The organism is Pseudomonas sp. TE3911 (assembly GCF_054062775.1).
Window position 1 is genome coordinate 4,118,072 of sequence record NZ_JBSSFP010000001.1, and the last position, 115,343, is coordinate 4,233,414.

General features: G+C 59.6%; 97 protein-coding genes and 6 pseudogenes (2 of these 103 running past the window's edge). 60 read left to right on the forward strand and 43 right to left on the reverse strand.

The window, feature by feature from the left end:
- The 9 genes and pseudogenes from ACVWXD_RS18685 to ACVWXD_RS18725 form a co-directional block, all read left to right on the forward strand.
- On the forward strand, positions 1–730 hold the 3' portion of the coding sequence (locus ACVWXD_RS18685; protein ID WP_032891733.1) for an ABC transporter permease. The gene continues 200 nt to the left of window position 1, outside the view; 730 of the gene's 930 nt are visible here — the last part of the coding sequence; the start codon falls outside the window, past its left edge; the stop codon is at positions 728–730.
- Entirely contained in the window at positions 720–1,529 is an 810-nt protein-coding gene (locus ACVWXD_RS18690) for an ABC transporter permease (protein ID WP_032891735.1), read from the forward strand. The genes ACVWXD_RS18685 and ACVWXD_RS18690 overlap by 11 nt, the downstream gene beginning before the upstream one ends.
- A 169-nt stretch (positions 1,530–1,698) precedes the next feature.
- Complete coding sequence (locus ACVWXD_RS18695; RefSeq protein WP_122752561.1) at positions 1,699–3,123, forward strand: gamma-aminobutyraldehyde dehydrogenase; 1,425 nt, start codon at positions 1,699–1,701, stop codon at positions 3,121–3,123.
- A 68-nt stretch (positions 3,124–3,191) separates the two neighbouring features.
- Entirely contained in the window at positions 3,192–5,054 is a 1,863-nt protein-coding gene (locus ACVWXD_RS18700; RefSeq protein ID WP_401381940.1) for a flavin monoamine oxidase family protein, read from the forward strand.
- A 192-nt stretch (positions 5,055–5,246) separates the two neighbouring features.
- A pseudogene (locus ACVWXD_RS18705) lies at positions 5,247–5,384 on the forward strand (hypothetical protein); the annotation flags it as partial.
- A 192-nt stretch (positions 5,385–5,576) separates the two neighbouring features.
- Positions 5,577–5,714, forward strand: a pseudogene (locus tag ACVWXD_RS18710) (hypothetical protein); the annotation flags it as partial.
- Positions 5,715–5,916: 202 nt separating this feature from the next.
- Positions 5,917–6,045 (forward strand): annotated as a pseudogene (locus ACVWXD_RS18715) (hypothetical protein); the annotation flags it as partial.
- Between the two features lie 192 nt (positions 6,046–6,237).
- Positions 6,238–6,384 (forward strand): annotated as a pseudogene (locus tag ACVWXD_RS18720) (hypothetical protein); the annotation flags it as partial.
- A 363-nt stretch (positions 6,385–6,747) separates the two neighbouring features.
- Positions 6,748–8,373: a glucan biosynthesis protein D gene (locus ACVWXD_RS18725; protein WP_032891741.1), complete on the forward strand. Its 1,626-nt coding sequence runs from the start codon at positions 6,748–6,750 to the stop codon at positions 8,371–8,373.
- A 51-nt stretch (positions 8,374–8,424) separates the two neighbouring features.
- On the opposite strand, the gene ACVWXD_RS18730 is transcribed toward ACVWXD_RS18725, so the two are convergent.
- The 3 genes from ACVWXD_RS18730 to ACVWXD_RS18740 all read right to left on the reverse strand — a co-directional run bounded on the left by ACVWXD_RS18730 (position 8,425) and on the right by ACVWXD_RS18740 (position 12,015).
- Positions 8,425–8,610, reverse strand: a complete 186-nt coding sequence (locus ACVWXD_RS18730) for a hypothetical protein (RefSeq protein ID WP_032891743.1) — start codon at positions 8,608–8,610, stop codon at positions 8,425–8,427.
- 271 nt (positions 8,611–8,881) lie between these two features.
- Positions 8,882–9,988 carry an NADH:flavin oxidoreductase/NADH oxidase gene (locus ACVWXD_RS18735; protein WP_032891746.1) on the reverse strand — a complete coding sequence of 369 codons (1,107 nt, stop codon included), beginning with the start codon at positions 9,986–9,988 and terminating at the stop codon, positions 8,882–8,884.
- Positions 9,989–10,113: 125 nt separating this feature from the next.
- Positions 10,114–12,015, reverse strand: a complete 1,902-nt coding sequence (locus ACVWXD_RS18740; RefSeq protein ID WP_032891749.1) for a potassium transporter Kup — start codon at positions 12,013–12,015, stop codon at positions 10,114–10,116.
- A 356-nt stretch (positions 12,016–12,371) separates the two neighbouring features.
- Here ACVWXD_RS18740 and ACVWXD_RS18745 point away from each other — a divergent pair, with 356 nt between their 5' ends.
- The 6 genes from ACVWXD_RS18745 to tsaA all read left to right on the forward strand — a co-directional run bounded on the left by ACVWXD_RS18745 (position 12,372) and on the right by tsaA (position 16,872).
- Positions 12,372–12,749, forward strand: coding sequence for a c-type cytochrome (locus tag ACVWXD_RS18745; RefSeq protein ID WP_260366674.1), 378 nt, complete (start codon positions 12,372–12,374; stop codon positions 12,747–12,749).
- Between the two features lie 195 nt (positions 12,750–12,944).
- A complete protein-coding gene (gene rimO / locus ACVWXD_RS18750) occupies positions 12,945–14,285 on the forward strand; it encodes a 30S ribosomal protein S12 methylthiotransferase RimO (protein ID WP_046384502.1) in 1,341 nt (446 codons plus the stop codon).
- Between the two features lie 103 nt (positions 14,286–14,388).
- Positions 14,389–14,862: a GNAT family N-acetyltransferase gene (locus tag ACVWXD_RS18755; RefSeq protein WP_032891753.1), complete on the forward strand. Its 474-nt coding sequence runs from the start codon at positions 14,389–14,391 to the stop codon at positions 14,860–14,862.
- Between the two features lie 71 nt (positions 14,863–14,933).
- Complete coding sequence (locus ACVWXD_RS18760; protein WP_457371244.1) at positions 14,934–15,644, forward strand: rRNA pseudouridine synthase; 711 nt, start codon at positions 14,934–14,936, stop codon at positions 15,642–15,644.
- 67 nt (positions 15,645–15,711) lie between these two features.
- A complete protein-coding gene (locus tag ACVWXD_RS18765; RefSeq protein ID WP_032891756.1) occupies positions 15,712–16,173 on the forward strand; it encodes a YehS family protein in 462 nt (153 codons plus the stop codon).
- 3 nt (positions 16,174–16,176) lie between these two features.
- Positions 16,177–16,872 (forward strand): tRNA (N6-threonylcarbamoyladenosine(37)-N6)-methyltransferase TrmO, encoded by a 696-nt coding sequence (tsaA, locus tag ACVWXD_RS18770; protein ID WP_099601244.1) that lies wholly within the window; start codon positions 16,177–16,179, stop codon positions 16,870–16,872.
- A 150-nt stretch (positions 16,873–17,022) separates the two neighbouring features.
- Here the strand turns inward: tsaA and fpr are convergent, their stop codons facing one another.
- Positions 17,023–17,802, reverse strand: a complete 780-nt coding sequence (fpr, locus tag ACVWXD_RS18775) for a ferredoxin-NADP reductase (protein ID WP_003189055.1) — start codon at positions 17,800–17,802, stop codon at positions 17,023–17,025.
- 123 nt (positions 17,803–17,925) lie between these two features.
- Between fpr and ACVWXD_RS18780 the strand changes: the two genes are divergently transcribed.
- A complete protein-coding gene (locus ACVWXD_RS18780; RefSeq protein ID WP_026013711.1) occupies positions 17,926–18,852 on the forward strand; it encodes a LysR family transcriptional regulator in 927 nt (308 codons plus the stop codon).
- Positions 18,853–18,855: 3 nt separating this feature from the next.
- On the opposite strand, the pseudogene ACVWXD_RS18785 reads toward ACVWXD_RS18780, so the two are convergent.
- From ACVWXD_RS18785 to ACVWXD_RS18795, 3 genes and pseudogenes are all read right to left on the reverse strand, one after another.
- Positions 18,856–19,220: pseudogene (locus tag ACVWXD_RS18785) on the reverse strand (diacylglycerol kinase).
- Positions 19,221–19,295: 75 nt separating this feature from the next.
- Positions 19,296–19,946 carry a response regulator transcription factor ErdR gene (erdR, locus tag ACVWXD_RS18790; protein ID WP_032891760.1) on the reverse strand — a complete coding sequence of 217 codons (651 nt, stop codon included), beginning with the start codon at positions 19,944–19,946 and terminating at the stop codon, positions 19,296–19,298.
- Between the two features lie 252 nt (positions 19,947–20,198).
- Entirely contained in the window at positions 20,199–20,918 is a 720-nt protein-coding gene (locus ACVWXD_RS18795; RefSeq protein ID WP_032891762.1) for a tRNA-uridine aminocarboxypropyltransferase, read from the reverse strand.
- 179 nt (positions 20,919–21,097) lie between these two features.
- Between ACVWXD_RS18795 and ACVWXD_RS18800 the strand changes: the two genes are divergently transcribed.
- Together ACVWXD_RS18800 and ACVWXD_RS18805 are read left to right on the forward strand one after the other, a co-directional pair.
- The gene (locus tag ACVWXD_RS18800) at positions 21,098–21,532 is read left to right on the forward strand and encodes a PA3611 family quorum-sensing-regulated virulence factor (protein WP_457371245.1); all 435 of its coding nucleotides are present in this window, start codon (positions 21,098–21,100) and stop codon (positions 21,530–21,532) included.
- A 291-nt stretch (positions 21,533–21,823) separates the two neighbouring features.
- Entirely contained in the window at positions 21,824–22,936 is a 1,113-nt protein-coding gene (locus tag ACVWXD_RS18805; protein ID WP_181642747.1) for an LOG family protein, read from the forward strand.
- Positions 22,937–23,146: 210 nt separating this feature from the next.
- On the opposite strand, the gene recX is transcribed toward ACVWXD_RS18805, so the two are convergent.
- The 6 genes from recX to ACVWXD_RS18835 form a co-directional block, all read right to left on the reverse strand.
- On the reverse strand, positions 23,147–23,614 hold the full coding sequence (gene recX, locus ACVWXD_RS18810) for a recombination regulator RecX (RefSeq protein WP_099601243.1): 468 nt from the start codon (positions 23,612–23,614) through the stop codon (positions 23,147–23,149).
- 8 nt (positions 23,615–23,622) lie between these two features.
- Positions 23,623–24,681, reverse strand: coding sequence for a recombinase RecA (recA, locus tag ACVWXD_RS18815; RefSeq protein ID WP_032891767.1), 1,059 nt, complete (start codon positions 24,679–24,681; stop codon positions 23,623–23,625).
- Between the two features lie 84 nt (positions 24,682–24,765).
- Positions 24,766–25,266: a CinA family protein gene (locus ACVWXD_RS18820; protein WP_032891768.1), complete on the reverse strand. Its 501-nt coding sequence runs from the start codon at positions 25,264–25,266 to the stop codon at positions 24,766–24,768.
- A gap of 188 nt (positions 25,267–25,454) precedes the next feature.
- Positions 25,455–25,901 carry a hypothetical protein gene (locus tag ACVWXD_RS18825; RefSeq protein ID WP_242461382.1) on the reverse strand — a complete coding sequence of 149 codons (447 nt, stop codon included), beginning with the start codon at positions 25,899–25,901 and terminating at the stop codon, positions 25,455–25,457.
- 21 nt (positions 25,902–25,922) lie between these two features.
- Positions 25,923–26,267: a phage holin family protein gene (locus ACVWXD_RS18830; protein WP_032891769.1), complete on the reverse strand. Its 345-nt coding sequence runs from the start codon at positions 26,265–26,267 to the stop codon at positions 25,923–25,925.
- Positions 26,268–26,860: 593 nt separating this feature from the next.
- Positions 26,861–27,595 carry a LexA family transcriptional regulator gene (locus ACVWXD_RS18835; RefSeq protein WP_081797916.1) on the reverse strand — a complete coding sequence of 245 codons (735 nt, stop codon included), beginning with the start codon at positions 27,593–27,595 and terminating at the stop codon, positions 26,861–26,863.
- Positions 27,596–27,835: 240 nt separating this feature from the next.
- Between ACVWXD_RS18835 and ACVWXD_RS18840 the strand changes: the two genes are divergently transcribed.
- From ACVWXD_RS18840 to fdxA, 4 genes are all read left to right on the forward strand, one after another.
- Entirely contained in the window at positions 27,836–28,750 is a 915-nt protein-coding gene (locus tag ACVWXD_RS18840; protein WP_401381923.1) for an FkbM family methyltransferase, read from the forward strand.
- A gap of 466 nt (positions 28,751–29,216) precedes the next feature.
- Complete coding sequence (locus tag ACVWXD_RS18845) at positions 29,217–29,543, forward strand: DUF2388 domain-containing protein (protein WP_032891774.1); 327 nt, start codon at positions 29,217–29,219, stop codon at positions 29,541–29,543.
- Between the two features lie 207 nt (positions 29,544–29,750).
- Complete coding sequence (gene mutS, locus ACVWXD_RS18850) at positions 29,751–32,342, forward strand: DNA mismatch repair protein MutS (RefSeq protein ID WP_181642750.1); 2,592 nt, start codon at positions 29,751–29,753, stop codon at positions 32,340–32,342.
- 142 nt (positions 32,343–32,484) lie between these two features.
- Positions 32,485–32,808 carry a ferredoxin FdxA gene (gene fdxA, locus ACVWXD_RS18855; RefSeq protein WP_032891777.1) on the forward strand — a complete coding sequence of 108 codons (324 nt, stop codon included), beginning with the start codon at positions 32,485–32,487 and terminating at the stop codon, positions 32,806–32,808.
- A gap of 497 nt (positions 32,809–33,305) precedes the next feature.
- Here fdxA and apbC read toward each other — a convergent pair whose 3' ends face one another.
- Positions 33,306–34,400, reverse strand: coding sequence for an iron-sulfur cluster carrier protein ApbC (gene apbC, locus ACVWXD_RS18860; RefSeq protein ID WP_401381919.1), 1,095 nt, complete (start codon positions 34,398–34,400; stop codon positions 33,306–33,308).
- A gap of 172 nt (positions 34,401–34,572) precedes the next feature.
- Here apbC and metG point away from each other — a divergent pair, with 172 nt between their 5' ends.
- From metG to ACVWXD_RS18885, 5 genes are all read left to right on the forward strand, one after another.
- Positions 34,573–36,624 carry a methionine--tRNA ligase gene (gene metG, locus ACVWXD_RS18865; protein WP_122680286.1) on the forward strand — a complete coding sequence of 684 codons (2,052 nt, stop codon included), beginning with the start codon at positions 34,573–34,575 and terminating at the stop codon, positions 36,622–36,624.
- A 117-nt stretch (positions 36,625–36,741) separates the two neighbouring features.
- Positions 36,742–36,912 (forward strand): hypothetical protein, encoded by a 171-nt coding sequence (locus ACVWXD_RS18870; protein WP_177434246.1) that lies wholly within the window; start codon positions 36,742–36,744, stop codon positions 36,910–36,912.
- Positions 36,909–37,865 (forward strand): electron transport complex subunit RsxB, encoded by a 957-nt coding sequence (rsxB, locus tag ACVWXD_RS18875; protein ID WP_099601219.1) that lies wholly within the window; start codon positions 36,909–36,911, stop codon positions 37,863–37,865. The genes ACVWXD_RS18870 and rsxB overlap by 4 nt, the downstream gene beginning before the upstream one ends.
- A gap of 150 nt (positions 37,866–38,015) precedes the next feature.
- Entirely contained in the window at positions 38,016–38,654 is a 639-nt protein-coding gene (gene nth / locus ACVWXD_RS18880; RefSeq protein ID WP_032891781.1) for an endonuclease III, read from the forward strand.
- Positions 38,655–38,761: 107 nt separating this feature from the next.
- Positions 38,762–38,944, forward strand: coding sequence for a PA3496 family putative envelope integrity protein (locus ACVWXD_RS18885; protein WP_032891782.1), 183 nt, complete (start codon positions 38,762–38,764; stop codon positions 38,942–38,944).
- Positions 38,945–39,027: 83 nt separating this feature from the next.
- On the opposite strand, the gene ACVWXD_RS18890 is transcribed toward ACVWXD_RS18885, so the two are convergent.
- The 3 genes from ACVWXD_RS18890 to ACVWXD_RS18900 form a co-directional block, all read right to left on the reverse strand.
- On the reverse strand, positions 39,028–39,660 hold the full coding sequence (locus ACVWXD_RS18890) for a response regulator transcription factor (RefSeq protein ID WP_032891784.1): 633 nt from the start codon (positions 39,658–39,660) through the stop codon (positions 39,028–39,030).
- A gap of 625 nt (positions 39,661–40,285) precedes the next feature.
- The gene (locus ACVWXD_RS18895; RefSeq protein ID WP_012722490.1) at positions 40,286–41,503 is read right to left on the reverse strand and encodes an argininosuccinate synthase; all 1,218 of its coding nucleotides are present in this window, start codon (positions 41,501–41,503) and stop codon (positions 40,286–40,288) included.
- Between the two features lie 129 nt (positions 41,504–41,632).
- Positions 41,633–42,541, reverse strand: a complete 909-nt coding sequence (locus ACVWXD_RS18900; protein ID WP_032891785.1) for a flagellar protein MotY — start codon at positions 42,539–42,541, stop codon at positions 41,633–41,635.
- 156 nt (positions 42,542–42,697) lie between these two features.
- On the opposite strand from ACVWXD_RS18900, the gene pyrC reads away from it, so the two are divergent.
- A complete protein-coding gene (pyrC, locus tag ACVWXD_RS18905; RefSeq protein ID WP_032891786.1) occupies positions 42,698–43,744 on the forward strand; it encodes a dihydroorotase in 1,047 nt (348 codons plus the stop codon).
- Positions 43,741–44,412 (forward strand): ribonuclease T, encoded by a 672-nt coding sequence (gene rnt / locus ACVWXD_RS18910; protein WP_032891788.1) that lies wholly within the window; start codon positions 43,741–43,743, stop codon positions 44,410–44,412. Before pyrC ends, rnt begins: the two co-directional genes overlap by 4 nt.
- Positions 44,413–44,478: 66 nt before the next feature.
- Here the strand turns inward: rnt and ACVWXD_RS18915 are convergent, their stop codons facing one another.
- Positions 44,479–45,081, reverse strand: a complete 603-nt coding sequence (locus ACVWXD_RS18915; RefSeq protein WP_003172097.1) for a peroxiredoxin — start codon at positions 45,079–45,081, stop codon at positions 44,479–44,481.
- Between the two features lie 243 nt (positions 45,082–45,324).
- Between ACVWXD_RS18915 and ACVWXD_RS18920 the strand changes: the two genes are divergently transcribed.
- Together ACVWXD_RS18920 and bfr are read left to right on the forward strand one after the other, a co-directional pair.
- The gene (locus ACVWXD_RS18920; RefSeq protein ID WP_010564137.1) at positions 45,325–45,543 is read left to right on the forward strand and encodes a bacterioferritin-associated ferredoxin; all 219 of its coding nucleotides are present in this window, start codon (positions 45,325–45,327) and stop codon (positions 45,541–45,543) included.
- A 201-nt stretch (positions 45,544–45,744) separates the two neighbouring features.
- Positions 45,745–46,215: a bacterioferritin gene (gene bfr / locus ACVWXD_RS18925; protein ID WP_017526353.1), complete on the forward strand. Its 471-nt coding sequence runs from the start codon at positions 45,745–45,747 to the stop codon at positions 46,213–46,215.
- Between the two features lie 79 nt (positions 46,216–46,294).
- Here bfr and grxD read toward each other — a convergent pair whose 3' ends face one another.
- Together grxD and ACVWXD_RS18935 are read right to left on the reverse strand one after the other, a co-directional pair.
- Positions 46,295–46,633 carry a Grx4 family monothiol glutaredoxin gene (gene grxD, locus ACVWXD_RS18930; protein ID WP_032891789.1) on the reverse strand — a complete coding sequence of 113 codons (339 nt, stop codon included), beginning with the start codon at positions 46,631–46,633 and terminating at the stop codon, positions 46,295–46,297.
- A 77-nt stretch (positions 46,634–46,710) separates the two neighbouring features.
- Positions 46,711–48,819, reverse strand: coding sequence for a molybdopterin oxidoreductase family protein (locus tag ACVWXD_RS18935; RefSeq protein ID WP_457371246.1), 2,109 nt, complete (start codon positions 48,817–48,819; stop codon positions 46,711–46,713).
- Positions 48,820–49,252: 433 nt separating this feature from the next.
- Here ACVWXD_RS18935 and argF point away from each other — a divergent pair, with 433 nt between their 5' ends.
- Together argF and ACVWXD_RS18945 are read left to right on the forward strand one after the other, a co-directional pair.
- The gene (argF, locus tag ACVWXD_RS18940; protein ID WP_032891794.1) at positions 49,253–50,173 is read left to right on the forward strand and encodes an ornithine carbamoyltransferase; all 921 of its coding nucleotides are present in this window, start codon (positions 49,253–49,255) and stop codon (positions 50,171–50,173) included.
- Positions 50,170–51,279: an ABC transporter ATP-binding protein gene (locus ACVWXD_RS18945; RefSeq protein WP_099601217.1), complete on the forward strand. Its 1,110-nt coding sequence runs from the start codon at positions 50,170–50,172 to the stop codon at positions 51,277–51,279. Before argF ends, ACVWXD_RS18945 begins: the two co-directional genes overlap by 4 nt.
- A 135-nt stretch (positions 51,280–51,414) precedes the next feature.
- On the opposite strand, the gene ybaK is transcribed toward ACVWXD_RS18945, so the two are convergent.
- Positions 51,415–51,885, reverse strand: a complete 471-nt coding sequence (gene ybaK / locus ACVWXD_RS18950; protein WP_032891799.1) for a Cys-tRNA(Pro) deacylase — start codon at positions 51,883–51,885, stop codon at positions 51,415–51,417.
- Between the two features lie 327 nt (positions 51,886–52,212).
- Between ybaK and ACVWXD_RS18955 the strand changes: the two genes are divergently transcribed.
- From ACVWXD_RS18955 to ACVWXD_RS19005, 11 genes are all read left to right on the forward strand, one after another.
- A complete protein-coding gene (locus tag ACVWXD_RS18955) occupies positions 52,213–53,067 on the forward strand; it encodes an MIP/aquaporin family protein (protein ID WP_032891800.1) in 855 nt (284 codons plus the stop codon).
- 81 nt (positions 53,068–53,148) lie between these two features.
- Positions 53,149–54,654 carry a glycerol kinase GlpK gene (gene glpK, locus ACVWXD_RS18960; protein ID WP_032891801.1) on the forward strand — a complete coding sequence of 502 codons (1,506 nt, stop codon included), beginning with the start codon at positions 53,149–53,151 and terminating at the stop codon, positions 54,652–54,654.
- Between the two features lie 83 nt (positions 54,655–54,737).
- Positions 54,738–55,493 carry a DeoR/GlpR family transcriptional regulator gene (locus ACVWXD_RS18965; protein ID WP_032891803.1) on the forward strand — a complete coding sequence of 252 codons (756 nt, stop codon included), beginning with the start codon at positions 54,738–54,740 and terminating at the stop codon, positions 55,491–55,493.
- Positions 55,494–55,771: 278 nt separating this feature from the next.
- Positions 55,772–57,310: a glycerol-3-phosphate dehydrogenase gene (gene glpD, locus ACVWXD_RS18970; protein ID WP_095183948.1), complete on the forward strand. Its 1,539-nt coding sequence runs from the start codon at positions 55,772–55,774 to the stop codon at positions 57,308–57,310.
- Positions 57,311–57,624: 314 nt separating this feature from the next.
- Positions 57,625–58,551 carry a glutamate/aspartate ABC transporter substrate-binding protein gene (locus ACVWXD_RS18975; RefSeq protein WP_032891807.1) on the forward strand — a complete coding sequence of 309 codons (927 nt, stop codon included), beginning with the start codon at positions 57,625–57,627 and terminating at the stop codon, positions 58,549–58,551.
- 193 nt (positions 58,552–58,744) lie between these two features.
- Entirely contained in the window at positions 58,745–59,491 is a 747-nt protein-coding gene (locus tag ACVWXD_RS18980; protein ID WP_032891809.1) for an amino acid ABC transporter permease, read from the forward strand.
- Positions 59,491–60,162: an amino acid ABC transporter permease gene (locus ACVWXD_RS18985; protein WP_032891811.1), complete on the forward strand. Its 672-nt coding sequence runs from the start codon at positions 59,491–59,493 to the stop codon at positions 60,160–60,162. Before ACVWXD_RS18980 ends, ACVWXD_RS18985 begins: the two co-directional genes overlap by 1 nt.
- Entirely contained in the window at positions 60,159–60,893 is a 735-nt protein-coding gene (locus tag ACVWXD_RS18990) for an amino acid ABC transporter ATP-binding protein (protein WP_042560754.1), read from the forward strand. The genes ACVWXD_RS18985 and ACVWXD_RS18990 overlap by 4 nt, the downstream gene beginning before the upstream one ends.
- Before the next feature lie 171 nt (positions 60,894–61,064).
- Positions 61,065–62,966 carry a two-component sensor histidine kinase AauS gene (gene aauS, locus ACVWXD_RS18995; RefSeq protein WP_032891816.1) on the forward strand — a complete coding sequence of 634 codons (1,902 nt, stop codon included), beginning with the start codon at positions 61,065–61,067 and terminating at the stop codon, positions 62,964–62,966.
- Entirely contained in the window at positions 62,963–64,300 is a 1,338-nt protein-coding gene (aauR, locus tag ACVWXD_RS19000; protein WP_032891818.1) for a two-component response regulator AauR, read from the forward strand. The genes aauS and aauR overlap by 4 nt, the downstream gene beginning before the upstream one ends.
- Complete coding sequence (locus ACVWXD_RS19005) at positions 64,300–64,638, forward strand: GlpM family protein (RefSeq protein ID WP_095183946.1); 339 nt, start codon at positions 64,300–64,302, stop codon at positions 64,636–64,638. Before aauR ends, ACVWXD_RS19005 begins: the two co-directional genes overlap by 1 nt.
- 124 nt (positions 64,639–64,762) lie before the next feature.
- Here ACVWXD_RS19005 and ACVWXD_RS19010 read toward each other — a convergent pair whose 3' ends face one another.
- The 6 genes and pseudogenes from ACVWXD_RS19010 to ACVWXD_RS19035 form a co-directional block, all read right to left on the reverse strand.
- The gene (locus tag ACVWXD_RS19010) at positions 64,763–66,160 is read right to left on the reverse strand and encodes a sigma-54-dependent transcriptional regulator (protein WP_122680291.1); all 1,398 of its coding nucleotides are present in this window, start codon (positions 66,158–66,160) and stop codon (positions 64,763–64,765) included.
- On the reverse strand, positions 66,150–67,919 hold the full coding sequence (locus tag ACVWXD_RS19015) for an ATP-binding protein (protein WP_457371247.1): 1,770 nt from the start codon (positions 67,917–67,919) through the stop codon (positions 66,150–66,152). Before ACVWXD_RS19015 ends, ACVWXD_RS19010 begins: the two co-directional genes overlap by 11 nt.
- Complete coding sequence (locus tag ACVWXD_RS19020) at positions 67,916–69,043, reverse strand: GNAT family N-acetyltransferase (protein ID WP_122764802.1); 1,128 nt, start codon at positions 69,041–69,043, stop codon at positions 67,916–67,918. Before ACVWXD_RS19020 ends, ACVWXD_RS19015 begins: the two co-directional genes overlap by 4 nt.
- Positions 69,044–69,915: 872 nt before the next feature.
- Positions 69,916–70,746: pseudogene (locus tag ACVWXD_RS19025) on the reverse strand (alpha/beta hydrolase); the annotation flags it as partial.
- Complete coding sequence (locus tag ACVWXD_RS19030) at positions 70,743–72,137, reverse strand: aspartate aminotransferase family protein (protein ID WP_032891824.1); 1,395 nt, start codon at positions 72,135–72,137, stop codon at positions 70,743–70,745. The pseudogene ACVWXD_RS19025 and the gene ACVWXD_RS19030, both read right to left, overlap by 4 nt.
- Positions 72,130–72,828, reverse strand: a complete 699-nt coding sequence (locus ACVWXD_RS19035) for an MtnX-like HAD-IB family phosphatase (protein ID WP_457371248.1) — start codon at positions 72,826–72,828, stop codon at positions 72,130–72,132. The genes ACVWXD_RS19030 and ACVWXD_RS19035 overlap by 8 nt, the downstream gene beginning before the upstream one ends.
- A gap of 227 nt (positions 72,829–73,055) precedes the next feature.
- On the opposite strand from ACVWXD_RS19035, the gene ACVWXD_RS19040 reads away from it, so the two are divergent.
- Positions 73,056–73,811 carry a MipA/OmpV family protein gene (locus tag ACVWXD_RS19040; protein ID WP_032891826.1) on the forward strand — a complete coding sequence of 252 codons (756 nt, stop codon included), beginning with the start codon at positions 73,056–73,058 and terminating at the stop codon, positions 73,809–73,811.
- Between the two features lie 52 nt (positions 73,812–73,863).
- Here the strand turns inward: ACVWXD_RS19040 and ACVWXD_RS19045 are convergent, their stop codons facing one another.
- From ACVWXD_RS19045 to ACVWXD_RS19065, 5 genes are all read right to left on the reverse strand, one after another.
- Positions 73,864–74,256, reverse strand: coding sequence for a DMT family transporter (locus ACVWXD_RS19045; protein ID WP_032891827.1), 393 nt, complete (start codon positions 74,254–74,256; stop codon positions 73,864–73,866).
- Positions 74,253–74,633, reverse strand: a complete 381-nt coding sequence (locus ACVWXD_RS19050) for a DMT family transporter (RefSeq protein WP_032891828.1) — start codon at positions 74,631–74,633, stop codon at positions 74,253–74,255. The genes ACVWXD_RS19045 and ACVWXD_RS19050 overlap by 4 nt, the downstream gene beginning before the upstream one ends.
- Complete coding sequence (locus ACVWXD_RS19055) at positions 74,630–75,550, reverse strand: arginase family protein (RefSeq protein ID WP_095183941.1); 921 nt, start codon at positions 75,548–75,550, stop codon at positions 74,630–74,632. Before ACVWXD_RS19055 ends, ACVWXD_RS19050 begins: the two co-directional genes overlap by 4 nt.
- A 179-nt stretch (positions 75,551–75,729) precedes the next feature.
- Complete coding sequence (locus ACVWXD_RS19060) at positions 75,730–76,383, reverse strand: DsbA family oxidoreductase (RefSeq protein ID WP_032891830.1); 654 nt, start codon at positions 76,381–76,383, stop codon at positions 75,730–75,732.
- A 54-nt stretch (positions 76,384–76,437) separates the two neighbouring features.
- Positions 76,438–77,457 carry an alpha/beta fold hydrolase gene (locus ACVWXD_RS19065; RefSeq protein ID WP_032891831.1) on the reverse strand — a complete coding sequence of 340 codons (1,020 nt, stop codon included), beginning with the start codon at positions 77,455–77,457 and terminating at the stop codon, positions 76,438–76,440.
- A gap of 182 nt (positions 77,458–77,639) precedes the next feature.
- Between ACVWXD_RS19065 and metR the strand changes: the two genes are divergently transcribed.
- The gene (gene metR, locus ACVWXD_RS19070; RefSeq protein ID WP_032891832.1) at positions 77,640–78,557 is read left to right on the forward strand and encodes a transcriptional regulator MetR; all 918 of its coding nucleotides are present in this window, start codon (positions 77,640–77,642) and stop codon (positions 78,555–78,557) included.
- A gap of 115 nt (positions 78,558–78,672) precedes the next feature.
- On the opposite strand, the gene ACVWXD_RS19075 is transcribed toward metR, so the two are convergent.
- Genes ACVWXD_RS19075 through ACVWXD_RS19085 form a run of 3 tightly spaced genes read right to left on the reverse strand, consistent with a single transcriptional unit; the run spans position 78,673 to position 80,965 of the window.
- Positions 78,673–79,179: a GNAT family N-acetyltransferase gene (locus ACVWXD_RS19075; protein WP_260366733.1), complete on the reverse strand. Its 507-nt coding sequence runs from the start codon at positions 79,177–79,179 to the stop codon at positions 78,673–78,675.
- Between the two features lie 24 nt (positions 79,180–79,203).
- Positions 79,204–79,617 carry an NUDIX hydrolase gene (locus tag ACVWXD_RS19080; RefSeq protein ID WP_032891837.1) on the reverse strand — a complete coding sequence of 138 codons (414 nt, stop codon included), beginning with the start codon at positions 79,615–79,617 and terminating at the stop codon, positions 79,204–79,206.
- Between the two features lie 31 nt (positions 79,618–79,648).
- Positions 79,649–80,965, reverse strand: a complete 1,317-nt coding sequence (locus tag ACVWXD_RS19085; protein ID WP_032891839.1) for an HD domain-containing phosphohydrolase — start codon at positions 80,963–80,965, stop codon at positions 79,649–79,651.
- A 380-nt stretch (positions 80,966–81,345) separates the two neighbouring features.
- On the opposite strand from ACVWXD_RS19085, the gene ACVWXD_RS19090 reads away from it, so the two are divergent.
- The 8 genes from ACVWXD_RS19090 (at position 81,346) to ACVWXD_RS19125 (ending at position 93,020) form a co-directional block, all read left to right on the forward strand.
- The gene (locus ACVWXD_RS19090; RefSeq protein WP_371260767.1) at positions 81,346–82,269 is read left to right on the forward strand and encodes a cytochrome-c peroxidase; all 924 of its coding nucleotides are present in this window, start codon (positions 81,346–81,348) and stop codon (positions 82,267–82,269) included.
- Positions 82,270–82,279: 10 nt separating this feature from the next.
- Complete coding sequence (locus ACVWXD_RS19095) at positions 82,280–84,094, forward strand: DAHL domain-containing protein (protein WP_457371249.1); 1,815 nt, start codon at positions 82,280–82,282, stop codon at positions 84,092–84,094.
- Entirely contained in the window at positions 84,091–85,485 is a 1,395-nt protein-coding gene (locus tag ACVWXD_RS19100) for an ATP-binding protein (protein WP_181642758.1), read from the forward strand. Before ACVWXD_RS19095 ends, ACVWXD_RS19100 begins: the two co-directional genes overlap by 4 nt.
- Before the next feature lie 232 nt (positions 85,486–85,717).
- Complete coding sequence (locus ACVWXD_RS19105) at positions 85,718–87,349, forward strand: glucan biosynthesis protein (protein WP_457371250.1); 1,632 nt, start codon at positions 85,718–85,720, stop codon at positions 87,347–87,349.
- Positions 87,346–89,610 carry a beta-glucosidase BglX gene (bglX, locus tag ACVWXD_RS19110; protein ID WP_457371251.1) on the forward strand — a complete coding sequence of 755 codons (2,265 nt, stop codon included), beginning with the start codon at positions 87,346–87,348 and terminating at the stop codon, positions 89,608–89,610. The genes ACVWXD_RS19105 and bglX overlap by 4 nt, the downstream gene beginning before the upstream one ends.
- An 81-nt stretch (positions 89,611–89,691) precedes the next feature.
- Positions 89,692–91,311, forward strand: a complete 1,620-nt coding sequence (locus ACVWXD_RS19115; protein ID WP_095183934.1) for an FMN-binding glutamate synthase family protein — start codon at positions 89,692–89,694, stop codon at positions 91,309–91,311.
- Positions 91,312–91,322: 11 nt separating this feature from the next.
- The gene (locus tag ACVWXD_RS19120; RefSeq protein WP_099601205.1) at positions 91,323–91,607 is read left to right on the forward strand and encodes a putative quinol monooxygenase; all 285 of its coding nucleotides are present in this window, start codon (positions 91,323–91,325) and stop codon (positions 91,605–91,607) included.
- Between the two features lie 282 nt (positions 91,608–91,889).
- Positions 91,890–93,020: an OpgC family protein gene (locus ACVWXD_RS19125; protein WP_457371252.1), complete on the forward strand. Its 1,131-nt coding sequence runs from the start codon at positions 91,890–91,892 to the stop codon at positions 93,018–93,020.
- Positions 93,021–93,059: 39 nt separating this feature from the next.
- Here the strand turns inward: ACVWXD_RS19125 and ACVWXD_RS19130 are convergent, their stop codons facing one another.
- Positions 93,060–94,478, reverse strand: a complete 1,419-nt coding sequence (locus ACVWXD_RS19130) for an amino acid permease (protein ID WP_032891858.1) — start codon at positions 94,476–94,478, stop codon at positions 93,060–93,062.
- Positions 94,479–94,853: 375 nt separating this feature from the next.
- Here ACVWXD_RS19130 and ACVWXD_RS19135 point away from each other — a divergent pair, with 375 nt between their 5' ends.
- A complete protein-coding gene (locus tag ACVWXD_RS19135; protein WP_181642763.1) occupies positions 94,854–97,976 on the forward strand; it encodes a transglycosylase domain-containing protein in 3,123 nt (1,040 codons plus the stop codon).
- A gap of 99 nt (positions 97,977–98,075) precedes the next feature.
- On the forward strand, positions 98,076–103,070 hold the full coding sequence (locus tag ACVWXD_RS19140) for an NEL-type E3 ubiquitin ligase domain-containing protein (protein WP_457371253.1): 4,995 nt from the start codon (positions 98,076–98,078) through the stop codon (positions 103,068–103,070).
- Between the two features lie 4 nt (positions 103,071–103,074).
- Here ACVWXD_RS19140 and ACVWXD_RS19145 read toward each other — a convergent pair whose 3' ends face one another.
- The 5 genes from ACVWXD_RS19145 to ACVWXD_RS19165 form a co-directional block, all read right to left on the reverse strand.
- Complete coding sequence (locus ACVWXD_RS19145) at positions 103,075–103,557, reverse strand: CS1 type fimbrial major subunit (RefSeq protein ID WP_032891885.1); 483 nt, start codon at positions 103,555–103,557, stop codon at positions 103,075–103,077.
- Between the two features lie 5 nt (positions 103,558–103,562).
- Entirely contained in the window at positions 103,563–104,324 is a 762-nt protein-coding gene (locus ACVWXD_RS19150) for a pilus assembly protein (protein WP_032891860.1), read from the reverse strand.
- A gap of 62 nt (positions 104,325–104,386) precedes the next feature.
- Positions 104,387–105,631 (reverse strand): hypothetical protein, encoded by a 1,245-nt coding sequence (locus ACVWXD_RS19155; RefSeq protein WP_457371254.1) that lies wholly within the window; start codon positions 105,629–105,631, stop codon positions 104,387–104,389.
- Between the two features lie 5 nt (positions 105,632–105,636).
- Entirely contained in the window at positions 105,637–108,162 is a 2,526-nt protein-coding gene (locus ACVWXD_RS19160) for a CS1-pili formation C-terminal domain-containing protein (protein ID WP_457371255.1), read from the reverse strand.
- Between the two features lie 119 nt (positions 108,163–108,281).
- Positions 108,282–108,782, reverse strand: coding sequence for a CS1 type fimbrial major subunit (locus ACVWXD_RS19165; protein WP_032891862.1), 501 nt, complete (start codon positions 108,780–108,782; stop codon positions 108,282–108,284).
- Positions 108,783–109,277: 495 nt separating this feature from the next.
- Between ACVWXD_RS19165 and ACVWXD_RS19170 the strand changes: the two genes are divergently transcribed.
- Positions 109,278–109,817 (forward strand): PadR family transcriptional regulator, encoded by a 540-nt coding sequence (locus ACVWXD_RS19170; protein WP_032891863.1) that lies wholly within the window; start codon positions 109,278–109,280, stop codon positions 109,815–109,817.
- Positions 109,814–110,581: a siderophore-interacting protein gene (locus tag ACVWXD_RS19175; protein ID WP_181642766.1), complete on the forward strand. Its 768-nt coding sequence runs from the start codon at positions 109,814–109,816 to the stop codon at positions 110,579–110,581. Before ACVWXD_RS19170 ends, ACVWXD_RS19175 begins: the two co-directional genes overlap by 4 nt.
- Position 110,582: 1 nt before the next feature.
- Here the strand turns inward: ACVWXD_RS19175 and ACVWXD_RS19180 are convergent, their stop codons facing one another.
- The gene (locus tag ACVWXD_RS19180; RefSeq protein ID WP_032891866.1) at positions 110,583–111,206 is read right to left on the reverse strand and encodes a Pr6Pr family membrane protein; all 624 of its coding nucleotides are present in this window, start codon (positions 111,204–111,206) and stop codon (positions 110,583–110,585) included.
- A 4-nt stretch (positions 111,207–111,210) separates the two neighbouring features.
- On the reverse strand, positions 111,211–111,444 hold the full coding sequence (locus ACVWXD_RS19185) for a VF530 family protein (RefSeq protein WP_016977534.1): 234 nt from the start codon (positions 111,442–111,444) through the stop codon (positions 111,211–111,213).
- 150 nt (positions 111,445–111,594) lie between these two features.
- On the opposite strand from ACVWXD_RS19185, the gene ACVWXD_RS19190 reads away from it, so the two are divergent.
- Together ACVWXD_RS19190 and ACVWXD_RS19195 are read left to right on the forward strand one after the other, a co-directional pair.
- The gene (locus ACVWXD_RS19190; protein WP_181642767.1) at positions 111,595–113,613 is read left to right on the forward strand and encodes a TonB-dependent receptor; all 2,019 of its coding nucleotides are present in this window, start codon (positions 111,595–111,597) and stop codon (positions 113,611–113,613) included.
- A gap of 445 nt (positions 113,614–114,058) precedes the next feature.
- Positions 114,059–115,343: the 5' portion of a glucose/quinate/shikimate family membrane-bound PQQ-dependent dehydrogenase gene (locus tag ACVWXD_RS19195; protein ID WP_032891870.1), read on the forward strand. Its footprint extends 1,127 nt past the window's final position; 1,285 of the gene's 2,412 nt are visible here — the first part of the coding sequence; it begins with the start codon at positions 114,059–114,061; its stop codon lies off the right edge, out of view.

Consider the following 115,343-nt stretch of genomic DNA (forward strand, 5'->3'; position numbering starts at 1 on the left):
CCTGGCCAACTTCGCCGCACTGTTCCAGCCGTCGAACTTCGACATCATCCTTCGCACCTTGAGCATGGCGATTGTGGTGTCGATTGCCAGCGCCATCGTGGCCTTCCCGATTGCCTACTACATGGCGCGCTACACCACGGGCAAGACCAAGGCATTCTTTTACATCGCAGTGATGATGCCGATGTGGGCCAGCTACATCGTCAAGGCCTACGCCTGGACCCTGCTGCTGGCCAAGGGCGGCGTGGCGCAGTGGTTCGTGCAGCACCTGGGCCTGGAGCCGGTGTTGCAGTTCGTGCTGGGTATTCCCGGTGTGGGCGGCAGCACCTTGAGCACCTCACACCTGGGGCGGTTCATGGTGTTCGTCTATATCTGGCTGCCGTTCATGATCCTGCCGATCCAGGCATCGCTGGAGCGTTTGCCGCCGTCGTTGCTGCAAGCCTCGGCGGATCTGGGCGCCAAGCCGCGCCAGACCTTTATGCAAGTGATTCTGCCACTGTCGATTCCGGGGATTGCCGCCGGGTCGATCTTCACCTTCTCGCTGACCCTGGGCGATTTCATCGTGCCGCAACTGGTGGGCCCACCGGGCTACTTCGTCGGTGGCATGGTCTACGCGCAGCAAGGCGCCATCGGCAACATGCCCATGGCAGCGGCGTTCACCCTGGTGCCCATCGTGCTGATTGCGGTTTACCTGTCCATCGTCAAACGCCTGGGGGCCTTCGATGCACTCTGAGAAATCTTCGCTGGGACTAAAGATCGCAGCCTGGGGCGGCCTGGTGTTTTTACACTTCCCGATCCTGATCATCTTCCTCTACGCCTTCAATACCGAAGAGGCAGCGTTCAGCTTTCCGCCACAGGGCTTCACGTTGAAGTGGTTCAGCGTGGCGTTCGCCCGGCCGGACGTGCTGGAGTCGATCAAGTTGTCGCTGCAGATCGCAGCCATCGCCACCCTGATCGCCATGGTGCTCGGCACATTGGCCTCGGCGGCGCTGTATCGCCGTGAGTTCTTTGGCAAGCAAGGCGTGTCGCTGATGCTGATCCTGCCGATTGCGCTGCCGGGGATCATCACCGGTATCGCGTTGCTGGCGACGTTCAAGACGTTGGGCATCGAGCCCGGGATGTTCACCATCATCGTCGGCCACGCGACCTTCTGCGTGGTGATCGTCTACAACAACGTCATCGCCCGTTTGCGCCGCACGTCTCACAGCCTGATCGAAGCCTCGATGGACCTGGGCGCCGACGGCTGGCAGACCTTCCGCTACATCATCATGCCCAACCTGGGCTCGGCGCTGCTGGCCGGCGGCATGCTCGCCTTCGCGCTGTCGTTCGACGAAATCATCGTCACCACCTTCACCGCCGGCCACGAGCGCACCTTGCCGCTGTGGTTGCTCAACCAATTGAGTCGCCCGAGGGATGTGCCGGTGACCAACGTGGTGGCGATGCTGGTGATGCTGGTGACGATGTTCCCGATTCTTGGTGCCTATTACCTGACCCGCGGTGGTGAAAGCGTGGCCGGGAGTGGCGGTAAATAACTTTTTTATTGAAGGCACCGAGCTCAAATGTGGGAGGGGGCTTGCTCCCGATAGCGGTGGGTCAGTTGTAGATGATGTGACTGAAAGACTGTCATCGGGGGCAAGCCCCCTCCCACATTTAGAGTCGGTTGCTTCAAGGAAATAACAATAGTTTGTGGAGAGCTGAACCATGCAAACCAAATTACTGATCAACGGCCAACTGATCGAGGGTGAAGGCCCGGCTCAAGCCGTATTCAACCCAGCCCTCGGCCGCGTACTGGTAGAAATCAAGGAAGCCAGCGAAGCCCAGGTCGACGCCGCTGTGCGCGCAGCCGATGCGGCGTTCGAAAGTTGGTCGCAAACCGCACCGAAGGACCGCTCGCTGCTGCTGCTGAAACTGGCCGACGCGATCGAAGCCCACGGCGAAGAGCTGGCTAAGCTGGAATCGGACAACTGCGGCAAGCCCTACAGCGCCGCGCTGAACGACGAGATCCCGGCGATTGCCGATGTGTTCCGCTTCTTCGCCGGCGCCAGCCGTTGCATGAGCGGCTCGGCCGGCGGTGAATACCTGCCGGGCCACACCTCGATGATCCGCCGCGACCCGGTGGGCGTGATCGCCTCCATCGCGCCGTGGAACTACCCGCTGATGATGGTCGCCTGGAAAATCGCCCCGGCCCTGGCCGCCGGTAATACCGTGGTGCTCAAGCCGTCGGAGCAAACCCCGCTGACCGCGTTGCGCATGGTTGAACTGGCGTCGGAGATTTTCCCGGCCGGCGTACTCAACCTGGTGTTCGGTCGTGGGCCGACCGTGGGCAGCCCACTGGTGAACCACCCGAAAGTGCGCATGGTGTCGCTGACCGGCTCCATCGCCACCGGCGCGAATATCATTTCCAGCACCGCTGACAGCGTGAAGCGCATGCACATGGAGTTGGGCGGCAAAGCGCCGGTGATCATCTTCAACGACGCGGACATCGATGCCGCCGTGGAAGGCATTCGCACCTTTGGCTTCTATAACGCCGGCCAGGACTGCACGGCCGCGTGCCGCATTTACGCCCAAGCGGATATCTACGACGCATTTGTCGAGAAGCTCGGCGCGGCGGTCGCCAGCATCAAATACGGCTTGCAGGATGACCCGGCCACCGAACTGGGCCCGCTGATCACCGCACAGCACCGCGACCGTGTCGCGGGGTTTGTCGAGCGTGCGGTGGCACAGCCGCATATCCGCCTGGTCACCGGTGGCAAGGCGGTGGACGGCAATGGGTTCTTCTTTGAGCCGACGGTATTGGCCGATGCGCAGCAAGACGATGAAATCGTGCGCCGCGAGGTGTTTGGGCCAGTGGTGTCGGTGACTAAGTTCACCGACGAAGCACAGGTGTTGGGCTGGGCCAATGATTCGGACTACGGCTTGGCGTCGTCCGTATGGACCGCCGATGTAGGCCGCGCCCACCGTTTGGCCGCGCGGTTGCAGTATGGCTGCACGTGGGTGAATACCCACTTCATGCTGGTCAGCGAAATGCCCCATGGAGGTCAGAAACTATCGGGTTATGGCAAGGACATGTCCATGTATGGGCTGGAGGACTACACCACCGTTCGCCATGTGATGTTCAAGCACTGATTAAGCGCCTCCCCGGCACCTGCCTTGGGTGCCGGGTCCTACAACAATAAAATCTCAGGTTCCCACCAATGGACATCACCCGCCGCGACTTCCTCAACGGCGTCGCCATTACCGTTGCCGCAGGCATGACCCCACTGCAACTGCTCCAGGCCGCACCCGATGGCCGCTACTACCCCCCTGCCCTTACCGGCCTGCGCGGCAGCCATGTCGGCTCGTTCGAAGTGGCTCACCAGATGGGCTGGGAAAAGAAAGTGTTCGACACCGAGAAATTGCCGATCACCGAGGATTACGACCTGGTGGTGGTCGGGGGTGGCTTGAGCGGTTTGTCGGCGGCATGGTTCTACCGGGAAAAGCACCCCAAGGCGAAGATCCTGATCCTGGAAAACCACGACGACTTCGGCGGCCACGCCAAGCGCAATGAATTCCAGGCCGGTGGCCGCACGATCATCGGTTACGGCGGCAGCGAGGCGTTGCAGTCGCCGAACCATCTGTACAGCAAGGAAGTGAACGGGCTGTTGAAGAAGCTCGGGGTTGATATCAAGCGCTTCGAAACCGCCTTCGACCGCCAGTTCTACCCCAACCTGGGCCTGTCGCGCGGTGTGTTTTTCGATAAGGAAAACTTCGGCGAAGACAAACTGGTGACCGGCGACCCGACGCCCATGGTGGCCGACGATATTGCGCCGGACCAACTGCATGCGCGGTCCATCAGCGACTTCATCAATGACTTCCCCCTGCCTGCAGAGGATCGCCAGGCGCTGATAGACCTGCACATGGCGCCAAAGGACTACTTGCCAGGTAAGACTGCCGAAGAAAAGGCCGACCATCTGGCGGCGACCAGCTACCGCAATTTCCTGCTCAAGGACGTAGGGTTATCGGAAGGCGCGGTGAAGTACTTCCAAAGCCGTACCAATGACTTCATGGCGCTGAGCATTGATGCCGTGGCAGCGGCCGATGCCTATAGCGTAGGTTTCCCCGGGTTTGCGGGCATGAACCTGGCACCGATCAGCGAAGAAGCAGCAGCGGAAATGGAAGAGCCCTACATCTACCATTTCCCGGATGGCAACGCCTCGGTGGCGCGGTTGCTGGTGCGCAGTCTGATCCCAGGCGTAGCACCGGGGCACACCATGGACGACATCGTGCTGGCTACCTTTGACTACGCCAGGCTCGACCAACCCAAGGCGGCGGTACGGCTGCGCTTGAACAGCACCGCCGTCAGCGTGCGTAACGTCGATGGCGGTGTGCATATCGGCTACAGCCGCGGCGGCCAACTCGCACAGGTCCGCGGCAAGCGCTGCATCCTGGCGTGCTACAACATGATGATTCCGTACCTGCTCAAAGACCTGCCAGCGCCCCAGGCCCATGCCTTGAGCCAGAACGTGAAATACCCGCTGGTGTACACCAAGGTGGTGATCCGCAATTGGCAGTCCTTCCAAAAACTGGGGGTGCATGAGATTTACGCGGCGACCCAACCGTACAGTCGAATCAAGCTGGACTACCCGGTGAGCATGGGCGGCTACGATCACCCACGGGACCCGACGCAGCCGATTGGCCTGCACATGGTCTACGTGCCCACCAGCCCCAACAGCGGTATGAACGCCCGCGACCAGGCACGCGCCGGGCGGGGCAAGCTGTATGGGCAGACGTTCGAGCAACTGGAGGCGCAACTGCGTGACCAACTGCAACGCATGCTCGGGCCGGGTGGGTTCAAGCACGAGACGGATATTCTGGCGATCACGGTCAACCGCTGGTCACACGGGTATGCGAGCTTCTCCAACAGCTTGTTTGATGACGCAGATGAGAGCGAAGCGTTGATGAATCTGGCGCGCAAACCTGTAGGGCATGTGAGCATCGCCAACTCGGATGCGGCATGGAGTGCGTACGCCCATGCGGCGATTGATGAGGCTTTTCGGGCAGTGAGAGAGGTGGGATAAGTCGAAATAGTGTGGCTAAAAGAAATCTTGTGGTGAGCGGGCTTGCCCCGCGCTGGGCTGCGACGCGGCCCTGAAGCCAAATGCCGCACGTTTTCAGACCGCCTGTGTGGTTTTCATGGGGGCCGCTTCGCGCCCCAGCGCGGGGCAAGCCCGCTCACTACAACAGCGTGCAACTCACTGACGACACAACTTGCTTCATATGAAGCGTTGATGACTCTGGCGCGCAAACCTGTAGGGCATGTGAGCATCGCCAACTCGGATGCGGCGTGCAGTGCGTACGCCCATGCGGCGATTGATGAGGCTTTTCGGGCAGTGAGAGAGGTGGGCTAAGTCGAAATAGTGTGGCTAAAAGACATCTTGTGGTGAGCGGGCTTGCCCCGCGCTGGGCTGCGACGCGGCCCTGAAGCCAAATGCCGCACGTTTTCAGACGGCCTGCGTGGTTTTCATGGGGGCCGCTTCGCGCCCCGGCGCGGGGCAAGCCCGCTCACTACAACAGCATGCAACTCACTGACGACACAACTTGCTTCATATGAAGCGTTGATGAATCTGGCGCGCAAATCTGTAGGGCCTGTGAGCATCGCGAACTCGGATGCGGCATGGAGTGCGTACGCCCATGCGGCGATTGATGAGGCTTTTCGGGCAGTGAGAGAGGTGGGCTAAGTCGAAATAATGTGGCTAAACGAAGTCTTGTGGTGAGCGGGCTTGCCCCGCGCAGGGCTGCGAAGCGGCCCTGAAGCCAAACGCCGCACGTTTTCAGACGGCCTGCGTGGTTTTCATGGGGGCCGCTTCGCGCCCCAGCGCGGGGCAAGCCCGCTCACTACAACAGCATGCAACTCACTTGACGACACAACTTGCTTCATATGAAACGTTGATGAATCTGGCGCGCAAATCTGTAGGGCCTGTGAGCATCGCCAACTCGGATGCGGCGTGGAGTGCGTACGCCCATGCGGCGATTGATGAGGCTTTTCGGGCAGTGAGAGAGGTGGGCTAAGTCGAAATAGTGTGGCTAAAAGAAGTCTTGTGGTGAGCGGGCTTGCCCCGCGCTGGGCTGCGAAGCGGCCCTGAAGCCAAATGCCGCACGTTTTCAGACGGCCTGTGTGTTTTTTATGGGGGCCGCTTCGCGCCCCAGCGCGGGGCAAGCACACTCACTACAACAGCATGCAACTCACTGACGACACAACTTGCTTCATATGAAGCGTTGATGAATCTGGCGCGCAAACCTGTAGGGCCTGTGAGCATCGCCAACTCGGATGCGGCATGGAGTGCGTACGCCCATGCGGCGATTGATGAGGCTTTTCGGGCAGGAGAGAGGTGGGCTAAGTCGAAATAGTGTGGCTAAAAGAAATCTTGTGGTGAGCGGGCTTGCCCCGCGCTGGGCTGCAAAGCGGCCCTGAAGCCAAACGCCGCACGTTTTCAGACGGCCTGTGTGGTTTTCATGGGGGCCGCTTCGCGCCCCAGCGCGGGGCAAGCCCGCTCACTACAACAGTACGCAACTCACCTGACGACACAACTTGTTTCATATGCAACGCCATCACACAGCCATCAATCATTTTTCCTACACCATCGAACCGCTTAAGCTATCCGGCGTCTGTTTAATGTCCGTTGCGTTTGGCCGAAGGCATGTCCGAACCGTTATTTCTGATCCAGCACGTGCCAGGAACGGCGCGGGATTTGCTCACGACAGGTTGTCTCTATGCACCGCAGGAATTTGCTCAAAGCGTCCATGGCCATTGCGGCTTACACCGGTTTGTCGGCCAGCGGCCTACTGGCCGCGCAGGCCTGGGCCGGGAACCGTGCCGCCGACGGCAAGGCCGTGGCGTTCGATTTCGACGCACTGAAAGCCCAGGCCAAGCAACTCGCCGGAACCGCGTATAAAGACACCAAACAGGTGCTGCCGCCGACTCTGGCAACCATGACCCCACAGAATTTCAACGCCATTGGCTACGACGGCAAGCATTCGCTGTGGAAAGAGTTGAACGGCCAGTTGGACGTGCAGTTTTTCCACGTCGGCATGGGTTTCAAGACACCGGTGCGCATGCACAGCGTTGATCCGAAAACCCGTGAAGCCCGTGAAGTGCACTTCCGCCCTTCGCTGTTCAACTATGAAAAAACCACCGTCGACACCAAACAGCTGACCGGCGACCTGGGTTTCTCCGGCTTCAAGCTGTTCAAGGCACCGGAGCTGGACCGCCATGACGTGCTGTCGTTTCTCGGCGCCAGCTACTTCCGCGCGGTGGATTCCACCGGCCAATACGGCCTGTCGGCCCGAGGCCTGGCCATCGACACCTACGCCAAAAAACGCGAAGAATTCCCTGATTTCACCCAGTTCTGGTTCGAAACTCCAGACAAGGACGCCACGCGTTTTGTGGTCTACGCCCTGCTTGACTCGCCAAGCGCCACCGGCGCCTACCGCTTCGATATCGACTGCCAGGCCAACCAGGTGGTGATGGCGATCGACGCCCATATCAATGCGCGTACTGCCATCGAACAACTGGGCATTGCCCCTATGACCAGCATGTTCAGCTGCGGCACCCACGAGCGCCGGATGTGCGACACCATCCACCCGCAAATCCACGACTCGGACCGCCTGGCGATGTGGCGCGGCAACGGCGAGTGGATCTGCCGCCCGCTGAACAACCCCGCCAAGTTGCAATTCAATGCATTCGCCGACAAAGACCCGAAAGGCTTTGGCCTGGTGCAGACCGACCATGAGTTCGCCAGCTATCAGGACACTGTGGACTGGTACAGCAAGCGCCCAAGCCTGTGGGTCGAACCGACCACCGCCTGGGGCGAAGGCTCAATCGACCTGTTGGAGATCCCCACCACCGGCGAGACCCTGGACAACATCGTGGCCTTCTGGACCCCGAAGAAGCCGGTGGCTGCGGGTGAATCGCTGAACTATGGCTACAAACTGTACTGGAGCGCCTTGCCACCGGTGAGCACACCATTGGCCCAGGTCGACGCGACCCGTTCCGGCATGGGCGGTTTTACCGAAGGTTGGGCGCCGGGTGAACATTACCCGGACGTGTGGGCGCGCCGTTTTGCCGTGGACTTCAAGGGCGGTGGCTTGGACCGTTTACCGCCAGGCACAGGGATTGAGCCCGTGGTGACTTGCTCCCATGGTGAAGTGAAAGACTTCAGCGTGCTGGTGCTCGATAACATCAAGGGCTACCGCATCCTGTTCGACTGGTACCCGACCAGCGACAGCGTGGAACCGGTGGAGCTGCGCCTGTTTATCCGAACCCAGGACCGCACCTTGAGTGAAACCTGGCTGTATCAGTACTTTCCGCCGGCACCAGACCAGCGCAAGTACACCTGATTCAACTGTGGGAGGGGGCTTGCTCCCTCCCACATGCGTTCCACGTCGACTCTAAAACCGCGACACGCTCTTCATCGCCCCAATCAGATAACGCATCGCCACCTGATCGCTCTCGTTCAGAGCGCGATACTGCGCCAGCAACTCGACCTCATCCAAACTCAACCGGCGGCTACGCAAGGACACCCTGCGGGTCAAAAAAGACGCCACCAAACCTGCTACTCCATAGGACTTGGCCATGGACTGTTTCTCCTGATATCAATCAAATACTCCCGGCGCCCATCAACCATCTCCCGTGAAGCGCAATGCCTCCGTGGACAAACAGACTGACTCCCTGGGCCAGAAATCGGTCTTACCCTAAGCGTAGAAACAATCTCGTTACGTGTGGGATTTTTTTAGAGTATTCACTTAAAAAATTACTTCGGTAACAAATACCTACAGCGCCATCCCACAGCAACAGGCAAAAAAAACCCACCGGCTCAGGGTGGGTTTAGATGGAGCCAGCGAAGGATCAATCCCTCAAGTCAGACTCATGAATCGGTTGATCCCGATGGGTCGCGCGTTGGTACTGAGCCGGCCAGATTGCTTTGCGCCCGCCCAAGTCATCGTCGGCGTGCAACGGCCAGTACGGATCGCGCAGCAGTTCACGAGCCAGGAAGATGATATCGGCCTGGCAAGTGCGCAGGATGTGCTCGGCCTGAGCCGGTTCGGTGATCATGCCCACGGTCCCCGTGGCGATGCCAGACTCCTTGCGCACGCGCTCGGCGAAGCGCGTCTGGTAGCCCGGCCCGGTGGGGATCTCGGCATTGGCGGCGGTGCCACCGGAGGATACGTCGATCAGGTCCACGCCCAGGTCTTTGAGGCGGCGTGCCAGTTCCACGGTTTCATCAGGGTTCCAGCCGTCCTCCACCCAGTCGGTGGCCGACACCCGTACGAACAGCGGCAACTCCTGGGGCCAGACTTCACGCACGGCCTTGGTCACCTGAAGCACCAGCCGGATACGGTTTTCAAAGGAACCGCCGTATTGGTCCTGCCGCTGATTGCTGATGGGTGACAGGAATTGGTGCAACAGATAACCGTGAGCCGCGTGAATTTCCACCACCTCGAAACCCGCGGTGAGCGCACGTTTGGCAGCGGCGACGAAGTCAGCGATCACTTGCTGGATCTGCGCTTCGTCCAGTTGCCGCGGTTGGGTGTGTTGAGGGTCAAAGGCAATCGGCGATGGACCTACCGGTACCCAACCACCGTCCTCCGGCTTGACGCTGCCATGCTTGCCGATCCACGGCCGATGGGTGCTGGCCTTGCGCCCAGCGTGGGCCAGTTGGATGCCAGCCACCGCGCCCTGGGCGGCGATAAAACGGGTGATGCGTTGCAGCGGTTCGATCTGTTGGTCGTTCCACAAGCCCAAGTCCTGTGCCGTGATGCGGCCATCGGCAGTCACGGCGGTGGCCTCGGTGAAAATCAGCCCGGCGCCGCCGACGGCACGACTGCCGAGGTGCACCAGATGCCAGTCATTGGCCAGTCCATCGTCACTGGAGTATTGGCACATCGGCGAGACGGCAATGCGGTTCAGGAGGGTCAATTGGCGCAGGGTATAGGGTTCGAGCAGCTGACTCATGGCGCACCTCTTCTGGGTTCTATGGGCACTGTTCAACAGTGCTTAGAGCCTAGTCGACAACGATCGATTGCACAGGGTTCAGACGGAAAGCGGGAGCCGATTGCCGGCTCCCGTGCAGCAGATACTTACATCTCGACCTGGGTGCCCAGCTCGATCACCCGGTTTACCGGAAGTTTGAAGAAGCGCAGGTTGCCGTTGGCATTCTTCAACATGAATGCAAACAAGGCTTCGCGCCAGCGCGCCATGCCTTCGATTTTCGAGGCAATCACCGTCTCGCGGCTGAGGAAGTAGGTGGTGCGCATTGGGCTGAAATCCAGATCATCCAAGTGGCACAACTTCAGCGCTTCGGGCACATCCGGCTCGTCGGTGAAGCCGAAGTGCAGGATCACGCGGAAGAACCCTTCCCCGTAGGAATCCACCTCGAAACGCCGCGATGCCGGGACGCGCGGGATGTCTTCATAGACCACCGTCAGCAGCACCACTTGCTCGTGCAATACCTGGTTATGCAGCAGGTTGTGCAACAGCGCATGGGGCACGGCATCGGGCCGCGCGGTCAGGAACACCGCCGTGCCCTGAACCCGATGGGGCGGCTGCACGCGAATACTGCTGATAAAGATCGGCAGCGGCAGGCCGCCTTCGTCGAGACGTTCCACCAGTAATTGCTTGCCGCGCTTCCAGGTGGTCATCAACACGAACAGCACGATCCCCGCGATCACCGGGAAGGCGCCGCCCTGGATGATTTTCGGTACGTTGGCCGCGAAATACAGCCCATCCACCAACAGGCAGCAGAGCAGTACCGGCACAGCCAGCACTGGGGGCCATTTCCACAGCAGCAACATCACCGCCGAGACAAGGATGGTGGTCATCAACATGGTGCCCGTCACCGCCACGCCGTAGGCCGAGGCCAGTGCGTTTGAGGACTCGAAGCCCAGCACCAGCAGGATCACGCCGACCATCAGCGACCAGTTCACCGCGCCGATATAGATCTGGCCCTGTTCGGCACTGGAGGTGTGTTGAATGTGCATGCGCGGGATGTAACCCAGTTGGATCGCCTGGCGAGTCAAGGAGAACGCGCCGGAAATCACCGCCTGGGAAGCAATCACCGTCGCCAGGGTCGACAGAACCACCAGCGGGATCAGCGCCCAGCTCGGCGCCAGCAGATAGAACGGGTTGCGCGCGGCTTCAGGATCGCCCAGCAGCATGGCGCCCTGGCCGAAATAGTTGAGCACCAGTGCCGGCAACACCAGGATGAACCAGGCGCGGGCAATGGGCTTGCGGCCGAAATGGCCCATGTCGGCGTACAGCGCTTCGGCGCCAGTCAGTGCCAGCACCACGGCACCCAGGATGGCAACGCCAATGCCTGGATGAGCCTCGAAGAAACGCACGGCCCACATCGGGTTCAATGCCTTGAGCACTTCGGGATGCTGGCTGATGCCATAGATACCCAGTCCGCCCAGCACCAGGAACCAGGTCACCATCACCGGCCCGAACAGCTTGCCGATGCGATCGGTACCGTGTTTCTGGATCAGAAACAGCGCCACCAGCACCACCAACGCAATCGGCACAACCCATTTTTCCAGGCCGTCGAACGCCAGCTCCAGGCCTTCTACTGCTGACAACACCGAAATCGCCGGGGTGATCATGCTGTCACCGTAGAACAGCGCCGCCCCGCACAGGCCACACACGACCAGGAAACTGCGCAGCTTTTTACGTTCCCCCGCTGCCCGACGTGCCAGTGCGGTCAGGGCCATGATGCCGCCTTCGCCCTGGTTGTCGGCGCGCAGCACGAACAGCATGTATTTGATCGAAACGACCCAGATCAGCGACCAGAAGATCAGCGCCAGGATCCCCAAGACACCGTCATGGTTGACCTGAACCCCATACCCCCCGGTGAACACCTCTTTGAGGGTGTAGAGCGGACTGGTCCCGATATCGCCGTAAACCACCCCGACCGCCGCCACCAGCATGCCGATCGGCTTGGTGTTTGAATGCTCGGCACTTGCTGCCTGACTACTCGCGTGACCCATCAACCACTCCTGCCCTTTGACCTGAGGTCTCTTATAAACAACGCGCCTAAGCTGACCCTAGCATGCGCTGTTTTACTTCTCGTAACAGACGTTTTATTGACCCAAGGTTTTTACCCGTGCGCAACGGCGCGAAGCATAGCGCAGCACTCGTCACATTTCCCTGCATAAAGCTGGTCAAGTGAATTGCCCGTGGCTAGCATCGCGCTCTTTTCGATCACAGAGGCCTACAGCACTGGTCCGCTGCCTGGCCGTGCGCGACCGGCCACATACAGAGGTCGGACGTGCCCTGCCCGTCACCAACGCCAGGCCCTGAGCTTGCCCTCGATTCAGATCCAGCTGATACAACAAGGACGTCTATGAGAAGAGTATTTATTGCTTCGCTGGCAGTGTTATCGCTGGCTCAAACATCACTGTCCTTCGCGGATAACCTCAACGGAAAAAATATCTACCTACAGCGATGCGCCATGTGCCACGGAGCAGACATCAAAGGCACGGGACCCTTGGCCAGTAAGAGCAACCCTCCGACACCAAACCTCACCACACCCGCGTTCAAGAAACGACTTAAGGATTATCCGGGCGTAATTGTGTCGTCGATAATACTTCGACCCAATGGAGATCTGATTCCAAAAACCTTGCGAGAGAACGGTGTGAAGCTGCCACCGTTCGCTTGGCGGATTAATGATCTGCGCGATTTGAATCAGTACATGATGGGTGTGATTTCAATGAGTCGGTGAGCTTGAGGTAAGCGTTGGGCACTTATAGAACACGCCGGCCAGCAAAAGAGCACTCGTCGCATTTCCCCGCATAAAGCTGGTCAAGTGCGCTGCCCATCGCTAGAATTGCGCACTTTTTGATCAGAGGCACACCAAGTGCCCGTCCACCGCCTTGTCGTGCCCGACTGGCGGCGTCATTCAATACCGAGGTTAGACATGTCCACCACCATCGCAAAAGCCAACCCTAAGGTTGGCTTTGTTTCCCTGGGTTGCCCGAAGGCTCTGGTCGACTCCGAGCGCATCCTCACGCAACTGCGTATGGAAGGCTATGACGTTGTGTCCACTTACCAGGACGCCGACGTGGTGGTGGTCAACACCTGCGGCTTTATCGACTCGGCCAAGGCAGAGTCCCTGGAAGTGATCGGCGAAGCCATCAAGGAAAACGGCAAGGTCATCGTGACCGGCTGCATGGGTGTGGAAGAAGGCAATATCCGCAACGTGCACCCGAGCGTGCTGGCCGTGACCGGTCCGCAGCAGTACGAGCAGGTGGTCAATGCCGTGCACCAAGTAGTGCCGCCGCGCCAGGATCACAACCCGCTGATCGACCTGGTGCCGCCGCAAGGCATCAAGCTGACCCCGCGCCACTATGCGTACCTGAAGATTTCCGAAGGCTGCAACCACAGCTGCAGCTTCTGCATCATCCCGTCGATGCGGGGCAAGCTGGTCAGCCGCCCGGTCGGTGACGTGCTAGACGAAGCCCAGCGCCTGGTCAAATCCGGCGTGAAAGAGCTGTTGGTGATCTCCCAGGACACCAGCGCCTACGGCGTCGACGTGAAATACCGTACCGGTTTCTGGAACGGCGCGCCGGTGAAAACCCGTATGACCGAACTCTGCGAAGCCCTCAGCAGCCTGGGCGTGTGGGTGCGCCTGCATTACGTTTACCCGTACCCGCACGTAGACGAACTGATCCCGTTGATGGCTGCCGGCAAGATCCTGCCGTACCTGGACATCCCGTTCCAGCACGCCAGCCCGAAAGTCCTGAAGGCGATGAAACGCCCAGCCTTCGAAGACAAGACCCTGGCGCGCATCAAGAACTGGCGCGAGATCTGCCCGGAGCTGATCATCCGCTCCACCTTCATCGTCGGCTTCCCCGGCGAAACCGAAGAAGACTTCCAGTACCTGTTGGACTGGCTGACCGAAGCCCAACTGGATCGCGTCGGCTGCTTCCAGTACTCCCCGGTGGAAGGTGCTCCAGCCAACCTGCTGGACCTGGCCGTGGTGCCAGACGACGTCAAGCAAGACCGTTGGGAGCGTTTCATGGCGCACCAACAGGCGATCAGCTCGGCGCGCCTGCAATTGCGTATCGGCAAGGAAATCGAAGTGCTGATCGACGAAGTCGACGAGCAAGGCGCGGTTGGCCGCTGCTTCTTCGACGCGCCGGAAATCGACGGTAACGTGTTTATCGACGATGCCAGCGGTTTAAAGCCGGGCGACAAGGTCTGGTGCACCGTGACCGACGCCGACGAATACGACCTGTGGGCCGAAAAGCGCGACTAACGCTGTAAAAATTTAAAAAAGCCCTGCTTCTGGACAAGATGCGGGGCTTTTTTACGTCTATCGTTTTGCCCATCAGCACCGATCACAGCAAGGGGCAGCGGGCATGCGTCAGCATTCGATTATCCATACACCTAAAATCAGCGACTACGCGGAGTTGGCGCGGATCTGGGAGGATTCGGTGCGGGCCACTCATGACTTTTTACCCGAGAGTTACATCGTACTGCTCAAGGGGCTGGTGCTGACCCGCTACCTGGACTCGGTGATGCTGATCTGCACCAAAGACTCACGCCAGCGCATCACCGGGTTTGCCGGGGTTGCGGCGGGCAAGGTGGAGATGCTGTTTATCGACCCGCAGCACCGTGGTCAGGGTCTTGGCCGACAGCTGCTGTGGTATGCGATCGAGCACATGAATGCCCAAGCGCTGGACGTCAACGAACAGAACCCACAGGCCCTGGGGTTTTACTTGAAACTCGGGTTCGAGGTGATCGGACGCACGGAGCATGATGGCTTGGGCCAACCTTATCCGTTGCTCCATATGCGTTTGCACCAGCTACAACAGCAGGAGCGTCAGGGCTAAATGAAATGGGGCCGGGATTAACCGCGCCCACACAGGTACAATAGCCGCCCCCTTTTGTTACGGCCCTTGTCATGACTGACCCCATACGCCTCTCCAAACGCCTTATCGAACTGGTCGGTTGCTCCCGTCGGGAGGCTGAGCTGTTTATCGAAGGCGGCTGGGTCTTGGTGGACGGTGAAGTGATCGACGAGCCGCAGTTCAAGGTCACGACCCAGAAAGTCGAACTCGACCCGGACGCCAAGGCGACAGTGCCTGAACCGGTGACCATTCTGCTGCACGCCCCTGCTGGCGTGGATGCCGAGACAGCCATGGCCTCGATCAGCGCCGAAACGCTCTCCGAAGAACACCGTTTCAGCAAGCGCCCGCTCAAAGGTCACTTCCTGCGCCTGACCGCCAGCGCCGACCTGCAAGCCAAGGCCAGCGGCCTGTTGGTGTTTACCCAGGACTGGAAGATTCTGCGCAAGTTGACCGCCGATGCCACCAAGATCGAGCAGGAATACGTGGTAGAGGTCGAGGGCGACATGGTTGCTCACGGCCTCAACCGCCTCAATCACGGTCTTACCTACAAGGGCAAGGAGCTGCCAGCAGTTAAAGCCAGCTGGCAGAACGAAAACCGCCTGCGTTTCGCGATGAAAAACCCGCAGCCAGGCGTGATCGCGCTGTTCTGTGAAGCCGTTGGCCTGAAGGTCGTGGCGATCCGCCGCATCCGTATCGGCGGCGTGTCCATCGGCAAGGTGCCGGTCGGTCAATGGCGTTACTTGTCCGGCAAAGAGAAGTTCTAAGCCGCTCCCCTTTTCTCGACACCGCCTGATGGGCGGTGTCCTCAGTTGAATACCAGGACTGCCCACCATGATTCACAACGACGTACTGCGCAGCGTGCGCTACATGCTCGACATCAGCGACAACAAGATGGTCGAGATCATCAAGCTCGGCGGCATGGACGTAACCAAGGAAGACCTGCTGACCTACCTCAAGAAAGATGAGGAAGAAGGCTTCGTGTTCTGCCCGGATGAGGTAATGGCGTACTTCCTCGATGGCCTGGTGATCTTCAAGCGTGGCAAGGACGAAAGCCGTCCGCCGCAGCCGATCGAAACCCCGGTGACCAACAACATCATCCTGAAAAAGCTGCGTGTAGCCTTCGAACTGAAGGAAGACGATATGCACGCCATCCTCAAGGCTGCCGAGTTTCCGGTGTCCAAGCCGGAGCTGAGCGCGCTGTTCCGCAAGTTCGGCCACACCAACTACCGTACCTGTGGCGACCAGTTGCTGCGCAACTTCCTCAAGGGCCTGACCCTGCGGGTTCGTGCGTAAGCCATGAGCTATCAGGTCTCACCCGTCGGTTTCGTACGCTCCTGCTTCAAGGAGAAGTTCGCCATTCCGCGCCAACCACAACTGGCGCCAGCGGCCCGAGGCGTGCTGGAACTGGTGGCGCCGTTTGACCAGGGTGAGGCAGTGCAGGGCCTGGAGCAGGTCAGCCACGTGTGGCTGTTGTTCCTGTTTCACCAGGCCCTGGAAGACAAACCACGCCTCAAAGTGCGCCCGCCACGCCTGGGCGGCAACACGTCCATGGGCGTGTTTGCCACCCGTGCGACCCATCGGCCCAACGGCATCGGCCAGTCGGTGGTGAAGCTGGACAAAGTGGAACCGGGCCGACTGTGGATTTCCGGGATTGATTTGCTCGATGGCACGCCGGTGTTGGATATCAAGCCGTATGTGCCATATGCCGATAGTGTCGCGGACGCCACCAATGGCATCGCCAGTGATGCGCCGGACCTGATTGGCGTGCAATGGCTGAAGACCGCCCTGCTGCAAGCACAAGACCACGCTCAACGCCTGGGAGAGCCTCTGGTGGAGTTGATTGATCAGTGCTTGGCGCAGGATCCACGGCCGGCGTACCAAAAGCCTGGGCCTGAGCGCGAATATGGCGCGCAGTTCTGGGACGTGGATGTGCGCTGGCACTATCCCGAGGCGGGGATGATTTGTGTGCTGGAAGTACTCCCAGCCAACTGAATAAACCGGAAGCAAAATGTGAGAGGGGGCTTGCCCCCGATAGCGGTGTGTCAGTCAGAGATGTATCAACTGACACTCGCTCATCGGGGGCAAGCCCCCTCCCACATTTGGATCTTCTTTGTTGCTTGGTCAGCACATGGGCTGACGGGATTACTTCTCGACGAACGCACGCTCGATCAAGTAATCACCCGGCTCACGCATGCGCGGAGAAACTTTCAGGCCGAAGCTGTTCAACACTTCGCTGGTTTCATCCAACATGCTCGGGCTGCCGCACAGCATGGCGCGGTCATCCTCGGGGTTGATCGGCGGCAGACCGATGTCGCTGAACAGCTTGCCGCTGCGCATCAGATCGGTCAGGCGGCCTTCGTTTTCGAATGGCTCGCGGGTCACGGTAGGGTAGTAGATCAACTTGTCACGCAGGGCCTCGCCGAAGAATTCGTTCTGCGGCAGGTGCTCGGTGATGAACTCGCGGTAGGCGACTTCGTTGACGTAACGCACGCCGTGGCACAGGATCACTTTTTCGAAACGCTCGTAGGTTTCCGGGTCCTGGATCACGCTCATGAACGGAGCAAGGCCAGTACCGGTGCTGAGCAGGTACAGGTGTTTGCCTGGCTTCAAATCGTCAAGCACCAAGGTACCTGTCGGTTTTTTGCTGATGATGATCTCGTCGCCTTCCTTCAAGTGCTGCAATTGGGAAGTCAGCGGGCCATCCGGCACCTTGATGCTGAAGAACTCCAGATGCTCTTCCCAGTTCGGGCTGGCGATGGAGTAAGCGCGCATGAGCGGGCGGCCGTTGGGCTGTTGCAGGCCGATCATCACGAACTGACCGTTCTCGAAGCGCAGGCCCGGATCGCGGGTGCACTTGAAGCTGAACAGAGTGTCGTTCCAGTGATGAACACTGAGGACACGCTCGTGGTTCATGTTGCTCATGTACGGGTAACTCCTGGAAATGGGTCTGCGCCAAATGTAGCTGCGCAATTGCACAGCATTCTAATGGCGGCGACAATATCTGTTAACTGGATTATTAAGATAAGGGTTATCGGTTATATAGATATGCGATTTACTCTCCGTCAACTGCAAGTCTTCGTCGCCGTCGCCCAGCAGGAAAGCGTCTCGCGCGCTGCTGGCCTTCTGGCCTTATCTCAATCGGCAGCCAGCACCTCGATTACGGAGCTGGAGCGTCAATCCAGCTGCCAATTATTCGACCGCGCCGGTAAACGCCTGAGCCTCAACGCCCTGGGCCATCAGCTTCTGCCCCAGGCAGTAGCGCTGCTGGACCAAGCCAAGGAGATCGAAGACCTGCTCAACGGCAAGTCCGGCTTCGGCTCTCTGGCCGTCGGCGCGACCCTGACCATCGGTAATTACCTGGCCACCCTGCTGATCGGCAGCTTCATGCAGCAGCACCCCGAGAGCCAGGTAAAGCTGCATGTGCAGAACACTGCCAATATCGTGCATCAGGTTGCGCACTACGAAATTGACCTGGGTCTAATCGAAGGCGACTGCAGCCACCCCGATATCGAGGTGCAAACCTGGGTGGAGGATGAGCTGGTGGTGTTTTGTGCGCCTCAGCATCACCTAGCCAAGCGCGGAGTGGCCACCATGGAGGAGCTGACCCACGAGGCGTGGATTCTGCGCGAACAGGGCTCAGGCACACGCCTGACCTTCGACCAGGCCATGCGTCATCACCGCAGCGCGCTGAACATCCGCTTGGAGCTTGAGCACACCGAGGCAATCAAGCGCGCCGTGGAGTCGGGATTGGGAATTGGCTGCATCTCGCGCTTGGCACTGCGCGACGCGTTCCGCCGTGGCAGCCTGGTGCCGGTTGAAACCCCTGACCTGGACCTTGCGCGGCAGTTTTACTTCATCTGGCATAAACAAAAATACCAGACCTCGGCGATGCGCGAGTTTCTGGAGCTGTGCCGCGCATTCACCGCTGGGGTTCAGCGCAGCGACGAGATCGTGCTGCCGAACATCGCTTGATCGTTAGATCAGGATCACGGCCCACACCAGGGTAATCATGGTCAGTGCCACAAATTGCGCGGCGCGCTGCCCATGTCCTTGGCGTTTTTCGACAGTGGATGGCGGTCCAGGGAAATGCGGTCGATGGCTGCTTCTACGGCCGAGTTGAGCAATTCGACGATCAAGGCCAGCAGGCACACTGCAATCAGCAGCGCCCGTTCGACACGACTGACGTTCAGGAAAAAGCTTAGCGGGACAAGGATGACATTCAGCAACACCAACTGCCGGAACGCGGCCTCGCCAGTGAACGCTGCGCGCAGGCCATCCAGGGAATATCCCCCAGCATTGAAGATACGTTTGATACCGGTTTGACCCTTGAAAGGCGACATAGACGTAGGCAACTGAACCAAAGAAGTGGGGAAACTAGATCACGCAAAGTCAAAAAAGCGTGAATCGATAACAGCTCAATGCTGCGAAATTGACTCAAGTTGTTGCAAGAGCAGCGCCGCCTGGGTCCGCGTGCGCACCCCTAGCTTCCGGAAGATCGCGGTCACATGGGCCTTGATGGTCGCTTCCGACACGCTCAGCTCATAGGCAATCTGCTTGTTCAACAGGCCTTCACAGACCATGGTCAACACTCGGAACTGCTGGGGCGTAAGACTCGCCAAGCCATCACGGGCGGCCTTGGCTTCGTCAGACACGTTAATTTCTTCAAACGCTTGCGGCGGCCAGGACACATCACCGTCCAGCACCTTACGTACGGCGCTCTGGATATCTTCCATGGCGCTGGACTTGGGGATAAAGCCACTGGCGCCAAACTCCTTGGAGCGAACCACCACGTCAGCGTCTTCCTGCGCCGAGACCATCACCACGGGAATTTGCGGGTATTGCCCACGCAGCAGCACCAGCCCCGAGAAACCGTAGGCGCCAGGCATGTTCAGGTCGAGCAGCACCAAGTCCCAGTCGGATTTTTCGGTGAGGCGGACTTCCAGTTCGGCAATGCTGGCCACTTCAACCAGACGCACATCCGGGCCAAGGCCCAGCGTTACGGCCTGATGCAGCGCACTGCGAAACAGCGGGTGGTCATCGGCTATCAGGATTTCGTATGTGGCCATTGATTAAATGATCCTGTTTTTTATGGCTGCCTTGATGGGTTCAAGGTTCGCCAGTACACAAGGCAACGGCCAGGCAGCCATCGCCACAGGGCACGTTCAACGTCAAAAGCACGTGATACGACGTCGAAAATTCACGGTTGCGCCCCAATCGGCGCCCAGCATGCCCAGCGTAGCCTAGGGGGTCAAGCACTACGCCCGAGGGCATTTTAGCGGGGTGCAGGCTTACAGTGCCATCATGCCAACGTCGCCTGGCTATACCGCGGGTATATAGGGCGCAAGACGGGTATGGACGGCATCGGTCGCATCCAGAGGCATCTGGAACTTGGCGGCCAAGTAATGGGTGCTGAACACATCGAGGTAGGCATCCAGCACTTCGCTGGCAACCCCATCGCCAGCCAACTCCAGGCAGAGCGCTGCGACTTCGGCGGTACAGAAATGATCATCACGTTTGGAGCGGCGCAGTTTGTAGCGTGAGAGCTGCTCGGGCGCCAGGCTCAGAACGGGTAAGTGCTCCAGATACGGGCTTTTGCGGAACATCTTGCGCGCCTCACTCCAGGTGCCATCGAGCAGGATGAACAATGGGCGCTTGCCCTGCGTCACGATGACTTCGTTGACCACCCGTTCCGGCGCCACAAATTCGCCGGGAAATACGATATACGGCTGCCATTGCGGGTCAGCGAGCAGGGTGAGCAAATCCGGCTCGACTTCGGTGCGAGCCCAAGCGAAGGCAGTGGTGTCGTCAATGACGTCGGCGATCAGCCAGCCGGTGTTGCTGGGTTTCATCGGTTCAACATCGTGCATCAGCAGGCACATCGCGGACCGGGCCTCGACTTTCGGGCGCCAGGCACAGAGACAGTACTCGGGAATCACCCGACAGCCGGGGCAGCGTTCGGCACGGGAGCCTCGGTTGACGAAGGGCTTAATGGCGCGCGCCAGACGCTGGGTACGCAGACGGGAAACGGCATGGCTCATCGGATGCGCCGCAGGAACGGGTAAATCGACACGGATAGAACTCGTGAAAGGCTGAGATGGCCGCAGTTTACCAGCGATACGCCTGGCTGTAGTGGCAAGGGGTCACCTATAATTGCGCGCCACTGAACGCACAGCGCAGTGGCTGGTCTATGCACCAGTAACCGAATCAGGAGAGTTTCATGCTGCGTTCCATGCTGCGCCTTGTCGTCCCATCCATCGCACTTGCGCTGGTATTGCCTGTGGGCGCACATGCGGCCTCGCTGCTGGAGGCCCAGATGAACAGGAAACTGCAAAGCGTCGCGGCAGAAAGCAACAAGGATCTGCCCCGGGAAATCGATGAAAAAACCCTGGAAGTGGCCTACACCGTTGAAGGCATGCAGTTGATCGATCACCTGAGCGTCATGTCCGACCGTGCCGAGCAAATGCGCGCCAACCCCAAGGCTGTGTATTTCCAACTGGGGCAAAGCGTGTGCCTGAACAAAGGCTACCGCGAGCTGATGGCCAAAGGCGCCGTGATGCGCTATGAAATCACCGAGAACAAAACCAACCACCCTGTGGCTTCGGTAAAGTTCGTGGAAACGGATTGCCCGGCTCCGGCGAAGAAGAAGAAGTAATTCAACCTGACCTTCGCGCGCTGCTATTCAGTGGCGCGCACTCCCCCGCTGCAACGCCCCTCAGACGGCTAGACTCACTGTTGAGCAACCAATAAGCGGTTGCCAGCCAAGGGTTTTTCGGCCCATGATCAAGCCATCCCGACCGCTCGCTCACAGCATTTCTGATGCTGTTCTGTAACATTTTCAGGGCAAAAGAAGGTTGCCCCCTGCGGCAAGCAGCGACACATGCAGTGTCGTAGCCTCCGGCGAACATCTCGTCGGTTACCCGGCCCTGCAAGAAGGAGAAGTTGAATGCCTTACGAACCGAATGACAGCCTGCTCCAGCATTTTGAAAAAAATGGGGCCGACCTCACGCAGCAGGTCGAAGCCCAACTCCAACTGATCGCCCCCGACAGCCCGAATATCCCTCTGTATCGCGACATGATCCTCACCGTGCTGCGCATGGCACAGGATGACCGCAATCGCTGGAATGCCAAGATCACCTTGCAAGCCATACGTGAACTGGACAACGCCTTCCGTGTGCTCGAACAGTTCAAGGGCCGACGCAAGGTCACCGTATTTGGCTCGGCACGTACCCCTGTGGAAAGCCCCCTGTATGCATTAGCCCGGGAAGTAGGCGCAGCACTGGCGCGCTCGGACTTGATGGTGATTACCGGTGGAGGTGGCGGCATCATGGCCGCGGCACACGAAGGCGCCGGCCTGGAGCACAGCCTGGGGTTCAATATCACCTTACCGTTCGAACAGCACGCCAACCCGACCATTGATGGGACCGAGAACCTGTTGTCCTTTCACTTCTTTTTTACCCGCAAACTGTTCTTCGTCAAGGAAGCCGATGGACTGGTGCTATGCCCAGGCGGCTTCGGCACCCTCGATGAAGCACTGGAAGTGCTGACACTGATCCAGACCGGCAAGAGCCCACTGGTACCGGTGGTGTTACTGGATGCACCCGGTGGAGGATTTTGGCAAGGCGCCCTGGATTTTATCCGCAGCCAGTTGGAAGCCAATCGCTATATCTTGCCTACCGACCTCAAGCTGGTGCGGCTGGTGTACAGCGCTGAAGAAGCAGTGGAGGAGATCAATCAGTTTTATGCCAATTTCCATTCCACGCGCTGGTTAAAGCGCGAGTTTGTGGTGCGTATGAATCACCCGCTCAGTGATCGGGCGCTGGCCCACTTGCAAAGTGAGTTTGCCAGCCTGCGGCTAAGCGGCGAGTTTCAGCAACTCGCGTATACCGGTGAGGAGCATGATGAAGCGAGGTTCAGCCATTTGACGCGACTGGTGTTCAACTTTAATGGACGAGACCAAGGCAGACTGCGGGAGTTGGTGGATTACATCAATTTGCCGGAGAACTGGGCGCAGGCTCAGGGGAAGACGCAGCAGCGAGTGGCGCCAGAGCCGGCTTGATTTTTTAGAGCAAAAAAAGGCCCACTATTTTCATAGTGAGCCTTTTTTGGTGGTGTTTCAGTGGAAATGGGAGGCGAGCGATTGCGGTGATTGGGGCTGATGCGCAGCCCAACGCAGGGCAAGCCCGCTCACCACAACATGCTTGCTCTACACAAAAAACCTGCTCACCAATACAAACCCGCAAAAATGACAAGCACGCTCAATACAGTTTCAGTCGTCCATATCTCGGCCGCTGAACAAACGGTTGATCATTTCCATCGAAAACCCGCGGTAACTCAAGAAGCGGCCTTGCTTCGCACGCTCCCGGGCATCAATAGGCAGATGGCCGGAGAACTTGCGACGCCAAGTATCTTCCAACTGCGACTGCCAACTAATCCCGCACTCACGCAACGCAAGGTCGATATCGGCACGCTGCAGGCCACGCTGGCTCAGCTCTTCGCGAATACGCGCAGGGCCATAGCCGGAACGGGCTCGGTAGGAGACAAAACTTTCGAGGTAACGGGATTCCGACAGCAGCCCTTCTTCCGTCAAACGGTCAAGGGCCGTGTCGATCATCTCAGGGTTTGCGCCGCGCTGACGCAGTTTGCGCGTCAGCTCGACTCGACCATGCTCGCGTCGAGCGAGCAGGTCCATAGCAGTGCGCCGAACGGCGACGAGTGTATCCAGCACAACAGTCATCGTTTACTTCAGACGTCAGTGTCGGCTTCTTCCACTTCTGCAACCGGCTCGCGGTTGGCAGCAGCTTTCACGTCGGGAGCTGCAGTCAGCAACTTGTCGCGGATCTGCTTCTCAAGTGTGGCGGCGATATCCGGGTTATCTGCCAGGAACTTGGCCGAGTTAGCCTTGCCTTGACCAATCTTGCTGCCGTTGTAGGCATACCATGCACCGGACTTCTCGACGAAACCGTGCAGCACGCCCAGGTCGATCATTTCGCCGTTCAGGTAAATACCCTTACCGTACAAAATCTGGAATTCAGCCTGACGGAAAGGCGGGGCCACTTTGTTCTTAACGACTTTAACGCGGGTTTCGCTACCGACAACCTCGTCGCCTTCCTTCACCGCACCAGTACGGCGGATGTCCAGACGGACCGAAGCGTAGAACTTCAACGCGTTACCACCGGTGGTGGTTTCCGGGCTACCGAACATCACGCCGATCTTCATACGGATCTGGTTGATGAAGATCACCAGGCAGTTGGCGTTCTTGATGTTACCGGTGATTTTACGCAGCGCCTGGGACATCAGACGGGCTTGCAGGCCGACGTGCATGTCACCCATTTCGCCTTCGATTTCAGCCTTGGGTACCAAGGCAGCCACGGAGTCGACCACAATCACGTCGATGGCATTGGAGCGCACCAGCATGTCGGTGATTTCCAGGGCTTGCTCACCGGTGTCCGGCTGGGATACCAGCAGGTCATCAACATTGACACCCAACTTGCCGGCGTATTCAGGGTCCAGGGCGTGCTCGGCGTCGACGAACGCGCAGGTGGCGCCCATTTTTTGCGCTTGAGCAATCACCGACAGGGTCAGGGTAGTTTTACCGGAAGATTCAGGACCGTAGATTTCAACGATACGGCCTTTTGGCAGGCCGCCAATGCCGAGTGCGATGTCCAGACCCAGAGAGCCAGTGGAGATAGCCGGGATCGCCTGACGGTCGTGATCGCCCATACGCATTACGGCACCCTTGCCGAATTGACGTTCGATCTGACCCAGGGCCGCAGCCAAGGCTTTCTTCTTGTTGTCGTCCATTAAAGTCCTCACGTAATCAATAAGGCCGGGGCGGCCAACACCTGTATAAGTAGACAGTATTGTTCCACAAAGATTGGAGATCGCCTACCCCTGATTTTCTATTTCTGCTGCAGCTCGTCGCAACAAGCCCTCAAGCGCGGCCTTTACCGTTTGTCGGCGGACCTCATCGCGGTTGCCCGGGAAGTGCGCGAGCTCGGCCGTGACCTCATCACCCACACCAAAGGCCAGCCAGACAGTGCCTACCGGTTTGTCCGGCGAACCGCCGTCAGGCCCCGCCACGCCGCTGACTGCCACAGCGAATCGCGACAGGCTTTTTTCCTGCGCACCGCGCACCATGGCCTCCACCACTTCCTGGCTGACGGCGCCCACTTTCGGAAACAATGTTTCCGGCACATTCAACTGCCGGGTCTTCTGACGATTAGAGTAAGTGACGTATCCGGCCTCGAACCACGCCGAACTCCCGGGGATCCGCGTAATAGCTTCCGCAATCCCGCCACCGGTGCAGGACTCCGCCGTGGTGACGTGAGCATTGAGCACCTGTAAACGGCGACCCAGTTCGGCGGCCAATTGAGTGATTTCCTTCACGGTCGTCTCCAGAAGTTAGCGGGCATTGGCCTACCCTACAGGAGCAAATACCCCGTGCAAGCGACAGACTGAATCGAGAGACTAGCGGGCGACGGCGCGCATACTTGAAACGGGCAAAGAAATGCCTGCTCCAAGGCGGGCTCCCGGCACGATTTGAGCGGGTTGGGGCAGCGTGATCACCATCAGTTTCATCCTGAAAAAGACGCGATGTCGACACCAGGGCCGAGGTAGAGGGTTTGAGTGAAGGATACGGTCCAACTGATGTAGTCCGTTTCGGCACCACTGAGTGGGGACGGCGCGGCGACGATCGACGTAGGCAAGTCGCACTGATCAGGCGCAAAGCCCCAGCGGTTATCCAAGGCCAGATCCATCAGTTGGCTGGCCAAATCACAGGCGTCAAAGGGCGACGACACGCTCGCAACCGTGGCCCTGAGTGAGACCGACAAGGCCTGTGCCTTGCGCCCCTCAAGAGAACGCTCACCGGGGCCATTACGTTCCACGCTGATCAACACGCGCGCCCTATTCTCGGCATCGGTCAAGGTATGGCGATTGCCTACACGCAACCGTGGAAAGGCGCCCTTCAGCGCGTCCCCGATCGCCACAGGCAGTTGAGGCGTATTTTTGAGAAGTGTCATTACATTGCGTCCTTGCAACAGTTAATGCTGATCAGGCCCAGAGGGCGGCACTTCGTTGACCCCGATGCGCTTTGCCGCCCAACGTTCATAAAGCCCGATTGCCACGTCAGCCCCCGCCATGGCGGTAAGGCAACCAATGGCGCCGGCGGTCCAGATCGACATGCCGGCGGCGTAGCACAGCATCAGTGCCGAAACCCCGCAGACCATGCACGCGCCGGACCGCAGCGCCAGGCGCCGCATCAGGGACCAACCGCGGGCGCCCTCCTTATCGGCACGCCACATTTCGCCGGATACACCTCCGATCAGGGCCAGTACGATCACCAGCCAGATAGGCATTTCCGCCAACACTTGCAGCTCGTTTGTCATTTCACGCCTCCTGGCTGATCAATGCCGGCAACGTGCCGGCGTTCGGGTAACTCCATGTGTCGGTAGGCATTCCAAAAAGCCCGATTGCCCAGGCTTTTCAGTAATAACCTCCTCAACCCTTCGCCGCTGCTTGCGCGGTACGGATTTTTCCTCGATGTTTTTCCGACCATGATCCATGTCTGCGGGAGAACTGCTTCGGGCTTTACGCTGCACACCCGGACCAGTTGCCAACTCTCTGAACCGTTAAGGCCGGCCTATCTCTGCTTGTCTTGTTGAAGCGATGTCACTAAAAAGCGTCGGCGTCCTTGCCGGTGTTGCCTGGCATCCCTGCCATCGCTTTTGTGGCGTCCTTGCCAATATTGCATGCCGTCCTTGTCTTCCTCAGCAGCATCCTTGCCGCCTCCACCAGACCTCGTTGGCTGGCTTGAGATGAAGAGTATGACTGGATGGATATCCAGTCAATGCATTAATGCATTTATTTTCAAAGTGTGAATGCGCTAATGCATTTATAGCCCCATAGGCAAAGGGCTTGACGACTTTTGGCAGGCGGAAAAAAACCCGCACATCGGCGGGTTTTGTCTTACTTAAGGGAGTTAACGAGCGTACATGCCCCACCAGAACACGTGGCCAAGGATTCTGATCTGCTCATCCTGGATCTCCTGGAAACTGTAGTCCTCATCAGGATGCTCATCACGATTAAAGCTGCGCAGACGAATCCCGGAAGGCAAGCGGTAGAGCTGTTTAACCCGCAGTTGCCCGTTGTGATTGATGGCATACAGGTCGCCATCCACGATATCGCCAATGCCACTCTTACCGGCATTCACCCCGACCGTCGCGCCATCGCGCAATACCGGCAACATACTGTTGCCACGCACCGTTACGCATTTGGCCTGGTCGAACTGCACGCCGTTATGCCGCAAGCTGCGCTTTCCAAAACGCAGGCTGGCTTTCTCGCTTTCCTCGATGACGAATCTTCCTGATCCAGCGGCCAATTCAACCTCGCGCAGAAAGGGGATCGACACCTCGTCCTCATTAACGGGGGTGTCGTCGTCCCAAAGGCTAATGTCCTTGAGTTCCGAATGCATTGGATCTCGCTCGTCATCTCGCGAAACGCCCACCGCCACGCGCCCGCGCAACTGGTCGGTGCTGATGCGGAAGTATTCGGCAATACGGGAAATGTGCTTGTCCGACGGGTCAGCGATCTTCCCGCTGAGGATCCGGGACAATGTGGATTGAGGCACACCGGTACGCCGGTGAAGCTCCGTGGGAGAGATCCGGTCGCGGTCCAGCAGCTCTCTTAAAACGATAGAAACATTGCGTTTTTGCATGACGCGGATAGTGACGGGAGACTTGGAGAATGGCAAATGCTTAATCGCATAAATGATGCATTTTTATGCATTTGACCCCCTTTTTACCGCCTAAACGGGCTCATCTCAGTGGCGAGACTCCCGTCATCATCGTTCCGCCCTCGAAAGCGGATTCCCTTAGGCTATTTCTAAACGTAAGATCCTTGATACCAAGTCGTGCATAACAGATACAAAAGGAAGAATCTGTCAATGGATACCTAAATGCACGCTAGGAAAATAAAAACTACTCAAGGAAATTTAAGTTTGATCTCAAAATTAACATCAAGAATCATCAGAAAACTTCGAAAATACTCAAAGTTACCTATAAGCTATAAATACAGAAGCTTTTCAATAAACTTGCCAGCGCACCACCTATTACCTGAATTTCAAAAACAACACCCAAAATATGATAGGTTCTTGCCACACCTAACACGCTACATCAATGACTCAGAAACCATCATAGATATAGGTGCAAATATCGGAGATTCATTAGCGGGCATGGCTGAACAGAATACCACTGCTAATTATATCTGCATTGAAGCTGATGATTCTTTTTACAGGCACTTAGAAGATAATGTCAAAAGAATAAAAACTTCAATAAACCACTTAAAAGTCACTACAATAAAAGCCCTGGTAGGAAAAAACATCTCCAACGTCTCACTTGACGGACAAAACGGGACAAAACACGCGATATTACAAAATGAGGGTGGCCTAAAATCGTCGCCACTGGATGAGCTGATCCCCAATGAATCCAGCATACGCATCTTGAAAAGTGACGTTGACGGGTTCGATTACGATGTACTTGATTCTTCCATGGTAGTTATAAAAAAACACAAACCAATTCTTTTCTTTGAATGCCAATACGATCACGAATACCAAAAAGCAGGCTATTTAAAAACGCTCAGCGCGCTTCAGCAGGCAGGCTATTGTGATTGGGTGATTTTTGACAACTTTGGCGAAATCGTCATTCGCACAGGCGAGATGAGCATTATCGTCCAGCTCATAAACTACATCTGGCAGCAAAACACTGGACGCTCTACACGAACAATTTACTACTACGACATTTTGGCAGTCCACAAAGAGGACTCTTCGCTCATAAACAAGGTTCTTGAAGAATACACTTCCCCTTTAACCTGACCATTTGTGGATATCCCCAAGCATGAGCGCCTACAATCCAACTCCGGCTGTCTGCGACCATAGATGCCAACCTTATAAATCTGCGATTACCTGCTTGGCGAACAGGCCTGCACCCTTCAGCTCAGCGCGCAGTAGTAAAGCGAAGATTGGCTAGGCAATGTGCGATATGGAATAACACGGATGACTTCATGGCGAGATCAGAGCTTCTGGAGCAAGGTGCAGGCATGCACCCTACTGGCGCTCATCGGGATGTTCACAAGCTACACCGACGCGCACTGGATAGAAGGAGCCTCATCCAATAGTAAGCGGGTCTTCAGCCGAGGCTTCGTTGTGCTCTGCGCAATAGTGGCTGGGATTGAGCTGGCAGTGCTCAACCACTTCTATGCTTCGCCCGGATGAGGTGACCGCGGGGAATGGCCGGCCCTGATATCGTCCCGCCCTTAAATCAAAATGGAAACATCGACGAATGGACTCATGGAAAACGCTGACAATCGCTGTCATGGTGCTGATGGGCAATCAGGCAGTGGCGGCAGAAAATGCCAACCCCTTCGATAAAGCGCTGATGTACTCCACGTTCGTGCCAACCATCTTGGTTGCAGGCACTACTTCTCTCACGACCGAAGCACCAAAGCTTTTTACATCATCGAAAACCGACGCCCTTGCGTTTATCGGTTCGGACGGCGAAATCCGCGGGGCCGAGTTTGAACGGGCATCTCGGTACTATCATTCGACCTACCCCGCGCCGCTTATGTCCGACATGCAATTGGCCAAGGCTATCGCCGTTTCGTACTGAGAGAGGCGTCCATATTCAGCACAGGCCGAAAGGCAAAAGGGGCGGTGCATTTAAATAAATGCGCCGCCCCTTTTTTACGTTTTACCTGACCGTTTGCGACCTGCGAAGGGCCGACCTCGCGTGTTAACCTTGCGGCCATTGCAAAATCAGCAGGGCCGAGCGCCCCACCTTTGCCCCACTCCTTTCAACGAATTTGCTAACTATCTGATGAGTAAACACACTTCCGATCTGTCCTCCCATACGCCAATGATGCAGCAATACTGGCGCCTGAAAAACCAGCACCCTGATCAGTTGATGTTCTATCGCATGGGCGACTTCTACGAGATCTTCTACGAAGACGCGAAGAAGGCCGCCAAGTTGCTGGACATTACCTTGACCGCGCGCGGGCAGTCGGCGGGACAGTCAATTCCAATGTGTGGGATTCCTTACCATTCGTTGGAAGGCTATCTGGTCAAGCTGGTGAAGCTGGGCGAGTCGGTGGTGATCTGTGAGCAGATCGGCGACCCGGCGACCAGCAAGGGGCCGGTAGAGCGTCAGGTGGTGCGCATCATTACACCGGGCACGGTGAGTGATGAGGCGCTGCTGGATGAGCGTCGCGATAACCTGATCGCTGCGGTGTTGGGCGATGAACGGCTGTTCGGCCTTTCCGTGCTGGACATCACCAGCGGCAATTTCAGCGTGCTGGAGATCAAGGGCTGGGAGAACTTGCTGGCGGAACTGGAGCGCATCAATCCTGTGGAACTGCTGATCCCGGACGATTGGCCGAAGGACCTGCCGGCGGAAAAACGTCGTGGGACCAAGCGCCGTGCGCCGTGGGATTTCGAGCGTGATTCGGCGCTCAAAAGCCTGTGCCAGCAGTTCTCGGTACAAGACCTGAAAGGCTTCGGCTGCGAAACCCTGACCCTGGCCATCGGCGCCGCCGGTTGCCTGCTCAGCTACGCCAAGGAAACCCAGCGCACTGCCCTGCCGCATTTGCGCAGCCTGCGCCATGAGCGCCTGGACGATACCGTGGTGCTCGATGGTGCCAGCCGTCGCAATCTGGAACTGGACACCAACCTGTCCGGCGGGCGTGACAACACGCTGCAATCGGTGGTCGACCGTTGCCAGACTGCCATGGGCAGCCGCCTTCTGACACGCTGGCTGAATCGTCCGCTGCGGGACCTGAGCGTGCTGCAAGCGCGTCAAACCTCTATTACATGCCTGCTGGATGGCTATCGCTTTGAAAAGCTCCAGCCACAGCTGAAAGAAATCGGTGACATAGAGCGGATCCTGGCACGGATTGGACTGCGAAATGCGCGCCCTCGTGACTTGGCACGCCTGCGCGACGCCCTTGGCGCCCTGCCGCAGTTGCAAGTGGCGATGACCGAGCTGGACACGCCGCACCTGCAACAGCTCGCAATCACGGCGGGCACCTACCCGGAACTGGCCGCGTTGCTGGAAAAAGCCATCATCGATAACCCGCCGGCGATCATCCGTGACGGTGGTGTATTGAAGACCGGTTACGACAGTGAGCTGGATGAACTGCAAGCCCTGAGCGAAAACGCCGGGCAGTTCCTGATTGACCTGGAAGCCCGCGAAAAAGCCCGCACCGGCCTCGCCAACCTGAAGGTCGGCTACAACCGCGTGCACGGCTACTTTATTGAGTTACCAAGCAAGCAGGCCGAGTCGGCACCGATCGATTATCAACGTCGCCAGACCCTCAAAGGCGCCGAGCGCTTTATCACACCGGAACTCAAAGAGTTCGAAGACAAGGCGCTGTCAGCCAAGAGCCGTGCCCTGGCTCGCGAGAAAATGCTTTATGAGGCCTTGCTCGAAGACTTGATCAGCCAACTGGCGCCGCTGCAGGACACTGCCGCCGCCCTGGCGGAGCTGGATGTATTGAGCAACCTTGCCGAACGTGCGTTGAACCTTGATCTCAACTGCCCACGCTTTGTCAGCGAACCGTGCATGCGCATCGTGCAGGGCCGCCATCCGGTGGTGGAACAGGTCTTGACCACGCCGTTCGTCGCCAACGACCTGTCCCTGGACGACGATACACGCATGCTGGTGATCACCGGTCCTAACATGGGTGGTAAATCGACCTACATGCGCCAGACCGCTTTAATCGTGTTGCTGGCGCATATTGGCAGCTTCGTGCCGGCGGCCAGTTGCGAACTGTCCCTGGTCGACCGGATTTTCACCCGGATCGGCTCCAGCGATGACCTCGCCGGTGGCCGCTCGACCTTTATGGTGGAAATGAGCGAAACCGCCAACATCCTGCACAACGCCACCGAACGCAGCCTGGTGCTGATGGACGAAGTGGGTCGCGGCACCAGCACCTTCGACGGTCTGTCCCTGGCATGGGCAGCCGCCGAGCGATTGGCGCATCTGCGGGCTTACACACTGTTTGCCACCCACTACTTCGAACTGACGGTGCTGCCGGAAAGCGAGCCACTGGTGGCCAACGTGCACCTCAATGCCACGGAGCACAACGAACGCATCGTGTTCCTGCATCATGTGTTGCCTGGGCCCGCCAGCCAAAGTTACGGACTGGCGGTGGCGCAATTGGCCGGAGTGCCGAACGACGTGATCGTGCGTGCCCGTGAACACCTCAGTCGCCTGGAAACCACGGCTCTGCCCCATGAAACCGTGGTTACCAGCCCAGCCAAGACCGCCAACAAACCTTCCGCGCCTCACCAAAGCGATATGTTCGCCAGCCTGCCACACCCCGTGCTGGATGAGCTGGCCAAGCTTGACCTGGACGGCTTAACACCGCGTAAAGCGCTCGAAATGTTATATGCACTGCAAGTTCGGATATAACGCAGACGCTTGCAAGCTGGTAGACTCTCGCGCGGTTTGGGATGCTGCGGGCTCTTAGCCTGGCCTGCAGACTATCGCTCCCGAACCTCGCGAGCCCTGCCACACAGGGTTTCGCTGCCGCCGCCTGAGGAGAAAATTAGAAATGACCTTCGTCGTTACCGACAACTGCATCAAGTGCAAGTACACCGACTGCGTCGAAGTGTGTCCGGTGGACTGCTTCTACGAAGGCCCGAATTTCCTGGTCATCCACCCGGATGAGTGCATTGATTGCGCCCTGTGTGAACCAGAATGCCCGGCCGTCGCTATCTTCTCCGAGGATGAAGTCCCGGCGGATATGCAGGAATTTATTCAGTTGAACGTCGAGCTGGCGGAGATCTGGCCGAACATCACTGAGAAGAAAGACTCGCTGCCTGACGCAGCAGATTGGGATGGTAAAAAAGGTAAGATCAAACACCTGGAGCGCTAATAGCGCCGCCGCCCAACTGAAAAAGCCCCTTTCCGGGGCTTTTTTGCATTCTGGAGCAGGCATTTACTTTTTTGCAGGCAAAAAAAAGGGGCGGTATGACCCGCCCACATTTTTTCCCTAGTCCCTTTATTCCTTTTCATCATCCTGATGAATCGCATCCTGCGATGTTCCCTGAGCCATCGTTCCTTAATGGCTGTGTCAATCCGTGGACACAGGACTGATGTTAGAGAGTTCCAAGGGAAGTTCAATGGGATCCAAATCGCCGACCGACACGTAATCGCTCTCTGGCGAAGATAAATAATCTTTATATTTCATATAGATAGAAAATGCCTTCATCGATTTTAGCCGCACACGCCAGGTAAAAAACCCAAACACTTACGCAAAAGTAGGCGATTGCTTACACGCCTGATTGCGTAAATGCGCAACTAATATTCGTGGGCGGTTTTGCGGGCAAGAAAAAGCCCCGACAACGCGAGGCTTTTTTCGCTGCAACCTTTTCAGTCTTCGCTCACCGTAATCGTCGGCATTGCCGGTGCTGATGCTTCCTGCAGTACGATCCGCGCCCCCACGTTACGGGCCAGCTCCTGATACACCATGGCGATCTGACCATCAGGCTCGGCCGCAACAGTAGGTTTACCGCCGTCGGCCTGTTCTCGAATCGCCATCGACAACGGCAACGAAGCCAGCAATTCAACCCCGTACTGGGTCGCCAGCTTTTCACCGCCGCCTTCACCAAACAGATGCTCAGCGTGGCCGCAGTTGGAGCAAATGTGCACGGCCATGTTCTCCACGACACCCAGCACCGGGATGTTGACCTTACGGAACATCTCCACACCTTTTTTGGCATCGAGCAGCGCCAAGTCCTGGGGCGTGGTCACGATCACCGAGCCGGCCACAGGGACTTTCTGCGCGAGGGTCAGTTGGATATCGCCGGTGCCTGGCGGCATGTCGATGACCAGGTAATCCAAATCGCCCCAGGCGGTCTGCGTAACCAATTGCAGTAAGGCGCCGGAGACCATCGGGCCACGCCATACCATCGGCGTGTTGTCATCGGTCAGGAACGCCATGGACATGACTTCCACGCCAAGAGATTCGATAGGCACGAACCACTTCTGATCCTTGACCTTCGGCCGCGTGCCTTCTGCAATTCCGAACATCACGCCTTGGCTTGGACCATAGATATCAGCGTCTAGAATGCCCACTCGAGCGCCTTCACGTGCCAGCGCCAGGGCAAGGTTGGCAGCCGTGGTGGATTTCCCCACGCCGCCCTTGCCGGACGCCACGGCAATTACATTCTTGACGTTAGCCAGGCCCGGGATCTGCGCCTGAGCCTTGTGCGGCGCGATTACGCACTGGATGTCGACCTTGGCAGATGCCACACCATCCAGACCTTCAATGGCGATTTGCAGCATCTGCGCCCAGCCACTCTTGAACAGACCGGCGGCATAGCCCAGCTCCAGGTGGACCGACACCTGATCGCCCTGGACCTCAATGGCGCGCACACAACCGGCACTGACCGGGTCCTGATTCAAATAGGGGTCGGTGTACTGGCGAAGAACGGCTTCCACCGCTGCGCGATTCACGGCGCTCATGGGCTACTCCCGAAAAAAGACTGACTGAAACAGGCGGCTATCCTAACCGTTCCGGCCGCTTAACGGCATGCTTTCGAAGATGGGGAAGATGCTGAAACAGCGCCACGGGGTGAAATAAATTTCCTGGCGCTTTATAGTGGCCGACCTCCGTTTCATCAAGTAGCCGAGCCCCATGTCCGAGCCACGCAAGATCCTCGTCACCAGCGCCCTGCCCTATGCCAATGGTTCTATCCATCTTGGCCATATGCTTGAGTACATCCAGACCGATATGTGGGTGCGCTTCCAGAAGCATCGCGGCAACCAATGCATTTATGTCTGCGCGGACGACGCCCACGGTTCGGCCATCATGCTGCGCGCCGAAAAGGAAGGCATCACCCCGGAACAACTGATCGCCAATGTGCAGGCTGAACACAGCGCCGACTTTGCCGAGTTCCTGGTGGATTTCGATAACTTCCACTCGACTCACGCTGAAGAAAACCGCGAACTGTCGAACCAGATCTACCTGCGGCTGCGCGACGCCGGGCACATTGCCCAGCGTTCGATCACACAGTATTTCGACCCGGAAAAGAAAATGTTCCTGGCCGATCGCTTCATCAAGGGCACCTGCCCGAAATGCGGCACCGAAGACCAGTACGGCGACAACTGCGAAAAATGCGGTGCGACCTATGCGCCCACCGATCTGAAGGATCCGAAGTCGGCCATCTCCGGCGCCACACCGGTGCTCAAGGATTCCCAACACTTCTTCTTCAAGCTCCCGGATTTCCAGCAGATGCTGCAAACCTGGACCCGCAGCGGCACCCTTCAGGATGCCGTGGCCAACAAGATCGCCGAATGGCTGGATGCGGGCCTGCAACAGTGGGACATCTCGCGCGACGCGCCGTACTTCGGCTTCGAGATCCCAGACGAGCCAGGCAAGTACTTCTATGTCTGGCTGGACGCACCGATCGGCTACATGGCCAGTTTCAAGAACCTCTGCGACCGTACGCCGGAGCTGGACTTCGACGCGTTCTGGGGCAAGGACTCCACCGCCGAGCTGTACCACTTCATCGGCAAGGACATCGTCAATTTCCACGCACTGTTCTGGCCAGCGATGCTCGAAGGTTCGGGCTACCGCAAGCCTACTGGCATTGCCGTGCACGGCTACCTGACGGTCAACGGGCAGAAGATGTCCAAGTCCCGTGGCACATTCATCAAGGCGCGCACCTACCTGGACCACCTGTCCCCGGAATACCTGCGCTACTACTACGCATCCAAATTGGGCCGTGGCGTCGACGACCTCGACCTGAACCTGGAAGACTTCGTACAGAAGGTCAACTCGGACCTTGTGGGCAAAGTCGTGAACATCGCCAGCCGTTGCGCCGGATTTATCCACAAGGGCAACGCCGGCTTACTGGTGGCAGAAAATGCCGCACCGGAACTGACCGATGCGTTCCGGGCCGCCGCGCCAAGCATCGCCGACGCCTATGAAGCCCGCGACTTTGCCCGCGCGATGCGCGAGATCATGGGCCTGGCCGACCGCGCCAACGCCTGGATCGCCGATAAGGCCCCGTGGTCGTTGAACAAGCAGGAAGGCAAGCAGGCGGAAGTGCAGGCGATCTGCGCCACAGGTGTCAATCTGTTCCGCCAGTTGGTGATCTTCCTCAAACCGGTTCTGCCGTTGCTGGCAGCCGACGCGGAGGCGTTCCTCAATGTTGCGCCACTGACCTGGAACGACCACACCACCTTGCTCAGCAACCACCAGTTGAACGAGTTCAAGCCGCTGATGACCCGCATCGATCCCGTGAAAGTCCAAGCCATGACCGACGCTTCGAAAGAAGACCTCGTTGCTAGCCAGACCGACACCGGTTCGACTGCACCAACAGGCAATGGTGAATTGGCCAAAGACCCACTTTCTCCGGAAATCGAGTTTGACGCCTTTGCCGCCGTTGACCTCCGTGTTGCGCTTATCATCAAGGCGGAAGCCGTAGAAGGTGCCGACAAACTGCTGCGCCTGACGCTGGATATCGGTGACGAGCAACGCAATGTGTTTTCCGGGATCAAAAGCGCTTATCCGGATCCGTCCAAGCTCGATGGTCGCCTGACCATGATGATCGCCAACCTCAAGCCTCGAAAAATGAAGTTCGGTATCTCCGAAGGCATGGTGATGGCGGCCGGCCCTGGGGGTGAAGAGATCTACCTGCTGAGCCCTGATAGCGGCGCCAAGCCGGGTCAGCGCATCAAGTAACGCTGCAATACAGCCCTGTCGTCTCGGCGACAGGGCTATAGATAGCTTATGGCTGGATGACGCGGGCGTGTTGGGCCTGGTATTGCTGTGGACTCACACGCAAAGGTCCTACCTCACATGTTCGCGATGAGCCTGGACACCGGTCTCGGTTTTTGGCCGTTGCTGAGACTGTTCAGCGACTTACGCCAGCAGATCGCGGGCAATGACATTTTCCTACCTTTTCGCGGCCTACCGGTCGAGCTGATGGCGCTGGCATTCCGGGGCTTCAATGCAATGATCAAAACATGAGCCTGATTCAACGTATCGACGCACTGCTGCCGCAGACCCAATGCGGCAAGTGCGGACACCCAGGGTGCAAGCCTTACGCCGAGGGCATCGCCCAGGGCGAGGCCATCAATAAGTGCCCGCCGGGTGGGTATGAAACGATTGCGGGCCTGGCGCAGTTGCTGAGCCTGCCGCTGCTGGAACTGGACACCACCCGTGGCGAGGCACCTGCGCAGGTTGCGTATATCCGCGAGGCCGAGTGCATCGGGTGCACCAAGTGCATCCAGGCCTGCCCGGTGGATGCCATCGTCGGCGCTGCCAAGTTTATGCACACAGTGATTATCGACGAGTGCACGGGCTGTGACCTCTGCGTCGCGCCCTGCCCGGTAGACTGCATCGAGATGCGTCCTCCGATCACCGTACTGCCTATCGTAGGTGGCTTGGCGGCCAACGACGAAGAGCGGCATGAACGTGATATCAAGCGCAATCGCGCACGTTGGCGCTTCGAGCAACGTAACGCGCGCCTGCAACGGGAAGAGGACCACAAGCTCGCAGAACGTCTGGCGCGGGCCAAACGTCCAGCGCAGGTGACGCCTGTGCCGCTGGATGGAGCACAGGCCGCACAGGACGCGGCGGTGAAAAAAGCCAAAGTCAATGTCGCGATGAGCCGCGCTCAGTTGCATAAATCATTGAAAGCCTTCGGGCATCCGCCGACGTTTGACCAGCAATCCCAGTTGATCGTCCTACAACAACAGTTTGAGGCAGCTGAGCAGGCACTGGCCAAACTTGAACCCGCCAACATTCCCGCAGCGCCTGTGAGCAACACCGCTGGCCTCAAGCGCGCCAAAATCCAACTGGCGATGCGCCGCGCCGAATTGAAGAAAGCCCAGGATCAACAGGCCGATGCACAACAATTGGCCGATGCGCAAAACAAGCTCGATGAAGCCCAGCGTCAGGTAGATGCCCATGGTGCTTGACGTGTGGCTGGGCACGCCGCCAAGTATGGTTGTACTCACGCTATCGATGGGCGCTCGGAATTCAGACTTCGCGGTGACTGGTAGCAGGGTTCCAGGCTTGGGCCCACTATTCGAAACCACGTTGCTCGCCAACAAGGAATCTTCTGCCTCATGAACGCCGCAAAACGCCTGGAAATTTTCCGCAGACTTCACGAAGACAATCCGGAACCCAAGACCGAACTGGCATACTCCTCGCCGTTCGAGTTGCTGATTGCGGTGATCCTGTCGGCCCAATCCACGGACGTTGGCGTCAACAAGGCCACGGCCAAGCTGTATCCCGTGGCAAACACGCCAGAGGCGATTTATGCGTTAGGCGTGGATGGGTTGTCGGAATACATCAAGACCATTGGCCTCTACAACAGTAAGGCCAAAAACGTCATTGAGACCTGCCGCCTGCTGGTAGAGCTGCATGGAAGCGAAGTGCCGCAAACCCGTGAAGCATTGGAAGCCTTGCCGGGTGTGGGCCGCAAAACCGCCAACGTCGTGCTCAACACTGCATTCCGGCAACTGACCATGGCCGTGGACACTCATATCTTCCGGGTCAGCAACCGAACGGGCATTGCACGTGGCAAGAACGTGGTTGAGGTAGAAAAGCAGTTGATGAAGTTCGTGCCAAAGCCCTACTTGCTCGACTCCCACCATTGGCTGATCCTGCACGGGCGCTACGTTTGCCAGGCACGCAAGCCACGCTGCGGCAGCTGCCGCATCGAAGACCTGTGCGAATACAAGGACAAAACGTCGGACGATTGAGGGGGCATTAGTTTTCTCGATCAGTCGATTGAAAAAATCTTTTTTACCCGTTCATGGATTATCGTTATAAGGAGCGCCAACGGCAGTCTTACTCCGGAGTTAACGTTATGAGCACTGACAAAGAACAGTTGGATGTGGAAGACGACCTCGTTGAGTCGGATGATGATGGTGCAGAGGCTCCCGTGATAGAGGTCGCCAAGACCAATCTGAGCAAACGCCGTACTATCGACAATCTTCTGGAAGAACGACGCTTGCAAAAACAACTGGCCGACTACGACTTCGATCTCTAAGCCAGCGGTCGAGGGCCGGAAGCCTCCCTTACGGAGGCTTTTTTCTGCGGACTATGCTGGGCTAGGTGCAGCCTGCAAGTCTTCTATACCAAGCCGTTGCGCTGGGCCAGTTCGATCAAATCCACTAGGGAACGAGCATTGAGCTTAAGCAACAAGCGAGTCTTGTAGGTGCTGACTGTCTTGTTGCTGAGGAACATACCGTCGGCGATTTCCTTGTTCGTCCGACCCCGAGCCAGTTGCTGCAAGACCATCATTTCCCGGCCTGACAACCGCTCGACCATATCAGCCTCACTGGCGTTGCCCATGGTGGAGCGTACCGAGTTGAGTGCCTGGTTTGGAAAGTAGCTGTAACCCGACAAAACCGCTTTGATCGCACTCAGCAATTCGGTCAGGTCCTGCTGTTTGCACACATAACCCGCAGCGCCCGCCTGCATACAACGCATGGAAAAGTGACCTGGGGCCTGGGATGTGAGCACTAGCACCTTGAAGGGTATAGGTTGTTTGGCAGACGACAACCGGCAAATAACTTCCAGGCCATCGAGTTTGGGAATCCCAATATCCAATATGACAATGTCCGGCATATGCTCCCGCGCAAGTTGCAACGCATCGACACCGTTATTGGTCTCGGCAACGACCTCATAACCATGACGCTCCATTAGCATACGCACAGCAAGACGAATGACGGGATGATCATCCACGATCAGCACTTTATTCATGAGAAAGTCCAATTTCGCTGTTCGAATTATTTAGAGCAAGCACAATAGCCTAGTCGTTTCATAGTTGGCATAGCGTCCCCCCCCGAGCAACAGCAAGCAGAGACCCAACCCACAGCGATAAAGGAAACGCCCTACAAAAAAACACCGATTCGAATGTTTCCGGTTTTATGGAGCCTTTCAGACCTTTCCGTCCCATCACACATTTTGAGTAAAATTTCCAGGTTACCAAGGGCAGAACGTGAACGAGCCCCACACAACTATCAGGAAATGCCCCTTGTCTTTCGACTACGGATACTGGAGCTGGTGGAGAAAAGTCGGTAGTTTCAGTTCCATTTAACATATTTTTTTACATCCCTATTTACTACAGAGTCTTAGGTCTCTCACATGTTCTCCCGCACCCACATGAGTGAATTATCTGTAAGACTAGTTCCTATGCAGATGTAAAAAATTCATTCCTCCCTACAAAAAATCGCAGACAGCACACAGCAATCGAGAAAAAACACATTATTCGAATAAGTTTGAAAACTGATTAAACAACGTTAAACAATACCGATCTATTTAGAATACTCAGGCAAAAAAAATGGCCCCTTGAACAAGGGGCCATTCTTCAAAACAAGCTAAACACTCAGAATAACGAGCGGCCTTTATTAGCGGCAATGCGCATGCGCAATGCGTTCAACTTGATAAAGCCTGCTGCGTCAGCCTGGTTGTAAGCGCCGCCATCTTCTTCGAAGGTGGCGATGTTGGCGTCGAACAACGAATCATCAGACTTGCGACCGGTAACGATCACATTACCCTTGTACAGTTTCAGGCGCACAACGCCGTTCACGTGAGCCTGGGAGGCGTCGATCATCTGTTGCAGCATCAGACGCTCTGGGCTCCACCAGTAGCCGGTGTAGATCAGGCTGGCGTACTTGGGCATCAGCTCGTCTTTGAGGTGAGCCACTTCGCGGTCCAGGGTAATGGACTCGATGGCGCGGTGAGCGCGCAGCATGATGGTGCCGCCTGGGGTTTCGTAGCAGCCACGGGACTTCATGCCCACATAGCGGTTCTCTACGATGTCGAGACGGCCGATACCGTGTTCGCCACCGATACGGTTCAGGGTCGCCAGCACAGTGGCCGGGGTCATTTCGACACCGTCCAGTGCGACGATGTCGCCGTTGCGGTAGGTGAGCTCCAGGTACTGCGGCTTGTCTGGAGCGTTCTCCGGGGAGACGGTCCATTTCCACATGTCTTCTTCGTGCTCGGTCCAGGTGTCTTCCAGCACGCCACCTTCATAAGAGATGTGCAGCAGGTTGGCGTCCATCGAGTACGGGGATTTCTTCTTGCCATGACGCTCGATCGGGATTGCATGCTTTTCAGCGTAATCCATCAGCTTTTCACGGGACAGCAGGTCCCATTCGCGCCAAGGGGCAATCACTTTCACGCCGGGCTTGAGCGCGTAGGCACCCAGCTCGAAACGTACCTGGTCGTTGCCCTTGCCGGTAGCGCCATGGGAAATGGCGTCAGCGCCGGTTTCGTTGGCGATTTCGATCAGGCGCTTGGCGATCAGCGGACGTGCGATGGAGGTACCCAGCAGGTACTCGCCTTCATAGACGGTGTTGGCGCGAAACATCGGGAAGACGAAATCGCGGACGAATTCTTCGCGCAGGTCGTCAATGTAGATCTCTTTCACGCCCATGGCTTGCGCCTTGGCACGTGCAGGTTCGACCTCTTCGCCCTGACCCAGGTCAGCGGTGAAGGTCACCACTTCACAGTTATAAGTATCCTGCAGCCACTTGAGGATCACCGAAGTGTCCAGGCCGCCGGAATACGCGAGAACGACCTTGTTTACGTCGGCCATGCCATCACTCCACGGGGTTGTACGGAAAGGCGTCGATTCTACCGATCAAAACCGTGGATTTACAGGGGCGCGACAGCAAATGAAGATAAAGCGACAGATTATGTCGAGCGAGCGACCGATGGTCGCACGTCAGGAGGTGTGTGCAGGGTTGCTCGGCCCCGCCGCCTGGGGCGCCGGTTTCTCGGGGACAGCCACACGTTCGAGCTGAATATTCACACGGCGGTTGCGGGCCCGGTTGGCGGCATTGGTATTGGGCGCCAAGGGGTAACTTTCGCCATGGAAACGCAGGGTAATCTGGGACTCCTGGATACCATTGGCCTTGAAGTAGTCCATCACCGCCAGCGCGCGGCGGCGTGAAACATCGCGATTGCTCAGGCGATTGCCACTGTTGTCCGAATGGCCATTCAATTCGACATGGTTGACGGTAGGATCCGCTTTCATGAATTCGAGAATCACTGCCAGCTTCTGCTTGGCCGCGGCGTCGAGCTCAATGCCCCCCCCAGGGAAGCCGACTTCAGTCTGCTTGACCTGATCGTAATTCATCGGCAACAACTTGGCCGTGCACAGCTGATAGTCGCTGTAGGCCTTGTTGAATTTCACCGGCAGCAGGCGAATTTCTGAGTAGCCGCCCTCACGCCCATAGTGCCGCACGGTGGGCGAGCGGCCATCGAGCAAACCGTTGAACAGACGCCCAGCCTGGGCTTGAGAGCTGTTGAACAGCACATCACCGCTGCCAGCACGTACGGCACCGAGGTTGATGTCACCCCGACCGGGCTGCCAAGGGGCAGCGGCAGCCAACAAGGTGGCCGATCCTGCGCCCAGCGAGCCGTTATAGGCTTTCAGACGGAACGTCGCCTGCTCACCCGCCCGGCGCACGAACTCACCCGAACCGAAATCGGTGATCGGTTGGGTTAGGCGGCACTCGAACTTGTCGCCCTCTACTTTCCACTCAATATTCTCCAGACGTGTCTGGAACGTGAGGGCCATCGCAGGCAGGCTGGCGAACACACTGAGCAGGGCTAGATAATGCTGGCGCACGGGAGGCTCCACTGGTTTCTACAACACTTCAAAGCGTCATACATCGATAAGGCATACGAAAGGCTATCGGATGCATCCTGCAAAACTTGATAGCGAGTGCCTGCAAGAGTCTTTTCCGGTAGCATTCCCACCAGATTGACCCGCCTGGAATCCCCAATGTCCGACCGCCTGACCCTGCTGCGTCCCGACGACTGGCATATTCATCTTCGCGATGGTGCTGCGTTGCCCCAAACCGTGGCCGATGTAGCGCGTACGTTTGGCCGCGCCATCATCATGCCTAACCTGGTACCACCGGTGCGTAACGCCGCTGAAGCCGATGCCTATCGCCAGCGTATCCTCGCTGCACGACCGGCCGGCAGCCGCTTCGAACCGTTGATGGTGCTCTACCTCACCGACCGCACCCAGCCCGAAGAAATTCGCGAGGCCAAAGCCAGCGGTTATGTGCACGCCGCCAAGCTGTACCCGGCTGGCGCGACCACCAACTCCGACTCCGGCGTGACCAGTATCGACAAGATCCTGCCCGCTATCGAAGCCATGGCCGAAGTGGGCATGCCGCTGCTGATCCACGGTGAAGTTACCCGTGGCGACGTGGACGTGTTCGATCGCGAGAAGATCTTCATCGACGAGCACATGCGCCGCGTGGTCGAGCTATTCCCGACCCTCAAGGTGGTGTTCGAGCACATCACCACGGCCGATGCCGTGCAGTTCGTCACCGAGGCCTCGGCCAACGTAGGCGCAACCATCACCGCCCATCACCTGCTGTACAACCGCAACCACATGCTGGTGGGCGGGATTCGGCCGCACTTCTATTGCCTGCCAATCCTCAAGCGCAATACCCACCAGGTGGCCTTGCTGGATGCCGCGACCAGCGGTAATCCGAAGTTTTTCCTCGGCACCGACTCCGCGCCTCACGCCCAGCACGCCAAGGAAGCCGCGTGCGGCTGTGCCGGTTGCTACACCGCTTATGCCGCCATCGAGCTGTACGCAGAAGCGTTCGAACAACGCAACGCCTTGGACAAACTCGAGGGTTTCGCCAGCCTCAACGGCCCACGTTTCTATGGCCTGCCGGCGAATACCGACCGCATTACCCTGGTCCGTGAAGACTGGACCGCCCCTGCCAGCCTGCCATTTGGCGAGCTGACCGTTATCCCGCTGCGCGCCGGTGAAACACTGCGCTGGCGCCTGCTGGAGGAAAGCAAGTGAGTGAAGACCATTACGATGACGACCAGGAACACGGCGGTGGCGGTTCGCGCCACCCGATGGCCGAACGTTTCCGTGGCTATCTGCCTGTCGTTATCGACGTAGAAACCGGCGGTTTCAATTGCGCCACCGACGCGCTGCTGGAAATTGCCGCGACGACCATCGGCATGGACGAACAGGGCTTTGTGTATCCAGAACACACCCACTTCTTCCGCGTCGAGCCGTTTGAAGGTGCCAACATTGAAGCGGCAGCCCTGGAGTTCACAGGGATCAAGCTTGATCACCCACTGCGCATGGCGGTGAGTGAAGAAGCAGCGCTGACCGATATCTTCCGTGGAGTGCGCAAGGCGTTGAAGGCCAATGGCTGCAAACGCGCGATCCTGGTCGGGCATAACAGCAGCTTCGACCTGGGTTTCCTGAACGCAGCCGTGGCGCGGTTGGACATGAAGCGCAACCCGTTTCACCCGTTCTCCAGCTTCGACACCGCAACCCTTGCCGGCCTCGCCTACGGTCAGACCGTATTGGCCAAAGCCTGCCAGGCCGCCGGTATCGATTTCGACGGTCGCGAAGCCCACTCGGCCCGATACGACACAGAAAAGACAGCTGATCTGTTCTGCGGCATCGTCAACCGCTGGAAGCAGATGGGCGGCTGGGAAGACTTCGGCGACTGAGTTCAAATCCCGCCTATAAAAAAACCGGCCTGTCACAGGCCGGTTTTTTTGTACCTCGATTCTGGCTTACAGCTTGCCAGCGTTCTCGGTCAGGTAAGCCGCAACGCCTTCTGGCGAAGCGTTCATGCCTTTGTCGCCCTTCTTCCAGTTGGCAGGGCACACTTCGCCGTGCTCTTCGTGGAATTGCAGAGCGTCGACCAGGCGAATCAGCTCTTCCATGTTACGGCCCAGCGGCAGGTCGTTGATGATCTGCGAGCGGACAACGCCTTTGTCATCGATCAGGAACGCGCCACGGAAAGCCACGCCGCCTTCGGACTCAACGTCGTAAGCCTTGGCAATGTCGTGCTTCATGTCGGCAGCCATGGTGTATTTGACTTTGCCGATGCCGCCATCGTTGATGGCAGTGTTGCGCCAGGCGTTGTGGGTGAAATGGGAGTCGATGGAAACGGCGACCACTTCAACGTTACGCGCCTTGAAATCGTCCATGCGGTGGTCCAGAGCGATCAGCTCCGAAGGGCAGACGAAAGTGAAGTCCAGCGGGTAGAAGAACACCAGGCCGTATTTGCCTTTAATGGCTTCAGACAGTTTGAAGCTGTCAACGATTTCGCCATTGCCGAGCACGGCAGGTACGTCGAAATCCGGGGCTTGTTTGCCGACGAGTACGCTCATTAGGTATCTCCTGATGTAAGGGTGACGATTGAAGTAAAAGGACCGGCCCTGAGTCTGCCGCATTCAAGCGACAGCCCTGTGACGCAGTCACGCTTCGTAAAGACCGACCATCATACACTGAAAAAACCGTTCGTCAGCGTGAGGGCGGTGCGGGCAAATACCCTACGAATCTACTTTGACAATCATTCTCGTTAACATTAAGATCCATCGCACTTAAGCCTTAACCCCGCGACGGTTCTCCCTATGTATGTGTGCCTCTGTACTGGCGTCACCGACGGACAAATCCGCGAAGCAATCTATGAAGGTTGCTGCAGCTACAAGGAAGTGCGTGAAACCACCGGCGTTGCCAGCCAATGTGGCAAATGTGCCTGCCTCGCCAAGCAAGTGGTACGGGAAACCCTGACGCAGCTGCAGACAGCCCAGGCAGCACTGCCCTACTCAGCAGAATTTACACACGCTTAAATGAGCGTGTTTTAAAGAGCCGGACTTAGTGTCCGGTTTTTTTATGCCTGTAATTCAATTAGTTAGCCCCAAGACGCGGAACACAAACATTCTTATTCCGATTAATTTTCATTTATTATTCAATAACTTAGGTTTGACACTGAGGTTTTCGCCGCTCAAACTCCGCCCTATACACAGCTATTACAGGGCAGGACCCCAGTCATGAAAGGCGACATCTCAGTCATCCAGCAACTCAACAAAATCCTTGCCAATGAACTGGTCGCGATCAATCAGTACTTTCTGCATGCACGCATGTACGACGATTGGGGCCTGGAAAAGCTTGGCAAGCGCGAATACAAAGAATCCATAAAAGCCATGAAGGATGCAGACGCGCTGATCAAGCGCATTCTGTTCCTGGAAGGCCTACCGAACGTCCAGGACCTGGGCAAGCTGAACATCGGCGAGCACACCCAGGAAATGATCGGCAGCGACCTGGGCTTTGAACGCAAGAGCCACAGCGACCTCAAGGCAGCAATCGCTCACTGCGAAGCCCAAGGCGATTTCGGCAGCCGCGAATTGCTGGAAGATATCCTGGAAGATCAGGAAGAACACATCGACTGGCTGGAAACCCAATTGGGCCTGATCGACAAGGTCACCCTGGAAAATTACCTGCAATCGCAGATGGGCGAATAAGCCTTATTGGCTTGCCGGTAAAACCCCACAAAAAAGCCCCGCTCTCTCACGAGAAGCGGGGCTTTTTATTGCAGGCGAATCAAGCGTCAGTCTTGGCCGCCGCATTTGCCGCTGCGTCTTTGATCAGCGTCTGCAACGAACCATCAGCTGCCATTTCAGTGATGATATCGCTACCGCCAACCAGCTCACCGGCTACCCACAGCTGTGGGAAAGTCGGCCAGTTGGCGTACTTCGGCAGGTTGGCGCGGATTTCCGGGTTTTGCAGGATATCCACGTAAGCGAACTTCTCGCCACACTGCATAACAGCCTGGGAAGCCTTCGCGGAGAAACCGCACTGAGGAGCGTTAGGGGCGCCCTTCATGTAAAGCAGAATGGTGTTATTGGCAATCTGCTCTTTGATCGTTTCGATGATATCCATGGAACACCTCGGCTGGAACTTTGCGACTCACAGGTCGGCACGGTGGCGCATTGTAACGCAAAATTCCAGCCGGGTGCTCAGGCCGCTGCTACCTGGACCGGAACGCCATTGAGCGCAGCGTTCCCCGATAGCTCATCCAACTGCCGCTCGTCGGTCAAGTCATTCGCGCTCGCCCCCGGTTGCCCGCTGGCGATGGTCATCTTGACGCCCGGGCGAGCGTGACCCCAGCCATGGGGCAGGCTGACGACCCCGGGCATCATCTCCAGACTGGCCAGCACCTCTACCTCGATCATGCCAATGCGCGAACTCACGCGAACCCGCTGACCATCACTCAGTTGCCGACTGACAAGGTCATCGGGATGCATCAGCAATTGATGTCGGGGCTTGCCCTTCACCAAGCGATGATAATTATGCATCCAGGAATTATTGCTGCGCACATGCCGACGGCCGATCAGCAGCAGTTCGTCAGCCATGGGCAGCGGCTGCGCGGCGAAGCGCGCCAGGTCGGCAAGAATCACAGCAGGCGCGGCCTGAACCTTGCCGTCAGCCGTTTTCAAGCGCGCAGAAAGATTGGGCTGCAACGGCCCCAAATCCACGCCATGGGGGTGATCGGCCAGCATCGCAACCGACAGCTTATGACTCGACGCATCACCATACGCCCCGGCACGCAGTCCGAAGTCGATCATCTTGGCCGGCGGCATCGTCGGTTTAAGCACAACACCGGTCTGCGCCGCAAAGGCGGTGGCCAGACCGACGAAAATTTCCCAGTCATGCAAGGCCCCTTCAGGCTTGGGCAAGATCGCGCGGTTGAAACGGGTGACGTTACGCACCGCAAACATGTTGAAGGTGGTGTCGTAGTGATCGTTTTCCAGGGCCGAGGTGGACGGCAAAATCAGATCGGCGTACCGAGTGGTCTCGTTGATGTAAAGATCGATACTGACCATGAACTCCAACCCATCCAGCGCCTGCTCCAACTGGCGACCGTTAGGGGTCGACAGCACAGGATTGCCCGCTACCGTGACCAATGCGCGAATCTGCCCTTCGCCGTCAGTAAGCATTTCTTCAGCCAGGGCCGACACCGGCAACTCGCCGCCGTACTCCGGACGCCCGGAAACCCGACTTTGCCAGCGGTTGAAATGCCCGCCACCGGTCGACGCTACCAGGTCCACCGCGGGGGTGGTGCACAAGGCGCCGCCAACCCGGTCCAGGTTGCCGGTAACCAGGTTGATCAACTGCACCAACCAATGGCAGAGCGTGCCAAACGCCTGGGTCGACACACCCATACGCCCATAACACACGGCCTTGTCCGCTGCGGCAAAGTCCCGCGCTAATTGGCGGATCTGTTCGGCAGGCACCGCACACTGGCGGCTCATGGCCTCGGCAGTAAAGCCTGCGATAGCACGGCGAACGTCCTCAAGACCGTCTACCGGTAAATGACTGGGGCGTGTCAGGTTTTCGGTAAACAAGGTGTTGAGCACACCGAACAACAGCGCCGCATCCCCACCCGGCCGCACGAATAGGTGTTGATCAGCAATCGCCGCCGTTTCACTGCGCCGAGGGTCTACCACCACCACTTTGCCGCCCCGGGACTGAATGGCCTTAAGGCGCTTCTCCACATCTGGCACGGTCATAATGCTGCCGTTGGAAGCCAGCGGGTTGCCACCCAGGATCAGCATAAAGTCGGTGTGATCGATGTCCGGGATCGGCAGCAGCAGACCATGGCCGTACATCAAGTGGCTGGTGAGGTGATGAGGCAACTGATCCACAGAGGTCGCGGAATACCGATTGCGCGTCTTGAGCAGGCCGAGGAAGTAGTTGCTGTGAGTCATCAGCCCATAGTTGTGCACGCTGGGGTTGCCCTGATACACCGCCACCGCATTCTGCCCGTGCCGGGCCTGGATACCCGACAGCCGCTCGGCGACCAAGGAAAACGCTTCGTCCCACGGGATCGCTCGCCATTCGCTGCCCGTTCGCAACATCGGCTGGTGGAGGCGGTCCGGGTCATTCTGGATATCCTGCAACGCCACCGCCTTTGGGCAGATATGACCACGGCTGAAGGTGTCCAACGCGTCGCCCTTGATCGAGGTAATCGCCAGGCTGCCGTCTTCGGCTTGGGTAGTTTCCAGGGTCAAGCCACAGATGGCTTCACATAGATGGCACGCACGGTGATGGAGAGTCTTGGTCATGGCCAGTCTCTTTATAGGGGCTTTGGTCTGACTATGGGCCGCGACCATGACAGACGCCAGTATCGTTCGTCCTGTGAATCGGCGAGCATTAGGCCAGGCCATGACCAAGCATGAGCAAATGTTACAAAACCCTGTATACAGCCCCGGAAACCGACGCAGCCTGATCCGAGCCCGCCCCCGCGCATTGCAAAAGGTTGCGACGCCAGTGTACAAATGGCCCGCTGCCGTCAGGAAATCGTCTTCAAAAGCGCTCTCGCGCCCTTCTTGAACACCCCTAAAAACGTAGCCCTATTGGTAAGACGCGACATTTAATGTCAATATCGCGCCTTCCCCTATTTCGTCGCCCCGTGCGGCTTTCGCCGCAGGTCTCGCCCGTTGTCACAATAAACAAGGCTTTGAGTATCTGCGGTCTGTTGCAAAAAGGTAGTTAATGATGAGCGCAAGGCACTTTCTCTCCCTGATGGATTGCACGCCCGAAGAGCTGGTCAGCGTGATCCGTCGAGGCATTGAGCTTAAAGACCTGCGTAACCGCGGCGTACTGTTCGAGCCTTTGAAAAACCGCGTCCTCGGCATGATTTTCGAGAAGTCGTCGACCCGCACCCGTGTGTCTTTTGAAGCCGGCATGATCCAACTAGGTGGCCAAGCCATCTTCCTGTCTTCGCGCGACACTCAACTGGGTCGTGGCGAGCCTGTCGCCGACAGCGCCCGCGTCATGTCGCGCATGCTGGATGCGGTGATGATCCGTACCTTTGCCCACAGCACCGTCACCGAATTTTCCGCCAACTCACGAGTTCCGGTGATCAACGGCCTGTCCGATGACCTGCACCCGTGCCAGTTGCTGGCTGACATGCAAACCTTCCTTGAGCACCGTGGCTCCATCCAAGGCAAGACCGTGGCCTGGATCGGTGACGGCAACAACATGTGCAACAGCTATATAGAAGCGGCGATCCAATTCGACTTCCAACTGCGCATTGCTTGCCCGCAAGGCTACGAGCCTGACGCGCGCTTCCTGGCACAGGCCGGCGATCGCGTCACCCTGGTGCGTGACCCACGTGACGCCGTGCTGGGCGCGCACCTCGTCAGCACCGACGTCTGGACCTCCATGGGCCAGGAAGACGAAACCGCCCAGCGCCTGGCCCTGTTCGCGCCGTACCAGGTAAATCGGGCCCTGCTCGACCTGGCTGCACCGGATGTGCTGTTCATGCACTGCCTGCCCGCTCACCGCGGCGAAGAAATTAGCCTCGACCTGCTTGACGATGAGCGCTCGGTCGCCTGGGACCAGGCCGAAAACCGCCTGCACGCTCAGAAGGCTCTGCTCGAATTCCTCGTCCCGCCTTCGTACCACCACGCATGAGCCAGCCACTTCTGCTGAACCTGCGCAATCTGGCATGCGGCTATCAAGATCAACGGGTGGTGCAGAACCTCAATCTGCACCTGAACGCGGGCGATATCGGCTGCCTGCTCGGCTCATCAGGCTGCGGTAAAACCACCACTCTGCGCGCGATTGCCGGTTTTGAGCCGGTGCATGAAGGCGAAATCAGCCTGGCAGGAGAAGTGATCTCCAGTGCCGGTTTCACCCTGGCACCGGAGAAGCGTCGCATCGGCATGGTGTTCCAGGACTACGCGCTGTTTCCCCACCTCAGCGTGGCCGACAACATCGCGTTCGGCATCCGCAAGCATCCACAAAAGGATCGCGTGGTTACCGAGTTGCTGGAACTGGTAAACCTGAAGAATCTGGGCAAGCGCTTCCCTCACGAACTGTCCGGCGGCCAGCAGCAACGTGTCGCCCTCGCCCGCGCCCTGGCGCCGGAGCCGCAACTGTTGCTGCTGGACGAACCCTTCTCCAACCTTGATGGCGAACTGCGGCGCAAGCTCAGCCATGAGGTGCGCGACATTCTAAAGGCGCGCGGCACCAGTGCGATCCTGGTCACCCATGACCAGGAAGAAGCGTTTGCCGTGAGTGATCAGGTCGGCGTCTTCAAGGAGGGCCGTCTGGAGCAGTGGGACACGCCCTACAACCTCTATCACGAACCTCAGACACCCTACGTCGCCAGCTTTATCGGCCAGGGTTATTTCATTCGTGGTCAGTTGAGCTCGCCCGAGTCCGTCAGCACCGAACTGGGTGACCTGCGCGGCAATCGCGCCTACACCTGGCCGACCGGTGGTGCGGTGGATGTGTTGCTACGCCCGGATGACATCGTCTACGCGCCGGACAGTGCATTGAAAGCCCGGATCGTCGGTAAGACGTTCCTCGGTGCATCCACCTTGTACCGTCTGCAGTTGCCGACCGGCGCGCAACTGGAATCGATTTTCCCCAGTCATGCCGACCATCAGGTGGGGTCGGATGTGGGGATTCGTGTAGCCGCTGAGCATCTGGTGCTGTTTCAGGCTTCGGGCAGCACCGCGGCGCAGATCCCTCGATCCGAGTCGGGCGTACGGCGCTACAACCCGGCACACTGAGTATTTGAAGAATACTGGTCATCATGTGGGAGGGAGCTTGCTCCCGATGGCAGTGGGTCAGCTGTAGATACACCGGCTGACCTACAGCGATAGTGAGCAAGCGCCCTCCCACATGGGTTCTCCAGGCGCCTGGGATTACGCCCGACCAATTTCTGCGAATATGGCCTGGGTGTGCTCCGCCAGCACCGCTGCCGACAACTCCACTTCCAAACCCCGTCTCCCCGCACTGACAAAAATCGTCGTGAACGGCTGCGCCGTCACATCGATAAACGTGCGCAAACGCTTCTTCTGCCCCAACGGACTGATGCCACCTAAAAGATAACCGGTAGAACGCTGCGCCGCGGCGGGGTCGGCCATTTCTACTTTTTTCACCCCCGCCGCGTGCGCCAGGGCTTTCAAGTCCAGACTTCCGACGACCGGCACCACAGCCACCAACAATTCGCCTTTTTCGCTGCTGGCCAACAAGGTCTTGAACACCTGCGCCGGGTCGAGGCTCAACTTTTCTGCGGCCTCCAGGCCATATGAGGCGGCCTTGGGATCGTGTTCATAACTGTGGATGCGATGTTCGGCGCGAACTTTTTTCAACAAATCCAATGCGGGGGTCATGGCGTCTCCGGCGGTGGCAAACAGGTGGCCAATTCTAGGCCAAGCCCGCGTAAAACGCTCTAATGCGCACCTCTCTTCAAACCATACTCCGTAGGGCAAGCATGATCATTCATCAAACCCATAGTTCGAAAGTGACTGACCGTTCACTTTCGACCTTTGACAGCGGTCATTCTTGTCTATATTTTTTCGCTTACGAACACTGTAGTAATACACCTACAGTATTCCAGCAGTAAGCCGTGCCTTGGATGGGGATCCTCGTCACGGTGAAAATCGCGCCACCGCCCGTTGAGGCAGTGCGCCAGACAAGAACAACAATTGAGGTTTTCCATGACAACTGCTCTTCAACAGCCTTCACTTTCGAGCCAATGCATGGCCGAGTTCCTGGGGACTGCGCTTCTGATCTTCTTCGGTACAGGATGTGTCGCTGCCCTCAAGGTCGCGGGTGCCAGCTTTGGGTTATGGGAAATCAGCATCATCTGGGGTATCGGCGTCAGCATGGCGATCTACCTGAGCGCCGGTATTTCCGGGGCTCACCTCAACCCAGCCGTCAGCATCGCCCTGTGCCTTTTCGCCGATTTCGAAAAGCGCAAACTGCCCTTCTACATCCTCGCCCAAGTGGCCGGCGCATTCTGCTCAGCGGCGCTGGTGTACACGCTCTATAGCAATCTGTTTTTCGATTACGAACAAACCCATCATCTGGTACGCGGCACTCAAGCCAGCCTGGAATTGGCGTCGGTGTTCTCCACCTACCCTCATGCCCTGCTGAGCACTGCACAGGCTTTCCTGGTGGAAATGGTCATTACGGCGATTCTGATGGGCGTGATCATGGCCCTGACCGATGACAATAACGGCCTGCCACGCGGCCCGTTGGCGCCACTGCTGATCGGCCTGCTGATTGCGGTAATTGGCAGCGCCATGGGCCCGTTGACCGGCTTTGCGATGAACCCGGCACGGGATTTCGGGCCCAAGCTGATGACCTTTTTCGCTGGTTGGGGTGAAATGGCCTTCACTGGCGGCCGCGATATTCCTTACTTCCTGGTGCCGATTTTCGCGCCGATTGTCGGCGCATGCCTGGGTGCTGCGGCCTATCGCGGGCTGATTGCCCGTCATCTGCCGAGCGCCGCACCTGCTGTCGCCGAAACCCAAGACACCGCCGTCACTGGCGAAACCCGTATTTCCTGATAATACCGCCTGGTCCCTACTGCCCTTCTAGTGGCCCAGGCTGTTGATCCACTCCCTTATTTCTCGTCCAAGGCAATCGACATGACCGACATTCAGAATAAGAACTACATCATTGCCCTTGATCAGGGCACCACCAGTTCCCGGGCAATCATCTTCGATCGTGACGCCAACGTGGTCTGCACCGCCCAGCGTGAGTTCACTCAGCACTACCCACAGCCAGGGTGGGTTGAACATGACCCGATGGAAATCTTCGCTACCCAGAGCGCGGTGATGGTCGAAGCCCTGGCACAAGCCGGCCTGCACCACGACCAGGTCGCCGCCATCGGTATCACCAACCAGCGTGAAACCACCGTAGTGTGGGACAAAATCACCGGCCGCCCGATCTACAACGCCATCGTGTGGCAGTGCCGCCGCAGCACCGAGATCTGCCAGCAGCTCAAGCGTGATGGCCACGAGCAATACATCAACGACACCACCGGCCTGGTCACCGACCCGTACTTTTCCGGTACCAAGCTCAAGTGGATCCTCGATAACGTCGAAGGCAGCCGTGAGCGCGCGCGCAACGGCGAACTGCTGTTCGGCACCGTGGACAGCTGGCTGATTTGGAAATTTACCGGCGGCAAAACCCACGTCACCGATTACACCAACGCCTCGCGCACCATGCTCTTCAACATCCACACCTTGGAGTGGGATGCGAAGATGCTGGAGATCCTCGACGTTCCTCGCGAAATGCTGCCGGAAGTGAAGTCCTCTTCGGAGATCTACGGCCGCACCAAGAGCGGCATCGCCATCGGCGGTATCGCCGGTGACCAGCAAGCGGCGCTGTTCGGCCAGATGTGCGTGGAAGCCGGCCAGGCCAAGAACACCTACGGCACCGGCTGCTTCTTGCTGATGAACACCGGCGACAAAGCGGTGAAATCCAAGCACGGCATGCTCACCACCATCGCCTGCGGCCCGCGTGGCGAAGTGGCCTACGCACTCGAAGGCGCGGTCTTCAACGGCGGCTCCACTGTGCAGTGGCTGCGTGACGAGTTGAAGATCATCGCCGACGCCACCGACACCGAATACTTCGCCGGCAAGGTCAAGGACAGCAATGGCGTGTACCTGGTCCCCGCCTTCACCGGCCTGGGCGCTCCGTACTGGGACCCCTACGCCCGTGGCGCACTGTTCGGCCTGACCCGTGGCGTACGCGTGGATCACATTATTCGTGCAGCCCTGGAGTCGATTGCCTACCAAACCCGTGACGTTCTCGATGCCATGCAGCAGGACTCCGGCGAACGCCTCAAGGCCCTGCGTGTGGACGGCGGCGCGGTAGCCAACAACTTCCTGATGCAGTTCCAGGCCGATATCCTCGGCACCCAGGTCGAGCGCCCGCAAATGCGCGAGACCACGGCATTGGGCGCCGCCTATCTGGCCGGCCTGGCCTGTGGATTCTGGGGCAGCCTGGACGAGTTGCGAGGCAAGGCAGTGATCGAGCGCGAATTCGAACCACAGCTCGATGAAGCAGCCAAAGAAAAACTCTACGCTGGCTGGCAAAAAGCTGTCAGCCGCACCCGCGACTGGGAACCGCACGAAGGCGCCGAATAAGCCAAGCTCCGGTTGTAACTGGCCGGGAGCGGATTCCTGCGTCATCATGGGCCACTTTTGTATGGCAGCCCAAAGGACGCCCCATGAATCTGCCTCCCCGCCAACAACAAATCCTCGAACTGGTCCGCGAGCGCGGCTACGTCAGTATCGAGGAAATGGCGCAGCTATTTGTTGTCACCCCGCAAACCATCCGCCGCGATATCAATCAGCTGGCGGACGCCAATTTGCTGCGCCGCTACCACGGCGGCGCGGCCTATGACTCCAGTGTCGAAAACACCGCGTACGCCATGCGTGCCGACCAGATGCGCGACGAGAAACAGCGCATCGGCGAGGCCATTGCCGCGCAAATCCCCGACCACGCCTCGCTGTTCATCAATATCGGCACCACCACCGAGTCAATCGCCCGTGCGCTGCTGAATCACAACCACCTGAAAATCATCACCAACAACCTCAACGTCGCCACCATGCTCAGTGCCAAGGATGACTTTGACGTGCTGCTGACCGGCGGCAACGTGCGGCGTGACGGCGGTGTGGTGGGCCAGGCCAGCGTGGACTTCATCAACCAGTTCAAGGTCGACTTTGCCTTGGTGGGTATTAGCGGCATTGATGAAGATGGCAGCTTGTTGGATTTCGATTACCAGGAAGTCAGGGTTTCCCAGGCGATCATCGCCAATGCCCGCAAAGTGATCCTGGCGGCGGACTCGAGCAAATTTGGGCGCAATGCCATGATTCGTTTAGGGCCGATCAGCCTGGTGGACTGCCTGGTGACGGATCAGCAGCCGGTGCCGGCGCTGGTGCAGTTGCTGAATGACCATAAGGTTCGCCTGGAAGTCGTATAGCGTCTGCACTGACGTCATCGGGGGCAAGCCCCCTCCCACCCTTCGAGCTGTGAATACGCTCGAATGTGGGAAGGGGCTTACTCCCACAATGGCGCGCCATCACACACCCTTTTCCTCAAGCCTTTCCAAGGCTCATGTTCACAATTCTTCCTTTCCCCACCCTTTGATGAGTTTTTTCAATCAAAGTCGAGTGGCTGTGCGCGCGTTTATCAGCTACCATTTTCGCAAATGAACATTAATGTTCGAATTCCAAGACGAAAAAATCGCGAGGCCAGCCGATGAACCCTTCCACCTTGCCTGCATCACCGCTTGCCGAAGTCTATGACGTTGCCGTAATCGGTGGCGGGATCAACGGCGTCGGCATTGCAGCAGACGCAGCCGGTCGCGGTTTGTCAGTATTCCTTTGCGAAAAGGACGACCTGGCCAGCCACACCTCCTCCGCCAGCAGCAAGCTGATCCACGGCGGCCTGCGCTACCTCGAACATTACGAGTTCCGCTTGGTGCGTGAAGCATTGGCCGAACGCGAAGTGCTGCTGGCCAAGGCCCCGCACATCGTCAAGCAGATGCGTTTTGTATTGCCGCACCGCCCGCACCTGCGCCCGGCGTGGATGATCCGCGCAGGTCTGTTCCTGTATGACCACTTGGGCAAACGCGAAAAGCTCGCCGGTTCCAAAAGCCTCAAGTTTGGCGCTGACAGCCCGCTGAAAAGCGAAATCACCAAGGGTTTCGAATACTCCGACTGCTGGGTCGATGACGCCCGCCTGGTGGTGCTCAACGCCATGGCCGCTCGCGAAAAAGGCGCGCACATTCACACCCAGACCCGCTGCATCAGCGCGCACCGCAGCAACGGTATGTGGGATATGAACATGGAACGCGCCGACGGCAGCCTGTTCTCGATCCGCGCCCGCGCTTTGGTGAATGCCGCCGGCCCGTGGGTCGCCAAGTTCATCAAGGAAGACCTGAAGCTGGATTCGCCCTACGGCATCCGCTTAATCCAGGGCAGCCACCTGATCGTGCCGAAACTGTACGAAGGCGCCCACGCGCACATCCTGCAGAATGAAGACCAGCGCATCGTCTTCACCATTCCGTACCTGAACCACCTGACCATCATCGGCACCACCGACCGCGAATACACCGGCGATCCGGCGAAAGTGGCGATCACCGAAGGTGAAACCGACTACATGCTCAACGTGGTAAACGCGCACTTCAAGAAACAACTGAGCCGCGATGACATCGTCCACACCTACTCCGGCGTACGACCGCTGTGCAACGACGAGTCGGATAACCCATCAGCGATCACCCGCGATTACACCCTGTCGGTGTCGGGCGGCGCAGGCGAGGCACCGATTCTGTCGGTGTTCGGCGGCAAGCTGACCACCTATCGCAAGCTCGCCGAGTCGGCGATGGCGCAATTGGCCCCGTATTTCACCCAAATGCGCCCAAGCTGGACCGCCAAGGCCAGCCTGCCGGGTGGCGAAGACATGACCTCACCAGAAGCCCTGGCCGAAGCCATTCGCCACAAATTCGACTGGGTGCCGAGCGAAATCGCACGCCGTTGGTCCACCACCTATGGCAGCCGCACATGGCGCCTGCTGGAAGGCGTGCAATCGCTGGCCGACCTGGGCGACCACTTGGGTGGTGGCCTGTATACCCGAGAAGTCGACTACCTGTGCGCCGAAGAATGGGTGACCCAACCTCAGGACGTGCTGTGGCGCCGTACCAAGCTTGGCCTGTTCACCACACCGGAAGAACAGGACAACCTGCAACGTTACCTGTCCCAAGTTGAGCAGAACCGCAGCAAGACTCAGGCGGCCTGACAGACTCTTCATACAAATGCCCCTGCGCCGCGAGGCCCAGGGGCTTTTTTATGCGCGCCAGGTCATTCGGTTTTCCGAACGCAACACTCCAAGCTATTCGGTTTGCCGGACCGTACAGTTACATATTTACCGTCACACAAAGTTAATCATCATATAAATCATACGGTTAGCCATTTAGCCCTGGCCTGGCACGACTCATGCTCTACACTCTTGGACGATTGCCTGGGACGCCTCAGGAGCCGTCACGGGCATTCGCTGTACAAGAGAGCCGTCTAACTGGCTTCATAAAAAAAACAAATGTCGAGGAAGTATTGATGCGCATCGTTCCCCATATCCTGGGCGCAGCTATCGCTGCTGCTCTGATCAGCACTCCAGTTTTTGCCGCCGAACTCACCGGCACACTGAAGAAAATCAACGACTCCGGCACCATCACCCTCGCGCACCGCGACAGCTCCATTCCGTTTTCCTACATCGCGGATGGTTCGGGCAAACCGGTTGGCTACTCCCACGACATCCAAGTAGCTGTCGTCGAGCAACTGAAAAAAGACCTGAACAAGCCCGACCTGAAGACCAAGTACAACCTGGTCACCTCGCAAACTCGTATTCCGCTGATCCAGAACGGCACTGCGGACCTTGAGTGCGGCTCCACCACCAACAATGCCGAGCGCGCTCAGCAAGTCGACTTCACCGTCAACATCTTCGAAATCGGCACCCGCCTACTGGTCAAGAAAGACAAGGACGGCAAGCCGTCTTACGCCGACTTTGCCGACCTGAAAGGCAAGAACGTCGTGACCACCGCTGGCACCACGTCCGAGCGCATCATCAAAGCGATGAACGCTGACAAGCAGATGGGCATGAACGTCATTTCCGCCAAAGACCACGGCGAATCCTTCCAAATGCTCGAAAGCGGCCGCGCCGTTGCGTTCATGATGGATGACGCCCTGCTGGCCGGCGAAGAAGCCAAGGCGAAGAAGCCGGATGATTGGGTAATCACCGGTACTCCACAGTCCTTCGAAGCCTACGCCTGCATGGTTCGCAAAGGCGATCCAGACTTCAAGAAAGCCGTAGATGGCGCCATCACCGCCCTGTACAAATCCGGTGAAATCAACAAGATCTACAGCAAATGGTTCGAGAGCCCGATTCCACCTAAAGGCCTGAACCTGAACTTCCCAATGAGTGACAAGGTTAAAGAGCTGATCGCCAACCCAAGCGACAAGCCAGCGCCTGACGTAAAAATCTGACACTGATCTAACCTTATCTCCTGAGGGAGCAACCCTCCCTCAGGCGTCTGTAATTACCTGCTGGATTTAACTTGGAACACTCGACCTGGCGGTTTTCGAGCCGATCGTGTGTGCCTGGCGTTCATCGCCAGGAGGGAATGGATTTTCCCCAAGCGGGTGCTTGTACATCGATCGATCTCGAGGGGAGACCCTAATGAATTACAACTGGGACTGGGGCGTGTTCTTCAAGTCCACCGGCGTGGGCAGCGAGACTTATCTCGACTGGTACATCGCCGGCTTGGGCTGGACCATTGCCATCGCTGTCGTGGCATGGATTATCGCCTTGCTGCTGGGCTCCATTCTGGGGGTCATGCGCACTGTGCCAAACCGCCTCGTATCGGGCATCGCGACCTGCTACGTGGAACTGTTTCGTAACGTGCCGCTGCTGGTTCAGCTGTTCATCTGGTATTTCCTGATACCCGACCTGCTGCCGCAAAACCTGCAGGACTGGTACAAACAAGACCTGAACCCGACCACCTCGGCCTACCTGAGCGTCGTCGTGTGCCTTGGCCTGTTCACTGCCGCCCGCGTGTGTGAGCAAGTGCGCACCGGCATCCAGGCTTTACCACGTGGCCAGGAATCCGCTGCGCGCGCCATGGGCTTCAAGCTGCCGCAGATCTACTGGAACGTGCTGCTGCCGCAGGCCTACCGCATCATCATTCCGCCGCTTACCTCGGAATTCCTCAACGTGTTCAAGAACTCCTCCGTGGCGTCCTTGATCGGCTTGATGGAACTGCTGGCACAAACCAAGCAGACCGCCGAGTTCTCGGCCAACCTGTTTGAAGCCTTCACCCTGGCCACGCTGATCTACTTCACCCTGAACATGAGCCTGATGCTGCTGATGCGCGTGGTCGAGAAGAAAGTCGCAGTGCCCGGCCTGATCTCCGTGGGGGGTAAATAATGGAACTCGATTTCAGCGGCATCATCCCCGCGATCCCAGGCCTGTGGAACGGCATGGTCATGACCTTGCAATTGATGGTCATGGGCGTGATCGGCGGTATCGCCCTGGGCACGATCCTGGCGCTGATGCGCCTGTCGTCCAGCAAACTGCTGTCGCGCCTGGCCGGCGCCTATGTGAACTATTTCCGTTCGATCCCGTTGCTGTTGGTGATCACCTGGTTCTACTTGGCCGTACCGTTCGTACTGCGCTGGATCACCGGCGAAGACACACCCATCGGAGCGTTCACCTCCTGCGTCGTGGCCTTCATGATGTTCGAAGCCGCGTACTTCTGTGAGATCGTGCGGGCCGGCGTGCAGTCGATTCCCAAGGGCCAGATGGGCGCAGCGCAAGCGATGGGCATGACCTATGGCCAGACCATGCGTCTGATCATCCTGCCCCAGGCGTTCCGCAAGATGACCCCGTTGCTGCTGCAACAGAGCATCATCCTGTTCCAGGACACCTCGCTGGTCTACACCGTGGGCCTGGTGGACTTCCTCAACTCCGCCCGCTCCAACGGCGACATCATCGGCCGCTCCAATGAGTTCCTGATCTTTGCCGGTGTCGTCTACTTCATCATCAGCTTTTCCGCCTCGCTGCTGGTCAAGCGTCTGCAAAAAAGGTTTGCCGTATGATCTCTATCAAGAACATCAACAAGTGGTATGGCGACTTCCAGGTGCTGACCGATTGCAGCACCGAGGTCAAAAAAGGCGAAGTGATCGTGGTGTGCGGGCCTTCGGGCTCGGGTAAATCCACCCTGATCAAATGCGTCAACGCGCTGGAACCGTTCCAGAAAGGCGACATCGTGGTCGACGGCACCTCCATCGCCGACCCGAAGACCAACTTGCCGAAACTGCGCTCGCGCGTGGGCATGGTGTTCCAGCACTTCGAACTGTTCCCGCACCTGACCATCACCGAAAACCTGACCATCGCACAGATCAAGGTGCTCGGCCGCAGCAAGGAAGAAGCCACCAAGAAAGGCCTGCAACTGCTGGAGCGCGTCGGCCTGTCGGCGCACGCCCACAAGCACCCTGGCCAACTCTCTGGCGGCCAACAACAACGTGTGGCGATTGCCCGCGCCCTGGCCATGGACCCGATCGTCATGCTGTTCGACGAACCGACCTCGGCCCTGGACCCGGAAATGGTCAACGAAGTGCTGGACGTGATGGTGCAATTGGCCCAGGAAGGCATGACCATGATGTGCGTAACCCACGAAATGGGCTTTGCCCGTAAAGTGGCCGACCGCGTGATCTTCATGGACGCCGGCAAGATCATCGAAGACTGCCCGAAAGAAGAATTCTTCGGCGACATCAGCGCCCGCTCCGAGCGTGCGCAGCACTTCCTTGAGAAAATCCTGCAGCACTAAGCACTACATAGCTCCTGCTGTAGAAACAGGGCCAATGTGGGAGGGGGCTTGCCCCCCGATAGTGGTGGATCAGCGATAGATATACCGACTGAAACACTGCAATCGGGGGCAAGCCCCCTCCCATGCTGGACCGCACAGGCTGGCAGCTCTGGTTGACCCAAGGCATCTGTGATGAAATGCGACCCCAACCAATTTCGCGCCGCACCGCCATCACTTGCCGTGAAGCCTCGTCTGATTCGCCAACTGTTCCTGCCGCCGTTGATCGTCGCCCTGATGATCGGCTTGGGTTATATCGGCTTTTGGATCAGCGAGTACTACGGCATCCGCACCCTCAGCGACACGGGCGAACGCCAGTTGGAGCTGCATGCCCGCACCGTCGAAAGTGAACTCAGCAAATACACTTACCTGCCCAGCCTGCTGGAGCTGGAGACCAGCGTCTCGCAGCTGCTCGCCGACCCGAGCCAGGAAACCCGCAAAAACGTCAACGACTACCTCGAAGGCCTGAACCGACGCAGTCGCAGTCGGGCCATCTACGTGATGGACACCACCGGTCGGGTGCTGGCCACCAGCAACTGGCGCGATGCCGACAGTTACCAAGGTGAAGACCTCTCCTTCCGCGCCTATTTCCAGAACGCCGTGCGCGGCCAGCCCGGGCGTTTCTACGGCATCGGCAGCACCAATGGCGAACCCGGTTATTACCTGGCCCACGGGTTGGAAGAGCACGGCAAGATCATCGGCGTCGCAGTGGTCAAGGTACGCCTTGAAGCGCTGGAAGAACGTTGGCAACGTGCGCGCCTGGAAGCCTTCGTCAGCGACGAGAACGGCATCATCATCCTCTCCAGCGACCCGGCCCGCCGCCTCAAGGCCGTGCGTCCGTTGAGCAATGAAACCAAGGATCGCCTGGCCCACAGCCTGCAATATTACTGGGCCACGCTGAACGAGCTGGAACCGCTGGCCCGTGAGCGCTTGAACGAAGGCACCGAAAAACTGACCTTTCCGGCCAACAGCGAAGTGGTCAACGACGAGCACGAAGTCAGCTACCTGGCGCAAACCCGACCGCTCAACGACACACCGTGGAATTTCACCCTCCTCACTCCCCTCAATGACCTGCGCCGCGCAGCGATCAACCAAGGCATTCTGGTGGCTGTCGCATTTGGTCTGGTGGCATTCCTGCTGATTGCCTGGAATGAGCGACGCAAAGTCATCGCCACCCGCCTCGCCGCACGGGAAGCCTTGCAGGAAGCCAACAGCCAGTTGGAGCGTCGGATTGCCGAACGCACCGCCGACCTGCGCGCCAGCAACGAACGGCTCAAAGGCCAGATCCGCGAACGACGCCAGGCCGAAGAAACCCTGCGCCGTGCCCAGGATGAGCTGGTGCAGGCCGGGAAACTGGCGGCCATCGGCCAGATGTCCACCAGCATTGCCCACGAATTGAACCAGCCGTTGGCCGCGCTGCGCACCTTGTCCGGCAACACCGTGCGCTTCCTGGAGCGCGGCGCCCTGGACACCGCCAGCGCCAACCTCAAGACCATCAACGAACTGATCGACCGCATGGGCCGCATCACTGCCAGCCTGCGCTCCTTTGCCCGGCGCGGTGACGACCAGGGCGAAGCCAACCTCGCCAAGGCGGTGGACGCTGCGTTCCAGGTACTGGGCGCGCGCCTGGACAGCCTGCCGCTGACCGTGCATCGCGACTTCGTTGCGGCCCATTTGCAGATCGACCAGACACGCCTGGAGCAGATCCTGGTCAACCTGATCGGCAACGCCCTTGACGCCATGCAGGCACAACCCGCTCCCGAGTTGTGGCTGGAAGGCAGTGTCGCCGAAGGCAAATACCGCCTGCATGTACGCGACAACGGCCACGGCATCGACGCCGAGGCGCGCAAGCATTTGTTCGAACCGTTCTTCACCACCAAGCCCGGCGAGCAAGGTCTGGGCTTGGGCCTGACCCTGTCCGCCAGCCTCGCGGCGGCCACCGGCGGCACGCTCGCCGTTGAGCATCCGGCCAGTGGTGGTACCGCTTTTGTCCTGAGCCTGCCGCTGGTAGGCGCTCAACAAGCTGAGTCGACATGAATATTGATCCTCAAGACCTCACCGTGCTGATCGTCGAAGACGACCCCCATGTGCTGCTCGGCTGCCAGCAGGCCCTCGCGCTGGAAGATATTCCCAGCGAAGGCGTGGGCAGTGCCGAAGAGGCGTTGAAGCGCATCGGCGAGAACTTCGCGGGCATCGTGATCAGCGACATTCGCCTGCCGGGCATCGACGGCCTGGAGCTGCTCACCCGCCTCAAGGCCCTGGATAAAAGCCTGCCGGTGGTGCTGATCACCGGGCACGGCGATATCTCCATGGCCGTCGGCGCCATGCGCAATGGCGCTTACGATTTCATGGAGAAGCCCTTCTCTCCCGAACGCCTGGTGGATGTCGCCCGTCGTGCCCTTGAGCAACGCGCACTCGCGCGGGAAGTCTGGTCACTGCGCCGTCAGTTGGCCGAGCGTGACTCCCTGGAAGGCCGCATCATCGGCCGCTCCCCCGCCATGCAGAACCTGCGCGAGCTGATCGCCAACGTCGCCGACACCTCAGCCAACGTGCTGATCGAAGGCGAGACCGGCACGGGTAAAGAACTGGTCGCCCGCTGCCTGCATGATTTCAGCCGGCGCCACTCGCACCAGTTCGTCGCCCTCAACTGCGGCGGTCTGCCGGAGAACCTGTTCGAAAGCGAGATTTTCGGCCACGAAGCCAACGCATTTACCGGCGCCGGCAAGCGGCGCATCGGCAAGATCGAGCACGCCCACGAAGGCACGCTGTTTCTCGATGAAGTAGAAAGCATGCCGATCAACCTGCAGATCAAATTGCTGCGGGTGTTGCAGGAACGCACTCTGGAACGCCTGGGTTCGAACCAGAGCGTGGCCGTGGATTGCCGCGTGATCGCCGCCACCAAGTCCGACCTAGACGAACTGAGCCGCGCCAGCCAGTTCCGCAGTGACCTGTACTACCGCCTCAACGTGGTCACGTTGGAACTGCCGCCGTTACGCGAGCGCCGCGAAGACATCCTGCAACTGTTCGAACACTTCCTGCAGCAGTCATCCCTGCGCTTCGACCGCACCGCGCCGGAGTTGGACAACCAGACCCTGTCCAGCCTGATGAGCCATGACTGGCCCGGCAACGTGCGTGAGCTGCGCAACGTCGCCGAACGTTTCGCCCTCGGCCTGCCCGCCTTCAAAAAAAGCGGCGCCAGCAGTGGCAGCCACGGCCTGGCGTTTACCGAAGCGGTGGAAGCCTTTGAGCGCAACCTGCTCAGCGACGCCCTGCAACGCAGCGGCGGCAACCTGACCCAGGCCAGCCAGGAACTGGGGATGGCCAAGACCACCCTCTTCGACAAGGTCAAGAAATACGGGTTGAGCCACTGATGGATCTATTCTTGAAAGCCGCCCTCGGCGCGGCGGTGGTACTGATATTGGCCGCATTGGCCAAGACCAAAAACTATTACATCGCGGGGCTGGTACCGCTGTTTCCGACCTTTGCGCTGATCGCCCATTACATCGTCGGCAAGGGCCGTTCGGTAGACGATTTGAAGACCACGATCCTGTTTGGGATGTGGTCGATCATTCCGTACTTTGTGTATCTGGCGACGTTGTATGTAATGGTTGACCGCATGCGGCTGGAGGCCTCTTTAGCCGTAGCCGCGGTAGCGTGGCTGATCGCCGCGACGATCCTGGTGAGTATCTGGGTACGCCTCCATACCTGACTCGACTCGGTCAAAAAATGTGGGAGGGGGCTTGCCCCCGATAGCGGTGTGTCAGTCAGTTCATCTTTAACTGATCCACTGCAATCGGGGGCAAGCCCCCTCCCACATTTTTAATCGAGGTGTGTCAGCGGACTATCTTGTCGACCTGGATGCCCAGCTTCTTCAGGCGATACCAGAAACTGCGCTCAGAGATCCCGATCTTCGCCGCCGCCGCAGCCTGCACGCCATTACTCTCCTGCAACGCCGCCAGTATGTAGGCCTTCTCCACCTCCGCCAGCGCCGCATCCAAGTCCTGAGGAATCCCTGGCCCGTCGCTGAGAATCGTCGTCACGCCCAGCTCGCTCGGCTTCGACGCAAACAGGTAACCCGGCAGGTCGATATCCTCGATGACCGGCGATGCCGCCACAATCGTTGCGCGTTCCACACAATTTTGCAGCTCGCGGATATTGCCGGGCCAGTGATACGCGGCCATCGCCTGCAATGCTTCGGGGCTGAAGCCGGTGATGCGTTTGCCCGCAGTGGCGCTGAGGGTCTGGGCGAAGTGGCGGGCCAGGGGCGCGATGTCTTCGACGCGCTCGCGAAGGGCCGGCAAAGGGATCGGGAACACGTTGAGGCGGTAATACAGGTCTTCGCGAAACTCCTTCTTGGCCACCGCTTCCAACAGGTTCTTGTTGGTGGCCGCGATCACTCGCACATCCACCTTGCGCTCGCGGGGATCGCCCACCGGCTCGATGACCCGCTCCTGCAATGCACGTAGGATCTTGGCCTGCAACGCCAGAGGCATATCGCCGACTTCATCAAGGAAGAGCGTGCCTTTGTCGGCCTGCATAAAACGCCCTACCCGGTCCGCTACCGCGCCAGTGAATGCGCCTTTGCGGTGGCCGAACATCTCGCTTTCCAGCAGCCCTTCCGGGATTGCGGCGCAGTTGACCGCCACGAAGGGTTTGTCGGCACGGCTGCCGTGTTTGTGGATGGCACGGGCGACCATTTCCTTGCCGGTGCCGCTTTCACCGGTCAGCAGGACAGTGGCGCTGCTGTCACGCACCGATTCCACCGCTTGCAACACCGTGCGAAACGCCGGGCTGTCACCCACCAGGCTGTCGAACTGGGCATGCTCATCCAGCTCGGCGCGCAGGCGTGCGTTGTCGCGCATGATGTCGCGAAACTGCAAGGCTTTGCTGACGGTGATGTCCAGCTCGTCGATATCGAACGGCTTGGCGATGTAGTCATAGGCGCCGTTGCGCATCGACTGCACGGCGTTTTTCACCGTGCTGTAGGCGGTCATCACAATCACCGGCACATGGGGGTAGCGCACCTTGATTTCCGCCAGCAGCGCCGGCCCGTCCATACCTGGCATGCGCCAGTCACTGATCACCAGGTCGATGTCTTCCTGCTCCAGCACCTTGAGCGCGTGCAGACCGTTACCGGCGATAAATACCTGGATGCCGTTCTGACTCAGGGCCGACGCCAGCAGATCACAGAGCTTGGGTTCGTCGTCGACCACTAGAATGTTATGCGTCATGACTGTCCTCGTCGTCTTCGCCCATCGCCGGAATGTACAGGCTGAAGGTGGCGCCGGCATCTTTCTCGCTGGCGCATTCAATGCTGCCGTCGTGACTTTCCATGATCGAATAGACCTTGGCCAGACCCAAGCCGGTGCCCGAGGCCTTGGTGGTGACAAAGGGCGTGAAGATGCGCTCGACCATCTCAGCCGGAATGCCCTGGCCGGTGTCGGCAATGCTGATAACGGTGTTTTCGCCCACCGTGCGAATCCCCACGGTCAGGCGCCCGCCTTCGGGCATCGCGTCGATGGCGTTGAGAATCAGATTGAGGCACGCCTGTTTGAGCTGTTTGGCATCCGCGTAAATAGTCGCGCCCGGTGCCTGGTCGTCGATCTGCGCATCGATGTTGTGAGTAGCCAGTTCCGGGGCGCAGAAACCGAAGATTTCCTCCACCAGCGGACGTGCCGGCTGCACCACACGTAGCGGCGGATTGGGCTTGGCGAAATCGAGGAACTCGGTGATCAGGTCGTTGATGCGGCTGACTTCACTGATCACGTACTCCAGGTGGCGCTTATCGGTGTCCGCCAGGTCGGCGCGGCGGTGCAGCAACTGGGTAGCGGTCTTGATGATGCCCAGGGGGTTGCGGATCTCGTGGGCCAGGCCCATGGCGACTTCGCCCAGTGCATGCAGGCGATCGCGGCGGCGCAACTGGGCTTCGAGGTGATGCAACTCGCCCAGGCGCTCGGTCATATGGTTGAAGGTGCTGCTCAATTGCGCCAGCTCATCGCCGCCGCTGACCGCTACGCGATGGGTGTAATTGCCGGAAATCACCGCACTCACGCCTTGGGACAAGTCTCGCAGCGGCCGGGTCAGGCGCCGTGACACCAACACCCCCGCCGCCAATGACAGCGCCGAGCTGACCAGGAATATCAAGACGAACAGATTGCTCTGGTTGACCAGCCCCACCAGGCTGCTATGGCGCAGCAGGCCGCTGAAAATCACGCCCTGCAAATCGCCCGCGTCGTTGAAGATCGGCCAGTACAAACCGCTGTAGTTATTGGTGAATTGCTCGCTGGGCTGTTTGGTGCTGCGCATAGCCGCTTCGACATTTTTGGGGATGCGCGACGGGTGATCCTCGAAGCGCTGGGTCGAGAAAATTTCCGAGAAGCCCTCGGGGTTGGCCAGGTACAGGCGCAGGTCAAGGGAGTGCACATCGGCCACGCTGGTGAGGAAACTGCTGTCCAGGTAAGTGGCCACCAGCAACTGGTAGTCGACGCCGTCCCGGGAAGTGTCGAACGTAGAGACCACAATGCCCGTGCTCACGCCCGCCACCTGCACCGTCTGCAACACCGCGTTGCTGGTCAGGCTGATCTGCTTGACGATGTCGTCGGAGGCGGTGCTGAACACCGTTTTGTGGTCACTGACGCGAATCAACGCGACCACGTCAATGTCCGTGGCATCGGCGATGTCGGCCGTCAGCCGGTCGTGCCGGGCAGCTTGCCGGTTCTCCGGCGGGCTGGTGTAGCGCAGGAACAATTTGGCCATGCGCGCGTTGTCATGAAGGATGTCGCCGATCTCGTCCTTGACGATCTTGGTCGACTCCTGCAGCCAGATCCGCACGTTGCTGTCGAAAATCTGCGACAGCGTGGTAGCGGCCAACTCCGCCGCGATCATGGTGGGAATCACGCTGACCAACCAGAATGCCAGCACCAGCTTGCGCTGGACACTCCAGCGCGAAATGGCAAAGGGACGGGCTTTCTGGCGGGTCTTGGTGATCATCGGGTTTCGCTTATCGCAGCAGCCATGGCAGGGTCGGAACGGTCCGGTCGAATAAACAGTTTTACAAGCTTGAGCAGGCCATTGACCAGCCGGTTGCGGTGGCGGAAAAACACACTGTTGCCCTGGAACTCACAGCCCAGGCGCAGCTTACTGGCATACCCGGCCTGCCCGCACTCGTACACCGCAATATTGTGCTCAATACAATAGTCGACGTTGGTCAGCCAGCTACGGAAATACAGGTTGTAGTCGCGGGTGAAGTTCACGTCATGCCCGAAGAACTTGTCCACCAGCCGATGCTCATCCACCAGCATCAGGTTGAACGCCACCAACTGCTCGTCCACCCAGTAAAGCGCACACACCGCGCGTGACTCAAGGCGTTCAAGCACACCGGTGAAGTAGCCCGCAGGCAGGCGTTCGAATTGCAGCTCGGCGCGGGTGAGTGTGGCTTCGTAAAGGCGCATGACCTCAGGCAGTACATCGTCGATGTTGCGCCGCCACTCCACCCGTGGCCCCGGTGCGCGCAGTTTGCGACGCAGATCCTTGCGCGTGGATTTGCCCAGAGAGCCCAGGTAGGCGTCCACTGAACCGTAGGGCAACGGCAACACACCGGTGGGCAGGCTCGGCATGGTCTGGAAACCGGCGGCGCGACAACTGTCGGCCCAGTGCGGATCGTTGCTCGGCGCGTCCTTGACCGCCACCAGGCCGATACCGAAGTCATCGGCGTCGTGGCGTGCGGCGTCCAGCACATGCTTGAGCAACAACGGGCGACGCGACTCGGGGACATGGCGGGCAAATCCGGCATCACAGCGCTCGGCCACCGGCGAGCCGATGGCATAGAGGCCCAATGTCAAAACCCCCGGCCACCGTCGCTCCAGGCGTTCGGTGAAACGCTTGCCGACGCCTGAAACCGTGGTATCGAGGCGGTAATGGGTGATGAACGCGGGGGCGACTGCCACCAGGGTTCCGTCTTCGTAGACCGCAAGGTAGCGCCACTGGAAATCATCGAGGGCCGCGTTTTCCACGGCGACGTAATAGTCCCAGTCTTCCAGGGCACCGGGGAAGCAATCGTTCCACGCACTGCGCTGGAGGGCCCGGATGGTGGGGAAGGCTTGGGTGGTGATCACATCGTTTCCATATTCAGGGCCTGGGACCGGCGATTTTTTGTGGTGAATGGGGCTATCTGTGATGAAAGGTTTTTTGTAGTGAATGGTACTTTTTGTGGTGAGCAGTACTTTTTGTGGTGAGCGGTACTTTTTGTGGTGAATGGCACCTTTTGTGGTGAGCGGTACTTTTTGTGGTGAGCGGGCTTGCCCCGCGCTGGGCTGCGAAGCAGCCCCACTCCAGGCAACGAGTTTCTCCAGCTAGACCGCAATGGCCGGTTTTGGGGCGGCTTCGCCACCCAGCGCAGGACAAGCCTGCTCACCACTAGAGCCCTGCATACCACAACACTCTGGAGGGTCCGGATGGTGGGGAAGGCTTGGGTGGTGATCACATCGTTTCCATATTCAGGGCCTGGGGCCGGCGATTTTTTGAGGTGAATGGGGCTATCTGTGATGAAAGGTTTTTTGTAGTGAGTGGTACTTTTTGTGGTGAATGGCACCTTTTGTAGTGGGCGGTACTTTTTGTGGTGAAAGGCACCTTTTGTGGTGAGCGGTACTTTTTGTGGTGAATGGCATCTTTTTTGGTGAGCGGTACTTTTTTGTGGTGAGCGGGCTTGCCCCGCGCTGGGCTGCGAAGCAGCCCCACTCCAGGCAACGAGTTTCTCCAGCTAGACCGCAATGGCAGGTTTTGGGGCGGCTTCGCCCCCCAGCGCAGGGCAAGCCTGCTCACCACTGGAGCCCTGCACATCACAACCCCTCTGCTCACCACTACAGCCCTGCACACCAAAACCCCTCTGCTCACCACCACAGCCCTGCACACCAAAACCCCTCTGCTCACCACTACAGCCCTGCCCACCACAAAACCCCTGCTCAGCAAACACTGAGCCGGAGCCCGCTGCAGATGTATGCCGCTCGATGAACGCAGCACTCAACTCAATCACCCGCCGGTATTGCAGGTCGACGGTGATCATGTGGTAGCAGTTATCCAGCAGAATCTTGGTCACTGGGCCGCCAAGGTGGCGCTCTACATAGTCGGCGTTCCAGCGGCTGGTGATGTCGTCCTCGATGGAGTGCAGCACCAGCGCCGGCACGTTGATCCGGGGCATGCGTTTTTTGACCACTGCGTTCATCCAGTGCAACTCGCGCACGGTGACGCCTTCCATGGTCAACAACCCCGCTTCGCTGCTCTCGCCCTCTTTCATCTGGCGTTCAACAATCGCCCGCAGGCGCTCATTCTTGATGCCGTAGGGCGGTTTCTCAGTGAAGCGAAACAGACGCACACCAAAGGGAATCCGGATCAGCAACGGCGTGATGAACGCCATTTTGTTGATGCTCCAACCGTCGTACTTCAAGGTGGTCGAGTACATCAGCAGCCCGGCGACCTGCCCCGGGTGTTCCGAGGCCACGTACATCGACATCACCGCGCCCATGGACAAACCGCCAACGAACACCTGTGCGTGGCGCCGCTTGATCTGTACGAAGGTCTTGCGCACGCCTTCATACCAGTCGCGCCAGCCGGTGGCCTGCAGATTGCTGTTATCGCCGCAGTGTCCCGCCAGCGTCGGCACGTACACCGTGCAATTGCCGGCCTTGGCCAGGCCTTTAGCGACCTGGCGCAATTCAGTCGGAGTGCCGGTCAGGCCGTGGATCAACAGGATCCCGACCGGACCATCACCGAGAACGAATCCGGCATCACCTTCACCGAGGTCGATCTCTGCACTGTTCACCGATTGGTCGCTCGCACCAGCAACTGCTCAAGCAGCTTCAGGCCCAGTTCGATTTCCGGGTAGCTGATTTCCAGGGACGGTGCCAGGGTGATCACGTTCTTGTAATAACCGCCCACGTCGAGGATCAGGCCGAGTTTCTGGCCATCCACCACCATGTCGCCCTTCATGCCTTCTTCGACCATGTAGTCCAGGGTCGCCTTGTCCGGGGTGAAGCCATCCGGTCCGCAGATTTCGCAGCGCAGCGCCAGGCCCAGACCGTCGACGTCGCCGATGATCGGGAAACGTTTCTGCAGGTCCTGCAGGCCTTCGAGGAAGAACTTGCCCTTGGCCATGACCATCGCGCCGTAGTCGACTTCGTTGGTCATCTTGAACATCTCCAGGCCCACCGCCGTGCCCAACGGGTTGGAGGCGAAAGTGGAGTGGGTGGAACCCGGCGGGAAGATCTTCGGGTTGATCAACTCTTCACGGGCCCAGATACCGCCCAGTGGGTTGAGGCCGTTGGTCAGCGCCTTGCCGAACACGATCACATCCGGCTGCACGTCGAAGTGTTCGATCGACCACAACTTGCCGGTGCGGTAGAAGCCCATCTGGATTTCGTCGGACACCATCAAGATGCCGTGCTGGTCCAGCACGTGCTTGAGTTCGCGGTAGAAGTTCATCGGCGGGATCACGTAGCCACCGGTGCCCTGGATCGGCTCGACGTAGAACGCGGCGTATTCACTCTGGCCGACTTTCGGGTCCCACACGCCGTTGTATTCGGTCTCGAACAGGCGGGCAAATTGCTGCACGCAGTGGCTGCCGTACTCTTCCTTGGTCATCCCTTTGGGGCCCCGGAAGTGGTACGGGAACGGGATGAACTGCGCGCGTTCACCGAAGTGGCCGTAGCGGCGGCGGTAGCGGTAGCTGGAGGTGATCGACGAGGCGCCGAGGGTACGCCCGTGGTAGCCGCCTTCGAAGGCGAACATCAAGCTTTTGCCGTTGGTGGCGTTACGCACCACTTTCAGGGAGTCTTCGATCGACTGCGAGCCGCCGACGTTGAAGTGCACGCGACCGTCGAGGCCGAATTTCTTCTTGGCGTCCACCGCGATCATTTCCGACAGCTCGATCTTGCCCTTGTGCAGGTACTGGCTGGCGATTTGCGGCAGGGTGTCGATCTGCTGTTTCAGCGCATTGTTCAAGCGCGGGTTGGCGTAGCCGAAGTTGACCGCGGAGTACCACATTTGCAAGTCGAGGTAGGCCTGGTCTTCGGTGTCCCACACATAGGAGCCTTCGCAGCGGCTGAAAATACGCGGCGGTTCGATGTAGTGAACGGTGTCGCCGTAGGAGCAGTACTTGGCTTCTTTATCCAGGAGGACCTGGTCTTCGGCGGTAGCGATGCGGATATCAGACATGGTGGAAAATTTCCTGAGTGTCGGCAGTGAAGGAGGTAGCGTTGGCGGCGATGCCCTGAGGCAGTAGGGCCAGCAACGCAGGCACTTCGGCGAAGGTGTCGAAGCGCGCGTGAGGGATGTTGTTGGCCTCGCAGTACTGGGCGAGGCTGCCTTTGGCGAACACGAAGTCGGCGGTGGACGCCACGCACATGTCGGACTTGCCGTCGCCGATCACCAGCACGCGCTTGTTGCGCGGCGTGGATTTGCACTTGCAGTTGCCGGACGCGGCGCGGCAGGCATCGCTGGAATAGGGGAAATCGATGCGCCAACTGTTCTGGTCGACCTGGCGCAGGCGATTAGCGAGGATCGGCAGCAAGGTCACGTAGTTGCGCGACAAGATCCGCGCAATGCCTTGCTCGATGCCGTCGCTGACCACTTCAACGGACGCGCCCAGGCCGATCACGTGATCGACGAAATCCGGGAAATCCGGGTCGATCTCAACGCTGTCGAAGTACGCCAGCAATTCGCTGGGGGTGGCCTTGATCAACGCCAGTTGGCGGCTCAGGCATTCGCGTGAACCGATATGCCCGTCCAGCCATTGCTGCTCGATGGTTTCCCATTCGGGGCCGGCGAAGCGTTGGAGGACGTTGTCGATGACATCGGTGGGGGTGATGGTCCCGTCGAAGTCGCACACGATATGCCAATCAATCATTGTGGTTACCTTGATGGAGTGCGCTGTCTGCGCTTTCATCAGGGCTAGAGCAGGGAGTGTGCCAATTGGTTAAAGCCTCGCAGGGCTGGGGGGTTTAACGGGTGTGAGCGGGGAATTTGTGTCGTCAGAGCTACAATTTTTGTAGCTTGCTACAAACAAGATGAGTGCTTGCATGGGGGTGATGGTTTGCGCGTTCATGCGCGTGTATTCACTTAGGAACTGTGACCATGTTGAGGATCACATGCGCGGCGTTCGCCGGTTTACTGAGCCTCGCCGCCCAGGCCGAAGGCATCAGCGGTGACGTCGGCGCAGGCGTCAGCTACCAACCCCACGATCCGACCGGCAGCCGCTACGAAACCCGGCCCGTGCCCTATCTCGACCTCGACTGGGGCAACGTGAGCCTGAGCACCGACGACGGGCTGAGATGGAGCGCGCTGAACACACAGGGTTTAAGTGCAGGTCCGTATATCAATTACTTGCAGGGGCGCACCTCCAACGGTTCGCTGCAGGGGATGCGCAATGTGTCGGACATGGCCGAGGTCGGGGGTTTTATCCAGTACGCGCCGGCTGACTTCTGGCGGGTTTACGCCCAGTTGGGCCAGGCCGTCGGTGGCGGGCATTCCCAGAGCGGCGCGCTGGGCAAGGTCGGCGGTGAGCTCGGTTACCCGTTGGGCGGCGGAATCATCGGCAGCAGCGGCCTGGTGGCGCATTTCGCCGATGCACGCCAGACCCAGACGTTTTTCGGGGTGGATGATAACGAAGCGGCGGCCACAGGCTTCAAGGCCTACAACGCCAGTGGCGGCTTCCAGAACGTAACCCTGAGCCAGAGTTTCCAATTCCCCCTTGCGCCCAATTGGTCACTGCTGACCAGCGCAAGTTGGGTGCACCTGGTGGGCTCGGCGGCCAACAGCAGCATCGTCAAGCAGACCGGCGACGTGAACCAGGGCCAGGTACAGACGGCGATCAGCTACACGTTCGATTGATCACTTCGGCCCCATGTGAGAGGGACTTGCCCCTCCCACATGGGTCCGCATTTCAGTTTTCTTCGCCTTCGGCCAGCAGCGCTATCCCACCGATAATCACCGCCACGCCTACCCAGTGCAGCGGGCTGATATGTTCCCCCAGCCCCAGCCACGACCCCAGCAGCACCACCACAAACACCAGTGAACTGAGCGGAAACGCCAAGGACAAACTGCTGCGCCGCAGGATCAGCATCCACACGAAAAACGCGCCGATGTAGCAGGCAATCGCTGCGAGGATCCCAGGGTTCCGCGCCACGTCGGCCAGCCACTGCCAGTTGAAATCCATTTGCCCCAACTGGTCACCGGCGACTTTGGTAAATAACTGCCCGGCGCTCTCGGTGCAGATCAGTAAGGCCCATAGCACCACGGTGCCAAAACGCCCATGCAACCACGCGTGCGAATTCATGCCTGACTCCCTGCAATGGCCACCAGCATCACCCCCAAGGTAATCACCAGCGTGCCCAGCCAACGGCGGCGGCTGACGGTTTCGCCCAGCACCACTTTGCCCGCCAGCACCACCCCGCAATACGCCAGCGCAGCGGCTGGAAACAACAGGCTCAACGGCGCGCGGGACAAGGCTTCCAGCCAGATAAAAAACTCAATGACGTAGGCCCCGATCCCCGCCCACAGCAACGGCGCATTAAACACCTGGCCCCAGAACGCGTTCAGGCGAAAGCCACCTTCCAGCTCCGGCAAACGGTCCAGGCCGAGCTTGAAACACAACTGGCCGATCACATCGAGCACGATGGAAAACGCCACCAGCAACACCACGGTCAACGTCACGGGAACAGCTCCTCAAACAGGTCGATCAGGGCCTCATTGGTGGCGGCATTGCGCTGCAAATCCTCGGGGCTCCAACGCTCCGCTGGAGGCTGGTCAGACTTGGCTTCCCAGCGCTTGAAAGCATTGCTGAAGGCCGGTGTAGCGAACTCGCCGCACACGTCGATACCGATGATGCGCTTGCGTGCCGCCAGCGCGCGCAAGGCTTGCAACAAGTGGGTCAGGCGCATGCCGCCCTGGTCCCAGTTAGTCGCCGCGTCTTCGCTGGCGAGCACGTCTTTGTCGACGGTAATCCAGATCGCGTCAGTGGGCAGGCTGCTGATCATCTGCTCTAGGAACGCGGCCCAATCCAGCTCCGCCAGGTTGCGCCAGTGCAGGTGGTTTTCCTGCTGTTGGTGACCGGCGCCATCGCCGACCCTGCCCCACACTTTCGACGGCGGGTGTTGCCACGGGAACAGCTGCAAATGCCCGCGCTTGAGCGCACCAAGGTTGCCGCCGCGCAGCTGCGGGTTGTGCAGGTCATCGCTGCACGGGCCGAGGGTGACGATGCGTTTGATCGCCGGCATCTTCAGCGCGCGGTTGACCCACGAACCGCAGTGGCGCTTGGGCGCAAAGCGCACCCAATCGGGATGGTTGTCGAAGTGGATCAGGCTGATGGGTTCTTTGAGATCGGCAAGGAATGCTGGCGTGAGGTGGTGATAATCGCCGGAGCCGACAAACAGGATTTCCGGTCGCGCATCCGTGGGCCGTGGCCGCTGGGCCAGGCGTTCAGCGAAGCGTTTCCAGGTTTTTTCGGTGGACCACAGGCGCAGCTTAGGGCCCAGGTCGAGCAGGTCGATGCGCGTGGCACGGCCACTGGCCAAACGCCGGGCAATCGGTGCCTGACCGGTGAGGCTGTGGTCGAGGTCAAGAATGTTCAAGGTAATGTTTCCCCTATGGCTTTAGGGGGTCAATGCAAGGGGCGGGCCAGCGAGATATTCAGATTCACACAGAACTCATGTGGGAGGGGGCTTGCTCCCGATAGCAGTGGTTCAGTCAATACAGGTGTTGACTGACACTCAGCTATCGGGAGCAAGCCCCCTCCCACATGGGAACACGGTCAGGCTCGGGCTTCGTTGATGATCTGGCGAATCGCGCCCACAAAGGCTTCCGCCGGCTGGCCACCGCTGACGGCGTACTGGTCGTTGAACACGATGGTCGGCACCGACGTCACGCCACGGGAGGTCCACAACTGCTCTTGTTCACGGACTTCGGCGGCGTACTCGTCGGAGGCGAGAATCTCGGCGGCGCGCTTGATATCCAGGCCGACGCTCTCAGCAATAATCGCCAGGGTGGCGTGGTCGGACGGGTCTTGGCCATCGGTGAAATAGGCCTTGAACAACGCTTCCTTGAGGTTGTACTGCAAACCTTCAAGGCCAGCCCAATGCAACAGGCGGTGGGCATCGAAGGTGTTGTAGATACGGCTCTGGCCATCGGTGCGGAAAGCAAAGCCCAACTCGGCGCCCATGTCGCGGATACGCGCACGGTTGGCCTGGGACTCTTCGGCGGTCGAGCCGTATTTTTCAGTGATGTGTTCGACGATGTTCTGACCCATGGCGGGCATGTTCGGGTTCAGTTCGAACGGTTGGAAATGAATCTCGGCCTGCACCTCGGTGCCCAGTTGGTCGAGGGCCTCAGTCAGGCCGCGCAGGCCGATGATGCACCAGGGGCAGGACACGTCGCTGACGAAATCGATTTTCAGGGGAGTACTCATGGTAGGCAACCTCGTTGGCAGTCATACGCCGCAAAGGTTGCACGATACACCACCTCACAGCAGCTTCGCAGGCGCCGCCTGATCAATCTGCGCCCAATGGGCCGCGTCTTCACGATGAGCTTGCAGGTACGGCAACACGGCCGTCAGCAGCGGCGCCTTGAAGGCTTCCTGAAAACGATGGGCCATGCCGGGAATCAGCTTCAATTGGCTGCCCTGGATATGCGCCGCCAGGTGCACGCCGTGCATCACCGGCAATAACGGATCGGCGGTGCCGTGGACCACCAGGGTCGGCACGCGCAACTGGTTGAGCAACGGCACGCGACTCGGCTCAGCGAGAATCGCCATGATCTGGCGTTTCACGCCCTCCGGGTTGAAGGCGCGGTCGTAGGACAGCGCCGCCTGGTGCAGCAACGCTTGGCGATCATCCTTGATAGTCGGACTGCCCAGCGCGGCCAGCAAGTCAGCCTGTTGCTCCAACGCGACTTCACGATTGGGCGCGCCGCGCCGTGACAACAGTTGCACCAGCGCCGCACTCGGTGCCGGCAAGCCTTCAGCGCCAGAGCTGGTCATGATCAAGGTCAGGCTCTCCACACGCTGCGGCGCCATGGCCGCCAAGTGCTGGGCGATCATGCCGCCCATGCTCGCGCCGAGGACGTGGAACTGTTGAATCTGCAACGCGCTCATCAGCCCGAGCGCATCATCGGCCATATCGGTCAGGGTGTAAGGCGCCGCCACCGGCAAGCCGAGCTTGTAGCGCAGCACTTCAAACGTGAGATTGGCGTTGGCCGGCGCCTCGCGCCAAGTGGACAGGCCGACATCCCGGTTGTCATAGCGGATCACCCGAAAGCCTTGTTGGCAGAGGGCAACCACCACTTCGTCCGGCCAGTGGATCAACTGCCCGCCCAGGCCCATCACCAGCAGCAAGGCCGGGTCGGACGCACGGCCGATACTCTGGTAGGCGATGCTCACCTTTTCCAGGTCGACCGTTTGGGTCGGGACATTGACATCACATCGAGACGCCGCAAAAGACGGCAGGCCGAACAATAAGGCGGCCAGTAAAAGCAACACGCGCATGAAAAACACCGAAACGCAGAACCCCAGTAGAGCGCGAGTCTGATGAAGTTTGTTCAAGCGCGCTGCCACACTTCCATGACAGTTTGATGAAGAGTGCCCAGTGGTCGTGGTCGACATGCCTTGCAACATGAGACAAACTCACGCTATTCAACTTCGTCACAAATTGTCTTCATGGAGAGCTCGTGCTCGAAATCCGTCACCTCAAGACCCTGCACGCCCTGCGCGAAGCCGACAGCCTGGTGGAAGCCGCTGAGCGCCTGCACCTGACGCAATCGGCCCTGTCCCACCAGTTCAAGGAGTTGGAGGAACGCCTGGGCATGCAACTGTTCGTGCGCAAGACCAAACCGCTGCGCTTCACCAGCGCCGGTCTGCGCCTGCTGCAACTGGCCGACGCCACCCTGCCCTTGCTGCGCGGCGCCGAGCGCGACATCGCACGTTTGGCCGGAGGCACCGCTGGGCGTCTGCACATGGCGATCGAGTGTCACAGTTGCTTCCAGTGGCTGATGCCAACCATCGACCAGTTCCGCGATGCCTGGCCCGAAGTCGAACTGGACCTGGCTTCAGGCTTCGCCTTCGCGCCGCTGCCGGCCCTCGCCCGTGGCGACCTCGACCTGGTGGTGACCTCCGACCCGCTGGAACTGCCGGGCATCACCTATGTGCCGCTGTTCACTTACGAAGCCATGCTCGCGGTGGCCAACCAGCACGCGCTGGCGAGCAAGTCGTTCATCGTGCCCGAAGACTTGCTTCCCGAAACCTTGATCACCTACCCGGTGGAGCGCGATCGTCTGGACATCTTCACCCGCTTCCTGGAGCCCGCCGACATCGAGCCGGCCCAGGTGCGAACCTCGGAACTGACGGTGATGATGATGCAACTGGTCGCCAGCGGCCGTGGCGTGTGCGGCATGCCCCATTGGGCGCTGCATGAATACAGCTCGCGTGGCTACGTAAAGGCCAAGCGCCTGGGTGAGAAAGGTTTGTTTGCGACGCTGTATGCGGGGATTCGTGCGGACATGCTGGATGCGCCGTATATGCGCGACTTTTTGCTGACGGCCAAGGATACGTCGTTTTCCACTTTGGACGGAGTCAGCGCGGTGCGTTGAAACCACACAGTTCCAACTGTGGGAGGGGGCTTGCCCCCGATGGCGATTGCACATTCAACATTTCTGTTTGCTGACACTCTGCTATCGGGGGGCTAGCACCCTCCCTCATTGGCTCTCAGTCAGCCTTGAGTTCGCGCCACATGTGGATTTTATCGAAGTAATCCACGCCCACCCGCACCGCCAGCGGCTCCAGGCCGTACTGGATAAACCCGCAACGTCGGTACAGCGCAAACGCTGCATCGTTGCCGGCGGTGACGGTCAGTTGGATGACTTTGAGGCGCGGATGTTGGCGCGCTTCATCCAGCGCCGCTTCCACCAACCGTCGGCCCAAGCCCTTCTGCTGATAAGCCTCGGTCACGTACATCCCAAACAAGGTCACTTTGTGCCGCGCCTTCTCCCGAAGCTCGAACGCCAGGCCGACGATGCCAGCCAGTTCATCCCCTGAAAACGCGCCGAGCAAACGATCCTGGCGCCCGTCCAGACGCTTTTCCCACCAGCTCAACGGCATGGCTGCGCGCTCGGCCACACTGGAGGTGAATGCCTGGGGATAAGCGCCATACGCCTCCAGCATCAACGCTCGATAAGCCTCGGCGTCGTTGCCGCCCAGCGTACGGATGATCACGTTTGAGTCCTTTGCGCCTGAGCGTCAGGCAGTAATGGCCAGCGATGAGCGATAGAACGGCAGGATCTGGTCACGGGTCAAGGGCGCCAGCACCAGGCCGCCATCACCGGCAGGGTCGATCCAGCGAACCTCTTCGATTTCAGCAGCCGGACTGACCTGCGCATCGATCTGCACTTGGAACAATTGAGCTTGCACGGTAAATCCGGGCTCATTGACCGCAGGGGCCGAGAAGTTACCCAGGTAGACCGCGTCGCTGGGTTTGATGCGCAGGTTCAGCTCTTCGTACAACTCACGGGCCAGGGCCTCGGCAGGTTGCTCACCGGCGTCGATCTTGCCACCGGGTTGCATAAAGGCCTGGGTGCCGCGCTTGCGCACCAGCAGGGTTCGGCCGTCAGCGCCGATCAGCAGGGCGGCGGCGATACGGATAGTGGTAGGCATGAATTGAACACCTTGAATTCAAAAATAAACATTATTGGAGCACTGCTTCGGTGTCGTCCGGCTTCTTGATAAACACGCTGTACTTGGCGCCTTCCATCGCTTCGAACGCAATCAGCTTGTCCACCAACGGCAGGTTCAGCACCTTGCCGGCGTTGAGCAGCAACATCCCGTTGTCGGCATTGAGGTTGCGCGCCAGGACCATGCCATCGGCCAGTTCCCGGGTGCTCAACACTTTGACGGTCGGGTCGCCCAGGGTCACATCACTGAGAAATGCCGCGCAGGCCTGGACGAAGTCCTCGATCAGCTCTGGATCGTAGAGGCGCCCGGCGTATTTGCGGATATATAACAGCGCTTCATCGCTGTTCAAATGCCGCTCAAGGATCAGACCCTTCTGCAGTTCGATAAAGTCCACCGCCAGCTTCAGCAGGCGCGAACCGAACGGAATCGCATCGCCCTTGAGGTGGTCGGGAAAACCACTGCCGTCCCAGCGCTCCTGATGGTGACGAATCATCCGCGCCGCATCCTTCATCGGCTCCAGGGTCATCAACAGCGATTCGCTCTGGGTCGGATAACCGCGGTACCGTTCGCGATCGGTGCTGTGCAGCTTGTCGGCCGGTTCGATCAACATGCTGTCGCTCCAGCTCAGCTTGCCGATGTTGTACAACGCAGCTGCCATGGCCAAGTCACGGGCGCTGGCGTCGTCTATGGACTGGGCGGTGCAGTACACGCGCACCAGTTCGATCAGCGCGCGGTTGGTCTGTTTGTCCTTGGGCAGACGCAGGTTGGCCAACAACGAAAACACTTCGGTGCCGGTCACGTAGCTGCGCTTGAGCTCGTCATAGGCCAGATCGAGCATATCGGCGGTTTGCTGCAACTCGGACGTGCGCGCTGCCACCCGTTTTTCCAGCGTGTTGTTGAGCGCCTTGAGCTGCTCGTTCTGCTCCTGGGTCAAGCGCTCCAGGCGCTGATGCTCCAGAGCCTGCTGCAAGATCAGCTTTAGTTCGTCGTCGTTCCAGGGTTTGCCGATATAGCGGTGGATCTGCCCTTCGTTGATCGCCTTGATGATGGTCGGCAGGTCGGCGTAGCCGCTGAGCAGAATGCGACTGGTAGCGGGATAAAGGCGATGAACCTCGGCCAGCAATTGTGCGCCGTCCATGCCCGGCATGCGCGCATCGCTCATCACCAGGTCAATGGGTTGGGCGGCCATGATCTCCAGGGCCTGGGCGCCGCTGCCCGCGAGCACTACATCGAAGGGTTGGCCGCGCAACAGGCGGCGCAAGCTGTTGAGGATCGACTCTTCATCGTCGACCAGCAAAATAGTGGGTTTCGTCGCAAGTTGTTCATCCATGCCTACTGCGCCTTCACATTGAACTGAATGGAGCTGAATTGAACCCTGGTACTAAGCCGTGTTCCCTCGCCCAAGGCGCGGGCTTGATTTGACGCCAACTGGCCGCCGAATTCAAGGGAGCTCGACTAAGCTGTGACATCAGGTCAGTGCCCCGCCGCGCCAGGTTGCCCAACAGCACGTTGCCGGGCAACCGGCCCTCCTCAAAACCCGGGAGAGCGAAAAGAGCCAGGGTTTTCTATTCAGCAAGGCCGCGTCGACAAAGGATTTTGCCCAATGGCTGCAGTTGGGCTGCGCCATGCCGATAACCTATCAATAGTCCACACGATGCAAGGAGTGCTCGCTTGAGCGACGTCGCAACTCACGGTTTCGGCCTGGTCCTTATGATGGGACTCAGTGTGTCACTGATGGCCGCGCCGCTGGATGAGGCACTCAAACCTTTGCCGACGGTTCCAGTACTGGACTCAGCCAAAGTCGAGCTGGGTCGGCAACTGTTCAACGAACCGCGCCTGTCGGTGAATAACACCCTGTCTTGTGCCAGCTGTCACCGACTGGCCTCCGGCGGCGCTGACGACAAGCCGTTCTCAATAGGTTTCGACGGCAAACCGGTGCAAATCAATACCCCCTCGGTCTTGAACGCCAGCCTGAACTTCAAGCAGTTCTGGAATGGCCGCGTAGACACGTTGCAAGCGCAGGTCGAACAAGTGGTCATCAGCCCCGTGGAGATGGGCAGCGACTGGAAAACCGTGGTGCAGAAACTGTCAGACGTGCCCGCCTACCAGAGCGCCTTCAAGCAGGCGTACCCCGACGGCGTCACCGTCGACAATGTGCAAAACGCCCTGGCCACCTATGAACGCACGCTGCTCACCCCTAACTCGCGGTTCGATCAGTACCTGCTGGGCAACACGGAGATTCTCACGATCGAGGAAAAATACGGCTACCAGCGTTTCAAGGATTACGGCTGCATCGCTTGTCACCAGGGCGTGAATATCGGCGGCAATATGTTCCAGAAGTTCGGCGTGATGGGTGATTACTTCAAGGCGCGCGGCAACCCGGTGGAGTCCGACCTGGGGCGCTACCTGCTGACCCTGGACGAAGAAGATCGCCACGTGTTCAAGGTGCCCAGCCTGCGCAACGTGGCCGTCACCGCGCCGTACTTCCACGATGCCTCGGCCAAGACCCTGGAAGCGGCGGTGGATGTGATGTTCAAGTACCAGTTGGGGCGCAACCCTTCCCAGGAAGACAAAGACCTGATTATCCAGTTTCTCAAGACCCTGACCGGCGAATGGGCAGGCAAGCCCCTATGAGCATACCGTCATGACCCCCTCCCGCCGTCGCACCAGCCAAGTGTTGCTTGGCCTGATCACCCTGTTGCTGGCCTCTACGCTGGTGTTTTTGTACCTCAAATCTTCACGCGACCAGACCGCCGGCTACACCCAATCGCGGGATCTGATCCGCCAGTTGCAGCAGCTCAACGCCCAATGGGACAGCGAAGTGCTTAAGGCGCGGATCGCGATCACTCACAACTACGATCCGCTGGTCACCCCACTCACGGAAATGACCCGGCTCTGGGCCGAACTCAATACCCGCGATACTTACCACGACCCGCAAGACCTGAGTCGCTGGCAAACCAGCCAGGAGGCTTATCAGGCGGCGATCCAGGAAAAAGCCAGGCTGGTCGACCAGTTCAAGTCCCACAACGCGGTGCTGCGCAATTCCCTCGCGTTTTTGCCAACAGCCGAGGACGACATCCAGGCCCAGTTCAATCGCATTGACAATGAAGGCCGCCTGCAACTGCAGGATGTGGCCACCGACATTTACGACCTGTTGCTCAGTAGCCTCGAATTCGCCCAGGTCACCAGCTACGATCGCGCCGCAGATATTCTGGTGGGGTTGGGCAAGCTGGCAATCAACAAGGAGAGCCTGCCCGCTGAGTTCCAGGGCCCGATCGACATCCTCAGCAACCACATTTCGCTGATTCTGCGTGAGCAGCCGGTGGTCAACAGCCTGCTCGAACACATTGCCTCCATACCCGTGGCCGAGCGCCTGGACGACTTGACCACCCACCTCGATCAGGACCAGCAAGCATCTGACCTGATCGACCATCAATATCACCGCTACCTGTTGGTTTTCTCGACGTTACTGGTGGTGCTGCTGCTCTACCTGGCCGTGCGCCTGTTGCGTAGTTTTGCCGAGATCAATCGAGTCAACCGAGCGTTGCAGGCCGCCAACGAAACCCTGGAACAACGGGTGGAACGCCGCACCCAGCAGCTCAAGGATGCGCAGAGCGAACTGCTGGACAGCGCGCGCCAGGCTGGCATGGCGGAGATCGCCACCAACGTGCTGCATAACGTTGGCAACGTGCTCAACAGCGTGAATATCTCCGCCGAGCTGGTCACTCGCAAACTGCGCAGCAGCAAGGCGTTGGGCCTGGGCAAGGCCATGCAACTGATCAACGAGCACCAGGCAGACCTCGGCGCGTTCCTGACCCTGGATGAAAAGGGCAAGCTGCTGCCGGGCTACCTGAACCAACTGGTGGACGCCATTGCCGTCGAACAACAGGCTATGACCGATGAGCTGGCGCAACTGAGCAAAAGCGTCGACCACATCAAGGACATCGTCTCCACCCAGCAATCCTATGCCGGCGTGTCCACGCTGATGGAACCGGTGCACATCAGCGATTTGATGGAGGACGCCTTGCGCATGAACGCCGGTTCGCTTAGCCGCCACAACGTCACGGTGGTCAAGGAATATGGGCGGGTACCGGAGATCATGGCGGACAAACACCGGTTGCTGTTGATCATGGTCAACCTGATCAGCAACGCCAAGCACGCCATGTCCAACCTCACCGACCGGCCACGACAGATGACCCTGGCGGTGCAACAACTGGAGGACAGCACCTTGCAGATAAGCGTGAAGGACGAGGGCGAAGGCATCCCCGCCGAAAACATGACCCGGATCTTCACCCACGGTTTCACCACCCGCAAGGAAGGCCACGGCTTCGGTCTGCACAGCTGCGCCCTGGCCGCAGTGGAAATGAACGGCCAGCTCTGCGCCCACAGCGACGGGCCGGGCCTGGGCGCGGTGTTCACCTTGAAAATCCCTCTCACCCTTGCCGGAAGCCCGCCATGAACCAGCCCCCTAACCGGCGTATTTTGCTGATCGACGATACCCCCTCGATTCACGACGACTTTCGCAAGATCCTGATGCCCGCTGTCGAGTCGAACGAGGCGCTGGATGAGATGGAGTCGGCGCTGTTTGGCGACACCAGCAAACCCACGGTGCAAACCTTCGAGCTGCACTCGGCCTACGGCGGCGAAGAAGGCCTGCAACTGCTCATCACCGCGATGACAGAGCAACGACCCTACGCGCTGGCGTTTGTGGACATGCGCATGCCTCAGGGGTGGGACGGGGCCAAAACCATCGAGGAGTTGTGGAAAATCGACCCCGGCCTGCAGGTGGTGGTGTGCACCGCGTATTCGGACTATTCCTGGGATGACCTGCTGTATCGCCTGCATGGCCACGATCGCTTGCTGATCCTGAAAAAGCCTTTCGACAATATCGAAGTCCAGCAGATGGCCAACACCCTGGCTAACAAATGGGACATGGCCCGGCGCGCCTCGGTGAAAACCATCCACTTGGAGCAATTGGTGGAGCAACGCACCCAGGCGCTGCAACTGGAAATCGACGAGCGCAAGCAGCTGGAAAGCCAACTGGTGCAGTCGGAAAAACTCGCGTCCCTGGGGCAACTGGCGGCGGGTGTGGCCCATGAGATCAACAACCCGGTGGGGTTTATCTCGTCCAACCTCAGCAGCCTCGACACCTACTTCAACCAGCTGCAACAGATGCTGGACGCTTACCGCCAGGCCGAGGAAAGCCTCGCACCGGGTGAACAACGCGATCAACTGAAGGCCTTGCGCAACGAGCTGGAGCTGGATTTTCTCAAGGAAGACATTCCACTCCTGATCCGCGAATCCAAGGAGGGCATAGGTCGTGTGGCCCAGATCGTCAAAGACCTGAAGAACTTCTCGCGGGTGGACAACGATCAGACTTGGCAATTTGCCAATCTGCAACAAGGCATCGACTCGACGCTGAACATCGTCGCCAGTGAACTCAAGTACAAGGCCGATGTGGTGAAGCATTACGCGCCGCTGCCGGACATCGAATGCCTGGCTTCGCAGCTCAATCAGGTGGTGATGAACCTGGTGATCAACGCCGCACAAGCCATGGGGCCGGAGCGCGGCACCATAACCATCAGCAACGGCGTGGAGGGCGAAAACATCTGGCTGGAAGTGGCTGACAACGGCTGTGGAATTCCCCCGCATGCGCTGCAAAAGATCTTCGATCCGTTCTTCACCACCAAGCCGGTGGGCGAAGGGACGGGCTTGGGATTGTCGCTCTCCTACGGCATCGTCAAGAAACACCGTGGTGATATTTCCGTCAGCAGCGAGCTGGGTAAGGGCACGACGTTTCGCGTGGTGTTGCCGATTCGGCAGACGGTGGCGTGGGACACGCCACCGTAATCAGCCTCACGTCTCGTTTTTTCCGGACTCGCCCCAAACGAGGACCTATTGAATAAGCGCCGATGACAAGCGCCGCGCGCCTGCCCTGCTCATCAGCTGCCTCTGGGACCTGTTATTTCTGACAGTAGACAGGCACCTTCCCCCCCTCGAAACTCCTGGCAAGCAACACGGTTGCAGGCCGGCGGCGTGTTGATCGTGAAGATGGCTCCTCTTCGTCCAAGGAATGGTCACCATGTCCACACGTCGCGAGTTCCTGGCGTACGCTTCGCTGACCGCCCTGCTCACGCATCTGGGCAAGGGCGCCCTGGCTGCCGACAGTGCCGAGCAGGCCGGCCCCTTTTCCTTCGAGGGCTTGATCGAACAGGCACAAGTCGATGCCTTGAAACCCTACCGTTATCCCAACACGGACTCGGACGCGCTGTTGACGAAACTCGACTACGCCGCCCACGGCCAGATCCGCTTCAAACCCGAGTTAGCTCTGTTTGCCAAGGGGCCGGGGCAGTTTCCCGTGACCTTCTTCCATCTGGGATCATTTTTTCGCACACCGGTGAGGGTGTATGCGCTGGACAACGGCGTCGCCCGCGAGATCGTTTACGACCCGGCGAACTTCGACATGCCCGGCGACAGCCCGGCCCACGCCTTGCCCCGTAACAGTGGATTCGCCGGTTTTCGCATCCAGGAAAGCCGTCTGGGCAACCAGACCAAACTCCCGTGGCAACAGAACGACTGGGTGGCCTTTCTTGGCGCATCGTACTTCCGGGCTATCGGCGAGTTGTACCAGTACGGTCTGTCGGCACGGGCGATTGCCCTGGACGTGGCTGAGGCCGGCAAGGCCGAAGAATTTCCCGCCTTCACCCACATCTGGTTCGAACCGCCGAAGGACCTGCACGCCACGTCCATGACCCTCTATGCGCGGCTCGACGGGCCCAGTATCTGCGGCGCCTACCGTTTCGTGATCGACCGCACGCAGGGCGTGATCATGGACGTCGACTGTACGTTCTTCCTGCGCAAGAGCGTCCGCCGGCTGGGCATTGCACCGCTGACTTCGATGTTCTGGTTCAGTGAAACCGCCAAGCGAACCGCCGCCGATTGGCGCCCCGAAGTCCACGACAGCGACGGACTGGCGCTCTGGACCGGCAACGGCGAGCGCATCTGGCGCCCCCTGAACAACCCGCCGCGCACTGTGGTTTCGGCGTTCAGCGACCATCAACCGAAGGGTTTCGGCCTCTTACAACGTGACCGCAATTTTGACCACTACCTCGATGGCGTGAATTATCAGCGCCGCCCCAGCCTATGGGTCGAGCCGTTGGGCGACTGGGGCGAAGGCAGCGTACAACTGATGGAAAATGGCACTGACGATGAGATCCACGACAACATCGTCGCCATGTGGGTGCCCTCGGCCCCCGCCGAAGCGGGCAATCGCTATACGCTACGTTATCGCCTCCACTGGCTGGCCCAGGAGCCTTACGCTTCGCCATTGGCGGTGTGCTTGGCCACGCGTCTGGGCAAAGGCGGCCAACCCGGGCAGCCACGTCCCGCGGGAGTGCGTAAATTTGTCGTCGAATTTCAAGGCGCTCCGTTGGAAAAACTTGCACCGGGCGTCAAGCCAGAGGCCGTGATCAGTTGCTCCCGAGGCGAGCTTGGACTTGTCTTCACCGAGGCCGTGCCGGACGGCGTCGTCGGTCATTGGCGAGCACAGTTCGATTTAACCGTCGACGGCAAGGAACCGGTGGAGCTGCGCCTGTTCCTGCGCCTGGACGGTCAGCCGCTGTCAGAGACCTGGCTGTATCAGTACCACCCCTTCAACTCGGATTCGACGGCAATCGGTGTCGCTTCAACGGCTGACACCGGCAACCGGCAATGAAGCGCTTTCGTCAATTGACGCTGCTCTACCTGACGCTCAGTGTCAGCACCGCAGCCCTGCCGGCCAATGAGCAGGAATGGGTGGAAGGCTTGCTGCAACAGATGACGCTCGAAGAAAAAATCGGCCAACTCAGCCAGCTCGGCATTCAGGACACACCGACCGGCCCTGTCATCGACCAAGGCACACAGTCGCATCTGCCCGAGAGCATGGTCGGCTCGATCCTTGGCGCGTACGGTTTCGAGCAGACTCTCGCGCTGCAGAAACACGTCGTCACCCACTCGCGCCTGCACATACCGCTGCTGTTTGCATTCGATGTGATTCACGGCTTTCGAACGGTATTTCCCGTGCCGTTGGCGGAAGCCTCGGCCTGGGACCCCGACCTGGCGCAGCGCACCGCTCGCGCGGCTGCCATTGAAGCGACGGCCAGCGGCGTGCACTGGACGTTCGCGCCCATGGTCGACATCGCCCGCGACCCGCGCTGGGGCCGTGTGGTGGAAAGTACCGGCGAAGATCCGTTTTTGGGCGCAGCGCTGGCCAGTGCCAAGGTAAAGGGGTTCCACGGTGCAGGGCCGCACGACAGCTCGTTCATGCTGACGACCGCGAAACACTTCGTCACCTACGGCGCGGCCGAGGGTGGGCGGGACTATAACGTCGCCGACGTGTCGGAACGCACCTTGCAGGAAGTGCACTTACCGCCTTTCCGGGCGGCCGTCGCGGCGGGCGTTGATGCAATCATGCCCTCGTTCAACGAAATAGCCGGGACACCCCTGCACAGCAACAGCGCGTTATTGACCGGGGTGCTGCGCAATCAATGGCGATTCACCGGCCTGATTGTCAGTGACTTCAACGCGATCTGGGAGTTGAGTCAGCATGGCGTAGCGGATATTCCGGCCGACACGGCGCGGCTGGCACTCACCGCCGGCGTGGACGTCGACATGGCCAGCCAGATGTACCGCCGATACCTGCCGACACTGGTGCGCACTGGCCAGATCCCCATGGCCGCAGTGGATGCTGCGGTGCGCCGCGTCCTCCAGACTAAACAACGCCTGGGCCTGTTCGATGACCCTTACCGCTACAGCAATGAGGCGCGGCAGCGAGCCAATACCCTGACACCGCAGCACCGGGCCCTGGCCCGAGAGGCTGCGCAGAAATCCATTGTGCTGCTGAAAAACAACGACGCACTGCTGCCCCTGTCCAAGCACCTGCGCAACGTGCTGGTGGTCGGCAGCCTGGCCACGGATGCCGAAGCCACGATCGGCCCCTGGGCCTTGGCGGCTCATCCTGAAGATTCGATCACGGTCTTGCAGGGCATACGCCATGCCGTCGCCCCCGACACCGAGGTGGTTTACCTGGGCGGTGCATCGCCCATCAGCAACGCGGTTGATGACCTGGCAGAAGTCCTGCAGGCCGCCCGCGATGCCGAGGTGGTGATCGCGGTGCTCGGTGAGCGCGCCGATCAGAGCGGTGAAGCTCGCAGTCGCACGGACTTGGGCCTGCCGGGTGCCCAGGACACGTTGTTGCGTGCCCTGTTGGACACCGGCAAGCCCGTGGTCATCGTGCTGATGAATGGCCGCCCGCTCGTGTTCTCGAAGACCGTGCGCGAGGCGCCGGCACTTTTGGAAACCTGGTTCCTGGGCAGTGAAATGGGCAACGCGGTGGCCGATGTTCTGTTCGGTGACATCAACCCCAGCGGCAAACTGCCGATCACCGTCCCCCGTAACGTGGGGCAGATCCCCCTCTACTACGCGCACAAAAACACCGGCCGCCCGCCCACCGGTGCCGGCGGTTATGAGTCCGGCTACATCGATGAACTCTGGACGCCGCTGTATCCCTTCGGTTTCGGCCTCAGCTATACCTCGTTCAGCTATGACACGCCTCGGATCAGCGCCGAGCGGCTAGCGTCCACCGAGTCCCTGACGGTACACGTGAACGTCACCAATACCGGGCAGCGCGCCGGTGATGAAATCGTCCAGCTGTACCTGCGCGACGACGTCGCCAGCGTCACTCGCCCGGTCCGCCAACTGCGCGGCTTTCGCAAAATCCACCTGGCGCCCGGTGAGACGCGCAGCGTGAACTTCAATCTTGGCCCACAGGACTTCGCACTGCTCAATCAACATTTTTCGCCGGTAATAGAGGCCGGCACTTTTACCGTCTTCGTCGGCGGCGATTCGACCACCACCCATCAGGCTCGGTTCGAGGTCACGGACAGCCGTGAACTCTCTGCCTCAGGCCCATCCGAGCCCCCCACACGCGCTCGCTGAATACCACTGTGGGTTGTCCGGGCTTTCCTTACTGGCGCAGAATGCCGGATCGACCTGAGAGTCCGAACCCAAGGAAACCGTATGAGCCTGTCCTTGCTAAGCCGTTACGCCTTCTTTGCCGTGTGCGTCATTTTCACCCTCGCCAGCCTTCCCTTTATCCAACACGAATGGCTGTGGCCCATCACCCTGGTCACCGGCGTGTTGAGCCTGATCGGTATCTTCGACCTGTTGCAAAGTCCCCACGCGGTGCGCCGCAACTACCCGATCCTGGGCAATATCCGTTACCTGGTAGAAGCCATCCGCCCGGAAATCCGCCAGTACCTGCTGGAGTCCGACAGCGACGCCCTGCCCTTCTCGCGTTCGCAACGCTCACTGGTTTACTCGCGGGCCAAGAACGAAACCGCCGACAAGCCCTTCGGCACCCTGATTGACGTGTACCAGGCGGGCTTCGAATTTATCGGCCACTCCATGCGCCCCGCGCCGTTGAGTGACCCCAGCGCCTTTCGCGTGATGGTCGGCGGTCCGCAGTGCACGCAGCCGTACTCGGCGTCAGTGTTCAACATATCGGCGATGAGCTTTGGTTCATTGAGTGCCAACGCCATCCGCGCGCTCAACCAGGGCGCCAAGCTGGGCAACTTCGCCCATGACACTGGCGAAGGCAGCATCAGCCCCTATCACCGCGAAAACGGCGGTGACCTGACCTGGGAACTGGGCAGCGGTTACTTCGGCTGCCGCACCAGCGACGGCCGCTTCGACCCGGAGCGCTTTGCCGTGCAGGCGCAGAACCCACAGGTGCGCATGATCGAAATCAAGATGAGCCAGGGCGCAAAACCCGGCCATGGCGGGATCCTGCCCAAGCACAAGGTGACTAAAGAAATCGCCGAGACCCGTGGCATCCTGATGGGCGAAGACTGCATCTCGCCGTCGCGCCACAGTGCGTTCTCCACGCCCATCGAACTGATGCAATTCATCGCCCAACTGCGCGAGCTGTCCGGCGGCAAGCCGGTAGGTTTCAAGTTCTGCCTGGGCCACCCGTGGGAATTCATGGGCATCGCCAAGGCCATGCTCGAAACCGGCATCCTTCCGGACTTTATCGTGGTAGACGGCAAAGAAGGCGGCACCGGCGCGGCGCCCGTGGAGTTCACCGACCATATCGGCGTGCCGCTGCGTGAAGGCCTGTTGTTTGTGCACAACACCCTGGTGGGCCTGAACCTGCGCGACAAGATCAAGCTCGGCGCCAGCGGCAAGATCGTCAGCGCCTTCGACATCGCCAGCGTCCTGGCCATCGGCGCCGACTGGGCCAACTCGGCGCGCGGCTTCATGTTCGCCATCGGCTGCATCCAATCGCAAAGCTGTCACACCAACAAATGCCCCACCGGCGTCGCCACCCAAGACCCGCTGCGCCAGCGCGCCCTGGTGGTGCCGGACAAGGCCCAGCGTGTGTTCAACTTCCACCGCAACACGCTCAAGGCCCTGGCCGAGATGCTCGCGGCGGCAGGCCTGGATCATCCGTCGCAACTGTCGGCCAAGCACCTGGTGCGGCGCATGTCGGCGACCGAGATCAAGTTGTTCTCGCAGTTGCATGTGTTCCTCAAGCCCGGCGAGTTGCTCACCGGCGAGGTGAACGGCGAATTCTATTCGCGGATGTGGCAGATGGCGCGTGCGGACAGTTTTGAGCCCCACGACGTAGCCGCGGCTTAAGGACGCTAACCATGCTGAAGGTCATCGCTGAAGATTTCATCAAGCCCGAACACCTCGACACGGTACGTCCCTGGTACGCCGAACTGGTGGAAAAAACCCGCCAGGAACCGCTGTGCATCGCCTACGACCTGTTTGTCGATCAGGACGACCCCGGGCACTTCATTTTCATTGAGCAATGGCCCGACCAGGCCGCGCTCGACACGCATTGCCAGACCGAACACTTTACCCGGCTGGTGCCGCAGATAAACGAGCACCAGGCCAAGCCATGCAAAGTGCTGTTGATGGATGCGTTCTGACCCAGCCTTTCCAGACTGAACCGGACCACCGAGGGCATCGTTGTTAACGAAATCCCCGGAGAGACGGTTCAGTTGTACCTTGTTAAAGCAGCCTCCTCTCATGCCGTACTCCCCGATACCCAGGGCACGTCAGAGATCATTGACGTCTAGAGACATTCAGTAATATCCAGCCTTTGCAATTGCTTGGAAATACCGCCAACCTGCGCCCGCCCGACCTGCGGCGTACGACAATTCGCGCCTGCGCCTGTCATTACTAAACCTTTCGTCAAAGAGCCCGCTGCCATGCTGAACGGACGCGACCCGCGCATCGATTTTTTTCGGGGCCTGGCGTTGATCTTCATTTTTTGGGATCACGTTCCCCACAATCCCCTCGGCCAGATCACCCTACGCAATTTCGGTTTCAGCGATGCGGCCGAAGTCTTCGTGTTCCTCGCCGGCTACGCCGCTGTGCTGGCCTACGGCAAGATCCTGCAGCGTGACGGCTATTGGTTCGCCACGCTGAAGATCCTGCGCCGTACCTGGGTGTTGTACGTGGTGCACATCTTCTTGCTGGCGATGCTGATGGGCATCGTGTTCTTCGCCAACAGCCATGTGGAAACCCGCGACCTCGTCGAGGAGATGGGCCTGACGCACTTCGTCACCCACCCGCAGCAGGCGCTGACCGATGAACTTCTGCTGCGCTTCAAGCCCAACCTGATGGACCCGCTGCCGTTGTATATCGTGCTGCTTGGTGGTTTGCCGCTGGTGTTGCCGCTGTTGCTGCGCAAGACCTGGCTGGTGGTGGGCGCGTCGATGACGGTGTACCTGCTGGCGCCGTGGATGGGCTGGAACCTCCGGGCGATTGCCGACGGCGTGTGGTACTTCAACCCGGTGACCTGGCAGTTTCTGTTCATCCTCGGTGGCGCGGCGGCGATTCATGCCAGCCGCGAGCGCCCGGCCGAACTGCGGCCACTGCGCCGGCAGCCGTTGTTCAAGGCGGCGGCGATCTACACCCTGGCTGCAGCGGTGCTGACACTGTCGTGGCGCTGGCCCGAAGTGCACGATACGTGGATGCCATCGGCGGTCAGCGATCTGATCTACCCAATCAGCAAGACCGACCTGTCGCCGCTGCGCCTGCTGCACTTCCTCGCACTGGCGTATGTCACCGCCAAGCTGTTGCCCGGACGCGGCTGGACCGACAACTGGCTGGCGCAGCACACCTGCCGCATGGGCCGTTATTCACTGGAAGTGTTTTGCCTGGGCGTCGTGCTGGCGCCGTTGGCCGACATGGTCAATGCGATGGCTGGCGATGCGCTGCTGATGCAACTGCTGACAGCGCTGGTCGGCGCTTCATTGATGGTGATGCTGGGGTTGTGGCTGGAATTCAACAAGCGCCTGGATCAGTCGCACAAGCTGGTCACACAGGCCAGCTGAAGGGTAAGGCCCGCCGCACGCAGCGGGCCTTGCCAGGCGTCAGGCGGAGTGCACTGGCGCCGCGTTGGCGGTGTTCGGTTGCAGCTTGAACACGTAGAACAACACGGTCAGCAGCACCAGGAACACCGGACCGACGTACAGCGCGATGCGGGTGTCCGGGAAGTACGCCATCAGGCCCACCACCAGCACCAGAAATGCCAGCGCCAGGTACGAACTGACCGGGTACAGCCACATGCGGTACTTCAGGGCTTTCTGCTCGGCCGGGCTCAGGCTCTTGCGAAACTTGAGCTGGGCCAACAGGATCATCACCCAGGTCCAGATTGCGCCGAAGGTGGCGATGGACGTGACCCAGACGAAAACTTTCTCCGGCACCAGGTAGTTGAGCAGCACGCCGAGCAGCAAGGCGAAGATCGACAGCAGCAAGGCTTTGCGCGGCACGCCGTTGCTCGACGTGGTGGCGAACGCGGCCGGCGCCTGGCCGTTCTGCGCCAGGCTGTAGAGCATGCGCCCGGTGCTGAAGATGCCGCCGTTGCACGACGAGAGCGCCGCCGTGATCACCACGAAGTTGATGATGCCCGCTGCGGTCTTGATGCCCAGACGCTCGAAGGTCATCACGAACGGGCTACCCTGGGTGCCGATTTCATTCCACGGGTAGATCGACAGGATCACGAACAACGCGCCCACGTAGAACAACAGGATGCGCCAGAACACCGACCCGATTGCGCTCGGAATAGTCTTCTGCGGGTTGCGCGCTTCGCCGGCGGTGAGGCCGATCATCTCCACGCCGAGGTAGGCGAACATCACCATCTGCAACGACATCAGCACACCCTGCACGCCATTGGGCATGAAGCCGCCGTGGGCCCACAGGTTCGAAATCCCCAGCGCCACGCCGTCGTTGCCAAAGCCGAAGGCGATGATGCCGACGCCGCCGATCACCATGGCAATGATGGTGACGATCTTGATCAGCGCGAACCAGAACTCGAACTCACCAAAGGCTTTTACCGCGATCAGGTTGATGGTGCCCATGCTGATCAGCGCCGCCAGGGCCCAGATCCAGCGCGGTGTGTCGGGGAACCACACGCCCATGTACACCGCCACGGCGGTGATCTCGGCCACACAGGTCACCAGCCACAGGAACCAATAATTCCAGCCGGTCAGAAAGCCCGCCAACGGGCCGAGATAATCCTGGGCATAACGACTGAACGAGCCGGCCACCGGGTTATGCACGGCCATTTCGCCGAGGGCGCGCATGATCACCAGGATGGCCAGGCCGCCGATGATGTAGGAGAGCATGATGGCCGGGCCGGCCATTTCGATGGCCTTGGCCGAGCCGAGGAACAGGCCGACACCGATACAGGCGCCGAGCGCCATCAGGCGGATATGCCGCTCACCCAGTTCGCGTTTGAGCGGGCCGCCCGAAGCGGTCTCGCCATGGGGCAGGTGGTTGCCGACTGGCATAGGGATACAACCTCGTCTTGTTATTGGATATGAGCCTCCGAGTCCAGCACGTCGCGGCGGGTCTGCCGTGACATGCCATCGCCGGTTCACCTTGTGGGCAAACCGGTCCGGCGGGGCCAGATCGGGGGGATGCAGTATAAAAAGCTCAACCCAGTGATTTTCACTCTATAAAAGGCAATATTCAGCGGGAATTGCCGCCTTAATACGATTTAGCGGTGGGAGTATCGCACACCAATGGTGCGACCCTTCAAGCCACCTACGCTGTCATCGGGCTTTGCCCATGCCCGGCCCGGTCGACAAATTCCTCACGCAAGCCAATCAGCGTCTACGCTTGAGACAAGTCCGATCAATCTGCCGGGATGGGATCAATCGACTATGGGCGCTTTATGGCAAACCGATTCAACCAAAGCTGCGGCGCCTGCCGACAGCGAGGATGAACAGCCATTGCCACGACGCCCCCGCAAGCGGTTGTACAGGTGGCGAATGGTGTGGCTGCTACTGGTGATCGCGCTGATTGCCGCAGCGTATGTCGCCCAGCGCGAAATGCGCAGCGCCGACTGGCAGTCCCGCGAACTGAGCCGTCTGGCCACGACCCTCAGCTACACGGTGGAGCCCGGCGCCAGCGACCGCATCGTTTACCCCGGTGAAGGGCCCTTCGACAAACGCCTGGGCTACAGCGCCATCGATGAATTCCTGCCACGCCTGCTCAAGCGCAATTTCCTGATCCAGAGCCAGGCGCAGTTTTCCGACGCCTTGATGGACTACACCGCCCATGGGCTGTTTGTGCCCTACGCCGAAAAAATCCAGGCCGGCCTGTCGATCAACGACTGCCGCGCCACGCCGCTGTACCAGTTCAGCTACCCCCAGCAGTTTTACCCGGATTTCACCGCGATCCCGCCGGTGGTGGTCAGCAGCCTGCTGTTCATCGAAAACCGTGACCTGCTGGACCCCGCACAGCCCCAGGCCAACCCGGCGGTGGATTGGCCGCGCTTCGCCAAGGCCGCGTGGTCGCAAGTCGCCCGCGTGCTGCACCTGCCCGGGCAAAGCGCCGGCGGCAGCACCCTCGCCACCCAACTGGAAAAATACCGCCACTCCCCCGACGGCCTGACCCTGTCCGGTAGCGAGAAGCTGCGCCAGATGTTTTCTGCCAGCGTGCGCGCCTACCAGGACGGCCCGCAGACCTTGCTCGCGCGCCAGAACATCGTGCGCGATTACCTCAACAGCGTGCCGCTGTCCGCTGTGCCTGGCCATGGTGAAGTGCACGGCATGGCCGAAGGTCTGCGGGTGTGGTACGGCGCCGACTTCAAGCGCACCAATGCGCTGCTGGCCGACGCCGGCACTGGCAACCTCGAGCAAAAAGGTGTGGCCCTGCGCGAAGTCTTGTCGCTGATGATTGCCCAGCGCCGGCCGTCCCATTACTTGTCCAAAGGCCGCCCGGAACTTGCAGACCTGACCGACAGCCACCTGCGTCTGCTCAAACAGAACGGCGTCATCGAACCGGCCCTGGCCGATGCCGCGCTCGCGAGTCAGGTGACGTACCGCGACTGGCAGCAGCAACCGACCTTGCAACCGATCGAGACCAACAAGGGCATCAGCGTTGCGCGCAGTCGCCTGGCCGCGCTGCTCAACCGATCGCTGTACGACCTCGACCGCCTCGATCTGGCCGCCACCAGCACCTTGCAGAACGACCTGCAAACCCAGGCCACCGCCTACCTCAAGCAGCTCGCTGACCCTGCCTTCGCCGCGCAACTGGGTCTGCTCGGGCCACGGCTGCTGACGCCGGCCAGCACCGCGCAAGTGCGCTACAGCTTCACCCTCTACGAGATGACCGCCGACGGCGCACGGGTGCGTGTGCAGACCGACAACACCGACCAACCCTTCGACATCAACGAGAGCAGCAAGCTGGAGTTGGGCTCCACCGCCAAGCTACGGGTGCTGACCACCTATTTGCAGATCATCAGCGAACTGCATGATCGCTATGGCGCACAGCCCGCCGCCGCACTGAAAAAAGTCAGCGTCGACGAGCAGGATCGCCTGTCGCGCTGGGCCGTGGACTACTTGGCGCAAAGCACCGACCGCAGCCTGCCGAAGATGCTCGACGCAGCCCTCGACCGGCAGTATTCCGCCAGCCCTGGCGAGAGCTTTTTCACCGGTGGCGGCCTGCACCGCTTCCACAATTTTCGCAACGAAGACAATGGTCGCAGCCCGAGCCTGCGCGATGCCCTGCGCGAGTCGATCAACCTGCCGTTCATTCGCCTGATGCGCGACCTGGTGCGTTACAGCACCTACCACGGCCCCAACAACAGCGCCGAGTTGCTCAAGGACGACAGCGACCCGCGCCGCCAGGAATACCTGGCCCAGTTCGCCGACCGTGAGGGCACCACCTTTCTGCTGCGTTTCTGGAAACGCTACCGCAACAAGGACACCCAGGCGCGGCTCGACACCTTCCTCGACAGCATGCACCCCACCGCCATACGCCTGGCCGCCGTGCACCGCTACCTGCTGCCCCAGGCCAGCCAGCAGAGTTTCAACGGGTTCGTGCGCGCTCACCTCAAGAGCAAGGAACCGGAAAAACTCAGCGACGAGCGCCTGACCAAGCTCTATCAGGCCTACGGCCCGGGCGCCTACGACCTGCCGGACCAAGGCTACATCGCCAAGGTCCATCCGCTGGAATTGTGGCTGCTCGGCTACTTGCTGGAACACCCCGACGCCACCTTCACCCAGGCCGTCGCCGCCAGTGAGCATGAGCGCCAGGAAGTCTATGGCTGGCTGTTCAAGAGCCGCCACAAGAGCGCCCGTGACAGTCGCATCCGCACCATGCTGGAAATCGAAGCGTTTCTGGATATTCACCAGCGCTGGCAGGCAGTCGGCTACCCCTTCGACCATCTGGTGCCATCGCTGGCCACGGCCATCGGCAGCTCCGGCGACCGCCCCGCTGCGCTGGCGGAATTGGTGGGGATCATCCTCAATGACGGCGTACGCGAACCGACCCTGCGCATCGACAGCCTGCATTTTGCCGCCGACACCCCCTATGAAACCCGCCTGGTCAACAACCCCGATCGCGGCAAACGCGTCATGCCTAGCGAAGTCGCCACCGCCCTGCGTGGCGCGTTGTCGCAAGTGGTGGACGCCGGCACCGCCAAACGCGTGGCCGGCAGTTTCAAGCTGACTGACGGCACACCCTTGATCATGGGCGGCAAGACCGGTACCGGCGACAACCGCATCGAAGCCATCGGCGCCGGTGGGCGTGTGCTCAGTTCCAAGTCCATCAACCGCACCGCGACGTTCGTGTTCTACATCGGCGAGCACCACTTCGGCACCCTCACCGCATTCGTTCCGGGCATTTCGGCGCAGCAATTCACGTTCACGTCGGCGCTGCCGGTGCAGGTGCTCAAGGGTATGGCACCGATCCTCACGCCTTACCTGCAACCCGACGCGCAGACCCTGTGCCAACCGCCGAAACAGGGTGTTAGTTATGCGCATCTTTCATTCGAATAACGGGTGCTCAACGCACCGAACCGCCCAGGATTTTGAGCTTTTGTTCTAGTCTTCAGTGGATACGCTAATGGCTTCAAATCCCTTAGCGAGCGCCATTGCATGCCCGAATCCCCCCCTCCTGCCAGTCCTCTGGCAACGCCCTACAAGGGGCCTCATTACGCGCTGATACAGCAGAGAATTCCCGACTGGCTCACCACCGCCGTCCCCGCCCGAATCAGCCTGTTCAACAGCACCACGCTGTCCCGACCGGACTGGTACGCCAGCGCCTCACCCGATCAACACACCACGCTGCAGCTGGCGAATGCCGAGGGCTGGCGCGCACAAAACGCCGTGGACCAACACCTTCGCGACGTGCAGGACCTGTATGGTTTTTCCGAGCCGCTGTTGCAGGAGGCCATCCGCGAAAAACACGGCCTGGATCTGAACGTCAAAACCACCTACCTCTACCTGTATATCCCCACGCAACTGCCCTGGTATGCGTTGGATATTTCCAAGGGGGCGACCACCCGCAGAGTGTCGTTGCTGGATGCGGCGTTGCATAACTTCGCCGCCGGTGAAAGCTTTGAAAAAGACTCCTGCTACATCACCCAACCGGACGCCCGAGGCCACTTCGACATCCTGCCACTGGCCGAGCGAATGCCCCTTCTGCAGTTCAAGACGCTGTGCCGCGAACTGAACCTCGGCGCCCGCTATCAACAGCACCTGAACCAGCATCTGTTGCCGACCGACCTCGCGCTGCGCGCCACGCTCAAGACCCGCATCATTGCCAGCCAAAAGGCCGCGCTCAAGGCTGCCGCGCAATTGGCCGTGCTGAAAAAGGACCTGGGGCCCGCGGCGTGCGCAGTGCTGCTGCAAGCGCTGCGCGGTGAGCGTGGGGTGCTGCAGTTCTACCGTTTGAACATCCTGGATGCGCCACTGGCCGGCATACTGCTGATTGCGGCGGATTTGGACCGCGTGTCCAGCGTGTCGAAACTGATCGCCTACATCCCTCATGACCCCGAAAGTCCCGTCAAGGAATACGACTCCAGCGTGGCGTTCATGACGGATCTGACACGCAAGCTGCACGCCAACGCAGCGATCCCATCACGCGGCCAGCAAACCTATCAGCAGTTCTTCAGCGAGTTTGTCGGGCATAACCAACGCGGGCACTTCTTTGCCGGGCTGGGCCAACGGCTGCCATTTTCAGCCATCAGGATCGACGCAGACCTGTGGGAACACCGCTACCAGCAGGCGCTGAATAAAATCCTCAATGACGGGCGCAGCATGGCGGTGTCCACCTCCGATGCCGACCGCGCCGAGCGCTGGGCCTGGTGGGACAACGCCACGAAAATGATCACGGATATTTTCAACGCCGCCCTGATGGTGATCACGCCGTTCGTGCCGTTTCTCGGTGAGTTGATGCTGGCCTACACCGTTTATCAATTGAGCAGCGAGATCATTGAAGGGGTCGTCGACCTGGCCGAGGGCCAATATCGCGAAGCCGCCGAACATGTGGTGAGCGTGACCAGCGAAGTGGTGCAACTGGGCACGTTTGCCGCCGGCGCCGCCGTGGGCGGTGCGTTGCGGCGCTCACTGTTCGTCGATGATCTGCGGGTGGTCGAGGTCAACGGGCAACCACGCCTGTGGAACCCGGATCTGGCGCCCTATGCCCGGCATGATCTGCAATTGCCGGCCGATGCACAGCCCGACGCGCTGGGTCTTCACGAGCATCAGAACCAACGCATCCTGCGCCTGAAGGACCGCCATTACGTGGTCGCGCACGAGGCCGCCAGTGACACCTACCGCATCCAGCACCCGACCCGCCCCGAGGCCTATTCCCCGCGACTCGAACACAATGACAACGGCGCCTGGCTGCATGAAGGAGAAGACCCGCGCACCTGGGACAGCGCGGCGCTGCACGAGCGCCTTGGTCCTCTTCTGGTGGAAGGCCTCACTCCCGCGCAACGGGCACAAGCCTGCGCCACCAGCGGAACTCACGACGGCGCCCTGCGCATGATGTATGCCGACCGCTCCCCTCCTCCGCCACTGCTGGCCGACAGCCTCAAGCGCCTGCAACTGCGTCGGCACGTCGAACAGACACCCCAGCGCATCCGCACCGGCGCCCCGGCCGAGCTGCCGACCAACTGGTCGGTGCAAACCACCACTGAGTTACCTGGCTGGCCGTCGCACAAAGCCATCGACGTGTTCATCGAACCGGACCTGAGCGGCTACGCCATGCGTTATGGCGCCGCCGATGCATTGCCCGCCGACACCCTGAACATCAGCCATGCGCAGGTGCAGGCCGGCTCGTTGCCGGAGCAAGTCCTCGCGTTTCTCAGCGAAAAGGAACTCGACGCCCTGCTGCCCTCGCCCCTGCCCGAGACCCAAACCGCGCGGGTCGCGGCGCTGCGCAACCAACTGGCCGATCGGCTCACGCCACACACCGTTGCGATGTTCAATCACCTCTACAGCGCACGCGAAGTGCTGGACACCCCTCACGGTCAACTGATTCAACAGCAGTTCCCGCAGTTGCCCGCAGAGCTGGTGACGACGCTGCTACTGCGCACATCGCCCCAGGAACTGGACGTGATGAGCCGTGAACAGCGCATCCCTCTGCGCCTGAAAAACCTCGCCCGGGAACTGGCCAACGAAGTCCGCGCCAGCCACGCCAGTGAAGGCTTGCATGACGATGCCTTGCTGACGCCGGACACCGAGCGCATGGTCCTCAATCTCCTGCGTCTGAACACCGATGCTCTGGGGGACCTGAGTATTGCCATCCATGAGCAATCGCCGGAGGGCGCATTGCGGTGTCGGGTAGGCCCGGAGGCGGCCGCCACACAGAAAGTCCTGATCTACCAAGGTCAGGGCCGCTACCGGATCCACGGGGTACCGGCGTCGACACCGCCCGCGCACTACCGTTTTTTCGAAGCGCTATTGCGTGTGCTTCCTGACGGGGCTGTTGATTTGCGCCCTGGCCAGGGTGAAAACCTCAAGGCCTGGCTCAGGGCGCAACTTGAACCATTGGCCGTGCGCCGCACCCTGCTGGAACCGCCGACCGGGCGCCTGGCAGACGACCGCAGCACCCAACGCCTGCTGCAAAAACCTGGCTTCGAGGCCTTCCGCCGCCTGTTTCGCAGGCAAACCGCCCCGGCACCGACGCCCGCTGAGACCGTGACCAAGCTGTGCCCACGACTGAACGCAGAAGAGATCGCCAGCGTCTCGCCGTTCCTCGACACTGCGCAAGGTAAGGCGCTGCTGGGCACGCTGGAGGCCGACCACCGGTTGCTGGGCGAAGACCTGCGCAGCCTCCGCAAACAGCGTCCTCTCGGTGCGGTCGGCAGCGTGCTCGCGCAAAACGAGCTGCTCATGCGCGGGCTGATCATCAAAGAGTTGCAAAGCTGCTGGGAAGACGGCGCTTACCTGCGCATGGTGCCGCCACAACCACAGCCGCGCGGCACGCTCCTGGACTTGAGCAATCTGGTGCTGGGGCGCTACGTGCAACACATGGAGCCGCTGCGGGCGGACTTCAGCCATGTCACCCGCCTGAACCTGAGCGGCACGCGTCTGAAGGACGAGGAAATGGGCTTTCTCGACAATTTCCCCGCCACGCGCATCGTCGACCTGTCCGAGAATGAACTGACCGGCGTGCCGTCCCAACTGACCGACATGAAAGCACTGACCGCGCTGAACCTGCGCGACAACCCTATCCGCTGGGGCCGCTACGACTACGAGGCACTCAAGCACCTGCCCTTGCTCCGCTCGCTGAACCTGGAGGGCAACGCATTGATGAGCGTGCCGCCGGACATCGGCCCGCTGCCCGAACTGCGGCGACTGACCTTGCGCAGGACCGGCATCAGCCAATGGCCGGCGGGCCTCGACAGTCCAAGGCTGGCCATCCCTGAGTTGGACCTGACCCACACCCGAATCACCAGCGTTCCACCGTTCGCCGAAGATTCGGTGGGCGCCCGCATCGTCGCCAGCAGTTGGCTCGACCGCAGCCGCCTGGAACCGGCAGACGAAGATCGCGTGGTCGCGTATCGGCGTGCCTTCGGTTTCGATCCCTACCGCACCACGCCGCGCAGCAAGCCGTCCGACCGTGAATACTGGCTGATTGGCTTGAGCGGCGAGGCGCGCGACGAGGCCATCAAAGTCTGGGAGGACGTGGAACAGGAGCATGGCTCCCAGGGCTTGTTTGACCTGTTCAAACTGCTGCGTCCACCCGTGGAGTTCCAGACCGAGATCGACGCGCAACTGTTCCAGCAGGGGCGGGAAGATTTGGCCATCCGGGTGTGGCAGTTGCTGTTCACGGTGGACCAGAACCCGAGCTTTCGTGAACGCATCTTCAGCCTGGCCGCGACGCCGCCCAATTGCGCGGATGCCGGCGCGCATATCTTCAATCGCATGGGCGTCGAAACCCTGCTTGAGCAGATCCTCAAGGACGACGCCCCACAGGCTATGCTCCAGCGCGAAAGCCGCCTGGTAAAACTGGCGCGGCAAGCCTGGCGCCTGGACCAAGTCAACCGTCTGGCCCGCGAAGAAGTGCGGCGCCGTACCCTGCCGATCAACGAAGGCGGCCTGGGACAAACACTGGGCATCGGTCAAGGCCAGGTGGATGACGTGCAGGTGTATCTCGCCTATCAAACTGGGCTGAAGGCGCGCCTGGACCTGCCATGGCTGTCTGAACACATGGTGTATCGCAACACGGCCCAGGTCACTCAGGCCCATCTCGACCGAGCGGCGCACGCCATTCGCCAGCTGCAACAAGGCGATGGTCTGATCAATGGCCTGCTGGAGCAGCCGTTCTGGAGCGATTATCTGCACGAGGCCTATCTGGGCGCCTTCAACGCCCAGCGCAGGCTGCGCACGGAGGCCGGCAGCCACCTGCAGGACCTGCTCGAATTGCACGAGCAATGGGTCGCTGCGCCGACGGACAGTGTGCGCGAGCAGTTGACCCGCCTGGCCGACGATCTGGTGATCCCGTACAGCGTGGTGCTTACTGAAGAGGCGTTTTCAGACAGCACGGTGCTGGGTTTCTACGACCATATCCAGCATGACTATAACGAGCTGGCGCGGCGTTTGACCCGTGAAGCCTTGCTCAAGGCCAGCACTGAGTAGGCAATCACGGCGCCAGGAAATCGAACACCAGGTGCACCGTGCCGTAGTACTCGCCGCCGCGATAGCCGCCTTCGGGCTCTACGGCGGCGATGTCCAGCTCGGCCCGGCGTCCCACTCGAGCTTCAGCGGCGCCGACCACTTCCACCGGGTCGAGGGTCAGCGCTACCTGGTTGAACTGCACCTGCAGGTCGATACGGTTACGCCCGTTAAACAAGTACGGCTCGGCCCCAAGGCGGGCCGCGACGCCGCCGTTGAGGTGCTTGACGTCGAAGTTCTTGCGCAGGCGGCTCAGTTGCGAAGTCACCAGGTTCCACGCCAGCAGTTGGTCCTGGCCCATCCAGTCCGGTTCGGACGGCAGCACATAGGCCTCGTTTACCGGGATGGTCACCGAGACATCGAACGAGTGACGTTCCTGGATCGCCGAGGTGGGTGCGCCCGCCAGCATGCAGGCCGCCAGTACACCGAATCTTGTCAGCTGCTTGAACATCATGATCACCCGTTAGTCTTCTCGACCTTCAGCGGTTTTTTATCCAGCCCTTCCACCAGCACGAAGCTGTAACGCCGGCCCGGTTTTTTCTCGAACGTCAGTTGTCGCTCGGGCAGGATGTGGTGCTTGGTGGTGGGCACGCAGTCAGTGGGGTTGGTCACCGAACAGTCGTGGAACTCGTCGAGCACCACGGTGCTGTTGCCCGCGTTACGCAGTTGGTATTGGTCAGGCCTCTCGTTGATGCGGGTGTCGAACCGCGCATCCTTGGGCCGTACGAAAAACACCGTGCCGTAGCCGGCCATCACGTTGATCCCGGCCGCCAGGTGATCCTTGTAGTCGGCGCGCTCCTCGTCGCTGATACCGAAGTTGTCGTCCTTTTCCGGGACCACGGGGATAAAGCGCAGGCGGAAATAGCGTTCCTTGTCGCGCGGGCCCATGTACAACAGGCGCGTGCCCTGTCGGCCGTTTACCGGCACGATCAGTCGCGACGGGCTGGCCATCAGGCCGTCGCGACTGGTCGTGACGCCCTTGTCATCGATGATCGAGGGCACCGGGATTTCGCGGGTGGTGCCATCTGCGTTGTAGACAATTTCCAACACGTTGACCTTGATGAACGCGGTGCTGGTGCCGCCATTGAACACACGCTTGAGGTAGGAACTGCGATCACTTTCGAGGTAGTCGTACACCACCCCGACGTTGATCAGCGGCCCGGCCTGGACGGTGAGCGACATCAGGCACAACCCGATCCATAACACTGCTTGTTTCATCGTTTACTTCGCCTCGTTGATTGACTGCGACGGGCCTGGCCCGCCGTTGGAGTGGGGCCGATCTAAATTTCCGAGTCCCAGATCACGGTCGCCACGCCCGAATAGGTACTGCCCGGCTGGTTGAGCATGTCGGCCATGTCGTCGCGCAACACCTCGAAGTGCAAGGTGCCCGGGCGGTCGTTCACGTAGAACAGCGGCTGGAACAGTTCGGTGCCTTCACCGTCCAGGCGCAACGGGCGCTTGAGTACGGCCTGGTTACCGCGCCCATCGATGCCGCTGGGCAGCGTCACGGCGACCTGCAACGGCACCTCATCGCCATTGGCATTGCGCAGGCCGCAGGTGTTGCCCATGACGATCGAGCACTCCAACTGCATCTTGAAACGCGAACTGGCGGCGATGCGGAAGGTCTGGTCGCGGTACAGCCGCGTGGGCGAGCGTCCACGGTTGAGCCAGGCTTGCCAGCCGCCGTCGGGGATCAGTTCGATGCGGTTGCCGCCGGGTGGGAGGTCGACTTTGAGGTCGTGCTCCACGCTCAGGGTGAAGTTGAACGTGATGGCGTTTTTATTCGGGACCATGACGTCGCCAAAGTCATAATCGCCGCCAGGGCCCATGGTGTAGGTGATGCTGCCGTAGTATTGGCCGCCGGACATGGTTAATGGGTTGGGCGTCTTGAGTTCGTAGGCGTATTCCATGGTGTTGAACCTCAGATAACTAAGGTCAACAGATGGTTGGCGACTACAGGGGCCTGCCCCTTCCGGTGTCAGCCAGAAATAGGAGGCGAAGTTGACCCCCGCTGCAATGTGGCCGGTACGCTGACAGGGGCTGGGCGCATTCGTCCATCGACTCTGCCAAGTAGCTCCCGGTATAGCCCAAGCGGATACACCCGGTGGTCGAGGGACATGCCACAGCGAACCGATGCCGGCGATCCGTAGTTGCACCGTTTCCGTTTCGCCAGTGGCGGCGTGGGTCACATGAAGATCGCGCCAGTCGGACGGCACCTTGACCATGAAACCTCTGCGCTCATCTTCATGGTTAGCCAGGATTGGCTGATTGGAAAGCGCGGAAAAGTCGTTATCCCGCAGACTGAAAATACCTAACGCCTTGCATTGGGACGGAATATGCGCCGCACAGATCGAACTGATCGGCGTGGTGTTTTCGAAGTCATTCTTCATCGGGTTGGCCGGGTCAGGCCGGAACCGCGCGGTGATGTTCTCGTCCGCCAGTGAGGCGCTGGCGCTGAACAACAGCGACGCGCCCATGGCCATGATCAAGGTGTTGAAGGGTTTCATCGTGAGTGTTCTCGTCATGGCACTCAACCTGCGGTCTGGGTGCTGGATATGTGTTCGGCGAGGGTGTCCGGCGTGCAGCGCAGGTCACCGATCATCAACACGTCCTGTTCATTGGCGGAGGTGGCCGGGTCCAGGCGGAACTGGCACAGCAATTGGTTGCGGTAGCGCACTTCGAGGGTTGGCGAGCTGGCGCTCATTTCCATGGAGAAGAACCCGTCGGCCTCGCTGACCCCACGGCTGGCGTGGTTGATCACGTGATGGCCCCTGAGCGGCTGGCCCTGGGCATCGAGCAGGCGCCCGAGTACCGACACGGTTTTCATGACGGTGATTTTCCGGTAGTCCACCCCGCCCTTGTTCAGGTGGTAGGTGGTCCGCGCCGGCTGGATATTGGCCGCCGGTGGATGGTTGCCGTCGAAGTCGAAGTTCACCGTGCTGCTCTTGTAGGCCGCCACCGGTACGAAGTTGCGCCCAGGACGCAGGATGGCGCCGCCGCCGCTGAAGTCGTCGGCACGCAGGGTGATCTCATCCAGATCGGTTTCGACGTCGACGATCATGCCCGCGCCATTGCTCTGGTACTGGCTGGTCATCAGCATCTGGTCGCCACCGGCAACGAAGGTGCTGTGCAGGTTCAGGCCGCCGCTGAGGTCGCCGTTGAACGAGCTGCGTTGGATGAAGCCGTCGCCGCTGACCACATCACTATCGAAACTGGCCATGCCCGAGAACCCGACGCCATAGGTGTCGGTGATGGCGGTGGCCGAGACGCTTTGCAGCAGGTGGTCGGTGAGGTCCTGGCGAACGGTGACCGACGCATTGTTGTCGCGACCGCCGTCCCGCGCGGTGCGGGTGCCGATGCTGCCGGAAATCTGCCGGCCATCTCCGCCCAGGGCCAGGCTCACAGAGAGGTCCACGCCGCGGTTGCGCTTGTCGTTGGTGCCGGACGTGCCCGGTCGGTCGAACACCGAGAAACGCCAGTTGGCGTCGCTGCCCCACAAGGTGTCGCGGCGGCTCCAGCCCAGGTCGAGCCCGGCGCCTTCGGCATTGCCCTCGCTGTGGGACAGGCGCAGGTTCCAGGAATTGCGCGCGTCGACCCGGTGGTTCACCGAGAGTGCCGAGTTACTGGTCTGGCCAACAAAGGTGTTGCGCCGCAGGCGGGTGCCGTCGGGCAGGGTCTCGAAGGTGTCGCGGGTGTCGAGCCAACTGCGGTTATGGCTGAGCACCAGGTTGGTGGCGCCAAACGTGTAGAGGCCCTGAACGTCCAGGCCGGTGCCGTGTTCGCGGGTCTGGTAGAGGTTGGTGTAGAGGCTGGTGTTGTTGGCCACCGTCCAGTCCACCGAACCGCCGTATTGCAGTTGCTCACGCACTTCCCGCGCCGACAGGCCGAGAATCACCCGGGGATGCACCAGGTAATTGACCGAGGCACCCGCGGTGATCGAGCCGGAAGACTGTTCATCCCAGTTGCTGAACAGCTTGGTTTCGCGTCCGGCAAACAGGTTGTAGCGCCAGCGGTCATCGACGTTGCGCCAGTTGCTGGGTTTGTACACCAGCTCTTGGGAGGTGCTGACGGTGAGGCCGTCTTCCACCAGGCGCACTTCGACTTCGTAGATGCCGCCGGGCAACGGCCGCGTGTCCAGGGTTTGCAAACCGGCCGCGACCGCCTGGGTGTTGATCAGCAGACCGTTGCGGTAAATCTCCACGGCGGCCTGGCGATTGGCGGTGACGTAGATCGGGTAAACGCTGGCCTTGGCATTGTTGATCGCCAGGCTGTCGGAGCTGCCGTACATGACGCCTAACGCGGTATCCGGGCTGGCGCCAAAGCTGCGCAACTGCCGGGTAAGGCCGTCGGAATTGGGGGTGAAATGGCCCAGGCGCAAAAACTGGCCTTCCAGTTCTCGCTGGGTATACAGCTCATGGATTGCATGGCGCAGTTGTTCTTCGTCGCCACTCTGGCGCGCCAGCTGCAAGTTGAACACCTGGGTCCAATTGCCCAGGCTGGCACTGGCTTGCAAACCATAACGTCCGCCCAGGTTTTCTTCCTGGCCGCCGTTAAGGTTGAGCTGGTTGTTGATGATCAAGCCACGGCTACCGCCTTCGGGCTGCGCGTGAAAACGCGGTGCGTCGCTGGTGTGTTCGACGTTCTGGGTGATGATCGACAGCAGTGAGTTTTCCAGGTTGTAGTGCACTGACACCAGTTGCTGCGGGCACGCCTGGGTGCATGCGCCAAGGCCGACGCCGCTCTCCAGCAAGGCTTGCCAGGTGTCGCGGGTGGTGGCGGGGACTTTGCTGTCGCCGGTATCGGTGAACTCCAGCAGCGTCACCCGTTCGTCCTGGGACAGCACAATCAAGGCTTCCCCCAGGGGTTGCTGATCCAGTTCGACCTGTACCGCCAGCGGTACGTCGAAAAAATGGTCGCCGAACCCGGCAGGCAAACCCTGAGCCTGGGTCAACAAACTGCCAGGCGTGACGGTGCCTGGCGTGGGTGCGGCCAAGGCACTCGTACAAATCACTAGCGCAAGCGCAAGCGCAACCGCGATGGGCGTCATCGGGAACATGAAAGGAACTCTCTGAGGGCCAGGAGACTTGATAAAAAACAGGCCGACCAATGGGGGAAAATCGGCCGGCCCGAACGCAAATGCCCGCGGGCAAGAAAGCCCGGCGAGCACCTACACCATTAAGGTGCTGGCGTTGGCGGCACCGCATCGAACACCAGCGCCACAGCGGAGGTGTAGGCACCACGCTGGGTGGCCGTAGGCTTGGCTGCCACGATGCGCAGTTCAGCTCCCACGCCCGGGGTGGAGTCGGCTTCGTTCACCACTTCTTTTGGCGTGCCGGTCAGTTCAACGCCGTGCAGGGTGGTGGTCAGCGGGATGTTCTGCGCGACGTTGCCGTTGAACAGAACAGCCGGGCCGCCTTCGATGTAGGCGTGGACCGAACCACTGGTGTTCTTCAGGTCGTAGATAGCGCTCAACGGCGCCAGCTCACCGCTGACGATGTTGTAGGTCAGGGTTTCGTCGCGGCCGAAGTTCGGATCACGTGGCTGCGCGTGGAACACCGTGGTAGGGATATTCGCCTTGATGTTGACGGTGTGGTTGGCTTCGCCGGCAGCGAAGGCCGTCGAGGCGTTCAATGCCAGAAAGGCCAATGGAGCAGCAATTGCAAACTTCTTGAACATGATGAGTTCCTGTTTTGAGGACAAGTTAGTGCCCCATTGAAAGTTGAACAGTGAATTCAACACACAATGAGGTCCGCTGCAGCGAGACGTAAGTGAGTGCAACGCGAGAGGAATGATCCACTAACTTTAAAAACAGGTATGCAGGCTGCTTCCCATGCCTTCGTAGCCAATGTATACGGGCAAATACAGAAAAATATGGCACTTTGCCAAAACTTTAATTTTCTCCGTAAGACATGGACTACATGAATTATTCAACAACGTTCGTTGTGAATATTCCGTAGGAAAAACACCACACATAAAAAAACAGAAGTTATAAAAGACTCTTTGAAAGTACGAGTTCCAACTCTAATCTTAGTTGGATCGCCGCACCACTAATAAGTCAATCCAAATGCTTGCAATGTGCGATAGGCCACACTGACCGTTGGTCGTCTGTGGCTATGCATCCATTAAGATATATCTTACGTTATGTCTTATCCACACAAGGAGAGCATGACAATGAGAGACCATCATTCCCACCGTGAACCCGGTGACGGCTTCGAGAAACGTCCAGGCCGCGAACGTGCCGGCCGCGGCCCACGGGTATTCGCCCCGGGTGATTTGAAGTTGCTGCTGCCGGCATTGATTGCCGAACAGCCCTGCCACGGCTACGACCTGATCCGCAAGATCGAAGCCCTGTTCGACGGCGCCTACAGCCCGAGCCCCGGGGTGATCTACCCCACATTGACCTTCCTCGAAGAGAGCGAATTGATCAGCGGTGACGCCGACGCTGGAAAAAAACGCTACACAATCACCGACGCCGGTCGTCTCTTCTTAAGCGAACAGGCGGTGGCGCTCGACGGCATTCGCCAGCGCATGGAGGTGAGCAAGCGCTCGCTGCGCGGCCAGGATCGCCCGCCGGAAATCCACGAGGCGGTGCACAACCTGCGTCACGCCTTGCATTCGCACCACGGGCATTGGAGCCCGGAAGAAATCGTTCGTGTCGCGGCGCTGCTCAACGGCACCGCCCAAGCCATTGCCGACGGGAAAGCCCAATGAATACACAAGCCATTCACCGCGTGACCCACGAAATCAAACGCCGCCGCCTCGACGTACTGCGCGTGGTCGACATCACTCCGCGCATGCGCCGCATCACCCTGGGCGGGCCGGAACTGGCGGGCTTTGTCAGCCTGGGCAGCGACGATCACATCAAGCTGCTGTTCCCGCAGAATGCCGCCGAGCAAGCGGCGCTGGAAAGCCCGACGTTCAGCATCAAGGGAGACGGCCCGCAGCCGGCCATGCGCGACTACACGCCACGGCGTTTTGACCTGAACATTGGCGAATTGGACATCGACTTCGTGCTGCACGGAGACGGCCCCGCCTCCACCTGGGCCGAGCAGGCCAAGGTGGGTCAGCACCTGTACATCGGCGGGCCACGGGGCTCGATGATCGTGCCGGATATGTTCGACAGCTACCTGCTGATCGGCGACGAAACCGCGCTGCCGGCCATCGGTCGTCGCCTGGAAGAACTGCCGGCCGGGCGAAAGGTGCTGGCGGTGATCGAGATCGCGAATACCGCAGAGAAACAGGTCCTGCACAGTCAGGCCGATGTCGAGGTGATCTGGGTCATTCGCGGCCAGGATGATCTGCTGGAAACCGTGCAGAACCTGACGCTGCCGAGCGGCTCGCTGTACAGCTTCGTCGCGACCGAAACCAAAGTGTCGCGCCAGGTACGCCGGGTGCTGCTGGATACGCACAAGGTCGATGAAACGTTCCTTAAGGCCGTCGGCTACTGGCGCGCCGAGGGCAGTGAAGAAGCGTGAATCAAGGTCGGGGCTTGATAACTTTATCCAGCCCCACCACCGCCAACGCGATCAGCACAAACCCCGCCAAAATCCCTCCGGCATTCACGAACACTTGTGGATAACCAAGGGTGGCCACATCGATGAACGGGTACTGATACTGCCCGAGCAAATCCCCGCGCAGCAGCGCATAAGCGAAGTACACCAGCGGGTAAATCATCCACGCGCCGATGTGCTTGAGGCGAAGGCTGCCCTTGGGCACGCACCGCCACCAGTAAATCAAAAACAGCACCGGCATCACGTCATGCAGCAGTTCATCGGCGATCAACTGAAAGCCTTCGGGCTGCCATAAATGCCGCAGCAACAGGCTGTAGGCCAAGCCCACTACCAAGATGCTCACCGTGATACCGCTGCTGATCGCCGGCCTGAGAAAAAACCGCTTCGCCGCCGAGTCCCGTTGGACCAAGGCATAGCTCAACACCACCACCGCCAGGGTGTTGGTGAGCACAGTGAAGAAACTGAAAAAGTTGATCAGCCCGCCCAGCAAGCTTGCGCCGCTGGACCAGCGCGAATAGAAAATCAGGTATTGCTGAATCGCCAACCCCACCCAACCGGCCAGTGCTGTCGCCGCTATAAACCGCTTCATGGATTCAATCCAGCGGACGTTTGGTGCGCATCAGCTTTACGTACAACCCTTCGACTTTCTCCCGCGCCCACGGCGTCTTGCGCAGGAACGTCAGGCTCGACTTGATACTCGGGTCGCTCTTGAAACACCGCACATCAATGCGCTCGGCCAGGCCTTCCCATTCGTAGTGCTCCACCAAGGTGGTGAGGACGTGCTGCAGGGTTACACCGTGAAGGGGGTCGTTGCTTGTCGCGGTCATGCCAGGCCTATGAAAAAAGTAATCACGAAGGCGCACACCTTATCACCCCCTCCGCTCAGGGATAAAAAGTTCCCGTGGCTCGCGAAAAAGAGATGTTATATTGTAACTATAACTTTCAAATCTTTTCGTCGTTTTGCCAAGGAATGTCCGATGTCCCTCTCTTCTCTGTGGCGCTTGACCCCGCTTGCCGCCGCCCTGCTGATCAGCTCCGAAGCCCACGCCCTGGAGTTGCAACCCCAAGTCATCACCGGCAACCCGCTGGGCAGCGAGCAACTCGCTTCACCGACCACCGTGCTGGAAGGCGATGACCTGACCCTGCAACAAAAAGGCAGCCTTGGCGAAACACTGAACAAGCAGCCGGGTGTGTCGTCTTCGTACTTTGGTCCAGGCGCCAGCCGGCCAATCATCCGTGGCCAGGACGGCGATCGTATTCGTATCTTGCGCAACGGCGTGGGCGCCCTGGACGCGTCGTCGCTGTCTTATGACCATGCGGTGCCGCTGGACCCGGTCAACGTCGAACGCATCGAGATCGTGCGCGGCCCCGCTGCATTGCTGTACGGCGGCAGCGCCATCGGTGGCGTGGTCAACACCTTCGACAACCGCATCCCCACCGAAGCCATTGAAGGCATCCACGGCGCCGGTGAACTGCGTTATGGCGGCGCCGACACTACACGCAGCAGCGCGGGCAAACTCGAAGCCGGCAACGGCACGTTCGCCCTGCACCTGGACGCCAACGCACGGGAATTCAACGACCTGAAAATCCCCGGCCAGGCCCGCAGCCGCCATGCACCGGAAAGCGAAGACGGACCCGGCAAAAACGGTCGCCTGGGCAACAGCGACGGACGTCAGGACGGTGGCGCGGTGGGCGGTTCCTACACGTGGGACGACGGTTACGCCGGGCTGTCCTACAGCAGCTACGACGCCAACTACGGCTCGCCGGCCGAACAGGACGTGCGCATCCGCATGAAGCAGGATCACTACGCCTTTGCGTCCGAGATCCGCAACCTGCAAGGCCCATTTACCTCGGTGAAACTCGACGCGGGCTACACCGACTACGAGCACCGCGAAATCGAAGGCGGCGAAACCGGTACGATCTTCAAGAACAAAGGCTATGAAGCCCGCGTCGAAGCGCGTCACCAGCCCATCGGCCCGTTCGATGGCGTGGTCGGCGCCCAAGTGACCCGCAACGAGTTCTCGGCCCTGGGCGAAGAAGCCTTCGTACCGCAGACCGACACCAACGCCGGCGCGCTGTTTATCCTCGAAGAAATGCAGGCCACCGAGCGCCTCACACTCAGCCTTGGCGGACGCCTGGAACACACCAGCGTCGAGCCGGATGCCAAGGGCAACGCGCGCTTTGCCGGCGCCGACAAAACCAACGATTTCACCGCCGGCAGCCTGTCCTCGGGTGCGGTGTATACGCTGACGCCGATCTGGTCCCTGGCGGCGACTCTGGGCTACACAGAACGTGCGCCGACCTTCTACGAGCTGTACGCCAATGGCGCCCACGTCGCCACCGGCACCTACGAACTGGGCGATGCCAACCTGAAGAAAGAAAAAGCCGTGTCCAGCGACCTGGCCCTGCGCTTTGACAATGGCACGCATAAGGGCAGCTTCGGTGTGTTCTACAGCCGCTTCTCCAACTACATCGGCTTGCTCGGCACGGGTCGTACCCTGAACGACGAAGGTGAAGAAGACGCGAATGGCATTCCTGAGTACGAATATTCCGGCGTGCGTGCACGTTTCGCCGGCTTTGAAGCTCAAGATCACATCAAGCTCGGCGAAGGCGCCTACGGCAAATTCGCCTTGGAGCTGTCGGGCGACTATACCCGCGCCACCAACCTCGACACCGGCGACGCCTTGCCGCGCATTGCGCCGCTGCGTTTGAACAGCGGATTACTGTGGGAACTCGACCGCTGGCAGGCACGCATTGACGTGGAACACGCGGCAGGCCAAGGCCGTGTTCCGGATAACGAAAGCGGCACCGACGGTTACACCACATTGGGCGCGAGCGCGGGTTATCACTTCAATGTCGGTGGCAGCCAGTGGTTGGCGTTTGTGAACGGTGAAAACCTGACCAACCAGACTGTGCGTTATGCCAGCTCGATTCTGCGGGACATCGCACCGGCACCCGGTCGCAGTGTGCAGTTCGGCATCCGCACCACCTTCTGACGCACACCGCTAACCCCTTGTGGGAGGGGGCTTGCTCCCGATGGCAATCGGTCAGATAACCCAACGGTGTCTGATCCACCGCCATCGGGAGCAAGCCTTCTCCCACACTTATTGTGCAGCGACGTTCTGTCACTGTTACCAAATCGGAAATGATGCATCTTGCGATTTGCGCTTTCTCTCGACGCGTCCGCGCTTTATCCTTGTCGGCAATAACCTGAAACGTTTCACTCCCCGGTCGACCCCATCTTGCTGAATATTCCCACACACCAAGACAGCGCTGTCTTACACCGACCTGCGCCTGGGTATAAATCGCGCGCCTGTGGATAACCCTCGCAATCCTCAGAAAAACCGAATTAACGCTGAACCAAGCCTGTGCCGAATCGTCATCTACAGTGAGTGAAGCACGGGGTTACACAATTATTCCAACGTCACGGAGAAACACACTATGAGCACTGATGGTGCTTCAAGCCCAAGCCGCCTGCTGCCCAGGTTGCTAGGCGTCTTGCTGCTGATCATGGGCCTGGCCCTGCTGGCCGGCGGTATTAAGCTGACGATGCTCGGCGGGTCGCTGTATTACCTGCTGGCCGGTATCGGCATCGCCCTCACCGGCGTCCTGCTGCTGGCTACCCGCCGCGCAGCGCTTGGCCTGTACGCGCTGGTGCTGTTCGCCAGTACCGTGTGGGCATTGTGGGAAGTCGGCCTGGACTGGTGGCAGTTGGTGCCACGTCTGGCACTGCTGTTCGCCCTCGGCATCGTCATGTTGCTCCCGTGGTTTCGCCGTCCGTTGCTGCGTGGCCAACCTGCCCCGCTGGGCACTGGCGCGCTGAGCGTGGCCGTGGTGTTGGCCGGCGCTGCCGCCCTTGCCAGCCAATTCACCAACCCCGGTGAGATCAAAGGCCAACTGGACCGCGACGCGGTGCCGGGCATGGCCAATGCTGCGCCGTCCCAGGCTGATGGCGATTGGAATTCCTACGGTCGTTCGGCCTTTGGTGATCGTTACTCGCCACTGGCGCAGATCACCCCGGAAAACGCCCACAAGCTGGTTCCGGCGTGGACGTACCGCACCGGCGACATCCCTGGCCCGAACGATCCAGGCGAGACCACCGCGGAAAACACCCCGCTGAAAGTCAACGGCATGCTCTACGTGTGCACACCGCACAGCCAAGTGATTGCCCTGGACCCGGACACCGGTAAGGAAATCTGGCGCTTCGATCCGAAGATCAGCAGCCAAGGCGCTGAGAACTTCAAAGGTTGGGCGCACATGACCTGCCGTGGCGTGTCGTATCACGATGACGCCGTCTACGCTTCCGAGCAGAGCCCAACCGGCAGCGCCAGCCCGGCCGCTGCGCCGAATGCCTGCCCGAAACGCATCTTCGTGCCGACCGCCGACACCCGTCTGATCGCCCTGAACGCCGACACCGGCAAGATGTGCGAAGACTTCGGCGACAAAGGCCAGGTCGACCTGCGCGCCAACATCGGCAGCTTCGCCCCAGGTGGTTACTACTCCACTTCGCCACCGGCCGTGACCAAGAACCTGGTCGTGATCGGCGGTCACGTCACCGACAACGTTTCGGTCGACGAGCCAAGCGGCGTAATCCGCGCGTTCGACGTGCACACCGGCAAGCTGGTGTGGAACTGGGACAGCGGCAACCCGGACGACACCACCCCGTTGGCCGAGGGTAAGACTTACACCCGTAACTCGCCGAACATGTGGTCCATGTTCGCCGTGG

Coding starts and splice junctions, on each gene's coding strand:
- ACVWXD_RS18690 (WP_032891735.1), top strand. CDS start 720: ATGCACTCTGAGAAATCTTCGCTGGGACTAAAGATCGCAGCCTGGGGC.
- ACVWXD_RS18695 (WP_122752561.1), top strand. CDS start 1,699: ATGCAAACCAAATTACTGATCAACGGCCAACTGATCGAGGGTGAAGGC.
- ACVWXD_RS18700 (WP_401381940.1), top strand. CDS start 3,192: ATGGACATCACCCGCCGCGACTTCCTCAACGGCGTCGCCATTACCGTT.
- ACVWXD_RS18725 (WP_032891741.1), top strand. CDS start 6,748: ATGCACCGCAGGAATTTGCTCAAAGCGTCCATGGCCATTGCGGCTTAC.
- ACVWXD_RS18730 (WP_032891743.1), bottom strand. CDS start 8,610: ATGGCCAAGTCCTATGGAGTAGCAGGTTTGGTGGCGTCTTTTTTGACC.
- ACVWXD_RS18735 (WP_032891746.1), bottom strand. CDS start 9,988: ATGAGTCAGCTGCTCGAACCCTATACCCTGCGCCAATTGACCCTCCTG.
- ACVWXD_RS18740 (WP_032891749.1), bottom strand. CDS start 12,015: ATGGGTCACGCGAGTAGTCAGGCAGCAAGTGCCGAGCATTCAAACACC.
- ACVWXD_RS18745 (WP_260366674.1), top strand. CDS start 12,372: ATGAGAAGAGTATTTATTGCTTCGCTGGCAGTGTTATCGCTGGCTCAA.
- rimO (WP_046384502.1), top strand. CDS start 12,945: ATGTCCACCACCATCGCAAAAGCCAACCCTAAGGTTGGCTTTGTTTCC.
- ACVWXD_RS18755 (WP_032891753.1), top strand. CDS start 14,389: ATGCGTCAGCATTCGATTATCCATACACCTAAAATCAGCGACTACGCG.
- ACVWXD_RS18760 (WP_457371244.1), top strand. CDS start 14,934: ATGACTGACCCCATACGCCTCTCCAAACGCCTTATCGAACTGGTCGGT.
- ACVWXD_RS18765 (WP_032891756.1), top strand. CDS start 15,712: ATGATTCACAACGACGTACTGCGCAGCGTGCGCTACATGCTCGACATC.
- tsaA (WP_099601244.1), top strand. CDS start 16,177: ATGAGCTATCAGGTCTCACCCGTCGGTTTCGTACGCTCCTGCTTCAAG.
- fpr (WP_003189055.1), bottom strand. CDS start 17,802: ATGAGCAACATGAACCACGAGCGTGTCCTCAGTGTTCATCACTGGAAC.
- ACVWXD_RS18780 (WP_026013711.1), top strand. CDS start 17,926: ATGCGATTTACTCTCCGTCAACTGCAAGTCTTCGTCGCCGTCGCCCAG.
- erdR (WP_032891760.1), bottom strand. CDS start 19,946: ATGGCCACATACGAAATCCTGATAGCCGATGACCACCCGCTGTTTCGC.
- ACVWXD_RS18795 (WP_032891762.1), bottom strand. CDS start 20,918: ATGAGCCATGCCGTTTCCCGTCTGCGTACCCAGCGTCTGGCGCGCGCC.
- ACVWXD_RS18800 (WP_457371245.1), top strand. CDS start 21,098: ATGCTGCGTTCCATGCTGCGCCTTGTCGTCCCATCCATCGCACTTGCG.
- ACVWXD_RS18805 (WP_181642747.1), top strand. CDS start 21,824: ATGCCTTACGAACCGAATGACAGCCTGCTCCAGCATTTTGAAAAAAAT.
- recX (WP_099601243.1), bottom strand. CDS start 23,614: ATGACTGTTGTGCTGGATACACTCGTCGCCGTTCGGCGCACTGCTATG.
- recA (WP_032891767.1), bottom strand. CDS start 24,681: ATGGACGACAACAAGAAGAAAGCCTTGGCTGCGGCCCTGGGTCAGATC.
- ACVWXD_RS18825 (WP_242461382.1), bottom strand. CDS start 25,901: ATGACACTTCTCAAAAATACGCCTCAACTGCCTGTGGCGATCGGGGAC.
- ACVWXD_RS18830 (WP_032891769.1), bottom strand. CDS start 26,267: ATGACAAACGAGCTGCAAGTGTTGGCGGAAATGCCTATCTGGCTGGTG.
- ACVWXD_RS18835 (WP_081797916.1), bottom strand. CDS start 27,595: ATGCAAAAACGCAATGTTTCTATCGTTTTAAGAGAGCTGCTGGACCGC.
- ACVWXD_RS18840 (WP_401381923.1), top strand. CDS start 27,836: ATGCACGCTAGGAAAATAAAAACTACTCAAGGAAATTTAAGTTTGATC.
- ACVWXD_RS18845 (WP_032891774.1), top strand. CDS start 29,217: ATGGACTCATGGAAAACGCTGACAATCGCTGTCATGGTGCTGATGGGC.
- mutS (WP_181642750.1), top strand. CDS start 29,751: ATGAGTAAACACACTTCCGATCTGTCCTCCCATACGCCAATGATGCAG.
- fdxA (WP_032891777.1), top strand. CDS start 32,485: ATGACCTTCGTCGTTACCGACAACTGCATCAAGTGCAAGTACACCGAC.
- apbC (WP_401381919.1), bottom strand. CDS start 34,400: ATGAGCGCCGTGAATCGCGCAGCGGTGGAAGCCGTTCTTCGCCAGTAC.
- metG (WP_122680286.1), top strand. CDS start 34,573: ATGTCCGAGCCACGCAAGATCCTCGTCACCAGCGCCCTGCCCTATGCC.
- ACVWXD_RS18870 (WP_177434246.1), top strand. CDS start 36,742: ATGTTCGCGATGAGCCTGGACACCGGTCTCGGTTTTTGGCCGTTGCTG.
- rsxB (WP_099601219.1), top strand. CDS start 36,909: ATGAGCCTGATTCAACGTATCGACGCACTGCTGCCGCAGACCCAATGC.
- nth (WP_032891781.1), top strand. CDS start 38,016: ATGAACGCCGCAAAACGCCTGGAAATTTTCCGCAGACTTCACGAAGAC.
- ACVWXD_RS18885 (WP_032891782.1), top strand. CDS start 38,762: ATGAGCACTGACAAAGAACAGTTGGATGTGGAAGACGACCTCGTTGAG.
- ACVWXD_RS18890 (WP_032891784.1), bottom strand. CDS start 39,660: ATGAATAAAGTGCTGATCGTGGATGATCATCCCGTCATTCGTCTTGCT.
- ACVWXD_RS18895 (WP_012722490.1), bottom strand. CDS start 41,503: ATGGCCGACGTAAACAAGGTCGTTCTCGCGTATTCCGGCGGCCTGGAC.
- pyrC (WP_032891786.1), top strand. CDS start 42,698: ATGTCCGACCGCCTGACCCTGCTGCGTCCCGACGACTGGCATATTCAT.
- ACVWXD_RS18915 (WP_003172097.1), bottom strand. CDS start 45,081: ATGAGCGTACTCGTCGGCAAACAAGCCCCGGATTTCGACGTACCTGCC.
- ACVWXD_RS18920 (WP_010564137.1), top strand. CDS start 45,325: ATGTATGTGTGCCTCTGTACTGGCGTCACCGACGGACAAATCCGCGAA.
- bfr (WP_017526353.1), top strand. CDS start 45,745: ATGAAAGGCGACATCTCAGTCATCCAGCAACTCAACAAAATCCTTGCC.
- grxD (WP_032891789.1), bottom strand. CDS start 46,633: ATGGATATCATCGAAACGATCAAAGAGCAGATTGCCAATAACACCATT.
- ACVWXD_RS18935 (WP_457371246.1), bottom strand. CDS start 48,819: ATGACCAAGACTCTCCATCACCGTGCGTGCCATCTATGTGAAGCCATC.
- argF (WP_032891794.1), top strand. CDS start 49,253: ATGAGCGCAAGGCACTTTCTCTCCCTGATGGATTGCACGCCCGAAGAG.
- ACVWXD_RS18945 (WP_099601217.1), top strand. CDS start 50,170: ATGAGCCAGCCACTTCTGCTGAACCTGCGCAATCTGGCATGCGGCTAT.
- ybaK (WP_032891799.1), bottom strand. CDS start 51,885: ATGACCCCCGCATTGGATTTGTTGAAAAAAGTTCGCGCCGAACATCGC.
- ACVWXD_RS18955 (WP_032891800.1), top strand. CDS start 52,213: ATGACAACTGCTCTTCAACAGCCTTCACTTTCGAGCCAATGCATGGCC.
- glpK (WP_032891801.1), top strand. CDS start 53,149: ATGACCGACATTCAGAATAAGAACTACATCATTGCCCTTGATCAGGGC.
- ACVWXD_RS18965 (WP_032891803.1), top strand. CDS start 54,738: ATGAATCTGCCTCCCCGCCAACAACAAATCCTCGAACTGGTCCGCGAG.
- glpD (WP_095183948.1), top strand. CDS start 55,772: ATGAACCCTTCCACCTTGCCTGCATCACCGCTTGCCGAAGTCTATGAC.
- ACVWXD_RS18975 (WP_032891807.1), top strand. CDS start 57,625: ATGCGCATCGTTCCCCATATCCTGGGCGCAGCTATCGCTGCTGCTCTG.
- ACVWXD_RS18980 (WP_032891809.1), top strand. CDS start 58,745: ATGAATTACAACTGGGACTGGGGCGTGTTCTTCAAGTCCACCGGCGTG.
- ACVWXD_RS18985 (WP_032891811.1), top strand. CDS start 59,491: ATGGAACTCGATTTCAGCGGCATCATCCCCGCGATCCCAGGCCTGTGG.
- ACVWXD_RS18990 (WP_042560754.1), top strand. CDS start 60,159: ATGATCTCTATCAAGAACATCAACAAGTGGTATGGCGACTTCCAGGTG.
- aauS (WP_032891816.1), top strand. CDS start 61,065: ATGAAATGCGACCCCAACCAATTTCGCGCCGCACCGCCATCACTTGCC.
- aauR (WP_032891818.1), top strand. CDS start 62,963: ATGAATATTGATCCTCAAGACCTCACCGTGCTGATCGTCGAAGACGAC.
- ACVWXD_RS19005 (WP_095183946.1), top strand. CDS start 64,300: ATGGATCTATTCTTGAAAGCCGCCCTCGGCGCGGCGGTGGTACTGATA.
- ACVWXD_RS19010 (WP_122680291.1), bottom strand. CDS start 66,160: ATGACGCATAACATTCTAGTGGTCGACGACGAACCCAAGCTCTGTGAT.
- ACVWXD_RS19015 (WP_457371247.1), bottom strand. CDS start 67,919: ATGATCACCAAGACCCGCCAGAAAGCCCGTCCCTTTGCCATTTCGCGC.
- ACVWXD_RS19030 (WP_032891824.1), bottom strand. CDS start 72,137: ATGTCTGATATCCGCATCGCTACCGCCGAAGACCAGGTCCTCCTGGAT.
- ACVWXD_RS19035 (WP_457371248.1), bottom strand. CDS start 72,828: ATGATTGATTGGCATATCGTGTGCGACTTCGACGGGACCATCACCCCC.
- ACVWXD_RS19040 (WP_032891826.1), top strand. CDS start 73,056: ATGTTGAGGATCACATGCGCGGCGTTCGCCGGTTTACTGAGCCTCGCC.
- ACVWXD_RS19045 (WP_032891827.1), bottom strand. CDS start 74,256: ATGAATTCGCACGCGTGGTTGCATGGGCGTTTTGGCACCGTGGTGCTA.
- ACVWXD_RS19060 (WP_032891830.1), bottom strand. CDS start 76,383: ATGAGTACTCCCCTGAAAATCGATTTCGTCAGCGACGTGTCCTGCCCC.
- ACVWXD_RS19065 (WP_032891831.1), bottom strand. CDS start 77,457: ATGCGCGTGTTGCTTTTACTGGCCGCCTTATTGTTCGGCCTGCCGTCT.
- ACVWXD_RS19080 (WP_032891837.1), bottom strand. CDS start 79,617: ATGCCTACCACTATCCGTATCGCCGCCGCCCTGCTGATCGGCGCTGAC.
- ACVWXD_RS19085 (WP_032891839.1), bottom strand. CDS start 80,965: ATGGATGAACAACTTGCGACGAAACCCACTATTTTGCTGGTCGACGAT.
- ACVWXD_RS19090 (WP_371260767.1), top strand. CDS start 81,346: ATGATGGGACTCAGTGTGTCACTGATGGCCGCGCCGCTGGATGAGGCA.
- ACVWXD_RS19095 (WP_457371249.1), top strand. CDS start 82,280: ATGACCCCCTCCCGCCGTCGCACCAGCCAAGTGTTGCTTGGCCTGATC.
- ACVWXD_RS19100 (WP_181642758.1), top strand. CDS start 84,091: ATGAACCAGCCCCCTAACCGGCGTATTTTGCTGATCGACGATACCCCC.
- ACVWXD_RS19105 (WP_457371250.1), top strand. CDS start 85,718: ATGTCCACACGTCGCGAGTTCCTGGCGTACGCTTCGCTGACCGCCCTG.
- bglX (WP_457371251.1), top strand. CDS start 87,346: ATGAAGCGCTTTCGTCAATTGACGCTGCTCTACCTGACGCTCAGTGTC.
- ACVWXD_RS19115 (WP_095183934.1), top strand. CDS start 89,692: ATGAGCCTGTCCTTGCTAAGCCGTTACGCCTTCTTTGCCGTGTGCGTC.
- ACVWXD_RS19120 (WP_099601205.1), top strand. CDS start 91,323: ATGCTGAAGGTCATCGCTGAAGATTTCATCAAGCCCGAACACCTCGAC.
- ACVWXD_RS19125 (WP_457371252.1), top strand. CDS start 91,890: ATGCTGAACGGACGCGACCCGCGCATCGATTTTTTTCGGGGCCTGGCG.
- ACVWXD_RS19130 (WP_032891858.1), bottom strand. CDS start 94,478: ATGCCAGTCGGCAACCACCTGCCCCATGGCGAGACCGCTTCGGGCGGC.
- ACVWXD_RS19135 (WP_181642763.1), top strand. CDS start 94,854: ATGGGCGCTTTATGGCAAACCGATTCAACCAAAGCTGCGGCGCCTGCC.
- ACVWXD_RS19140 (WP_457371253.1), top strand. CDS start 98,076: ATGCCCGAATCCCCCCCTCCTGCCAGTCCTCTGGCAACGCCCTACAAG.
- ACVWXD_RS19145 (WP_032891885.1), bottom strand. CDS start 103,557: ATGTTCAAGCAGCTGACAAGATTCGGTGTACTGGCGGCCTGCATGCTG.
- ACVWXD_RS19150 (WP_032891860.1), bottom strand. CDS start 104,324: ATGAAACAAGCAGTGTTATGGATCGGGTTGTGCCTGATGTCGCTCACC.
- ACVWXD_RS19155 (WP_457371254.1), bottom strand. CDS start 105,631: ATGACGAGAACACTCACGATGAAACCCTTCAACACCTTGATCATGGCC.
- ACVWXD_RS19160 (WP_457371255.1), bottom strand. CDS start 108,162: ATGTTCCCGATGACGCCCATCGCGGTTGCGCTTGCGCTTGCGCTAGTG.
- ACVWXD_RS19165 (WP_032891862.1), bottom strand. CDS start 108,782: ATGTTCAAGAAGTTTGCAATTGCTGCTCCATTGGCCTTTCTGGCATTG.
- ACVWXD_RS19170 (WP_032891863.1), top strand. CDS start 109,278: ATGAGAGACCATCATTCCCACCGTGAACCCGGTGACGGCTTCGAGAAA.
- ACVWXD_RS19175 (WP_181642766.1), top strand. CDS start 109,814: ATGAATACACAAGCCATTCACCGCGTGACCCACGAAATCAAACGCCGC.
- ACVWXD_RS19180 (WP_032891866.1), bottom strand. CDS start 111,206: ATGAAGCGGTTTATAGCGGCGACAGCACTGGCCGGTTGGGTGGGGTTG.
- ACVWXD_RS19185 (WP_016977534.1), bottom strand. CDS start 111,444: ATGACCGCGACAAGCAACGACCCCCTTCACGGTGTAACCCTGCAGCAC.
- ACVWXD_RS19190 (WP_181642767.1), top strand. CDS start 111,595: ATGTCCCTCTCTTCTCTGTGGCGCTTGACCCCGCTTGCCGCCGCCCTG.